73 protein-coding genes (1 of these 73 cut by a window edge) are annotated in these 89,088 nt (G+C 40.2%); 37 read left to right on the top strand and 36 right to left on the bottom strand.

Annotated features, from left to right (window positions below; all coding sequences use genetic code 11):
• Positions 1 to 238, bottom strand: partial view of an iron-sulfur cluster assembly protein gene (locus BWD42_RS23360; protein ID WP_410528298.1) — the 5' portion only. 77 nt of this gene lie to the left of the window's left edge; 238 of the gene's 315 nt are visible here — the first part of the coding sequence; it begins with the start codon at positions 236 to 238; the stop codon falls past the left edge of the window.
• A gap of 11 nt (positions 239 to 249) precedes the next feature.
• A complete protein-coding gene (locus BWD42_RS23365) occupies positions 250 to 1,419 on the bottom strand; it encodes a glycosyltransferase family 4 protein (RefSeq protein ID WP_077438829.1) in 1,170 nt (389 codons plus the stop codon).
• 111 nt (positions 1,420 to 1,530) lie between these two features.
• On the opposite strand from BWD42_RS23365, the gene BWD42_RS23370 reads away from it, so the two are divergent.
• The 3 genes from BWD42_RS23370 (at position 1,531) to BWD42_RS23380 (ending at position 4,085) form a co-directional block, all read left to right on the top strand.
• Positions 1,531 to 2,499, top strand: coding sequence for a polyprenyl synthetase family protein (locus BWD42_RS23370; RefSeq protein ID WP_077438830.1), 969 nt, complete (start codon positions 1,531 to 1,533; stop codon positions 2,497 to 2,499).
• A gap of 82 nt (positions 2,500 to 2,581) precedes the next feature.
• Positions 2,582 to 3,358, top strand: coding sequence for an amidohydrolase (locus tag BWD42_RS23375; protein WP_077438831.1), 777 nt, complete (start codon positions 2,582 to 2,584; stop codon positions 3,356 to 3,358).
• Positions 3,359 to 3,641: 283 nt separating this feature from the next.
• On the top strand, positions 3,642 to 4,085 hold the full coding sequence (locus BWD42_RS23380) for a MarR family winged helix-turn-helix transcriptional regulator (RefSeq protein ID WP_077438832.1): 444 nt from the start codon (positions 3,642 to 3,644) through the stop codon (positions 4,083 to 4,085).
• 136 nt (positions 4,086 to 4,221) lie between these two features.
• On the opposite strand, the gene BWD42_RS23385 is transcribed toward BWD42_RS23380, so the two are convergent.
• The 4 genes from BWD42_RS23385 to BWD42_RS23400 form a co-directional block, all read right to left on the bottom strand.
• Positions 4,222 to 5,778, bottom strand: coding sequence for an FMN-binding glutamate synthase family protein (locus tag BWD42_RS23385; RefSeq protein ID WP_077438833.1), 1,557 nt, complete (start codon positions 5,776 to 5,778; stop codon positions 4,222 to 4,224).
• Between the two features lie 186 nt (positions 5,779 to 5,964).
• Positions 5,965 to 6,726, bottom strand: a complete 762-nt coding sequence (locus BWD42_RS23390) for a Rossmann-like and DUF2520 domain-containing protein (protein WP_077438834.1) — start codon at positions 6,724 to 6,726, stop codon at positions 5,965 to 5,967.
• The gene (locus BWD42_RS23395; protein ID WP_077438835.1) at positions 6,726 to 9,185 is read right to left on the bottom strand and encodes a heme lyase CcmF/NrfE family subunit; all 2,460 of its coding nucleotides are present in this window, start codon (positions 9,183 to 9,185) and stop codon (positions 6,726 to 6,728) included. The genes BWD42_RS23390 and BWD42_RS23395 overlap by 1 nt, the downstream gene beginning before the upstream one ends.
• A gap of 20 nt (positions 9,186 to 9,205) precedes the next feature.
• Positions 9,206 to 9,613: a cytochrome c maturation protein CcmE gene (locus BWD42_RS23400; protein ID WP_077438836.1), complete on the bottom strand. Its 408-nt coding sequence runs from the start codon at positions 9,611 to 9,613 to the stop codon at positions 9,206 to 9,208.
• Between the two features lie 408 nt (positions 9,614 to 10,021).
• On the opposite strand from BWD42_RS23400, the gene BWD42_RS23405 reads away from it, so the two are divergent.
• The gene (locus tag BWD42_RS23405) at positions 10,022 to 10,981 is read left to right on the top strand and encodes a lipid A deacylase LpxR family protein (RefSeq protein ID WP_077438837.1); all 960 of its coding nucleotides are present in this window, start codon (positions 10,022 to 10,024) and stop codon (positions 10,979 to 10,981) included.
• Here the strand turns inward: BWD42_RS23405 and BWD42_RS23410 are convergent.
• Entirely contained in the window at positions 10,978 to 12,237 is a 1,260-nt protein-coding gene (locus BWD42_RS23410) for a dicarboxylate/amino acid:cation symporter (RefSeq protein ID WP_077438838.1), read from the bottom strand. The genes BWD42_RS23405 and BWD42_RS23410 overlap by 4 nt on opposite strands.
• Positions 12,238 to 12,520: 283 nt before the next feature.
• Between BWD42_RS23410 and mnmD the strand changes: the two genes are divergently transcribed.
• Positions 12,521 to 13,186: a tRNA (5-methylaminomethyl-2-thiouridine)(34)-methyltransferase MnmD gene (mnmD, locus tag BWD42_RS23415; RefSeq protein ID WP_077438901.1), complete on the top strand. Its 666-nt coding sequence runs from the start codon at positions 12,521 to 12,523 to the stop codon at positions 13,184 to 13,186.
• 122 nt (positions 13,187 to 13,308) lie between these two features.
• Here the strand turns inward: mnmD and BWD42_RS23420 are convergent, their stop codons facing one another.
• The 4 genes from BWD42_RS23420 to BWD42_RS23435 form a co-directional block, all read right to left on the bottom strand.
• Entirely contained in the window at positions 13,309 to 13,998 is a 690-nt protein-coding gene (locus BWD42_RS23420) for an SMUG2 DNA glycosylase family protein (RefSeq protein ID WP_077438839.1), read from the bottom strand.
• Between the two features lie 92 nt (positions 13,999 to 14,090).
• Positions 14,091 to 14,588 (bottom strand): peptidylprolyl isomerase, encoded by a 498-nt coding sequence (locus BWD42_RS23425; protein WP_077438840.1) that lies wholly within the window; start codon positions 14,586 to 14,588, stop codon positions 14,091 to 14,093.
• 37 nt (positions 14,589 to 14,625) lie between these two features.
• On the bottom strand, positions 14,626 to 16,626 hold the full coding sequence (locus tag BWD42_RS23430; RefSeq protein ID WP_077438841.1) for a thioredoxin domain-containing protein: 2,001 nt from the start codon (positions 16,624 to 16,626) through the stop codon (positions 14,626 to 14,628).
• Positions 16,627 to 16,863: 237 nt separating this feature from the next.
• Positions 16,864 to 17,355, bottom strand: a complete 492-nt coding sequence (locus BWD42_RS23435; protein ID WP_175992137.1) for a SixA phosphatase family protein — start codon at positions 17,353 to 17,355, stop codon at positions 16,864 to 16,866.
• A gap of 368 nt (positions 17,356 to 17,723) precedes the next feature.
• On the opposite strand from BWD42_RS23435, the gene BWD42_RS23440 reads away from it, so the two are divergent.
• Genes BWD42_RS23440 through BWD42_RS23450 form a run of 3 tightly spaced genes read left to right on the top strand, consistent with a single transcriptional unit; the run spans position 17,724 to position 21,316 of the window.
• Complete coding sequence (locus BWD42_RS23440; RefSeq protein WP_077438843.1) at positions 17,724 to 18,965, top strand: hypothetical protein; 1,242 nt, start codon at positions 17,724 to 17,726, stop codon at positions 18,963 to 18,965.
• A 35-nt stretch (positions 18,966 to 19,000) separates the two neighbouring features.
• Positions 19,001 to 20,050 (top strand): glycosyltransferase family 2 protein, encoded by a 1,050-nt coding sequence (locus tag BWD42_RS23445; protein WP_254846309.1) that lies wholly within the window; start codon positions 19,001 to 19,003, stop codon positions 20,048 to 20,050.
• Positions 20,051 to 20,053: 3 nt separating this feature from the next.
• Positions 20,054 to 21,316, top strand: a complete 1,263-nt coding sequence (locus BWD42_RS23450; RefSeq protein WP_077438844.1) for a glycosyltransferase — start codon at positions 20,054 to 20,056, stop codon at positions 21,314 to 21,316.
• On the opposite strand, the gene BWD42_RS23455 is transcribed toward BWD42_RS23450, so the two are convergent.
• Positions 21,285 to 23,333, bottom strand: coding sequence for a glycosyltransferase (locus BWD42_RS23455; protein WP_077438845.1), 2,049 nt, complete (start codon positions 23,331 to 23,333; stop codon positions 21,285 to 21,287). The two genes, BWD42_RS23450 and BWD42_RS23455, sit on opposite strands and share 32 nt — an antisense overlap.
• 273 nt (positions 23,334 to 23,606) lie before the next feature.
• On the opposite strand from BWD42_RS23455, the gene BWD42_RS23460 reads away from it, so the two are divergent.
• The 3 genes from BWD42_RS23460 (at position 23,607) to BWD42_RS23470 (ending at position 26,387) form a co-directional block, all read left to right on the top strand.
• Positions 23,607 to 24,515 (top strand): glycosyltransferase family 4 protein, encoded by a 909-nt coding sequence (locus BWD42_RS23460; RefSeq protein WP_139351267.1) that lies wholly within the window; start codon positions 23,607 to 23,609, stop codon positions 24,513 to 24,515.
• A 134-nt stretch (positions 24,516 to 24,649) separates the two neighbouring features.
• On the top strand, positions 24,650 to 25,717 hold the full coding sequence (locus BWD42_RS23465) for a glycosyltransferase family 4 protein (protein ID WP_077438847.1): 1,068 nt from the start codon (positions 24,650 to 24,652) through the stop codon (positions 25,715 to 25,717).
• Between the two features lie 4 nt (positions 25,718 to 25,721).
• Positions 25,722 to 26,387, top strand: a complete 666-nt coding sequence (locus BWD42_RS23470; protein WP_077438848.1) for a glycosyltransferase family 32 protein — start codon at positions 25,722 to 25,724, stop codon at positions 26,385 to 26,387.
• On the opposite strand, the gene BWD42_RS23475 is transcribed toward BWD42_RS23470, so the two are convergent.
• From BWD42_RS23475 to BWD42_RS23540, 14 genes are all read right to left on the bottom strand, one after another.
• On the bottom strand, positions 26,384 to 27,493 hold the full coding sequence (locus BWD42_RS23475; protein ID WP_077438849.1) for a glycosyltransferase family 4 protein: 1,110 nt from the start codon (positions 27,491 to 27,493) through the stop codon (positions 26,384 to 26,386). The genes BWD42_RS23470 and BWD42_RS23475 overlap by 4 nt on opposite strands.
• Entirely contained in the window at positions 27,490 to 28,515 is a 1,026-nt protein-coding gene (locus BWD42_RS23480) for a glycosyltransferase family 9 protein (protein WP_077438850.1), read from the bottom strand. Before BWD42_RS23480 ends, BWD42_RS23475 begins: the two co-directional genes overlap by 4 nt.
• Positions 28,516 to 28,519: 4 nt before the next feature.
• Positions 28,520 to 29,125 (bottom strand): DUF4254 domain-containing protein, encoded by a 606-nt coding sequence (locus BWD42_RS23485; RefSeq protein ID WP_077438851.1) that lies wholly within the window; start codon positions 29,123 to 29,125, stop codon positions 28,520 to 28,522.
• A gap of 109 nt (positions 29,126 to 29,234) precedes the next feature.
• Positions 29,235 to 30,716 (bottom strand): NADH-quinone oxidoreductase subunit N, encoded by a 1,482-nt coding sequence (locus tag BWD42_RS23490; RefSeq protein ID WP_077438852.1) that lies wholly within the window; start codon positions 30,714 to 30,716, stop codon positions 29,235 to 29,237.
• 5 nt (positions 30,717 to 30,721) lie between these two features.
• Positions 30,722 to 32,323 carry a NuoM family protein gene (locus tag BWD42_RS23495; RefSeq protein ID WP_077438853.1) on the bottom strand — a complete coding sequence of 534 codons (1,602 nt, stop codon included), beginning with the start codon at positions 32,321 to 32,323 and terminating at the stop codon, positions 30,722 to 30,724.
• Positions 32,324 to 32,326: 3 nt separating this feature from the next.
• On the bottom strand, positions 32,327 to 34,381 hold the full coding sequence (locus BWD42_RS23500; RefSeq protein ID WP_077438854.1) for an NADH-quinone oxidoreductase subunit L: 2,055 nt from the start codon (positions 34,379 to 34,381) through the stop codon (positions 32,327 to 32,329).
• Between the two features lie 3 nt (positions 34,382 to 34,384).
• Positions 34,385 to 34,693, bottom strand: coding sequence for an NADH-quinone oxidoreductase subunit NuoK (gene nuoK, locus BWD42_RS23505; RefSeq protein ID WP_077438855.1), 309 nt, complete (start codon positions 34,691 to 34,693; stop codon positions 34,385 to 34,387).
• Positions 34,690 to 35,232, bottom strand: coding sequence for an NADH-quinone oxidoreductase subunit J (locus BWD42_RS23510; protein WP_077438856.1), 543 nt, complete (start codon positions 35,230 to 35,232; stop codon positions 34,690 to 34,692). Before BWD42_RS23510 ends, nuoK begins: the two co-directional genes overlap by 4 nt.
• Before the next feature lie 4 nt (positions 35,233 to 35,236).
• Positions 35,237 to 35,800 carry a NuoI/complex I 23 kDa subunit family protein gene (locus BWD42_RS23515; RefSeq protein ID WP_077438857.1) on the bottom strand — a complete coding sequence of 188 codons (564 nt, stop codon included), beginning with the start codon at positions 35,798 to 35,800 and terminating at the stop codon, positions 35,237 to 35,239.
• Between the two features lie 3 nt (positions 35,801 to 35,803).
• Positions 35,804 to 36,877, bottom strand: coding sequence for an NADH-quinone oxidoreductase subunit NuoH (gene nuoH, locus BWD42_RS23520; protein ID WP_077438858.1), 1,074 nt, complete (start codon positions 36,875 to 36,877; stop codon positions 35,804 to 35,806).
• A gap of 314 nt (positions 36,878 to 37,191) precedes the next feature.
• A complete protein-coding gene (locus tag BWD42_RS23525) occupies positions 37,192 to 38,478 on the bottom strand; it encodes a citrate synthase (RefSeq protein ID WP_077438859.1) in 1,287 nt (428 codons plus the stop codon).
• Positions 38,479 to 38,669: 191 nt separating this feature from the next.
• Positions 38,670 to 38,915: a hypothetical protein gene (locus tag BWD42_RS23530; protein ID WP_077438860.1), complete on the bottom strand. Its 246-nt coding sequence runs from the start codon at positions 38,913 to 38,915 to the stop codon at positions 38,670 to 38,672.
• Positions 38,916 to 38,921: 6 nt separating this feature from the next.
• The gene (locus BWD42_RS23535; RefSeq protein ID WP_077438861.1) at positions 38,922 to 39,929 is read right to left on the bottom strand and encodes an SPFH domain-containing protein; all 1,008 of its coding nucleotides are present in this window, start codon (positions 39,927 to 39,929) and stop codon (positions 38,922 to 38,924) included.
• Between the two features lie 5 nt (positions 39,930 to 39,934).
• Positions 39,935 to 41,305: a hypothetical protein gene (locus BWD42_RS23540; RefSeq protein ID WP_077438862.1), complete on the bottom strand. Its 1,371-nt coding sequence runs from the start codon at positions 41,303 to 41,305 to the stop codon at positions 39,935 to 39,937.
• 316 nt (positions 41,306 to 41,621) lie between these two features.
• Here BWD42_RS23540 and BWD42_RS23545 point away from each other — a divergent pair, with 316 nt between their 5' ends.
• Positions 41,622 to 41,984: a BlaI/MecI/CopY family transcriptional regulator gene (locus BWD42_RS23545; RefSeq protein WP_077438863.1), complete on the top strand. Its 363-nt coding sequence runs from the start codon at positions 41,622 to 41,624 to the stop codon at positions 41,982 to 41,984.
• A 2-nt stretch (positions 41,985 to 41,986) separates the two neighbouring features.
• Positions 41,987 to 44,248 carry a TonB-dependent receptor plug domain-containing protein gene (locus tag BWD42_RS23550; RefSeq protein ID WP_077438864.1) on the top strand — a complete coding sequence of 754 codons (2,262 nt, stop codon included), beginning with the start codon at positions 41,987 to 41,989 and terminating at the stop codon, positions 44,246 to 44,248.
• Positions 44,249 to 44,554: 306 nt separating this feature from the next.
• On the opposite strand, the gene pth is transcribed toward BWD42_RS23550, so the two are convergent.
• From pth to BWD42_RS23570, 4 genes are all read right to left on the bottom strand, one after another.
• On the bottom strand, positions 44,555 to 45,118 hold the full coding sequence (gene pth / locus BWD42_RS23555; RefSeq protein WP_077438865.1) for an aminoacyl-tRNA hydrolase: 564 nt from the start codon (positions 45,116 to 45,118) through the stop codon (positions 44,555 to 44,557).
• Positions 45,119 to 45,199: 81 nt separating this feature from the next.
• The gene (locus tag BWD42_RS23560) at positions 45,200 to 45,796 is read right to left on the bottom strand and encodes a 50S ribosomal protein L25/general stress protein Ctc (RefSeq protein WP_077438866.1); all 597 of its coding nucleotides are present in this window, start codon (positions 45,794 to 45,796) and stop codon (positions 45,200 to 45,202) included.
• A 101-nt stretch (positions 45,797 to 45,897) separates the two neighbouring features.
• Complete coding sequence (locus BWD42_RS23565; RefSeq protein WP_077438867.1) at positions 45,898 to 46,479, bottom strand: outer membrane beta-barrel protein; 582 nt, start codon at positions 46,477 to 46,479, stop codon at positions 45,898 to 45,900.
• Positions 46,480 to 46,733: 254 nt separating this feature from the next.
• A complete protein-coding gene (locus BWD42_RS23570) occupies positions 46,734 to 47,690 on the bottom strand; it encodes a ribose-phosphate pyrophosphokinase (RefSeq protein WP_077438868.1) in 957 nt (318 codons plus the stop codon).
• A gap of 800 nt (positions 47,691 to 48,490) precedes the next feature.
• Between BWD42_RS23570 and BWD42_RS23585 the strand changes: the two genes are divergently transcribed.
• From BWD42_RS23585 to BWD42_RS23635, 11 genes are all read left to right on the top strand, one after another.
• Complete coding sequence (locus BWD42_RS23585; RefSeq protein WP_077438869.1) at positions 48,491 to 51,505, top strand: DUF2723 domain-containing protein; 3,015 nt, start codon at positions 48,491 to 48,493, stop codon at positions 51,503 to 51,505.
• 146 nt (positions 51,506 to 51,651) lie between these two features.
• Positions 51,652 to 53,043: an APC family permease gene (locus tag BWD42_RS23590; RefSeq protein ID WP_254846310.1), complete on the top strand. Its 1,392-nt coding sequence runs from the start codon at positions 51,652 to 51,654 to the stop codon at positions 53,041 to 53,043.
• Positions 53,044 to 53,396: 353 nt separating this feature from the next.
• Entirely contained in the window at positions 53,397 to 53,960 is a 564-nt protein-coding gene (pyrR, locus tag BWD42_RS23595) for a bifunctional pyr operon transcriptional regulator/uracil phosphoribosyltransferase PyrR (protein WP_077438870.1), read from the top strand.
• Positions 53,961 to 54,102: 142 nt separating this feature from the next.
• The gene (locus BWD42_RS23600; RefSeq protein WP_077438871.1) at positions 54,103 to 55,041 is read left to right on the top strand and encodes an aspartate carbamoyltransferase catalytic subunit; all 939 of its coding nucleotides are present in this window, start codon (positions 54,103 to 54,105) and stop codon (positions 55,039 to 55,041) included.
• Between the two features lie 392 nt (positions 55,042 to 55,433).
• On the top strand, positions 55,434 to 58,472 hold the full coding sequence (locus tag BWD42_RS23605; RefSeq protein ID WP_077438872.1) for a tetratricopeptide repeat protein: 3,039 nt from the start codon (positions 55,434 to 55,436) through the stop codon (positions 58,470 to 58,472).
• 6 nt (positions 58,473 to 58,478) lie between these two features.
• On the top strand, positions 58,479 to 60,230 hold the full coding sequence (locus tag BWD42_RS23610; RefSeq protein ID WP_077438873.1) for a TonB-dependent receptor: 1,752 nt from the start codon (positions 58,479 to 58,481) through the stop codon (positions 60,228 to 60,230).
• 40 nt (positions 60,231 to 60,270) lie between these two features.
• Positions 60,271 to 61,671 carry an SPOR domain-containing protein gene (locus tag BWD42_RS23615; protein ID WP_077438874.1) on the top strand — a complete coding sequence of 467 codons (1,401 nt, stop codon included), beginning with the start codon at positions 60,271 to 60,273 and terminating at the stop codon, positions 61,669 to 61,671.
• Between the two features lie 25 nt (positions 61,672 to 61,696).
• On the top strand, positions 61,697 to 62,404 hold the full coding sequence (locus BWD42_RS23620; RefSeq protein WP_077438875.1) for a MotA/TolQ/ExbB proton channel family protein: 708 nt from the start codon (positions 61,697 to 61,699) through the stop codon (positions 62,402 to 62,404).
• Entirely contained in the window at positions 62,404 to 62,814 is a 411-nt protein-coding gene (locus tag BWD42_RS23625) for an ExbD/TolR family protein (RefSeq protein WP_077438876.1), read from the top strand. The genes BWD42_RS23620 and BWD42_RS23625 overlap by 1 nt, the downstream gene beginning before the upstream one ends.
• Positions 62,815 to 62,872: 58 nt before the next feature.
• Entirely contained in the window at positions 62,873 to 63,700 is an 828-nt protein-coding gene (locus BWD42_RS23630) for an energy transducer TonB (protein WP_077438877.1), read from the top strand.
• Positions 63,701 to 63,711: 11 nt separating this feature from the next.
• Positions 63,712 to 65,031, top strand: coding sequence for a bifunctional folylpolyglutamate synthase/dihydrofolate synthase (locus BWD42_RS23635; RefSeq protein WP_077438878.1), 1,320 nt, complete (start codon positions 63,712 to 63,714; stop codon positions 65,029 to 65,031).
• A 96-nt stretch (positions 65,032 to 65,127) separates the two neighbouring features.
• Here BWD42_RS23635 and BWD42_RS23640 read toward each other — a convergent pair whose 3' ends face one another.
• Both BWD42_RS23640 and BWD42_RS23645 read right to left on the bottom strand, forming a co-directional pair.
• Positions 65,128 to 66,147, bottom strand: coding sequence for an asparaginase (locus tag BWD42_RS23640; RefSeq protein WP_077438879.1), 1,020 nt, complete (start codon positions 66,145 to 66,147; stop codon positions 65,128 to 65,130).
• A gap of 13 nt (positions 66,148 to 66,160) precedes the next feature.
• A complete protein-coding gene (locus tag BWD42_RS23645; protein ID WP_077438880.1) occupies positions 66,161 to 66,928 on the bottom strand; it encodes a TatD family hydrolase in 768 nt (255 codons plus the stop codon).
• A 320-nt stretch (positions 66,929 to 67,248) separates the two neighbouring features.
• On the opposite strand from BWD42_RS23645, the gene BWD42_RS23650 reads away from it, so the two are divergent.
• The 3 genes from BWD42_RS23650 to BWD42_RS23660 are packed head-to-tail and all read left to right on the top strand — an operon-like array spanning position 67,249 to position 70,791.
• A complete protein-coding gene (locus tag BWD42_RS23650; RefSeq protein WP_254846311.1) occupies positions 67,249 to 68,643 on the top strand; it encodes a TolC family protein in 1,395 nt (464 codons plus the stop codon).
• A gap of 1 nt (position 68,644) precedes the next feature.
• A complete protein-coding gene (locus BWD42_RS23655; protein ID WP_077438882.1) occupies positions 68,645 to 69,601 on the top strand; it encodes an HlyD family secretion protein in 957 nt (318 codons plus the stop codon).
• Positions 69,602 to 69,612: 11 nt separating this feature from the next.
• Entirely contained in the window at positions 69,613 to 70,791 is a 1,179-nt protein-coding gene (locus tag BWD42_RS23660; RefSeq protein WP_077438904.1) for an ABC transporter permease, read from the top strand.
• An 81-nt stretch (positions 70,792 to 70,872) separates the two neighbouring features.
• On the opposite strand, the gene BWD42_RS23665 is transcribed toward BWD42_RS23660, so the two are convergent.
• The 3 genes from BWD42_RS23665 to BWD42_RS23675 all read right to left on the bottom strand — a co-directional run bounded on the left by BWD42_RS23665 (position 70,873) and on the right by BWD42_RS23675 (position 75,668).
• Entirely contained in the window at positions 70,873 to 71,877 is a 1,005-nt protein-coding gene (locus BWD42_RS23665; protein ID WP_077438883.1) for an FKBP-type peptidyl-prolyl cis-trans isomerase, read from the bottom strand.
• A gap of 23 nt (positions 71,878 to 71,900) precedes the next feature.
• On the bottom strand, positions 71,901 to 72,911 hold the full coding sequence (locus BWD42_RS23670; RefSeq protein ID WP_077438884.1) for a DHH family phosphoesterase: 1,011 nt from the start codon (positions 72,909 to 72,911) through the stop codon (positions 71,901 to 71,903).
• Positions 72,912 to 73,028: 117 nt separating this feature from the next.
• Positions 73,029 to 75,668, bottom strand: a complete 2,640-nt coding sequence (locus BWD42_RS23675) for a hypothetical protein (protein ID WP_077438885.1) — start codon at positions 75,666 to 75,668, stop codon at positions 73,029 to 73,031.
• A gap of 268 nt (positions 75,669 to 75,936) precedes the next feature.
• On the opposite strand from BWD42_RS23675, the gene BWD42_RS23680 reads away from it, so the two are divergent.
• From BWD42_RS23680 to BWD42_RS23700, 5 genes are all read left to right on the top strand, one after another.
• Complete coding sequence (locus BWD42_RS23680; protein ID WP_077438886.1) at positions 75,937 to 76,326, top strand: DUF423 domain-containing protein; 390 nt, start codon at positions 75,937 to 75,939, stop codon at positions 76,324 to 76,326.
• Positions 76,327 to 76,476: 150 nt separating this feature from the next.
• The gene (gene priA, locus BWD42_RS23685) at positions 76,477 to 78,960 is read left to right on the top strand and encodes a primosomal protein N' (protein WP_077438887.1); all 2,484 of its coding nucleotides are present in this window, start codon (positions 76,477 to 76,479) and stop codon (positions 78,958 to 78,960) included.
• A 227-nt stretch (positions 78,961 to 79,187) separates the two neighbouring features.
• Positions 79,188 to 79,844, top strand: coding sequence for a protein-L-isoaspartate(D-aspartate) O-methyltransferase (locus BWD42_RS23690; protein WP_077438888.1), 657 nt, complete (start codon positions 79,188 to 79,190; stop codon positions 79,842 to 79,844).
• Positions 79,845 to 80,039: 195 nt separating this feature from the next.
• Positions 80,040 to 81,863 carry a MutS-related protein gene (locus BWD42_RS23695; RefSeq protein ID WP_077438889.1) on the top strand — a complete coding sequence of 608 codons (1,824 nt, stop codon included), beginning with the start codon at positions 80,040 to 80,042 and terminating at the stop codon, positions 81,861 to 81,863.
• A gap of 67 nt (positions 81,864 to 81,930) precedes the next feature.
• Entirely contained in the window at positions 81,931 to 82,332 is a 402-nt protein-coding gene (locus BWD42_RS23700) for an acyl-CoA thioesterase (protein ID WP_077438890.1), read from the top strand.
• 269 nt (positions 82,333 to 82,601) lie between these two features.
• Here BWD42_RS23700 and smpB read toward each other — a convergent pair whose 3' ends face one another.
• A complete protein-coding gene (smpB, locus tag BWD42_RS23705) occupies positions 82,602 to 83,057 on the bottom strand; it encodes an SsrA-binding protein SmpB (protein WP_077438891.1) in 456 nt (151 codons plus the stop codon).
• Between the two features lie 410 nt (positions 83,058 to 83,467).
• Between smpB and spt the strand changes: the two genes are divergently transcribed.
• The 5 genes from spt to BWD42_RS23730 are packed head-to-tail and all read left to right on the top strand — an operon-like array spanning position 83,468 to position 87,891.
• Positions 83,468 to 84,667 carry a serine palmitoyltransferase gene (gene spt, locus BWD42_RS23710; protein ID WP_077438892.1) on the top strand — a complete coding sequence of 400 codons (1,200 nt, stop codon included), beginning with the start codon at positions 83,468 to 83,470 and terminating at the stop codon, positions 84,665 to 84,667.
• Between the two features lie 13 nt (positions 84,668 to 84,680).
• The gene (locus BWD42_RS23715; protein ID WP_077438893.1) at positions 84,681 to 85,802 is read left to right on the top strand and encodes a hypothetical protein; all 1,122 of its coding nucleotides are present in this window, start codon (positions 84,681 to 84,683) and stop codon (positions 85,800 to 85,802) included.
• On the top strand, positions 85,799 to 86,791 hold the full coding sequence (locus BWD42_RS23720; RefSeq protein ID WP_077438894.1) for an NAD-dependent epimerase/dehydratase family protein: 993 nt from the start codon (positions 85,799 to 85,801) through the stop codon (positions 86,789 to 86,791). Before BWD42_RS23715 ends, BWD42_RS23720 begins: the two co-directional genes overlap by 4 nt.
• A gap of 9 nt (positions 86,792 to 86,800) precedes the next feature.
• Complete coding sequence (locus BWD42_RS23725) at positions 86,801 to 87,493, top strand: CDP-alcohol phosphatidyltransferase family protein (protein ID WP_077438895.1); 693 nt, start codon at positions 86,801 to 86,803, stop codon at positions 87,491 to 87,493.
• A 2-nt stretch (positions 87,494 to 87,495) separates the two neighbouring features.
• A complete protein-coding gene (locus tag BWD42_RS23730) occupies positions 87,496 to 87,891 on the top strand; it encodes a GtrA family protein (RefSeq protein ID WP_077438896.1) in 396 nt (131 codons plus the stop codon).
• The last annotated feature ends 1,197 nt before the right edge of the window (positions 87,892 to 89,088 follow it).

Genomic DNA, 89,088 nt, shown 5'->3' on the forward strand with positions numbered 1-89,088 from the left:
CCAAGGCTTCTTTGACTCCCTCGACCCCCGCAACTTTTTCCTGTACTTCGTTCATGATCTCTCCTGCAACGGGACAGCCTGGTGCTGTCAGTGTCATGACGATCTTTGCAGTGCCGTCTTCCTTGGTGATAATTTCATAGACCAGTCCCAGGTCCACAATGTTGGCAGGCTTTAATTCGGGATCATAGATCGTCTCCAAAACAGCTTGGATTTGTGCTGCCAAACCCAGCTTATCCATTATTATAATGCTCATTTGTTCAGTTTTTTATCTTCGATAGCGTTGTTATAGACCGCTAATAGTTTGCTCTCGTTTAGTTCAGGAGTAAAATTACTAAAATAATAGGCCATACAGGTCTTTCTTATCTCATCTTTTTCATCCATTGTTTTACTACTCCATCGGGCGAGACAGGCTGCAATCTGGTCTTTATTGTGCGGGTCGAATGTATCGCCGGTTTTATTCGGGATAATCATTTCGGGCAATGGCCCAAGGTTTGAGCTGAGTACCGGCGTTCCAACCGAATAGGCCTCAAGGATAGTAATCGGCATTCCCTCGAAACAGATGGAGGGAACGACTAGAGCCTGTGCGGCAGCAACCAATGGTAAAATCTCGCTCCGGGACTTAAAGCCTAGATAATGGATGTTGGCATGACCTGTTATCCGCTTTTTGACCTCTTCCTCGAGCGGACCGCCGCCGATAATGTGTAGCTCCAGTTCCTTGCCTTTCAGGGATTCAATCAGATTTAATATTCCTTTTTCGTCGGATAGCCTGCCTACATAGATAAAATAAGGTTTTGGCCTTTCCGTCGGTAAAGTTGAAGGAAAAACAAAATTGGCTTTTACTTCAAATTTATTTGCTGGTACCCTCAATGTGGAATCTACAAATATCGTCTTTGCAAAACTGCTTAAATTAATATAACGGTTGACTTTGTGCCAGGTGCCTATCTTTCGGTGAAACCAGTAGTTAAACGCAAGCTGAAATGTTTTTATGACGGAGTCATTAAATGCTTTCTCTTTGATGGCAGTCCAGGGAAACTCTTCTTGGAGCGAATCCAGAAATAGGTGATTATGGTGATATAGTGTTGCCGAGGGACAAAGTAATCTAAAATTGTGCAGGGTCATCACCTGCGGAATACCTTGTTTGGCGATTGTGCGTATCAAAATTGGTCCAGCAGCATAATGTGTATTATGGAGATGGACGACATCTGGTTTAAATTCGCGTATTGCTTTTTTCAGTCTATTTGCAGCAAAAATATTCCAGATCGAGCCCAAGGTCTGTAAAGCTCCGCGCCAGCCTTTTTTATTTTGAAAAGTCAGGGTGCTGACCTGATGGCCCTGTGCGAGAAGTGATGATTCCTGTTGAAAGACGGTATCTTCTCCACCCGGTGTTTGATAGTATGTATGGATAATCAGTATGCGCATAACAAAAGACTTATACAAAGGTACGATTTTGACCCGAATGCATTGAACGGTACAAAATTGCCATTTCTATATGATTATTGCTATATTCGCATGATTCGATCGTAAAGATATATGCAACATTTACAACAGCTCGTGATAGCGGCGATAGAGACAAGTCAATTTCCCGAAACTCCAACAAATTTATATGATCCCATACGGTATATATTGACTTTGGGCGGTAAGAGAGTTCGACCAGTGCTAACATTGATGGCAGCCGAGTTATTCGGCATGCAAGAAATGGACGAAATTATTCCAGCGGCAAAGGCCGTGGAATTTTTTCACAATTTTTCCTTGATACATGATGATCTGATGGATAAAGCACCTTTGCGACGGGGAAAGACCACGGTCCACGAAAAATGGGATGCAAATATTGCTATTCTGTCTGGGGATGGATTATTGGTCAAGGCTTATGAGGAAATATCCAAATGTAATCCGGTTTATCTGCCCGCAACCCTACGGATCCTGAGCAAAGTGGCGATGGAGGTCTGTGAAGGTCAACAGTTGGATATGGACTATGAAAGCCGTGCGTCACTGCTGATGGACGAATATTTGGAGATGATCCGTTTGAAAACATCTGTACTTCTGGGGGGCGCATTGCAGCTTGGCGCTATTCTTTCGGGAGCGAACGAGGAGCAGCAACAATTGATCTATGATTTTGGGGAGAATGTTGGCTTGGCTTTTCAGTTGCAGGATGATATATTGGATGCTTATGGTAATCCCGATACTTTTGGCAAAATCGTTGGCGGCGATATTATGATCAATAAAAAAACTTTTCTACTGGTCAAACTGATGGAGGTCATTGCAGCGGAGGATGTTCCGTTGATGCAGCGTTTGTTAAACGCAACTGTGGATGAGATTCCTACAAAAGTTGAAGCCATGCTTGGCTTATATGATAAGTATCAGGTCAGGAAATCGGCAGACGAATTAAAGGATATATATACACAGCGTGCATTCGAAAAAATGGATGCTTTAGATGTACCAAATGAACGTAAAGAAGCGTTACTACTGTTAGCAAACAATCTTTTGGTGAGACAGCAGTAGAGAGAAATTCTATTAAAATTCGTATTTTGCCAATAAATGGTTATTTTGTACTAAATAATTAAATAAATTTTAAATAACGTTCATGGATCCATTAAAAATCACGGTATTTCAGGCATATTTATTCTGGGAAAATATTGAGAAAAATCTGAATAATCTGGCGTTGCGACTTTCATCGTTACGTGAGAAAACCGATTTGATCATTTTACCGGAGATGTTTAATACAGGATTCACGAACAACGTCGAAAAATGTGCCGAACCGGCCAACGGGCCAACAACAAGATGGTTGTTTGAAATGGCAAGTTCATTAAACTGTGTGGTCGCGGGCTCCTTGATTATTGCCGAGGATGGAAAATATTACAACCGCTTTCTTTGGATGTTTCCTGATGGCAAATATGTGAAATACGATAAACGCCATCTTTTTGGCCTATCCAAGGAAAGTGAGTATTTTGAACCAGGCAACGAACGTATTTTGGTCGATATTAAAGGCTGGAAAATATGCCCAATGATCTGTTATGACCTCCGGTTCCCGGTATGGTCCAAAAATCAAAATGCAGCCTACGATATCCTTGTTTATACGGCAAGCTGGCCGGACAAGCGTTCAGCACATTGGCGAGCACTGATCCCGGCACGTGCCATTGAGAACCAAGCCTATGTTATTGGCGTAAACCGTGTCGGACACGACGGCAATGACATCTATTACTCCGGCGGATCAATGTGTATATCACCTCTTGGGGATGTGGTTTATTATAAGCCTGAAGATGAAGATTTATATACCTTCACTTTAAATCCCAATGACTTACTGGAAGCCCGGGAGAAATTTCCATTTTTAAAAGATTCGGATTCATTTACAATCGGATAACACTTTCTTTCTAGGGGATTCCCGCTAGAATTAGGTATAAAGACAAGCAATTTATTTTGTTTGTCTCCTTTTTTATGCTTAAATTCAGTTTACTATAAATCGCTTATGATGATTTATTAACATCTATTTATTGCATGTTGATAAAATTTGTTTGACACAACTGTAGAAAAACGTAATTTAGGCTAAGTATTAGCCAAAATAAGTTTAGTTTTTTTTTGTCTTGATTTGAGCATAATATTTATTAGCAACTTAAGTTGCGTAAACAACCATAACCATTATTTATATGTTAGACCAAGATTTAGTATCGCAAGAGTATTTTTATAATTTCCTGACCGGAAAATATTCAATTGCTGTTATGCGGAGATTGCAGCGCAATCTCAAGGAGGCGGGGCTCAGTATTACTTCAGAGCAATGGAGTATTATGTACAATCTGTGGGTAGAGGAGGGGCTGACCCAACAGGAGCTGGCGATTCGGACATTCCGGGATAAACCCAGTGTCACGCGCCTGATCAACAACCTGGAGCGGCTTAATCTGGTGATCCGTGTCAACGATAAAAACGATAGGCGGTCGAATTTGATCTACTTGACCAAAATCGGAAGAAAGATGAAAGAAGAAGGTATGAAGCAAGCTAACAATACGATCGAACAGGCTTTGGGTGGATTGACCGAAGATCAGATTGCACTTTCGCATACCACGCTACATCGCGTATTATTCAATTTGAAATAGTACAGTGCGGTTGTTGTGAATCACACGTATTAAGAAATTATCTGGACCGATAGTCCAATAGGGGAAAAGAAAAAAACAAGAAGCCCTCAGTCGTTGCTAAGACTGAGGGCTTCTTGTTTTTTCTGCTATTAAGGAATTAATCTTCGAATAGCTTGCTTTCAAAGTCCGTATGGCTATTGACCAATTTTCCTTCTGTACCAAAATAGATTTCCTGGAAACTTAATGTGCGTATCGCATCTACTTTGCGGTAAAATTTATCTGCCGAAACATCGGATAAAGTTTTGAATCCACAGGCTTCCATAATCTCTACTGTAGCCCGTAACGTATTGCGGTGAAATTGCGCGACACGGACATACTTATCGTTTACATCCAAGCCTTTGTACAGGTGCGGTTGCTGTGTTGCAACACCGACAGGACAAACGTCTTCATTACATTTCAGGGCCTGAATACAGCCTAGGGCGAACATCATTCCACGTGCACTATAGCATGCGTCAGCGCCCAAAGCGATAACTTTTAAGATATCAAAACCAGTTACGATACGGCTTGACACGATGACTTTAATGTGTTTTTTCAAACCAAATGCAATCAGGGTTTTGGTTACAAATGCCAATGCATCATAAAGCGGCATTCCCAGGTTATCCGTAAATTCCAGCGGTGCAGCACCCGTACCGCCTTCAGATCCGTCGACCGAAATAAAGTCTGGGAAGATCTGCGTATTCTGCATGGCGTGACAGATGTCCATAAACTCATGTTTGTCACCAATACATATTTTAAATCCGATCGGTTTTCCACCTGACAGATCACGCATTTGTTGGATGAAATGCATCATTTCTGTTGGCGAAGAGAAAGCACTATGTGCCGGTGGAGACATGACATCCGTCCCGGGGATGACGTGGCGTATCGCGGCAACTTCAGGCGTATTTTTGGCTGCCGGTAGGATACCACCGTGACCCGGTTTTGCGCCCTGTGAAAGTTTGAGCTCGATCATTTTCACGTTCTCACGGTTTGATTTTTCACGGAAAAGTTCAGGGTCAAATTTACCTTCTGAGTTACGGCATCCAAAATAACCGGTACCGACCTGCCAGATCAAATCACCGCCGTTGTTATGGTAATCACTGATACCACCTTCACCGGTATTGTGGGCAAAATTCTGCAGTGCGGCTCCCTTATTTAAGGCTGTAATCGCAGTTTTGCTCAATGCACCGTAACTCATTGCTGAGATATTGAACACACTTAAGCTATAGGGTTTTTTACAGGCTTCATTTCCAACTTTCGTCCTTAAGTCGTGATTCTCAATATGACAGGGAAAAACAGAATGCGCAGCCCACTCATTACCCACGGCCTGCGGATCTGTTTGCATACCAAATGCAACTGTCTCGCGTTGGTTTTTGGCCCGTTGATAAACAATGGAACGCTGTCTTCGATTGAATGGGCGGCCATCCATATCCGATTCCCAGAAGTATTGTCTTAATTCGGGACGAATGGATTCGAAAATATAACGAAAGTAGCCAACCAAAGGATAATTGCGTAGAATCGCATGTTTAGTTTGGAAACTATGGTATAAGGCGATCAATAATAACGGAAATGGAATGATCAATAACCAAAACCAGCTTGATGTAAATATAAAGCCAAATGATACAATGATTAAATTAATCACAATCATTATTGAAATAATGAGTTTTCTAACTTCCATAGAAAATACGATTGTTTAGTTTTAATTCGCTATTTTAATGTTTAGTCCAATTGAATAGATTACTGCTCAATTAGCATTCCAAAATGCGCTTTTGGACACAGCAAATGTACTAAAGTTCCCTAAGTAAATAGTTATATTTACTATGCCCGAATAAGTTTTGATAAGTTTATAACTGTTTCTAACAAACTATTTTCTTTTAGTAATCTGATGCGACAAAAGTTGATAGATTTGCTGTAAATCTGGTTTATTGCTAATAAATTTCAAATGTTTTTGCTGTGTGGTCTCGTCTCCCCGAATTGCCGGACCTGTCTGAACTGTTATTGGAATGTGGTTTTGAACCTTTTCTGCCGTTTCCAAAATAATAGGTTTGACCAGGTCAAAGGACAGATTATGCTCCGCTAATAGTTCATAGGCAAACTGGTATAGGATATTCGAGAAATTATTGACCAGCACGGAAGACAGATGGATGGCTAGCCGTTGCTGTGAATCGCAGTGGATACTTCGGGAGGAAAAGTTACGTGCTAGCCCAAGTAAGGCCTCCGTTGTGTTTGCATCATTGCCTTCTACACAAAATGGAATAAGCGAAAAGTCCACAATCTTGTTTTTGGAAAGCGATTGTGGTGGATAGACCACGCCATACTTCTTAAAACGGCTCAATATAGCCATATCGCTTGCGCCAGAACAATGTACAACAATTCCGTTGATGTCCTGTGGCATCCCGTCTACCACAGTAGGAATAGCCTGATCAGCTACCGCAATCAGATAGAGGTCAGCATGCGGTAGCAGTTGGGATAGATCGTCTGTACCCGGACATTGAAGTGCAAAGGCCAATGCATCCGCATTGGCCTTTGTTTTACTATAGATTTGAACGATCTGATGTCCTAGCTGTTGAAACGCTTTCCCGAAATGTGTTGCGGCATTTCCGCTTCCTAAGATAACAATGTTCATTATTTTGCTAGTTTTCGTTTTTCCTCTTTATTTCTTCTGACAATAGACATGATGAAACCAATGGTCATGACAATCGTTCCGCACCAAAAGAAGTTGATGTATGGGAATTTGATCGCCTTAAAGACCACCCATTTTTTCTCAGGCAAAGGTTTTTGATAAACCATGATTTCGAGCTTATCTTTATCCGGTTTGATGCCTGTAAACCTAAATTTAAGACCTTGATCTGTGACATCTTTATTGAAATCATAAATTCCACCGTCCTTGATTAAATAAATAGGTTGTACTTCATATTGTTTGTTGTCCGCTGAAAAAACCTTGATTTTTAAACCCACCATCACATCATTGGGGCCTTTCGGGATTTTTTCCAGATGTGCATCCCTATTAAGTCCTTCGATTACATAGTAACCATTGCGGTAACGTAGTGTATCGCCGATGTTAACTTCGTACGTTGCTGGTTCTTCATAATCTTCAAAACCTGTTTTCTCCTCGGCAGCAACCTTTGCATGTTGTGCCTGGCTTTCTGCTGCCGCTGCAGTGATCAGGGTATATACATCATGGGTAATGTAATGTTTGGTAGCCGGAGTACCGATCAAACCACCCATTTTGGCATTGTTTTGTGCGAAAGGCTGAAGGATAAATTCTTCTTTCACTTTACCCGTTTCCTCATCGACACGTTCGTACTTGATTTTGTAATAAGTATTTGGTGCAACGATACTATCACCGATATAGGTGATTTTATATTCCCCCATTTGTACGGGCTGGCCTTCAGTTAAGAATAAGTTTTCCCCCGGTTTTTCAACTTTGTCAAAACCCGATACAGCAATGTATCCGGTATTGTTGACCGAGATAACCTCATTTGTTGCAGCGGCAACCATTGCGCCGATCAACAATAGGCCGAAGCCTATATGGGCTACCGAAGAACCTGCCAGTTTCCATTTACCTTTGACTGCGTCACCAAGCACCCGGATATTGGCCAGAATACAGAAGATACTGGCAAAAGTGATCAGGATGTAGATCAGGTTGCTGTAGGTTTTGGTAAAATAAGAAATAATTGCTGTCAGGATAATGGCAATCACCAAGGACGCGACGGTAGACGCTAAAAACTTGCGGCTATCGGTGCGTTTGTATTTTAAGAACTGTGTAAATCCGGTCATGATCATGACAATAACCGCGAATCCGGATTGCCATTTATTATAATGTTGGATCGGTTCTAAAGGCGGAGCAACCTTGGTTCCAAAGATTTTGTTAAATACAGGAATAGAAGTAGAGGCAATAATCTGTGCACAGGCAACAGTCAGCACCAATGCACCGATAAATAACCAGAATTCTCTGGAATAGATATCTTCATCTTTTTCTGTAATCGGCATTTCCTTCTTTTTAACAACAAGAAAGACCACCATAATGGCCAAAAATGCGACATTGAAAAAGATCAATTGTCCACTCATTCCCAAATCGGTGAAGGAGTGTACGGAGGTCTCGCCAAGGATACCGCTACGCGTTAGGTAAGACGCATAGATGACCAGCACAAAGCTGATCATGGCTAGGAATGTAGCCGTAAAATACGAATGCCCAGAGTTTTTGTAGGCAATCATAACGTGTACTGCTGCGATTAAGGTAAACCAAGGAATAATAGATGCATTTTCCACTGGATCCCAGGCCCAGAAGCCACCAAAGTTGAGCGCCTCATAAGCCCAGAACGAACCCATAATGATCCCGGCGCCTAGAATCATGACCGCAAATAGGGCCCAAGGCAAAGCGGCATTGATCCATTCTTTATAACGTTTGGTCCATAATGCCCCGGTAGCGTAAGCGAAAGGTACAATCATGGAAGCAAAGCCAAGGAATAGGGTTGGTGGGTGAATTACCATCCAATAATTTTGCAGGAGTGGGTTTAAGCCGTTTCCGTCTGTAATCAACGAGAGGTAATTGGCTTGTTTTAAGATCGGAATATCCATCGCATCACGTAATAGGATAAATGGAGAACTACCGATACGTAACCCGAAAAGTTCTACCCCTACGATCATAGATGCCAAAAATGCCTGACATAACATCACGAAGGTCATCACGGAATTCTCCCAGCTCTTGGCTTTGAACAGCAATATCGCGCCTAATACCGTCTGCCAGAACATCCAGAGCCAGAAACTTCCTTCCTGTCCCTCCCAAAAACTGGAAATGATATAATATGTTGGTAAGGTCTTGGACGAGTGCGCCCAAGCATAGTTATACTCAAATAAATGATTGTAGATGATATAAAATAAGGTTGAACCAATGGCTACAACAGAAATCGCATTAATCCAAAATCCAATGCGGGCGATCTTTTTCCATGAAGTCTCTTCAGGGTTTTTAGTCGCGAAAAAATAAGCGATACAAGATAAAAGTGCGGCACCAAAGGAAAGAACAATAAAGAATTGTCCGATCTGCCCAGGAAGCAGGTGCTCACCAACGTAATTAACGTCCATTGAAAAATTGATTTTACAGATTAATTATTGAAAGCTGTGGCATTGATTTCCGTCACGACCGATTTATCGTTGTATTTCGATGGACACTTCATCAATATTTTACTTGCTCTAAACACATTCCCGTCCATTTTGCCAGTCAATACAATCTGTTCTGAACGCTCGATGTCCTGCGGTTTCGCGCCTCTGAATATAACTTCACATTCTGTACCGTCATTGTCGTACATGAAAAAGCTGAATTTGTTGGCATCTGTTTTCGGATCATAGTGAAGTGCCTTATCCTTATTGAGCTGGCCCACCACATACAGTTCTGTTTTCTTTTCTTTTGCCTCGGTAAATGTCGAGTAGGTACTTGAATCTGTATAGATCACAAGTATCATGGCAATAGCCACTGCAATAATAGCGATTAGAATGATGGAACTTTTTTTCATTAGTATTATTTGTTTTTATTCGGCGATGAAGCTATCCTAAGGAATTGCTCGATTATGATCTGAACAGGCTATACCTTATGACAATTTCATTCGTATGATTTAATTACACTTTTGTGGCTGCCTTCAATGCCACCTCTAAGTTTCCCCTAATGGATTATATATTCAACAACAATTAGTGCATGACTTACCACCGCTTTGGCAATCACTGACACTTAATCGAATGCAAAATTACAAATAGATTTGCGAAGAAAGGAATAATGCAAGTTTTCGACATTATTTATATTTGTTCTAAATAGCCGATTGTCCCTGAAAAAATAAGGGATATTTGGATGCTTTTGAATAATTTAAGTTGAGATTTAATATTTTGTTGCAGTTTATATCGCATGAATTTTACAATTGCCTGTTAGTATGAATGTTGCCTTGCGGTCTTTACTGCTCCTATATGGAGTTATATTTCCATTTTTTTGGGCCTTTGGCCAATTGCGTTTGCGCAACCAAGAAGTTTCCCTTCAAAATGACAATGATGTCTATCTATTGATCGGCCAGGATCGATATTATACCAATGGGATCAATGTCAATTACCGTATTGCATTACCCGCCGGTGGAGCATCAGCGATTTCGAATACGGTTTTGGACTTTGAGGTGGGCCAGCGCATCTACAATGGGATCAGTATTATAGATTATCGTAAACAGCATAAGAAATATGACCGACCATTTGCAGGGTACCTGTATCTGAGCGCATCGGGAACGCGCTTTTTGAAAGCCGATCAAGTGCTTGAACTTAAGGTCGAATTGGGACAGATCGGCTCCCGCTCTTATGGAGAGGAAGCACAAAAGTTTATCCACCATCTTTTTGGCATGTATGAGGCGACGGGCTGGGATACTGCATTGCGTGATGCCTTTGGTGTGGATCTACAGGCGAAATACCTGAAAGGAATTTATCGGAATCAGACTCGAACATTCGATCTCGGCATCATGGGCAGGGGAGCATTGGGAATGAACAATACCAATATTGAGGTTGGAATTCCAATCCGTGCGGGTAAACTTAAGGCTTACCAAGCCTCGACCTATACACACGGGCATCTAACACAGGCTAGAGCGGAAGACGATAAAGAATGGTATTTTGTTTATCAACCCAGCCTGGCCAGGATATTTTATAATTCAACGATACAGGGCGGACTGGGGAAAGATGATCCTGTTGGCGATTTATACCGTATAGAGCCCTGGATGATCAGTCATCGCGTAGGTTTCAGTTGGTCAAACCACAAGATCAATTACGGTATTAATTATATTTTCAATTCCAAAGAACTTAAGTCGGTATTTCATCGACATCAATATGGGCAATTATTTTTTGCGTATCGGTTTTAACCAAGGTCGGGAATATTTTCTGCTAAGGGATCCGAAAGTTTCTGTCCCATGAGTCTGGTGGTCAACATGGCAGCAACGGTATCGCCGGTCGCGTTGAGCATGGTGGCCAGCGGGTCCACCAATGTAGCGATGATCATAATGGAAGGAACGACTTCTGTAGGCATCTGATAAACGGATATGATCAGCATTTCGCCGATATAGCCACCATTTGGAATGCCACCGGCCACGATACTGACCAACAGGGTGATTCCAACAGCCATGACCAGGTTGGTCGGATCAAAGAAATCTTTTCCGCTTAGCAACAAAGCAATATAGATCTTAAAAATGCAAGAGATGGCGGAGCCATGTTTATGCAGGGTTGTGCCCAATGGGATGACTACGCTCGCGACGGTATCGGGTATGCCAATTTGCTTTGCTGCTAGTAAGTTGGCCGGCATAGTGGCGAGGCTGCTGCAGCTGCTAAGCGCAGTCAACGAAGGTAATATATTATTTTTCCAATAGCGTTTGACACCTTTTAGCCCAAAGGCAAGAAAAGCAAATAGGCTAAACAGTGTAAAGAAATAGAAAATGCCGAAGATATAATACAGGCCGATGGGTTTTGCGTAGAAGCCAAAGAGCTGTGGGCCAAGTGTGCCAACCTGGTAGGCAAAATAAGCCCCTAATCCAACAGGTGCCAGCTTCATGACCATCACCAATAAATTGCCCATCACGGCATTTCCCGAGTTGATAAATTTTCGGAACATATCCGCGGAGCTGCCAGATCGGCGCGTGGCGATGCCCACTAAAAACGAGAATATAACAAAAGCCAACATATTCTGGCGCGACAATAAGCTTGAGAATTCACTAACGGTCAGGAAGCGGACCATTTTTTCACCCCAGGAGTCCTGTGTAGCCGTGTCGATGATGTCCTTTGCTTGTTCGATTGGAAGATCAGAGCTGACGGGGAACAGATAGAGGAAGATAATGCTTGTAATCCCCGCAACCACGATACCGATGATAAATACAAAGGACATCATGCCAATGATACGTCCCAGTACACTGTCACCTTCGATATTGGCGACAGACGAAGCTATCGCAAAAAAGACCAACGGTATGACGCTTACAAAGAGTAGATTCAGGAAGATATCCCCAATCGGTTTCAGGTTGTTCACCACATGTGGAAAAAATACCCCAATTAAACTTCCGATACTGATGCCAAGAAGCAGTAGCAGGATGCTGCCATAGTTACGTATAAAAGTTTTTGCTGAGTATTCCATTAGGTTTTCTGATTGTTTCGTGTTTATGACGCTAAAATAATCTATTTATCTATTATTTCCATTTAACCTCCGCATAAAGATTAATTGGCATTTATTCGTGTCAGCTTTTTATCTTTGAGCGGATATGCGTACAAGTCCATCGCTATAGCTGAGGGCAGCTGAAATGTGCGCATCGTTTATATCGCGGGAATCCATTATATTGTTTTATGCATCAGGTGCAGCGATTGTTGGATCGGGTGAAGCGTAAAGGATATTTATTTTATCAGAATTTATTATGACGGAGATGGAATTTGTAACAACCGGAGATGGCTCGAAGACATTGTACAATGCGCAGATAGGAGAATGTTACCATTCTAAGCATGGTGCTGTTCAGGAAAGCAGGCATGTATTTATCAAAACGGGTCTAGATCATTACCTGCAGAAGTCAGGAGCTTCGGAGGCTGCTATATTGGAAATAGGTTTTGGTACTGGGCTTAACTTTCTGCAGACCGCTGATTTCATTCGGGGCAAGTCATTTCAGGTCGACTATGTTGGTATCGAGGGATTTCCATTGCCCTTGGCAACTATAGCAGCAACAGGCTACCAGGAGACTGTGGATACAAGTGTTTGGTCAGCATATCTACAGCATTACGAAACTGCATTGCAAGAGGAAGTTCAAATTCACGAGCGTTTACAGCTTAGCATTGCCCATACACTATTGATGGATTTTCAAACTGAAAAACAATTTGATGTTGTCTATTTTGATGCATTTGCCGCTATACATCAACCTGAGATGTGGAGCGATGCTGCTTTGGCACATGTCGCCCAGTTCGTTAAACCGGGCGGTGTTTTTGTTACTTATGCGATTACCGGCAATCTCAAACGCAGCATGAAATCTTTGGGCTTCTCTATTGAAAAGGCTCCCGGTGCGCCTGGAAAAAGGGAAATGTTGCGGGCGACAAAGCTTTGAATAATACATAAAACAAAAACTCTGGCTTGATGTAAGCGTTCAGTTTGGCTAGAAAATTCAGATTATTAGTTATTCACAATGTTTGTGTTGCAATTCAGCAATTTAACATGTTTATCCACATTTTAGAGGCCGCTTAGTAATCGAATATAATTATCAATATACGATAGCTTATCTTTTGATTTATATTGCTGGATATACCGGGGGTGATCCAAAGTAGTCATCTTTCCAAATAGTTTTTCCTCTTTATTGATTTTGGTCAAAAAGGAGGCATTCTTTTTTCCCAGGACAAATACTTCCTCAGTTTCGAGTCCCATTGAAATATGCTGTTTTAGCGATTCGACCATAAATGGCTTTACCATGTCGAAGAGCTGTTTATCGTCGTAATAGTTTGCATTGATCCAGCTTTTGGGTTTGGTCTCCCGAACGATAGCGAGTGGGAAAGGAGAATTAATGTAAAATTGTTTGTAGAAGAGTTCGGCGCCACCATAAGTCTGGATCATGTCATACATAAAGACGGAGGAGATTTCATGCGTATGGGCAGATTGCATTTTTATATCGCAGATACTGTATAACCGTTTGGTATCGGTAAAAGGGACGCCCGTCACACCGGCGCCATGTCTACTTGGATTGATACCGATGATAAATTTACGTTTACTATTGTCGTCATAGTATTTATTGTAAAATTGCTGCATAACGATTAATGTCTCAGGGTTGTCGAGGTAGGGGTTGATGACATTAAAATCGGAAGGAAGATTTCCCTGATATTGAAGTTGTTTGTTAAATGCGATTACTTTTTGAGCAAAGGTTGTCATGATGGAACTTTTGAGAGAAAGGTACAGATTGTAAATAGCTAGGAACAGAAAAAGGGCGTTAATTGACGCCCTTTCCTTGTTCTATATCCTGATTAGTGACCTTGTGTGCCATCTACACCATGAGAATGTCCGTGAGACAATTCTTCTTCAGTAGCAGGGCGTACTGTTAAGATCTCAATATCAAAATTCAATGTTTTACCAGCCATTGGGTGGTTTAAGTCTGCGATAACAATCTCTGGAGTTACTTCTGCAACTACAGCACGGAATTGATTTCCTTGGTTATCTTGCAAAGGCAATACTTCTCCAACTGGAGGAAGGCCTGTTTCTTTGAACATGTCCACAGGTAGTTGAGCGAATGCTCTTTCGTCTTTTTCACCGTAAGCATCTTCCGGTGCCAATTCGAAAGAAATTTTGTCACCTACGTTTAAGTCAGCGATGTTTTCTTCAAATTTAGGCAACATCATACCTACACCATATAAGAAGTCTAAAGGTTGTTCTGCAGTTGTTTCTTCAACGAAAACTTTTTCACCGTTTTCTACTGTGTGAAGTCTGTACGTCAATGCTACGACGTCGTTTGCTTTTATAGCCATCTGATTTTGATTTTTGGGAGCCTAAGGCTACCGTTTATTAAATATAATTTATTAACGCTGTTATGGAATCTTGTGGAAGACTGCAGGTCTTATTCTTGCAAAGATATGCTTTTGTTTCCTTTCCGATTCTGTTCTCTAAGAGTGGAAGACTTTCTTCTGTGCCGCCGAGAACAAGTTTGTTGGGGATATAATGTTGATCCAGTTCCTTACGGAAAGCAATTGCTCCCGAACCTGTCAACGCGATTTCATTGATCCCATATATTTCTTCTAGCAATAATATTGCCCAATTTGAATAGGCCGAGCCGTAAGCTTTGATTTGAGGAAATACATTCGCCAGTAATTGATCGGCAATTGCGGTATAATTTTCATCATCAAAAAGTAAACCCAGGCGCTTCAGCTGACGAACCATTGTTGAGGAAGAGGCAGGGATGACGTTGTCCATGATCTCACTTTTTCGGGCGATCAGCTCTTCTGCTTCAACCGAGGTATAGTAAAATGTTTTTTGCTCGCCATCATAAAATAAGGCAATGGCTTTGTCAGCCAACTGCCGGGCAATAGTCAGCCATTTTTGGTCAAATGTGGCTTCATAGAGGGCTATAAAGGCCTCTATGGTAAAAGCATAGTCATCTAAAAAGCCTAATATTGCACGGTTTTTATCCTGGGGCTGATGTAATATAGTACTGTTTTCCTGGACCAGTTCCGTACAAATAAATGCAGCATTGTTCAATGCGAGATCTAAAAAGTGTGCTGTCCCAAGGCTACGGTAAGCGTCTACTAGTCCTTTCAACAAGAGCGCGTTCCAGGTGGTCAATTGTTTGTGATCGAGGCCCGGTCGAACACGTTGCTCCCGATAATCAAATAGTTTTCTTTTGGAAGTTTTTAAAAACTCTGCCCATTCGTCAGCTGACATATTGACCTTTGTCGCCAATTGATCGGCATTAATGGCGCAAATGGGGACATTTGTATGTTCTTCTTCCCAATTGCCGCTCTCAGTAATGTTAAAATATTGATTGAATATGGCCGCATCTTCACCCAGAATTTCGTCAAATTCAGCTTTTGAAAACGAATAGTATTTTCCCTCTATGCCTTCACTATCGGCGTCCAAAGCACTGTAAAAACCATGATTGGGAGCAAGCATTTCACGTTCAGCCCAGGCAATAGTTTCCTCGATTATTCTTTTATAGAATGGGTCTTTATTGTGTTGATAGGCTTCGGCATAGAGCGAAAGCAGTTGCCCATTGTCGTATAACATTTTTTCGAAATGGGGAATATGCCAGTAATGATCTACTGAATAGCGCGCAAAACCGCCGCCAATCTGATCATAGATTCCTCCGGCGCCTATTTTTTTTAAGGTAAAATGTACATGATCCAATATGGCTTGATCACCAGAGAGTACAGCATATTTTAAAAAGAAAGACCAGTTGTTGGGAAGCGGAAATTTGGGTGCTCTTGTATAACCGCCTTCTTTCTTATCGAAGGTTTCGCTCCAGGGAATAATAATTTCTTCGAGATCTTTGTGTGTGTATTGTTCGGGGATGGGGTGGATAGGAAGTTTCTCGGCCCGCTGGATACCATTATTCAATTTATTGGCATAATCCAGCGCAACTTCAGGTTTTTCTTCCCACATCTGCGCAATCTGTAACAGGATATTTTGCCAGTCGTGCGGCTTGAAATAGGTACCTCCATAAATCGGGCGACCATCCGGCAGACAGATGCAGTTCAAAGGCCAGCCCCCCGCATTGGTCATCAACTGAACCGCAAGCATATAGACTTGATCGATATCTGGGCGTTCTTCGCGGTCAATTTTGATGGACACGAAAAATTTGTTCATGGTTTGGGCGATAGCTGTGTTTTCAAAACTCTCCCGTTCCATCACATGACACCAATGGCAGGCTGAATAGCCGATGCTGACAATAATAAGTTTATTTTCGTCTTTTGCCTTGTTTAAGGCTGCGGTCCCCCACGGCATCCAATCCACGGGATTGTGTGCGTGCTGTTTAAGGTAAGGGGAATTTTCAAACTGCAGTTGATTCGCCATAAGACGAAGGTAGTGAAAAAGGAGGAAAATTTAATTCCGCTATCTCCAGAGTGTATGATAATTAAAATAAATTTTTGAGAACGTAAATATAGCATAACTCACAAGATGTGCCCCAAGCTAGATGATATTTGGATTACGGTGCTATTCATTATTGGTAAAGCAATAAAATCAAATTACCGTGAAATAGATAAAACGATTGCCTATCGTTAGTTGGTCATTTCTTGGAATTAATTTGATTTAATCAACGATCTGTACAAGATCGGCACAATTACCACTGAGCATTTGAAAAGTGAAGCCGGCATCGAGCTTAATCTCTGCAAAAGATGAAGTACGCAAATAGGCCGGCCTCCTGGTCAGATACTCAACCAGATCAGTCAATGTAGGGTTATGCCCAAAAAGTAGCACATGGTCGATATGATCAGGAATGGTGTTGATGACCGAAAGTAAATGCTTGTATGTGCATTCGTAAATAGAATCTTCTATCTGAATATCAAATTGGGGAGAGCCCATAACATCCAAAAAAACTTTGGCGGTCTGCAAAGCTCTATTAGCCGGTGAACTGATGACAATACTGTTCTCATTAAGTGTTAGTTTGGCTGCAAGTTTACCTGCGACTTGTTTTGCATGTTGTATGCCTTCAGAGGTTAATGCGCGGTCAAAATCATTGATTCCGGGAATAGTTTCGGCTTTAGCGTGTCGGATGATATAGAATTTTTTACTGTTATCCATGATTAAATTTTTGATTCCTATTAATAATATTAACGTTCGTAGACTCCTATTCATTGTGTAGTCCGGTCCGGGACTATTAGCTATTGCATATGAATACAAATAATAACAAACGAAGTTTTAAAAAAAAAGCATATCTCATCAATGACTTGTGCACCTGATTCTTTATGGCTTTTAATAGATGAACGGCATTGCATTCTCAAAAATAATCTGTTGGTGTTAAAAGACTAAATGTCTTTTTTTTCAATAGTTGCTAAATTTAAATGGTAATATACTAATTTTGTGCCGCACATGCGCCATCAATTTATTTTATCTGTTATAAAGCCGATTGTTAAGTAGCATTTTTTTGTATCTACCGTTTGAGTTTAACTATGATTCGTAATTTTTTGATACTCCTATATGGAGTTGTTGTCCTTATGGCTTGTCACCGTTCAGAGGATTTTTTTGCACAAGAAGTAGAAGCTCCTATTTGGACTATCAATCCGATCGATTCTGTTTCTTTTGACAACGATGAAGGACTGGTTAATATTCATACTGTTGCGGATGCAAATTTTATGGGGTTAAAGAACCCTACGGAGTTTCTGGATATCTCGGGTGTAAATGCGAGCTACTGCCATCCGGACGTTTTGTATTTTCCCAACAAATTCAATGGTTATAGATATTGGATGGTTTTCACCCCTTATTTCGGAGCAGTAGGCACCAATCAAAATTCAAAGAAATTTGAAAATCCGAGTATTGTCGTATCAAATGATGGCCTTGATTGGACTAATCCTCCGGGTTTAACTAACCCAATTATTAATGCGCCATATCCAAAAGAAAGCTTTCGTGAAAATAAAGTGGATCCGATTCAAGGATTTTGGTCCGATGTAGATTGGGTATTCCTGAATGATCGATTTTATCTGTATTACAGAGGTAGTTTTATAACAGCGCAATCATTAAAAAGCAAATGTGTGCTCACGAATACGAATTTTGATCGTTTGAAACTAGATGCACATCGGACTATTGTGCAACAAACCTCAACGGATGGTATAAGATGGTCCAATTTAAACATCGCCTTTACTAGTAACCCACCATTTACTCCAAAGAATGACCATGTGTTGTCTCCTTCATTTATTCATAATGGAAGCCAATTTTTGAGTTATGAAATAGAATTGAATCTTAATCGGAGAAATTTTAAAGGGAAAGAACCTTCGTATGTAGTGCGTAGAACTTCTACTGATGGTATTAATTTTACTGGTTTTAAGGAGAGTAAACTGGTCAATTTTCTTAATAAACCTTGGTTAAGAGAGAGTTCTGCAAATTCACCTTGGCATATTCAGGCAACTTTTGTTGACGGCTATTATTTTTTATGTATTGCTGTCGGAGACGTAAAAAAATATACGGCTGAATTATTATATGTTGCTTATTCCAAAGACGGTATAAATTTCAAAGTTTTTCCGAAGCCATTATTAAAAAATAATGCCTATCGCAGTGCAATTTTTCCAATGGGAACTAGTGAATCATTAATTAAAATGGGGGCAATGATCGGTAATAAATCAGGCGAATTCCGTTATCGCGAATTCACACTAAGCAAAGAAAAAATCAAAAATTCTTTGGTTGATTGTCCCAATTAGCTTTATTGTCAAATTAATTTTGTATATTAATATTCATGAGAGCGAGTTTTGATCGTATGGAAATATCTCTGGATATCGCTATATCGGTAATAATACCTGTTTATAATGTTGAAAAATTTTTAAAAGAAACAATCGAAAGTGTACTGAATCAGGAGCTGCAAAATTTCGAAATAATATTAATCAACGATGGTAGTACTGATTCCTCCGCAGCAATTTGTAGAAAGTACGCCGCTTTAGATTCGAGAATTTATTTTTTTAATCAGCAAAATCGAGGCGTCTCTGTTGCCAGAAATGAAGGACTAAAATATGCAAAAGGGAAATATGTTTACTTTTTGGATTCAGATGATACTATTGCTACTGATTTTCTTTCAAGCTCGTTTAGAATCGCCGACGATTGTCAGGCGGATATTTTAGTTGTAGGAGAGTATTTTACCCGCCTGCTCCCTTTCCCTACAGCTTTGCCTACCTGTGGACAGATTATAAAAAGAAGTTTTCTTGAAGAATTTTCGGATATACGCTTTCCTGAAGGTATTCAACCTTGTGAGGATGGTTTGTTATCGCATCGATTATTGGCCTTGACTAATAAATTGGCTGCCAATGAAAAAGCAGTCTATTTTTATAGAAAACATGAAAATCAAAATCATATTAAAATCCATCATAATTGCTGGAAAGTTTTGCGCCAAATTCCGCAGTGGTTTGATCTTTTGGATAAATTTTACTCAAGCTATCATCTTTTTTCAGACAAAGCACTACACCTAGCCAGGTTTATAGAGCATGAACCTTTTTATTTGCGGTATACAGAAATGCCGTTGGACAATGAGCAAAAAAAATATTTATTTAATTTGATCCGTTCCTATTTTAATTTAAAGGTGTCCTGTTATTTAAGTGATAAAGAAAAAAAGTCGTTAAGTAAACCTTTTCTGTTTTTTTTGGCAGCGCCTGATTATAAGAAATTTGATGAGTTTTATTTAAAATACAAAGTACTTCGCACCCAAAAGAAACGTATTTATTTACTATTTTCTAAACTTATACCAATTCCTAAGGTAAAGAAAAGAGTTAAGCATTACCTACGTAACTATTATTAATCGATGAAAATTTTAATTATTCAGCATTTATTTTTTTTGAACGGAACGGGCGGAACGGAGAAAATAGCATGTTTTCTGGCAAATAATTTTTTTGATCAGGGATATCAGGTAGAAATAATGACATGCGAAAATACCAATGGAAAAGCAATGTTTCCTTTATATCCAGAAATAAAGGTTACCAATATCTTTGATCCAGGAATAGAGCAGCTCGATCTACAGCCTATATACAATTATAAAGGGAGAAACCCTTTTTTGTGGATAAAACATAAAATCAAAAAAAAAATAGCAAAAAGATATAATAGCAAAATATTGGAAAAGGTGGGTGGGGAGAGCATGCTATATCGGTTCAATCTAGAGAAACGTGCGCTGAATTGGAAACGGCATATTGATTCAGTTAAGCCTGATCTCATCATAACAATGTCAATCGCAAGCTTGTTAGAAATCACTTATCAGAATTCAATTGGAATACCGATCATTGATTCGGTCAACGGTAGGCCTGATTATGATTTTAAGGACATGTTTGGTAGTAGGAAGCCGTTTATGGTGGATTTGTTGACTACTGCGTTTATGCATCTTAAGGGCATTCAAGTTTTATTTGAGAGCTATAAAGATTATCTCCCAAGTAGTTTTACAGGCAAGTATGTTGTTATCCCAAATCCGGTGCCGCAAATAGAAGATACTATGTTAGTTAATCATGATAGAGAAAAACCACGGAAACGGATAATACATATTGCAAGACTGGATGTTGAGTGTAAGCAACAAAATATTCTTATTGATATATTCTCTAGATTGAGTGATAAATACCAAACATGGGATATGGAACTTTGGGGCATTGGCCCCGACTATAATCAATTAAAGGATCAGATTGAATCTTTGGACTTGGCTGACCGAATTTATCTGAAGGGTTTTACAAAAGATCCCATAAGGCAGTTATTTAAGTCGGATCTGTTTGTATTTCCGAGTAAGTATGAAGGGTTTCCTTTAGCATTGACTGAAGCTATGTCTATCGGGTTACCCTGTCTTGGCTTCAGTTCCTGTTCTGGCGTAAATGAACTTATACAACACGAGAAAACGGGGTATTTAGCTTCGTCCATAGCAGATTTCGAGATTTATTTAACTCTTTTAATGAATGACCCCAAAAAAAGAGCAGAATTTGGAATTGCGGCACATGAAGCTATGTCTAAATATGCCCCCGAAATAGTAAAAGCAAGCTGGAATAATTTTATCTCGGAAGTTATTGAAGGGGAAGGACATCGAGATCAATAATTTTTTCCAATGTGTTTTTTAATTTTTCTTTAGAAAACGGTTCAAGACTTTTTTCGGAATTAGACTGCAAATAGGTCCATAGAGATTCATCTGTATACAATGATAGTATGCTAGCGGCGAACTCCTCTGCGGTTTCGGCTAAGATCGCATTGAAATTATTTTTTAGGGCCATACCTTCTGCGCCAATTTTACTTGTAATTACCGGTAAAAAATATTCGAAAGCTTGACCAATTTTTCCTTTAACGCCAGCACCTGTTCTTAACGGAGCAATCATTAGTTTATTATTGTAGAAAAATTCTGTTATATCGGGGACATAACCATGAAATATAATATTGGGGTCATTGATATCGCTGATTAATACATCTAAATTTCCAACCACATTCAATTTAATTTCTGGATTATTCTGCCAAACAATAGGCATAATTTCATCTGCCAGAAATCTCACGGCATCAATATTTGGATGATGCTGTGAACCGATAAACAGAATACCTTGTCGCTCGTTAAAATTGGGAACATCATTTAATGATACTTTGTTGTAGTGAATATTTGAGATAACGGCTAGGCGTTTGGTGCCAAATGTTTTCTCCATATATTCCGATTCCTGTAGAGAAATAGGTATCGTAATATCGGCGCGTTTTGAAGCAAATTTCTCGGCTCGTAAAGTCTCGTTATATTTTTTTCTATAAAATTTATTATTTGGTTCGTGTTCTAACGCCCTAAGATATCTGAGATGATGGATATCTACCATGTCGAAAACAAACTTCCCTCTCGGCCAATGTGTTTTAGCCAATTTATAAAACCGCTCAAATGTGGGCCCCGTTGAGAACCAGCATATAGGTGTTTGAAGTGCTAGTTTTTTAAAAAACCTATTGTATTCATTAAGAAGCTTATGCTCATAAAATACACAAACTCCTAATTGTTGAAAATAGGTGTTATACGGATTTTCTATACGATTTTTAGGAACTATGAGTGTAATATTGTAATCTAAGTCAATGAATAATTTGATAATCTCAGTTAGACGTAAATCTCCGGAATTGTTATCAAATTCAGGAACCCTATCGTGAAAGATAATCAGTGATTTATTCCCGTATAATTCTATGATTCTTTCCTGAATAAATTTTGCATGGATATTGGATATTATACTATCCCATTTTTTATAAAATATCTTTTGATTTCTGGTTAGCAATTCCATTTTTGAGCTATTGGGAGTTTCCTTACGTAGTTCGTTACCATAAGTGACTCCATGAAAATGATATACCTTAGAGAATGGGCAGTAATAAACATCCTTATTCTGAATATATTTAAGTGTAAAACATAAATCGCTATCTTCGAAATAGGCCGGAGCAAATTGTTCGTGAAAAAGATTAAGATCGCTGTTATCACTTAATCTCTTAAATAATAGGCTGCAGCCCGAACAATAATCGGCTTTATGGGTATAATTTACTTGAGGGAAATAAGTCGGTATATCAGCAACTTGCCCAACTCCGTTGCGAATAAAGAAAGATCCGGCTTCTTGCAGTGTACCATCAGGATTAAGTAGCATAGAGCCAACCGCTCCAACATTTTTTTTCGACTGGAATACATGTAGTAATTCCGTTAAAAAGCCTTCTGTGACTATAGTATCGTTATTGAGTAAATAAATGTAATTCCCTTTAGCTTTTTTTATCCCCTCGTTTACACTTTCGAGGAATCCAAGGTTTTTTGTGTTCCTTAAAATTGAAATGTTACAGATTGCACTATAATCAAAGTATTCATTACTGCAATCGTCAATTAGAATAACCTCGAAAGAGACTTCAGGAAGGTTATTGGCAATTGACAACAGGCAGTTCAATGTATGTGTATGTTGATTGTGAAAGGGTATCACAATAGAGATCTCAGGAATCGCAAAAGATGGAAAATAGATTTGATCGGCTGTAAGGTTTACATCAATTGACGGTAATAAATCATTGTTTTTTTGAAGTTGTTTTAAATAATTCCTTTTACTATTAAAGTTCTTGATAGTTCTCCTTAAGCCCATAGTATATCCTATAATTTGACAGTAAAGGTAAGAAGAAAAATATACCTACAATAAGAAAGCCTCTTACTTTATAGAATATTTATCGATATCATTTTTGGTAGTTTTTTATATCGAAATTTTAATTGTAAATTGTCATACAAATATTACGTTTATTATTTAATTGAGTTGAAAGTATCGAAAACGCTAATTTTGATCATTCCAGTGCATTTCGAATTGTATCGATTAATGGTCAGATCCTGTAAAGAGTTGGGCTACGAAGTTAAACTTATTTTTTTGACTGATAGTGCTTTTAAATATAAAAATAGGGGACAAAGGATAAAGAGCTTCATTTGTAAAAATTTATTGGGAGATAAGAACTATAAAAAGCGACTAATTTATGATACGGTAAATAAAGAATTACAAAACAGTTTATTGGATATCGATCAAAGTATTGATTTCACTTTAGTTATTCGACCCGATCTTTTATCTATTGATTCGATAAAATTGTTAAAAAGTAAAGTGAAACATATAGTTGCTTATCAATGGGATGGTCTAATGAGGTTTCCTGAGGTATTTAAACGGATTCCATATTTTGATAAGTTTTTTGTATTTGATAAATCTGATAGTTTAAAATATAAAGAACAATTTAATAATCTTTTTTATATCAGTAATTTTTATTTTCCTTATCCAAAACAAATAGGTGTAAATAAGAGTGAGAAAGAGTTAATCTTTATAGGAAGTTATCTTAAAAATAGAATGCCTTCAATACTTAATCTAATTCGAGTGCTGCAAGAGCAAAATATTAAAAGTGACATCTATTTGCATTGTACAGATAAAAAGATATTAGATCGTTATAAAGATAGTGGTATTAAATTTTTGAAGAAGCCGCTTACTTATAAACAACTTCTTGAAACCGAAAATAACTATAAAGCTATCTTGGACTTTGATAATTCCACAATTCATCAAGGGGTTTCATTTCGTGTATTCGAGGCTTTATATTTGAAAAAGAAGTTAATAACAAACAATCCATTAATAAAAGACTACGAGTTTTATAATAAGGCCAATTTTTTTATTTGGGATGACAAGAATATTAATGAGATAGTTGATTTTATCAATCAATCTTATGAAGATATTACGCCCGAACTAGTAGAAAAATACTCATTTGAAGCTTGGCTACGGGTTGTTTTAGATCACGAAAATTAATTTGAATATATAATCCGATATATTTGCAATAATTTCATTCAGTAGCAGTTTTGCTTATCAATATTAAATGATGATTTGGGGATAAAAAATATGAAAAACAAGCTGAACAGCCTATCTTTGTTGAACGATAGCGAATGAAGAAAAAACAGATCATATTTGATGCCGAACGGATGAAATATCCTCATACAGGCTTATTTCATTTTTGTAAGCAATTAGGTCAAGCTTTATTAAAGAAGACAATGGATCCCTATGAGATGGTGTTTTATACAAATAACCCCGCTAATGAGGATTTTGGAACAGAAGCAAACTATTATCAGCAAAAATCATTGCAGAAATTCTGGATGCCGCGATTTTCCAACAGTGATCTTTGGCACTCTACCTTCCAGCTTAGTTCATATTTTCCACGTAATCATAAAATCAAGGTTCTTTCTACCATTCATGACCTGAACTTCTTGAAAGAAAAGAAGTCAGTCGAAAAAGAAAAGAAGTATCTGAAAAGCTTACAGGCAAATTTGGATAAGGCGGATATTATTGTTGCGATATCAAATTATGTAAAGAAAGACCTTGAAGATTATTGTAATTTAAGGGGAAAACCACTTCATGTGATTTATAATGGAAATAATATTGATCAGAAATATTTAGATCAGCTAGATAAATCGCAGGATAATATCCATAAACCCTTTATTTATTCTATCGGTACCATAAATCGCAAGAAAAATTTTCATACGTTGCTTTATTTATTGGTTGGGAATGATTTGGAACTGATCATTAGCGGTATTATCGCAGAACCGGATTATAATCAATATATTCTTGATTTAGCGGCTGAACTTGGAGTTGCGGGAAGAGTAAGGCTCACCGGGCCGATAACAGAAACAGAGAAATATAATTATTTAAAGAATTGTGCTTTATTTGCTTTCCCTTCAATAGCAGAAGGCTTTGGATTACCTGTTATTGAGGCGATGTCATTCGGCAAGAAGGTGCTGTTATCTACTTATACTTGTCTTCCTGAAATCGGAGGACCCGAAGCTTTCTTTTTAGAATCCACAGACCCGGAATATTTGATCGAATTTGGGAAATCCAACCTGATGGATATTATCCATGGGGAGGACCGTACTCCTGAAATTAAATCCTGGGCTGCCCAGTTTTCATGGGATAAAGCGGCAGGTGAATATTGGGAACTTTATAAGAAACTTTTGAAATAAGGGCATGGCTATACCAAAAGTAATCTATCAGACATTTAAAACGAACCAAATCCCTTGGTTAACAAAATTATATATCAAGCGCTTTAGACGTAAGAATAAGAATTACCGCTATGAGTTTTATGATGACCAGCGTGTAGATGCATTTATAAAGGAATCATTTGACAATGAAGTATATAAAGCGTATTCTAGGTTGCAGATCGGAGCGGCAAAAGCCGATTTTTTTCGATATGCCGTCTTATATGTATATGGCGGAGTATACCTGGATCTGGATAGCGACATTCTCGTTAATCTTGATAAATACCTGCAAGAAGATGACCATGCTGTCATTACGCGTGAAAAGAACCACCAAAATCTTTTTGCACAATGGGCGCTGGTATTCGAAAAAGGACACCCTTTTCTGGAGCGGACAATAAAGTATATTGTTGAAAATATTCAGCAAAATAAATACCCACATGACGTGCACGGCATGACCGGGCCAACAGTTTACACAAGGGCCGTCAATGATGTCATCAACGAAGACCCGACTGTCTCTTATCGCATTGTGCCCGATGACTACAAGGGGATAATGAAATTTAAATATAAGCTTGGCAAATTATTGATTTACGGTGATCGGTCACAACACTGGAAAAAACTGCAGAAATTAGTAACTGTTGTGAAATCAGAAGACTAAAGCGTCAGATATTGTTTTTCCCATTGTGCCGCTAGGTTGTCATCATTAAACTGCTGTGCGTGGGCCAATCCTTTTATAGACATGTGCTGCTGTAAATTGCTGTCATTTAAAATAGATTCAATGGCATGCTTAATCTGCTCAATATCGTGCGGTCGTACATACAACGAAGTTGGGCCTCCGGCTTCTGGGAAAACTCCTGAATCCGTAGTAATTACGGGTGTGCCCGAATATAAGGCTTCGATAATAGGAATGCCGAAACCTTCGTAAATAGATGGATAGATAAATGCGAGTGCTGCGGAATAGAGCACTGAAAGTTCCTGCATATTCAGGCCACTAAGAAAGTATACTCTATGTTCCATCCGATGCTTACGGATAAACTCTTGGAGCTGAAGCTTGTATTTTGTGCTTCTGCCGACAATAACCAAGGGGATATCGATATGCTCAATCGCTTTTACGATAGATAGCGCATTTTTTCGTTCTTCTATTGTCCCTACATTTAATAGAAATTCATCTGGGAGACCTAAACTATTCTTAAGCTTTTGCTTTTCCACATCGGTTTTTAGAATTTTAAAGGCCTCATGACACCCCTGATAGATGATATCTATTTTTTCTTGCGGAATATCAAAAAACTCAACAATATCATTTTTGGTCTGTTTACTAATCGCAACGATTTTATCTGCCCGTCGGCAGGCATGTGCGAATTTCTTTTTATAGATCCAGCGGTCTATCGGATGATAAAGCTCAGGGTAACGCATAAAGATTAAATCGTGCATACTAACAACGGATTTGATTTTCGCTGGAGCCAAGTCTACCGGAATTTCTCCAGAAAGACCATGAAAAATATTGACCTCATCTTTTTTCAAATCTGACACGATTCTCTTTGTTCGCCAGAGGTTGGGAAAATTTTGATTGATATATCCCTGTGGTTTCTTAATTTGTTCAGGGCTGACTAGATTAGCATAGCGCTCAAGAGATGTGCTGGGCGTATAAAGGATATAGTCATTTTGCGGAACAAAGGTTGATAAAATGCGTATTAGATCCCGGCTGTAGTTACCCAAGCCTGAGGCGTTGTTGAAAAAACGCTTTGCATCAAATCCTATCCTCATCTTACCGCTGTTATTTTTTCGATCACCATTTCTGGTGTAATTAAATCAATTGCTTCTGTGCCGTCACAGTCGCAGGGCTGGTTGCCATAGACAGAACTCGGTCGACTGGGATGCTCCACTTGGACACAGTTCCCGGATTCTTGGCCATAACCTGTAAATCCTGCATAGGGGTGTGTCGCGCCCCACAGCGATAGACATCTTACGCCCATCAATGAAGCCATATGTAAGCCAGAGGAATCCATGCTGATCATCAGGTCCAGATTTGATATAATGTCCAGTTCCTCTCTTAACGTAAATTTCCCAATGGTATTGTAGGTATTTGGAAAACTCTCTGTCCAGTTTTGTGCAATTTGAAACTCTTCCTGACCGCCTCCAAAAAGCAACACATCATAGCCATGATGTGTCAGATAGTCGATGATTTGGGCCATCTTTGCCAATGGGAGAATCTTATATCGGTGTTGGGCAAAGGCTGCAATGCCGATTTTTTTTCGTTCGAAGTTGCCAAATAGGCTAAAGGCAGCCTTAGGGACATCCTGCAAATTAGATAGCAATTTGTGACTTAGTTCAAAGTGAAAGCCTAAAGCCCGGAATACATCTGCATAGCGCTCTACCGTTAGTTTCAACGGATGTTTAACCTTATTTTCCTTACGGGTGAGGGCTTTTTTTTCTGCACGGCCTTTGTCCAGTTGTCTGACCTTCATTCCCGAAAGTGAGAATAAAAGACCTAATACACGCGAACGCAAATTGAAATGCAGATCTGCTACAGCATCGGCATTGTACTGTGCCAGTTCTTTTTTTAGCCTGACCAAGCCCCAAAAACCCTTATGGCTTGTCTTAGGTTCAATTGCATGAAACTTGACATTCTTTATGCCATCAAAGAATGGCGCAAAAAAAGAACGGCTCACCATAATAATCTCGACGGAAGGGTATTGCAGGCAAAATTCCTTCAATACCGAAGCTACCATGGCGACATCGCCCATAGCTGAAAATCGAGTTACTATGATTCGCTGCGGTAAAGACATGGCCTTATTTTCCGGAAGTATAAAGTACTGGGTTTAGTTCTGGATCATTGTACATTTTCATCTGTTTATAGACCTTCATGTATTTTTCACCCGATTCAATTGCTGTCAGCAATTCGTCGATGCTCTGTGAAAGATCTGTACGTTGTTCCAACAAGATGCTTAATTTGCCCTGACAGGCAGAAATATGTGCTGCCGACGCATCTGAACGTAGCGTCTCCTGCTCCATATGATAGATCTTTAAAGCCAGTATGGATAGTCTATCAATGGCCCAGGCTGGACTTTCAGTATTGATTGTTGCCGAAGGCTGTGCCTTGATCGTTTGATATTTCTGTAAAAAGTAGCTGTCTATATATTCCACCGTGTCCGTGCGGTACTGGTTAGACTCATCGATGCGTCGCTTCCAGTATAACCCATCCTTGGGATCAATGGAAGGATTACGTACAACATCTTCCATGTGCCATTGTACGGTGTCAATCCAGCACTTTAAGTACAGGAGATGTTCTAAGGATTGTTTATCGTATGGATTCTGGATTGGATGATCAATCTGATCGTATACGTGGTAATCCTGGATAGCACGTTGAAAAATGGGATTTGCTATTGCACTAATCATGTTACAAATATAAAATATATTATGGGGTTATCCTACACTTCAAATCCGGTATCAACACGATGAAATTAGCGGGAGACTGTAGTATGGAGGAAAGAATGGTATTGATTTTTTAAAAAATAGCAAGTAAAACATCCGGAAATAAACCCAGCAAGATGACGGCGATGGTACATAGCAAACCAATGCCCAGAAGTATGGGATTTGATTTGGACGTATACGGTTGCACACTGTCTTTTAAGAATGCGTTCAACGGAATTTTAAAGTAATAGAAAAGGGAAATCACGGATGTAAGTGCCCCTACAATCAATAGCGCAAGCAGACCGAAGGATTGGAAGTTTTGATATTGTTCGAATACCTTTGAAAATATCAGTAACTTTCCGACAAATCCAGCAGTAGGAGGTAGGCCTATCAACGCAATTAGGACAATTGAAAATGAGGTGAATAACAACGGTGACTGTTTACCTAATCCCTTATAGGAGTCAATTGAAGTACTGCCCAGGCTAGCTTCCAAACTATCAATGAAAATAAAGACCGCGATATTCATCAACGCATAAATCGATAAATAAAACAGTAAAACGTTGGATTCATTGTTTTGATAAACCAGTACTGCCATCAATAATATCCCGGTGTGACCAATAGAAGAATAGGCCATCATCCGTTTGGCATCCTGCTGACGTAATGCGGCCAGATTACCGATCAACATGGTCGCAATGGCAATGATGATAATCACGTAGGCTAGGAAATCACTAAAATAAAAGGATACTGCAAGCCAGGCCGCAAGTAGCTTAGACAGTAGTACGACAACAGCAATCTTCGGTACCGTTGCCAGGTAAGTCGTGATTACCGTGGGTGCCCCTTGGTAAACGTCAGGACTCCACACATGGAAAGGGAAGAAACTCAGTTTAAAACCTATACCAGTCAATAAAAATAGGAGGGCAATGCTGATCATCAGCTTAGGCGCCTCCATCAGCCCCGCAATATGGGCTGGCGCATCAAAATTCAAGTTTCCCGTGAAACCGTATAGCAAGGATAAACCATAGAGCATAACAGCAGCACAGATAGACCCAAAGAGCACATATTTCATCGCAGCCTCAGATTGTGCTTTATTCGCTGAAAAATAACCGACCATAATATAGGAACTAATGGAAACGGTTTCGACGGAAATAAAAATCATCAGCCAGTTGCTCGACATGGTCAAGAGATTCAGCCCCAAGGTAGCGGTCAGGAGTACAGCATATAAATCGCCCAGAGGACGCTCATGCTGGTGACGTTGTTGGATAAAAATCGTAATCAGTAAGGTCGACAGCAGGATAATCATTCGTGCCGATATCGCGAATGTATCAACGTGGATCATATCGAAGAATCCGGACATCTCCACATGACTCAATCCCTGTCCCAATAGATAACAACCACTTAATAAGAGCCCAGCCACCGTAAAGGTGAAAGATGCCTTGTCCCAATATCTATCCACGAAAAGACTCGCGATAATAGTGCCTATAAAAGTAATGATCAGTATTAATTCCGGTTTGAAGTAGGGAATACTAACAATAATTTGATCAATAAATGAACTGATATATGGACTGAATGCGAGCATGCCGATTAGATAAATTGTTGGATAAAGCTGACAAGATTCAATACACTTGCATTGAGACTATGGAATACCAGAGAAGGCATCACGCCTAGTAAAAGCGCAAGAGCCAAGGTCGGAAATAGGACCAGCTGTTCACGGCTGTTGACATCAGTCAATGCATTGGACCAAGATTCACCACCTTTTAGTCTGATCTGTCCAAAAAACATCCGTTGAAGTGTCCATAAAAGATAGGCTGCACTTAAAAGAATCCCGATTGAGCCTGCTACCGCCATCCAACGCGGAAGACCAGTACCTACACTGGCAGCATTGAATGAACCGATGATAACAAATGCTTCACCGATAAATGCAGAGAATCCAGGGAGACCCAAAGAAGCGAAGAACGCAACAGCAACATAGCCCGTATATTTCGGCATAAGCTGCGCCAGTCCTCTGAAACTATAAATATTTCGGTCGTGTACACGGTCATAGACCACACCCACAAGGAAGAAAAGCGCCGCCGATAGAAACCCATGGGAAATCATTTGGAACATAGCACCTGAAATTCCCTCGGCTGTCAATGAAGCTATACCGAGCAAGACAAAACCCATATGCGATACCGACGAATATGCGATCATCCGTTTTAGATCTTTTTGAGCCAAAGCATTTAATGCGCCATAGATAATGGAGATTACGCCGATCAGCCCAAGCCACCAATTGGATAGCGCTGCCATGTCAGGGAAAATACTATAGCAGATACGGATAATGCCATAGCCACCTATTTTCAATAGGATACCTGCTAAAATAGTGGATACCGGTGTCGGCGCCTCTACGTGTGCATCAGGTAGCCAGGTGTGCAGTGGTACAATGGGTACTTTGATCGCAAAAGCAAAAAATAGTACTGCAAAGCCAACCAATCTGGCCGAAATACCCAATATTTCCCGATAGCCATCCCAGGCGAAGATCGAGTCTCCTAAATAATTCTGTGGATTCATCATGTAGATCATATTGAAGGTATGGGCACCCGTGACCGGGTTAATAACCGAAAAATACAAACCGACAATGATCAATAGCATAAATACTGATCCAAACAGGGTATAAAGAAAGAATTTTATGGCAGCATATTCACGTCTTGCTCCACCCCAAATACCGATCAGGAAGTAGAGTGGTAGGAGCATGACCTCATAGAATAAATAAAATAAAAAGAAATCCAAAGCACAGAAAATACCCATTACAGCCATGTTTAACACCATAAGGAGAGCAAAATATCCCTTGGGACTCTTTTGTATATTCCAGGAGGCCCCGATTGCCATCAGCATCACAAAGGCACTGAGCAGTAATAAGGGCATTGAAATACCGTCTATCCCGATCAGGTAATCGATCTCTAATTTTCCAATGGAACCCAAGTCCAGACGGATCCAGGGAAGCTGTTCGACAAATTGGTATCCCGCCAAATCCTGTACACCGGTTTGGCTCGCATCAAATTTTGCATAACATAGTCCAGCAAGTACAAATTGCACCGCTGTAATTGCTAAGGCAATATATTTGTAACTCGATTTATATCGTGTTGGTAAGGCGAGGATAAACGCCGTCGCCAGAAGCGGTAAAAATATCAGTAAGGATAAAATAGGCATTTCCTAAAAAAATATAAGATAAATTAAACCAAGTAAAACAAATAGAAAAACGGAGAACAATGCAGTCTGTAATTTGCCGTTCTGTACCAGACGAACCTGATTACCGGTCCAGTAGGCCACAGCCGCAACAGTATTGACAAAGCCGTCTACAATATATTTGTCTATCCACACGCTCAGCCGCGAGAGAGATAAGACGATAAACTGAACAAAAGCAACGAACGAATCGACGATATAACGGTCAAACCAATAGCAGAACTGAGCTAGTTTTAGTGTTCCAATAACAAATACGCGTTGATACAGCTCATTGATATAACCTTGATTGAATGATGCTTTTAGGGCAAAACCAGCTGTGTTGAGCGGGTATTTGTTTTGTACGTACCATTTCCAACCGATAACCCAACTGATTACGGAACCGATCAATAAAAGCATTGGAATAAGCAGATGGGCGCTATGGCTTGGTGCAAAGCTGTATTCATCCAATAATAAACCATCCATCAACCAGGAATCATGATAAGATACTGGGTTGAGAGAGAATAACGGAAATAGACAGCAAAGCCCCAATAACATCATCGGAATCAACATGGTTTTGGAAGCCTCATGCAAAGGGACACCATGTAATTTTTCCTGAACCTGATCCAGAATTCGAAGTTCACCTAAAAAGGCCTTAAAGATTAAGCGGCCAATGTAGAAGGCGGTCAGTATACTGACGATAATGAGACTCACAGGTATAATGAGGTAAAAACCACCTTTCGATAAAGCCCATTCAAAGGAAGAGATGATGATACTATCTTTGGAAAGATAGCCTGATGTCAAAGGAAATCCGGCAAGTGCCAATGAAGCAATGCTCATCAGGATAAAGGTTTTGGGCATATACTTTTTCAGTCCCCCCATATTCCGCAGGTCCTGCGGATCAAAATCAAGCTGGCTATGCGCTTTGAGGTGGGCCATCTCATGGATAACTGCTCCTGCTGAGAGGAATAACAGACATTTAAAAAATGCGTGTGTGACCAAATGAAAAAGTGCTGCATCCCAGGTGCCAATTCCAATTCCGACCATCATAAAACCCAGTTGTGAGATGGTTGAGAAGGCCAGGATGCGCTTAATATCGTATTGACCCAATGCAAAATAAGCAGCGGATGCTGCGGTGATTGTGCCTATGACCGCAATAAATAACAATGCACTTTCGTTGAATAACGGAAATACGCTTGCCAGCAAAAATACCCCTGCAGCGACCATAGTGGCGGCGTGGATCAGTGAAGATACCGAGGTCGGTCCTTCCATGGCATCTGGCAGCCATACATGTAAAGGGAATTGAGCTGATTTGGCCATCGCAGCAAGGAAAAATGCCAGTCCGGCTACCGTAAGCCAGATCTGATCCATGCTGTTGACTGGAGAAACCCATAACCCGCCCGTGATGCGGGATTGGTCAATCAGCCCCCCTTCACCAAAAAGATCAACGAGGTTGAGGGTGTTGAACTGCGTAAATATAATGGCTAGACCGATCAGAAAACCTAAGTCTCCGATGCGGTTGACGATAAATGCTTTCTTGTTGGCCTGCACAGCCGTTTCCCGTGTGAACCAGAAACCAATAAGGAGGTAAGATGCGAAACCTACCAATTCCCAAAAGATATACATGAGCAGCAAGCTATCCATGACAACCAATCCCAGCATCGCAAAACAGAATAGGCTTAGGTACATCCAATAGCGATGGATACCTGGATCACCTTTCATATAAGCCCTGGAATAGATATGTACGGGAAGAGCAACTGTAGGAACCAGGAAAAGCATCAATACGCTCAGGTTATTCAACAGAATACCCACTTTAAAAGTCGAAGCACCAATGGTGAACCAGTTCAATTGGGCCGATACTACTGGATGATTCCAGATGGCCAGCCAGGTGAGCCCGCCAAATATAAAACTACACCCAATGCCAAGTAGGGCGGCGATACCGGACTGATCACGTTTACCCATCATCGCTTGATATAAAAAGGCAATAAATGGTGCTGCTACTGCAAGCAGCGCTGTGTATATCGGTGATATGGAGGCAAGTGGATTCAATTCTTACTTATCTTTTAATTCATTGATTTCATCCGGATTGATGGTTTTATAGTGTCTATAGACATTCAAAACCAAAGCTAATCCAACGGCTACTGCCGCAGCTGCCAGAACGATGGCGAATAGGGCAAAAATCTGCCCACCATAACTGATTTTATCGTATTTACCAAAGGCCACAAAGTTCAGTATAGCCGCGTTAATCATCAGTTCGATGCCGACCAGAATCATAATGGCATTTTTCTTCGAGAGAACGGTATACAGACCGATACAGAAGATACAGGCACTGACTACCAAAAAATGCGTCAATGTAATCATCGGTTACGCTCCTTTCTGGATAAATGCGAGGCGCCGATAAGCGCCATCATCAGAAAGATGGAAATGACTTCAAATGGCAATACATAGAATGTCATAAATCGTAAGCCGATCTGTTGGATGTTATTATCTGTTGGAATAATCTCCGTATTATTTTCCCGGGCCTGTTGGATCCAGGTAGGGAGGGACTGCTGCCATTCCCGTATGCCCAAAATCAGCAGTGTTAGAAAACCTAGGGCCAATACAATCGCCTGCCACCTGGGCATGTTCAAAAATGAGCCACTGCTGTCTTGAAGATCTTTCAATAGTTCTTTGTTGGAAAGCATAAAGGCAAATAGCATAAGGATCAGCACACCACCTACATAGACCATAATCTGTGTGATGGCAACAAAATCTGCCAGCGCAAATAGGTATAGGCCAGCCATAGCAAAGAGCACAATGAAAAATAGAAATAAGGCGCGGGCTATATTTTTAAGATTTACCAGCAACAACGCGGATCCGATGGCCAATGTAGCAAAGGCATAAAACAGAATACTTTCCATCTTTTTATTTTTGCTTTGCTGCCTCCTTTTCAGCTTGAAATTGTGTCCATTCTGCTTTTCGTTGTGCAACTTGTTCGTCGGTCATGTCTGAAAAACCATAGATCAGGTCGGTTAATTTCTGTGAGCTGCGGTCATATTCATTGGTCATGACTATACATTCCGTAGGACAGACGACCGTACATAATCCACAGTACATGCATTTGGCCATATCAATATTGAATTTGGCTGGATACAGTCGTTTGACGCTACCGTCTGACGTTTTTCCGATCGCCTCCGGAGATTTGATTGCTTCAATTTCAATGCAATCTACGGGACATGCTTTGGCGCAAAGGTCACAGACGATGCAATCATCAATATCTACTTGCAATTGATAACGTGCCACTTCGGGCATCGGCATTTTCTCGGCAGGGTATTGTACCGTGACGATGCCCTCCTGACGGTCAAAGTAGTTGTCGTTTTTGATATTTAATTCCTGACGCGAACGTCGGGCGCCAAACAAGTGCTTGACAGTCAAAGATAAGCCTTTGATTGCTGTACGAAATGCGTGGGAAGCCGTTTTAAATATCATATCTTATGCTATAATTAAAATTCTCCAAATGGCAGAAATCGCCATGCAAACAAAAGCTAAAGGAGTCAATACCTTCCAACAGAGACTCATTAATTGATCGGCCCGTAATCGGGGTAATGTCCAGCGTATCCACATTTGCACTCCGACGATAAATAACGATTTGGCCAAGGTCCAAAAGATACCCCAGGCAAGGCCCGTAGTCCAGTCCGCCAGTCGTATGGCACCGATATTAGGAAGTGGCGTGTTCCAGCCTCCTAAAAAAAGGACGACTCCAAGCATCGCTACCAAAAACATCATGGCATATTCCGCTAAGAAAATAAAGGCAAACTGTATGCCGCCGTATTCTGTATGGAAACCACCGACCAATTCGGATTCCGCTTCGGGAATGTCAAAGGGCGCCCGGTTACATTCGGCAAGTGTAGCAATAAAGAAAATGAGATAAGTTACAATTAAATGTGGGGCCTGGAAAATATTCCAGGCGAAGAATCCACCAATCTCATTGACTTCCCAAAAGCCTAAAAATTTGATGCTTCCGTTGGTCATAATGCCCTGTCCGATGGCAATTTCATTGAGGTTTAACGTCTGGGTTAACATCACTACGGTGATCAACGAGAGCCCCACCGGTATTTCATAAGATACCATTTGGGCTATCGCACGCATGGATCCAAGCAGGGAGTATTTGTTATTCGAGCCCCAGCCTGCCATCAGAATACCCAGGGCATCAATGGAGATAATGGCCATGATAAAGAATAATCCTGTGTGCGTATTTGCCGGAATAAAGTCTTTGGCCCAGGGAATAACGGCAAAACCGGTAAAAACAGCTACGAAGATAATAATCGGAGCTATTCTAAATAGAATTTTATCGGCCGATGTGGGGGTGATTAATTCCTTTTGAAGTAATTTGAGAATATCGGCTATCGTCTGGAGGCTACCGTATTTCCCGGTTTCCATTGGTCCGAGACGATCTTGAACAAATCCGGCAATCTTGCGCTCGGCATATACCGCAAATAAGGTAAATGCTGCTATAAAGGTAAAAATAGCAACGGGAACCAAGATATGTAGTATTGTATCTATCAAGCCTTATTTATAATGATTTTTAATAAGCGTCCAATGAATACGCAAACTTAACGAAAAACAGGGAATTTAGAGAGGGAAAAATTAAAATATACTTAACAAGTAGATTATCGTGACATATTAGAGATGTTAGTATTTAGATTTGAGTATTTAGATTTTGCTGATGTAAGCCGCTTACTGATGATATTGTCAGAAAGATAACACACTTTATGTTTACCTAACGTGCTATAGCATAGTGTTTTTGAAAAAGGTGCCGTCACGGTATTTCCATAAAAAAAGCATCCCTTGGGATGCTTTTTTTATGGAGATTAATCGAATTAACGATTTGAAAATTCAACGTAATCACGTTCTGTATGTCCAACATACACTTGTCTTGGGCGGCCGATAGGCTCTTTGTTTTCACGCATTTCTTTCCATTGTGCGATCCATCCCGGAAGACGGCCCAAAGCAAATAGTACAGTAAACATATCTGCTTTAAATCCTAAGGCACGGTAGATAATACCCGAGTAGAAATCGACGTTTGGATAAAGTTTTCTGTCGATAAAGTATTGATCGTTTAACGCTGCAGCTTCTAATTTCTTAGCGATATCCAATACAGGATCCTGAACGCCTAATTTTTCTAAGATATCGTCACAGGCTTTTTTAATGATTTTAGCACGTGGATCGAAGTTTTTGTATACGCGGTGTCCAAATCCCATTAAACGGAATGGATCATTTTTGTCTTTTGCTTTCGCAAGGTATTTTTCAGCATCACCACCATCATTTTTGATCGCTTCCAACATTTCAATTACCGCTTGATTGGCACCGCCATGTAATGGACCCCATAGTGCATTGATGCCTGAGGCTACAGAAGCGTACAGGTTGGCATTGGATGAGCCTACGATACGAACGGTAGATGTCGAACAATTCTGTTCGTGGTCAGCATGTAAAATAAGCAATTTGTGCATAGCGTCGATAACAACTGGATCGAATGTTTTTTCGTCGTTAACCTCGCCGAATAACATGTTTAAGAAGTTATCAATGTAACCCAAATTGTTTTTAGGGTAAACGACCGGATGACCTAAAGATTTCTTTTGAATCCAAGAAACGATAGTAGGCATTTTAGCCAAAAGATTGATGATCGTTTGATCTTCTTCTTCGTCTGTTAAGTTTGGATTTAAAGATTCTGGGTAAAATGCAGATAACGCGCCCACTAAACAAGAAAGTTGACCCATTGGGTGGGATTTGGAAGGAAATCCAGCAAAGAAATTTTTCATGTCTTCGTGGATCATCATTTGCTTTTTGATGTCAGCTCTGAATTTTTCCAATACCTCTTTTTTTGGAAGCTCTCCGTAGATCAGTAAATAAGCAACTTCCAAGAAAGTAGATTTCTCCGCCAATTGCTCAATGGGATATCCTCTATATCTCAATATACCTGTCTCACCGTCAAGGAAAGTAATCGCACTTTTTGTTGCACCCGTGTTTTTGTATCCTGGGTCCAACGTAATAAATCCGCTTAGATCTCTTAATTTGGAAATATCAACTGCTTTTTCATTTTCAGTACCGACAATGACCGGAAGGTCATAAGAAGTACCGTCTAAATTTATAGATGCTTTATCTGACATGTTTATATGTTATCTTATATCTGATTTTGTATGCTAATCTCACAAATTTAACTATTTGATATTTAAAACTGAAAGTTCTTTTGGAATTTATATGACATCATTGCGTCATTTTGGATAATATTGAATAACTATTTACTCAAATAAGCAAATAGTTTATTCAAATTTAACACTATCTTATTATGCCCGAAATGCTAATCTATTTTTCGCTGGGCGACTTTACCTTTATCTTCGTATTTCCCATTTTTGCCCGATCCAAAAAAAGGTAAGATAACCAAGCATACCAAAATAATGGATGTTAGGGTGAGAATACCGGTTGTCCAAAGGATTTTACTGAAATTTTTAGCATCCAGGAAATGGATACCCCATAGCCCCAATAGAAAATAGGTAGCCACAAATAGGATAACCAAGGTGAATAATATACCAAAGATGTATTTCATAATGGGTTATATTTTGTTGAGAATCTGTTTTTTGAGTGTATCGAATTCCTCCTGTGTAATAATGTTTTCGCGTACCAGCAATTGTAATTTTTGCAATTTTTCGACAAAATCACCTTCCGCTTGTATATTGTCTTTGATCTCTTCTTTCTGAAGATCAAATTGCTTGCCCAGTTCCATGCCGACACCCAATTGTGCACCGATACCGGCTAATCCGCCTTCATTTTTAGCGGCATCCCTGAGGGCGCGTAATTTTTCCAGTTCTACATAGCTCAAACCGGCCTGCTGTGCAGCTTGATTTTGTGTCGTCAGGTCTGCAATTTCACCAATTCTGCGTTGTGTGTTCGCGTCAAACTGGGTTCCTAGAATCTTGAAATCTGTAATTTCTAATCCAAGATCTATAAAATCTTGTTCAACAGCTGTTTTTATATCGGTAGACAGTAGCGGGAGCTGGCTGTCGATCTCATTATACCCCAATTTTTTCTGTGCGATCTGCGCAACAATCCGTTGGGGAATACGGTTGTTGATGACATCTTGGATAACCGCTGTGCTGACCGTATTTTGATTGGCAACAATGTTTTTATAAAAATGTACCGGTTCCTTGATTATATAGGAAAAAGTGCCGTTCAATCCTATTTCTATAGGAAGATTGTACTGTGGGTCAATGTATTTTATCGGATTTCCCGTTCCCCAAGCCTGATTGACAATAGCTGCAGTCCGAAAGAAGTAGATGTACAGCTTGTGTTCAGACTCAAAGTTTTGCCTCAACCTTGCCAAGGTTGTAAAGAAAGGGTGGTTATCCGTTTTTAAATTATAGGTTCCTGCCTCTGTGAGTAGGTTTTCACCCTTTCCTTCATAAACGAGGATACAACCTTGCCCTGGGGCAAGAATAAGCTTACTGGAATTTTTAATTTCATTTCTTTCGGAAGGAAATTTATACCATAATATGCGGGGATCTTGATTTTTCCACTCAATGACCTCGGATAGTTGGTTTTTAAAAAGATTGAATAGTCCCATAATGTTTAATTTAATGAGTCGAATTTGGGATTATACCCTTCGAATTTATTGATTTGTTTTCCGCTATTATCAAAATAGTAATAGTCGCTTGAACTTTTGACAATGAAGCCATCGTTTAACAGATAACCATTTTTATAGATGGATTTAAGGTCTGTTGTGACAGTTTTTTGTATGGCACCTGTAGCGACATCCAAGAGCTGAATCTGTAAAGGGTCATCTTCCGCCGGTGTCGGTTTGTAAGCGATCAATAGCGTTTTGTTATTTTGAGCGATCACTACCGGCTGAAAATAGAGCCTTCCTGGGGTAAAGTCTTTAAAACTAATCAGACGGGTGCCTTTAAATTGCCATGAATTGATCAATACCTTTTTGTAAGGATCGCGGTCTGTAAAAATGCCTGACCTGCCATAATCTTTATCCCAGGAAAAGCGTGGACTATCTTTGGGAAATCCATATTGATACTGGTAACTGTATTGGATTAACTGAATTTTTTCCTCAGGGTAATAGCTGGATTTACTTGAAAAAGTGAACTCAGTTTTTGTTGTCGGATTGGGAAGTTTTTTCCTTCTTTCATCGTAAAGCTGCTTATCCGGAATAGATTTATTGATTAAAGGGTAATAAGCAAGGTTTTGCCCTTCATTATTTATGATTTGATAAGAAGAGCCATAATCTTCGTATTTAAATTCAACTTTGGCAATGCCCGTGCTGAGTGACGGTGCATCTTTGACATAATCTTCAAGGACACTTTTAAAGGTTAGGCTATTTCTGTCCAATTGATAAATGTATTTGGATTTTACGATAATGTACAGGTTTTGGTCTTCAAATACCTGTAATTTAACGTCGCTACTTGATAATTCAACGGGAGTATCCATCAATTGTTTGATCCATTCCTTTTTGCCCGTTTTGGGATCAAATAATCCGATATAAACTTTATTGTCTTTGCCTTCGTCAAATCTTGCTTTAGAATCCCGGACATTGCCCACCACGACAACGTGGGGGACATTGTTTTTGTCCAAAAATAATTCGTTTGAGGCGTAATTCCATTCCAGCGTAATGGCTTCTTCTTTTTTATCGGCCGTGTTGGACGAAGTATAGGTCGAATAATTCGGTTCAGGTTTTTTGGAAAATAAAGCACTCAGTGCACCAATAACAAACATTAAGGTGATAAAACCCACGACAGCAAATAGTACAATCCGTATTGCTTTATATTGATCTGGATTGCTGCGCGGATAGTTGTAATTGTGATTGATATTGATATCGTCGCTATCTAAAAAAAACTCGGTTCCACAACTGTCACATTTATAATAGTCAGGGCGTATGGTGCTGACTTTTATGCTGCCACAGTGGGGACATTTGATCGCTTTGATACTTTTGGCCATTTATCTTATTGTATTTGTTTTAATCTCTGCTGTCTAAATTTAATTTCTGCCAAGATGGAATTCCTATGTTGGCAGAATATGATCTACAGCCGAAAGTTATAAATAAAAAATAAGGATTAGCAAATTTTTGACAGGTCAACTTATATTCGATGGAATTGATTTTAAATGCGTCGGGAATGGGAAGCTATTGTAATGTTACAGAAAATACTGTCCCTATCACCTGTGGAGCAGGGATATAAGATAAATAATAATATATTTTTGGTATTTACGAATTATTCGTAGATTAGTGAAAGAATAGTAAAGAAAGATTTAAGACATGGAAAAGTTAACAGCACAAGAGGAGCAGGCAATGCAATCTATCTGGAGCCTAAACGGAGGTTTTATCAAAGAGATCTTGGATAACATCAAGGGGGAGAAGATGCCATATACGACCTTGGCATCAACAGTTAAGAATTTGGAGCGTAAGGATTTTGTGAAGGCTGTGCGGTATGCAAATGCCAAACGTTATGAACCTATGGTCAGTGAGCAGGATTACAAAGCCAAGTTTATGAACTCCTTCGTTGGCGATTATTTCAAGAATTCCTACAAAGAAATGGTTTCTTTTTTTGTGAAGGAGGAAAAACTGACCGCCGATGAGCTAAAAGAGATCATGGATATGATCAAAAACAACAAATCTTAAAGATGATGGAAAATCTACTGACCTATATCATACAAGTCAATCTGTTGTTGAGCATCATCTATTTGGGGTATGCGGGACTATTGAAAGGGTTGACATTCTATTCGTTAAATAGATGTTATTTTTTAATAGGCGGATTATTTGCTTTTATATATCCTTTTTTGGATTTGAAGTCCTTGTTCGTACAGCGTGGATTGGACATTGGAGTGGTCGGTGAGCAGATTTCATTTTATATGGAGGACGGTGTCGTGCAGGAAAAGCTTACTTTGGCCGGTTTGGTCGGGATGGTTTTTATTTTGGGGGCAGCCTTATTGTTTTTGAAGTTTCTATTTCAGTTAATGAGTTTACTGCGGATTCATTTTCATTCTACTGCGGATCAATGGAAAACATATTTTTTTCGCAATGTGTTTATTCCTATTGTTCCCTTTTCTTTTCTGAACAAAATTTATGTCAACAAAGGGCAGCATATGGATGCTGAACTGATCGATATTTTTAAGCATGAGGATATTCATGTGAAAGGCCTTCACAGTTTGGATATTTTATTGTTTGAAATGATATTGGTGTGTTGTTGGTACAATCCTTTCGTCTGGTTCATGCGCAGGGCCATTCGCCAAAATTTGGAGTTTCTGACTGATCAACAGGTACTCAATAAAGGAATTGACAGACAGACGTACCAATATAGCCTATTGAATGTGTCCAAAAAGGGCACTTCAATAGGATTGAGTAATCAATTTAATTTTAAACTATTAAAACGTCGTATCATGATGATGAATAAGAAAAGATCATCCAAAATAGAACTGAGTAAATATGCCTTCCTCTTGCCTGTTTTCCTGCTAGCGGGTGCAGCTTTTACGGTTAGTAAAGCAGAGAATAGTATCGAAGGGGTAGTGGAGAAAGCTAAAGAAACACCTATATTGACTTTGGATAAGGTGGAGGAAGCTGATGGTTCAGTCTCGGTCAAGGTGGCAGGCGAGGCGGCTGAGTTATTGCAGCAGGCTTTTGGAGCAAACGAGATTGCGATTGATACTTTGCCTAAGGTGAAAACTGGCAGGGCCAGCGAATTTAAAAAAATCAAGAGATCGGATATTGATTTTTCTAAGAATCTGAAATATTTTATTGATAATAAACTTGTGTCTAAATCAGACTTTTTGGCTTACCCTGAAGAAAAACTAGCGAACTATTGGGTTTCGAATGATAACGAGCTAATTAAATATCGAACCAAGTCATCAATTGATATTTCTCAAGGTGCAATTTTGGCAAACTCGGTTGTAATGCAGCAAAAACAAGATGCTGCAAGAGCAAAAATGCGGTATTATGTCGATGGCGTTCTGCAAAGTCCAAGCTTTAATCTAACTGATTTTGATCCAACCTCAATTGCATCAATGACCGTACTAGAAGGGCCAGCTGCACTTAAATATGGTGATGTTGGGAAAGATGGTTTGGTTTTGGTGAAGATGAAGCCTGAGCGCAGGGACGAAATTCGAAAAAAGGGAATTACAATTGGTATTCGAATGGATGGTACTAAAGATAGTGTACTGTATGTAATTGATGGTCAGAAGGTGAAAGGCTCTGTTTTTAGGAGTTTAGGTGCAGAAGCTACGGAAAGCATACACATTCTTAAGGATGGGCCTGCTAAACTAAAATATGGCGAAGAAGGGAAAAATGGTGTTATTGAAGTAACCACAAAAGAATGGGCAAGGGAAAATCCGGATAAAGTCAGCAAATCTTCTGGGGAACTAAAATCTGAAAATAAAGTAGGAGAGACTCTTCCACTTGCTGTCTTTTACAAAGCGAATGAAGACAAGCAGGATGCTAAGACGATAGCATTTGAGGGGAAATCCAAAACAGATACGAAAGAACCAGAGCTCAGGGGCAGAGCACAGGGAATTGTCTCCAATATGAAGGGACTAGGGAGTAGTGGGCCAAGGAAGTATGGTGTCTTTAGTAATGGGATCAAAGGAGATCCGCTAGTTGTTTTGGATGGAGAAGTTATGGGCAAGACTTTTGGGCTAGATAAAATAAATTCAAATGATATTGAATCTATTACAATCTTAAAGGATCAAAGTGCCTCTGCGCTATATGGTGATCAGGGAAAGGATGGTGTCATCATTGTGAATACCAAGGCCTATGTAAAGGCACATCCTGAACTGTCTTCTGATGTAGAAGACCGTCTGTCAGGAAAAGTGAAAAAAGTAATTAAGGCCGAAGTGGAAAAGGAAAAAGCTGAGGCTTCCAAAGAAAAAAAACAGGAAATAGTCCGACCGTAGATTAGATATTGACTTTTGCTTGCTGCAAAGTGGAAAAACCCATCCAGCACAAGCTCGGCACAAGAAACGAACAAGCCTGGCACAAGGAACGAACAAGCTCGGCACAAGAAACGCACAAGGATGGTACAAGAATCAAGCAAGGTTGGCACAACGATCAACCTGTCTAAGTACTTCCTTAAAACAAGGTTGATACAACAATAGCACAATAAAGGAATAAGCTGTATGCTAGAAAAAGCCGTTTAATTCGGCTTTTTCTAGTTTGAAAAACATTGATAATATAGTTATTTCTGATGCTTACGGGGGTGATTATTTTGTATTTAGATTGGTCATGGTCAGCTCAATGCCGATATTGATAAAACTTTGGATCATCTTAACGGAGTGATCGATCAAAGCCGGGAGCTCGGCTTGTTCGTCCTTGTCAAATGGACCAAGAACGTAATCAACCTGTCTACCTTTGGGGTAATTATCTCCTATGCCAAAGCGTAGGCGTGGATACACCTGTCCACCGCAAAGCTGCTCGATGGATTTAAGTCCATTATGTCCGGCGCTGCTGCCTTTGGGTTTCATACGTAAAGAACCAAATGGAATCGCTAGATCATCAACAATCACCAATACGTTCTGAATCGGCACTTTACATTGTTGCATATAGTAATTGACCGCTTTGCCGCTGAGATTCATATAGGTGGTCGGTTTGATGACCGTCACATTATGCCCGCGCTGTTTAAACTCACTGTAGTAAGCTAATTTCAGCAATGAGAAACTTGCACCAGCTTGCTTGACAAGTTCATCAGCAACCATAAATCCAATGTTATGTCGTGTGTCGGCATATTCACTGCCGATATTGCCCAATCCAACGATAAGATAATTCATGACGCAAAAATAGAAATTTTAACAAACAAAAAAGCACCGAATTTCGGTGCTTTCTGTAGTATCTTAAGAATCTTGTTCAGATTATTTTTTACCACCTTTAGCTGCTTTAGCTGCTTCTTGTTCAGCTTGACGCAATGCACGGGACATGATAACTGAAACGATTGTATCGTCAGAGTTATTCAATACTTTTGCATTTTCCAATTGAACCTGAGCTACACGGTATGATTTACCAACTTCTAAAGATTCCATTGGTACTTCAATTTCTTGTGGCAAGTTAGCAGGTAATGCTTTTACGCGTAGTTTGCGTAATTTTTGAACTAATTTACCCCCCATTTTAACACCTGGAGAAGTTCCTGTTAATTTGATAGGGATATTCAATGATACTTCTTTATCATCAAATAACTCTAAAAAGTCAATGTGAGTAACTACGTCAGTCAATGGGTGGAATTGTGCATCTTGAACGATAGCTCTTTTTGTTTGACCGTCAATGTTTAATTCTACGATTACAACATCTGCAGTGTAAAGAACTGGTTTCAAATCAGCTGCGGATACAGAAAGAGCAGTTTGTTCTTTTCCTCCGTAAAGTACCGCTGGTACTAAACCTTGGTAACGTAATTCTTTTGCATCTCTTTTCCCTACGTTCTGTCTTACAGAACCGCTAATAGCAATTGATTTCATCTTTTAATTTTTTATAAATTTTGAGGTGCAAAGATAATCTAATTTTTGGATTATTCAAATTTATTAATCGTCAATCCTGTTGATTTTGAATGGATAATCAGTTAAAATTTAAGTCCAACACTTAGATTGACCCCTAGGTTTTGTTGGGATTGATAGGAATTGGACGAAAAGGCAATCATCGACTGGCTATGGTAGTAAGGATTGAGCTTAAGGATATACCGTTCTTTCTCTAGCTTGGCGCCGAATGATGCCCAGAGGCCGACGCCGGATTTATTAATGTTATCTTCATTCTGTACCTGTACACTGACCGTCGGTCCAAGTTGGGCAAAAAGGACTTTTAGGAAATTATACTGTAGCAAGATCGGAAGATGTATATAGGAAGCCTTATAGTCGATGTCAAATTGCTGGCCCTCGCCATTGATGCCACTTTTATTCATGGCATCGAAACTGTAGCGTAGACCTGTTTCCAGTCCAAGATCATAAGAGATATCTTTGTAGTAAAGCAACCCGATGGAATGACTATGTCCTTCCAATGAAGCTGCTCCAGCAGATTCATTTGGGATGATCACAGTGCTTAATCCATATTGAATAGCTAAAGCATTGGGGCGCGGTGTGCCTTCTTGTGCATGTGCACCAGAACCGATTGCAAGTAAAAATAAGAGGAATGAGAATACAGATTTCATATGACGAGCATGTTTAAGCTACTAATATAAAAGGTTTTTAGAAATACTCCCAATAAAATTTATTTGGCGGTCATCCTGTCTGGTTAGACGATAGTAGCCTGCTTATGGAAGCGATAAGCCCTAGACAAATGCAATCGGGATCTTTTATTTCTACCGCAAAAGACGGTACATAAAAAAGACTCTGGTATGTCAGCCGTCGGCTTAGCATACCAGAGTCTCTATACTACTTTCTCAATACTCGATACTAAAAAAGACTATTCTACGTCAAATAGATCAGAGATTGATGTATGTTGGTTTACGCTTGTAATTGCTTTCGCAAATAGATCAGCTGTAGATAATACTTTGATTTTTGTTGATAGTTTTGCTTTTTCAGGATCCAATTGAATGGTGTCGGTTACGATCATCTCTGACAATACCGAGTTTTCAATTGTTTCATAGGCTTTGCCTGATAATACAGCATGTGTACAAACCGCTCTTACAGATCTTGCACCGTTTTCCATGATTAGTGCTGCAGCTTTTGAAAGCGTGCCAGCTGTATCACAGATATCGTCAATCAATACAACATCCTGATCTGTTACATCTCCAATGATAGACATAGACTCGATTTCATTCGCACGTTTACGACGTTTGTCACAGATGATCACTTCGGCATTGAAGAATTTAGCAAAAGTACGCGCTCTGTATGATCCACCCATATCTGGTGAAGCAATTGTCAAGTTAGGAAGTTTTAGGGATTTGATGTAAGGAACAAAAATAATAGAGCCATCAAGGTGATCAACAGGGATATCGAAAAAACCTTGGATCTGTGCAGCGTGTAGGTCCATCGTCATGATACGGTGAATTCCAGCTGCTGTTAACAGATTGGCAATCATTTTCGCGCCAATGGCAACTCTTGGTTTGTCTTTTCGATCTTGTCTTGCGAAACCGAAATAAGGGACAACCGCCGTAATGTAATGTGCTGAAGCTCTTTTTGCGGCGTCAGTCATCAACAATAACTCAAAAAGATTGTCGGTAGGCTGGTTGGTGGATTGGATGATAAACACATCGGCTCCACGAACAGATTCATTGTAAAATGGTTGAATCTCACCGTCGCTGAAACGCGATAATGTTTTGTCTCCTAGTGGTTTCCCATAAGATTGTGCGATTTTTTCGGCCAGTTCTGTAGTGCCAGAACCTGCAAATAGTTTAACCGTGTTGAATTGCAAAGGCATGGTTTTGTATATTTATGTTGGGTTATTGTATTGTCGATTATTCAATATTTTTATTCCCTAATATTTTTTAAAGTTAAACATTAAAAAAAATGGATTGTTTTCACAATCCATATACTCTTAACTTTAAAAGTTGTCCGACCTGGATTCGAACCAAGACAAACAGAACCAAAAACTGTCGTACTACCCTTATACTATCGGACAATGTCTCTAAAAAGTCAACGTTTCCGTTTTTTTCTTTTTGACGACGCAAAGATAGAGATTTGTTTTAAAAATCAAAATTCAAATTAAAAAAAATCTAAACCCTTTTATAAATAATAAGCCTTGCATATAACGCAGAAAAGGCTTGCGATTGCAAGCCTTTTCTATTGTTTGTTGTCCGACCTGGATTCGAACCAAGACAAACAGAACCAAAAACTGTCGTACTACCCTTATACTATCGGACAAACAATTCAATTGTGTTCGTTATCGTGATGATGTCGTTCACATTTGATGATGCAAATATACGGACTATTCTTATTTCTGCAAATAAAAATGTGCTGTAAAGTGCATTGAGCTTGATTTTCAAAGAAATAATTTTTGTTTTGTCCTAAAATTAACTTTAACCATGCTGCCTTTTTGTACTGCTATTGGTCTGATCAAGCTCATCGGAGCCTTTATCAGGCTTTCTTTACAGCCAATATTGCATCGCTTAATGAAATTTTTTCAATTAATATGTGTTAAAAAATCAGAATAAAGTTCATTTCTTATTAACTTATCCTTATTTTCGAGCCGTATTATAATACTTTTACAGTTATCATTTTATGAACTATACTAAAATCAACAATCTTTTAGGATGGATATGTGCGCTCATTGCAACAGTAGCATATGTCATGACTGCCGAACGATCGACGAGTTGGTGGGATTGTGGTGAGTTTATTGCCTCAGCCTTCAAACTTCAAATTGTGCACCAGCCGGGAGCACCATTATTCTTAATGATTCAGAACATTTTCTCCAATCTTGCCGGAGGTGATGTCACTCGGATCGCTTTTTGGATGAATGTGGGATCTGCTGTATGTAGTGGTCTGACAATCTTATTTTTGTTCTGGACGATCACAGCGCTAGCAAAGAAGGTCGTTGCAAAAGGAGTCGGCGAGTCCTATACTTCAGCAGACTTGATCAAAATATTTGGCTCGGGTGCTGTTGGTGCGTTGGCTTATGCCTTCACGGATACATTTTGGTTTTCCGCTGTTGAATCTGAAGTATATGCCATGTCTTCGCTCTGTACGGCTGTTGTATTTTGGGGGATATTAAAATGGGAAAATCACGCCGATGAGGCCGGCTCTGACCGCTGGTTGATCTTTATCGCTTATGTGATGGGGCTTTCAATTGGGGTTCACTTATTGAACTTACTTGTTATTCCGGCTATTGCCCTGGTGATTTATTTTAAACGTTCAAAAACGGTGACTTCTTCGGGCGCTACCAAAGCATTTTTGATTGGTGTGGTTGTGCTGGCCCTGATCTTATGGGGGATCATTCAGTATACCGTCAAGGCGGCAGCTTATTTTGATTTATTCTTTGTGAATAGTTTAGGTATGGGCTTCGGGACCGGATTTAATCTTTTCTTGATCTTAGTGGTTGCTCTTTTTGTATATGGTATCTGGTATTCGATCAAAAAAGCAAAACCGATGTTGAACCTGATCCTGATCAGTACCGCATTTATCATCTTCGGTTATAGCTCCTTCGCGATGATCATGGTACGCGCGAAAGCGAATCCTACCTTAAATAATAGTGATCCGGATAATGCCTTTTCTTTTGTCAGTTATTTGGGCCGTGAGCAATACGCGAGCGAACCGCTTTTAAATGGGCCTACATTTGATGCACAGGTTGTAGATGCTGCGCCTACCTATACTTATCGAAAAGACAAGGATAGATATACGAAAGTAGAAAACGGAATGGATTATAAATACGATAAGACGATGTTCTTCCCGCGTGTTTATAGCTCCCGTGACCAAGGACATATCGATTATTACCGCGATTACCTAAAGCTTCCGGAGGGGCAGTCCCCAACATTTGGGGATAACCTGAAATTTTTCTTCAGTTATCAGATCGGGCACATGTATGGCCGTTATTTCTTGTGGAACTTTGCCGGTCGTCAAAACGACCAACAGGGGCAGGGCTCCTTCACAGAGGGGAACTGGATTTCAGGGGCTAAACCTGTTGACCAGATGCATGTAGGTGGACAGAACGCCATCCCTGATTCATTAAAAACGGATCCTTCAAATAATAAATACTATTTCTTGCCTTTGATTATTGGTTTGATCGGTGCATTCTGGCATTTTGGTAAAAGACAGCGTGATGCCGGAATTGTCGGATTATTATTCTTCTTCACTGGTCTAGCAATTGTATTATACTTAAATCAAAGTCCATTACAGCCCCGTGAGCGTGATTATGCCTACGCAGGTTCGTTCTACGCCTTTGCGATATGGATCGGCTTGGGCGTATTCGCTATTGCGGATTACCTGAGCAAAAAGGTTGATGGAAAGATGGCGGCCGGTATTGCTACGGGAGCTTGTTTGTTAGGTGCCCCCGTATTGCTCGGATTTCAAAACTGGGATGATCACGACCGCTCGGAGAAAACAACAGCACGTGATTTAGCGAAAAACTACCTGGCTTCCTGTGCGCCAAATGCGATTTTATTTACCTATGGTGATAACGATACCTACCCATTGTGGTATGTACAAGAAGTTGAAAACTATCGTCCTGATGTACGGGTAGTCAACCTGAGTCTTTTAAGCTCTGACTGGTATATGCGCCAGATGAAGCAAAAGGTCAATCAGGCCGATGGCTTGCCAATCAATATTGATGACGAAAAATTCAAAAAAGGTGTTCGTGAAGTACTTTATTATCAAGATATGAAGGTGCCAGGACACGTGGATCTAGATCTGGTGATGCAGATCTTATTGTCTGATGACCAGAAAAATAAACTGGAATTGCGTGGTGGTAAATTTGAAAACTTCTTACCGACCAAAAACTTTAGCCTTCCGGTGAACAAGGAAGCTGTGCTAAAAAACAATGTTGTTCCAAAAGCATGGCAGGAATCCATCGTCGATACCATGACTTGGACCTATAACCGGAACTATGTATCCAGAGCGGAATTGTCGATCCTAAATGTGTTATTGAACAATAACTGGAAACGTCCGATTTATTTTGCGGCGACTGTTCCGAATGACAACTACCTTGGATTGGATAAATACCTGGTGCAAGAAGGTTTTGCGCTGCGCTTAATGCCTATTGCGGCACCTGCGGGAGCTGAGGGTACTTTAGTGGATACACAGTCAGCCTTTAAAGATATTACCACAAAGTATCAATGGGGTAATATGGCGAATGCTTCTTATTTGGACCCTGAATCCTACCGCATGATCACCATGATCACCAATACCGTGATGGGGGGAACGGCAACACAATTAATGATGGAAGGTCATAAGGATGAAGCCCGTAAAGTGGCTGTTGAAACGTACGAGAAGATGCCAAAACGTGTGTACCTGATGCGTGACGTATTAGGCTATATTCCGATCATCAATGTATTATATGAAACCGGTGAAAATAAACGTGCAAATGAGATTGTCAGTCGCAACCTGAAATTTATGACACAAAATATGCGTTGGTACCAGGATATTGCACAAACGAAAGCGGAACTTGAATATTCCAATATCGGAACTGCCCTACGTGCTTTGGGTGCATATAAGAGTATTTTAGCTTCGACTTCCGAGAAACAATTGCTGCAACAGGTAACTGAACTCGAAAAATCGTATAAACAACAATATGGTGTAGAATAATCAGTCAACCAGTATTTCAAGTATAAGGAGCTGCCCAGGGCTGCACCTATTCAAAAAAAATAATCTTTTGAATAGGATGTCGCTGAGGGCAGCTCTTTTTTTGATTATTTTTTCTTAGCTTAACGGCATAAAACCAACCTGATATTATGATGAAACGTCAACTGAAATTGTGGGATGCGATTATGCTGGTCATGGGCTCGATGATCGGAAGTGGGATCTTTATTGTGTCGAGCGATATGATGCGGCAATTGGGCTCAGGATACTGGCTGGCAATCGTATGGTTGTTGACAGCCATTGCCACGGTAGCAGCTGCAATTTGTTATGGTGAGCTATCTTCCATGTATCCTAAGGCTGGTGGACAATATACCTATCTCACTGAAGTGTTCGGCAAGCCTGTAGGCTTTTTATATGGTTGGAGTTTATTTACCGTTATTCAGACCGGTACGATCGCGGCTGTCGCGGTTGCCTTTGGTAAGTTTACAGCCTATCTAATTCCGCAATTGAATGATGCGGCACCGATATTTCAACGCGGAGACTTTAAGATTACCTGGATACAGATACTCGCTATGGGGGTGATCCTCCTGCTGACCTATATCAATACCCGCGGCATCAAGAGCGGCAAGTCGGTACAGTCTTTTTTTACCTCTGCAAAGATTATCGCTTTGGTTTTATTGATCATAGGTGGGTTGTTTCTGATTAAAGAAAACCATTTCTCCGAAAATATGGCCTACAGCTGGGATGCTTTTCAGAACTTGAAAGGCGAGGGCTGGATGGGGATTTCAGGTGGCGCTTTAATGGGAGCACTGGCAGCAGCCATGGTAGGCTCGGTCTTTAGTAGTGTGGCCTGGGAAAACGTGACCTTCGTGTCAGGCGAGATTGTGAATCCACAGCGTAATGTGGTGCGTGCGCTCGTGATCGGAACCAGCCTTGTTATGCTGCTATACATCTGTTGTAACTATATCTATCTTTCTGCTTTGAGCCGCGAAGAAATCGCTTTTGCGACAAATGACCGGGTGGCTATCGCAGCAGCCGAAAAGATGTTGGGGCATACTGGTACGATTGCAATGGCTATCTTGGTTATGATATCGACATTTGGCTGTGTCAATGGTCTCGCGCTGTCTGGAGCACGGGTTTTTCAAACGATGGCCAAAGACGGTCTGTTCTTAAAACAGGCTATCCCGAATAACAAATATGATGTGCCTGCCCGATCACTATGGTTACAGGGTATTTGGGCTTCCTTACTCTGTTTGAGCGGTCAGTATGGCAATTTACTGGATATGATCTCTTTCGTTATTGTCATCTTTTATATGATCACGGTATTGGGAGTTATTATTCAACGTGTCCGACGGCCGGAAATAGAACGCTCCTATAAAACGTTTTTATTCCCAATCACACCTATTATCTACCTGCTGATAGGTACTGTATTTTGTGTCCTGTTGATCATTTATAAGCCGCAGTATACCTGGCCCGGTTTTATACTGGTATTGATCGGAGTGCCGGTGTATTTTTTTGCACGTGGCAATCAGAAGAATGATTGAGGTAGGTGGATGGTTGCGTCGATTTGAGGCCGGGATCAATTGTAATATCTCGTTGTTTCATGATACAAAGCGATGGGTAAATAAAATGGATATGCTGTCGGTCTGGCTTTTACGGTTGCTGATTGCATAGCTTTTGTTTTTACGTAGGAGAACAAAAAAAAGTGAATAGGTCCTAAGCGAATGGGAGTACATTCTCGCTGAAAGGACGCTTCTGAAGCCGTTGAATTACTTTAATGACCAGTCGTTCTAGCCTGTATCGATCTGTCTATAGAGAACTGATTTATTGAAATTAATTGGCATACGAGCCGTAGTTTTTGTCAAAAAAAGTGTAGCTTTGCTCAAACATTCCCATAATGAAACAGTCGATTTTATTAGACGGACCAAAATTTCAAATCACCATTCAAAGACTATGTCGTCAATTGATTGAGAATCACGGTGATTTTTCAAATGCTGTCGTCATAGGTATTCAACCAAGAGGAACTTTCTTAGCTAAACGTATTGTCAAAGAACTTGAACGCATGATCGAAAAACCGATCCTGGTCGGTGATTTGGATATTACATTTTACCGCGATGATTTCCGTACAAAAGGTAATGCTGGTCCGTTGTTAGCAAATAGCACAAATATCAATTTTATTGTAGAAGGTAAAGATGTCATTTTTATTGATGATGTCTTGTGGACGGGACGAACTATTCGGGCAGCGATGGATGCTGTACAGGCATTTGGAAGGGCAAGAAGAATTGAGCTGCTTGTTTTGGTCGATCGTCGATTCTCCAGACAGATTCCGATTCAACCCGATTATATTGGCATACAGGTCGATTCTATAGATTCTCAAAAGGTGATTGTGAACTGGAAAGAATCTGACGATCAGGATAGCATTATCCTGGTAACGGAGAAGAAAACGCCAGTTAATGATTAAGACCAGGTTTGATGAAAAAGCGGAGGTGCTGATTGACCTTTGCATCGAACGAAGTGCCTGTATCGATATATACTGAAAAAGTTGTAAATCCATAACAGACACTAAAATAAAATGATTAGTAAATACTTGAATATACTATAAAATGTCATCCGCAGTAGAACAATTAAGTACTCGCCATTTGTTGGGAATCAAAGATCTAAATGAAAAAGATATCCAATTGATTCTGGATACAGCGAGTAATTTCAAAGAGGTATTAAATAGACCGATCAAAAAGGTCCCTTCTTTACGCGATATCACCATTGCCAATGTGTTTTTTGAAAATTCAACACGGACGCGGCTTTCTTTTGAACTTGCTGAAAAAAGACTATCTGCAGATATCGTTAATTTCGCGGCTTCATCTTCCTCCGTAAGTAAGGGCGAGACACTGATCGATACCGTCAATAATATCCTCGCGATGAAGGTCGATATGATCGTGATGCGTCATCCTTATGCTGGAGCTGGTGTGTTTTTGAGTAAACATGTCGATGCACAGATCGTCAATGCCGGTGATGGTGCACATGAGCATCCTACACAGGCCTTGTTGGATTCGTTTTCCATCCGTGAGCGCTTTGGTGATGTTGCAGGACGTAAAGTAGCCATTGTAGGTGATATAACACACTCCCGGGTTGCACTATCCAATATTCTGTGTCTTCAAAAACAGGGAGCAGAGGTCATGGTCTGTGGGCCAACGACCCTTATTCCAAAACATATTACTTCCTTAGGGGTAAAGGTGGAGCATGACCTGAGAAAAGCATTGAATTGGTGTGATGTGGCAAATATGTTACGTATCCAACTGGAACGCCAGGACATTGCTTATTTCCCTTCTTTAAGAGAATACTCCATGTTATATGGTTTAAATAAGGAAATCTTGGATTCTTTAGAAAAACCGATCACCATTATGCACCCTGGGCCGATCAACCGTGGTGTAGAAATCACTTCGGATGTGGCCGATAGTGAGCACTCCATTATCTTGGATCAGGTTGAAAACGGCGTTGCAGTCCGCATGGCTGTACTGTACCTCTTGGCCGGACAACGCGGTTAATTGGCATTTCCGTAACGGAACGAATAAGGCAGTGTGATCGATACAGGATAACCGAATTACAAGGTTCTTCAATCAACAATAGTATGCCTGACTTTATTTTTGGTCGGGCATATTTTTTGTGCAAAATTTCCGTTATAATACAGGGTTATACACAGATGTTAATAACTTTTGTGTAAAATAGCTCAATTAAAGTATAATTTAGTAAAATGAATAAAACTATCTTCCAACAGGGAGGGTATTTGAATTGATTTTCAATAAATTTTGACTTGTTTTAAAATAGTCAATCAGCGAAAAGAAGTCAATGGATTTGTGGTTCAAGGCAAATTTACCTCGGTTTGAAGGGAGATTCATTTACATTTGCAGATAAATAACATATTAAGGTTTCACATATTATGTATAAGAAGATTTACCAGGTGGGAGTTGCACTAACCGTTATGGCGACGCCGGCATTAGCGCAACAGACAGAATGGCAACAAATCAACAAGGCTTACAAAACTGGAATGGAATTGTATGAGCGCGGAAAATTCGGTTCCGCGTCAGCACAATTTGATCGCGTTGAAGCCTTGCGAACAAAATCCAACCTACAATTGGACGAGACGGAAGAGCTATCTTTATTAAAGGAAAATGTGCGGTATTACCAAGCTGTCTGTGCCTTGGAATTGGGCGAGTCGGATGCCGAGAATCGTTTTCTTAAATATATTAAAGATTTCCCCGTCAGCGCTAATTCTAAAGCTGCTTATTTTCAGATCGGTAAATCATATTACGCCAAAAAGGATTATGTAAAGGCGATCGAATGGTTCACAAAGATCGACAGTAAAAACCTTGCAGGTAAAGAGAATGTGGAATATCGCTTTAAATTGGGTTATGCTTCTTTTATGACGAAAGATTATAAGACGGCAAAACCATTGTTTGAAGGATTAAAAGATCAGAAAACTGAATTTCAGGAAGCGTCCATCTACTATTATGCTTACTTATGTTATTTAGATGCGGAATATAAAACTGCATTAAATGAATTTGAGCGTTTAAATGGCTCAAAACAATTTGAAAATAGCTATCCTTACTATATTACGGCCCTGTATTTCCTGGATAAACGTTACGATGATGTATTGGACTATGCATTGCCAATCTTATCGCGCACCAAGCAGGAAAACGAGACCGAGATGTTCCGTATTATCGCGGCAACCTACTTTATCAAAGGTGATCTAAAAACATCAAAAGATTACTACGATAAGTTCCAGGCACAGGACCAGGGCAAGACCCAAAATAACCAGGATAGCTATCAGATCGGTTATATTGCTTACAAGCTAAAGGATTACGATAAAGCGATCACGGAACTGGAAAAAATGACAGAGCCTGATGCTTACTACCAATCCGCTATGATTACCCTAGGGGATAGCTTTCTGAAAAAAGGAAATAAACAATCTGCCCGTAACGCGTTCTTCAGAGCATCAAAACTGGATTTTGATCCGGCGATGAAAGAAGAAGGTTTGTTTAACTATGCAAAGCTTTCCTATGAATTGGAGTTCCACCAAGTAGCTTTGGCTTCCACACAGGAGTATTTAAAAACCTATCCGAAATCAAAGCGTCAAGAAGAAGCAAAAACGTTGTTGGCAGAAGTCTTGTTGAGTACCAAAAATTACCGTGACGCGGTTGATATTCTGGAGTCTATTCCAACACGTGGTAAAGAAGCAAACGCCGCTTATCAAAAAGTAACCTACTACAGAGGGCTGGAGTTTTATAATGAGCGTGCTTTTGAAAATGCGATTTCTTTATTTATACGTTCGGAACAACACCGTTATGATGAAGAAATTTATGCCCTGTCTACATACTGGAAGGCAGAAGCGATGTACGAAGTACGCAAGTACGGTGAAGCGGTAACGAATTTCAATAAATTTTTACGCTTGCCAGGAGCAAGTAAAACAGACGTATACGGCTACGCGAATTATGCCCTGGCCTACGCCGCTTTCCGTAATGGAAACTACAATACGGCAGCGAATTACTTTGAACGTTTCTTGGCTTCAGGTGGCTCAAAAGGTTTGGAGATCAATACCCGGAATGATGCTATCGCCCGTTTGGGCGACTCTTATTTCTCGTCAAAAAACTATGGTAGAGCTTTGACGGAATATAATAAGCTGATTTCTTCAAAAGCTCCAAGTCAAGATTATGCCCTGTTTCAACGCGGTATTATTCAAGGTCTACAAGGAGACAATAATGGTAAGATCTCAACCTTAAACGCTGTCATTGCGCAGTTCCCGAATTCAAACTATGCAGATGATATTGCTTTTGAGATTCCATATACACGTTTCTTGATGGGCGAAAGCGATCAGGCAATTTCGGGACTTCAATCGATGGTGGAAAAATATCCACGAAGCAGTTATGTGCCTCGCGCGCTGGTAACAATTGGCTTGGTTCAATACAATCAGGACAATAATGATGCAGCTTTGGCGACATTCCAACGTGTAGTTGATCAATATGCTGCTACGGATGAAGCGAGACAAGCTATGCGTTCCATCGAGAATATTTACCTGGATAAAGGGGATGCAACCGGATATATCAAATATGCAACAGGAACCAACCTGGGGGATCTTTCCAAATCGGAACAAGATTCGCGGACATTCTCAACAGCGACAACCTTGTTCTCCCGTGGAAATTACCAAGGTGCTGTAGAAGCTGTAAATGCGTATTTCGATAAATTCCCGAAACCAAACCAAGAAAAATATGCGCGTTTTGTACGTGCAGAAAGTAATGCGGCATTAGGTAATACAGAAGATGCATTGCATGATTATAATATTATCTTGAATGACTGGACATCTCCATATACGGAGCGTACATTGATTTCAGTTTCTAATCTGTATTTGAAACAAAAGAAATATAATGAAGCGACGCAACTCTTGAAGAAACTGGAGCTGACTTCTGAATATAAAGCTAACTACGGCTTCGCAATCAATAACCTGATGGTTTCCTATTATGAAATCGGTGATTATAAAGAGGCGTTAAACTATACCAACGCTGTCAAAAACTATGAGAAATCCTCGGAAGAGGAGATCGCTAATGCCTTTTTATATGCTGGTAAGTGTTATGTAAAGCAAAACAAAAAAGCGGAGGCGATGAAAGAGTTTAGCTTAGCTGCCTTGAAGAGCCGTACCGTATTTGGAGCTGAAGCAAAATATAATGTTGCGGTTATCCAGTTGGAAAACAAGCAGTATGATGCCTGTATCAAAACGGCTATGGATCTATCCGACAATTTCTCCTCTTATGAATATTGGGTAGCAAAAAGCTTTATTACAATGGCTGATGCTTATGCAGGTAAAGGGGATACATTCCAGGCGAAAGCGACATTGGAATCAATTGTGGATAACTACGATGCGAAAGATGATATTTTGCCTGCCGCAAAAGAACGTCTAAATAAATTGAACAACAAAAAGAAATAGGATACAATGAAGAAGTTGCAAAATAGAAATGTGAAGAAATATACCTTAGCAGCGCTTTTGATGGGCGTGGGATTGAATTCTTTTGCACAGGAAACAGGCAAGAAGAACGATCCTGAAAAACCGGTCACTATTGATTCTTTTGATGTTGTTCGTGATTACAAACCGATTCTTGCAGATGCTGTGAAAATTCGCCGTAGTCCTGATATGACCAACAAAAGGGAATATCAGCCCAAATTAAACTATGGTAATATTATTGACAAAAAGTTGGATATCAACACTGGTCTGAAACAATTGAATGTGCAGGAGATACCATTTGCACAACCTTTTGAAAACAGCAGCAACTATGTCAAATTTGGAATAGGTAATTATAACTCGATCCTGGGTGAGGCATACTTGGCGTCGGAGCAATTTGAAAATACACGTTTTGGCTTATTTGCGAAACACTTGAGCCAAAAAGGAAATATCGAAGGGCAGAAATTCAGTACACAGGATGTTGGCATTTTTGGACGTCGTGTGCTAGATGCCGTAACGGTAAAAGGTACCTTAGGCTACAACAGATATGGTACGAATTTCTATGGTCAGACATTTGACCAGCCAGGAACAACCTTACTGAATATATCGCCGGACAAACAGACATTTACCGATATTTATTTAAACGGTGAGCTGGCAAGCAATGTTGACCCAAAGAATGAGCAAGCGCTAAGCTATTCTGCAAAAGTAGATGGTTACCTGTTCAAGGATGCCTATAAAGCAAAAGAAAATTCTTTCGCTTTGTCCGGATATTTAAACAAACGCATGAGCGCGTTTAATGTCGGGGCCAACATGAGTGTGACCATGAATAATGTCAAAAACGAAAATGACACGGCGAATGTGAAAAACAATCTGGTTTTGATCAATCCATATATCCGATTTAAGGGAGATAACTATAACGTAACCTTGGGTGCCAACCTGACTTCGGAATTTGGTGACGAGTCCCGTTTCAATGTTTTTCCATCGGTGGAAGCTGATTTTTCTTTGGCTCCGGAATACATCTCTTTATTTGCCGGTGTTAATGGTAATGTGAGACAGGGCTCGTTCCGTAACTTTGCAAAAGAAAATCCTTATTTGGCGCCAAATGTCAGAATCGCCAATTCCATTGAAAAATTGAATGTGTATGGTGGTTTGAAAGGCAACGCCGGTGCAACATTCGGTTATAAAGTAAAGGTGTTCTACAAACAGATCGAAGGATTACCTTTGTTTAAGAATAGCGCCTTTGGCGATGATCAAGGTGGGTATATTCCTTGGGCTTTTGATGTGGTTTATGATGGCCAGATCAACAAAGCGAAGCATATGGGATTGGAAGGGGAGATCAATGTACGCCTGTCTCAGTTGGTTAATCTAGGTGGTAAAGTATTTATTGATGACTATAACCTGAGCGACGAGGAAGAGGCTTGGGGCTTACCTAAATTTAGGTTACAGGCCAATGCGCGTTTCAATATCTCAGATAAATTCTTTGTGGATGCCGAGCTTTCCAGCCAAGGCAATACTTATGCATATGTTTACGATTATAACACCGACGGGAGCCGTATAGCGGATAGCGGTCACAAAGTGACCATCGCTTCCTTTGCGGATCTAAATGCTGGTGCTGAATACCGAATTAAAAAACAATTTGGTGTTTTCGTGAAAGCAAATAATATCTTTGGGAAGGAATATCAGCGTTACATGTATTACCCAAGATTGGGATTCAATGTAATTGGTGGTCTTAATTATTCGTTTTAACGAATTAAGATTATAAATTTGCACTTTAAATCATAGAACAATGAATCTAGGCAAAAACATCAACAGTTTATTAAGGCGCTATGCAGATGTATACGTGCCCGGAATAGGTGTGTTCAAAAGAATTCATTCTCCGGCCCAATTTGATAAACAGAACAATGTGTTTTTGCCGCCTATATCCTATGTCGAACTGGATTATTCTGCACAACATGGATTCAATATTGTGCATTATATCCAACAACAGGAAAATTTGAGTTTGGGGCAGGCGCAGCAAATTCTTGATGATACTGTCGGGGGATTAAGGAATGACTTAGGACAATTTGGTCAGGTGAAACTTGATGATCTCGGTCTATTGATTAGTTATGGTTCGAGTTTGGTATTTAAGCCTTTGGACTTATCGGGCTTTGATTTTCAGCCTGTGGTCAATCTTGTTGGCCCGGAAATCGAAACCGTTATTCCGGTGCGGGAGGACGAACATAGGCTTGCTGAACCAGACGAACCGATCACTCCGGAGCCTGCCGAAGAAGAGAACGATGAGGAGATAGTTGTCTTTAACAGCGACACTCAGATCGAAGAAGAAGCTGCGGACGAGCAGCATGCGTTGCACGCAGCAAGCGAGGGTACTTTTGCAACCGCTGAACCAGTTACTGAATCGGTTGAACCTATGGCTCCAACTGAAGAGGAGGATACTGTGGATGAGGATTCCAGTGTTGAAGCTGAGCCTGTAGCTACTGCAGCTATGTCAGCAGTAGCTGAGGATAACGATAACCAGCTCGCCGCAGAGGCGGAGAAAATTGAGCAAAAAGAAATTGGTGCGATTGCCGCAGCAAATTCTACTTATGCTCCTAATATTTACGAGGAGGAATCACGCAATTCAAATGCGATCTGGTACTGGCTAACAGCGGCTATAGTATTGGTCATGATTGCCGTGGGTGTCTTATATACCAACCCGGGCTTGAAAAATTCACTGTTTGGGGGAACACAACCAGCCCTGAAATCTGGCGTTGATACCATTGGGCAGAAAAATAATTTGTCGACCAATGATACAACAGGCAATGTGTTTGCGGCGGATAGTTTAAATAAACTGGATACTCTAGCAAAATCAAAAACAGATTCATTAAAAGGTACAGCAGTAGCTGTTGGTAACAAGACTCCAGAAAAGACGCCGGTTTTGCAGGCTGATCCGGTTATCAAAGAATCTATTCCTGTAGCACAACCAAAGTATCAGGTCGTTATTGGTTCGGCGCGTACAATGCTGCAGGCAGAGGAAGAGGCGAAACGTCTCCGTGCGCTGGGCTACAAGACTGCACGCGCTGTGGAAGGAAAGTATAAAAGGAATAGAAAGAAAATCATCTTGAATACCTACATGACAAAAACGGAGGCTGACCTCGCTAAGAAATCGGTAGAGAAAAAAATTGAAGGTGCTTGGGTAGAAACATTATAGAAACTATATAAAACTATTAATAATTATGTCATTAGTGCAAGATACAGCAAAGGCTGCTGTAGATACGTTTAATCAAGCTGCGCAACAACCATTACCTGCTGCTGCTAGTACAGAAAACATGAGTTTGATCGATATGATGATCAAAGGGGGATGGATAATGATTCCAATCCTATTATTGTTCTTTATTGGATTGGTGATCTTTTTTGAACGCTACCTGACTATTCGCAGAGCGGCCAAATACGATAATAGTTTGATGTCACAAGTGAAAGCAAATGTATTGTCGGGCAATTTGGACTCAGCCTTGGCTGTATGTCGTTCCAGTAACACGGCTTTAGGACGTATGTTGCAAAAAGGTCTATTGCGCGTCGGCAGACCGATCAAAGACATTGAAGGGGCGATTGAAAATGTTGGTAAACTTGAAGTTGCCAAATTGGAGAAAAATATCAATATTCTTGGTATTATCGCGGGTATCGCACCGATGCTTGGTTTCGTTGGTACTATCTTTGGGGTAATCAAGATTTTCCACGAGGTAGAATTGGCGGGTGGTATCGATATCGCATCCGTATCCGGTGGTCTATATGTGAAAATGGTGTCTTCAGCTTCGGGTCTTGCTGTCGGTATCCTGGCTTATTTAGGCTATCATATTTTAAATATGATGGTTGAACGATTGATTTTACGTATGGAAACCGATGCAGTAGAATTTATTGATTTATTGGATGAACCAGGAAGATAATGAACTTACGAAGTAGAAAAAATAAACCTTCTGCCGAAGTACATACTTCAGCGCTAAACGACATCATGTTTTTCCTGATGTTGTTTTTCCTGTTGGCATCGGCAGTTTCGAACCCGCAAGTAGTCAAGCTATTGTTGCCAAAGTCAAGCGCAGGTGAACAATCTGTCGCGAAAAAAACAATTACTATATCGATCACCAAGGAATTGGGCTATTTTATCGATAAATCCCCCGTTCCAATAGAAGGTTTGGAGGCGGCAATCCAATCTCAGATGGCCAGCGGCGAAGAGTTGACAATTATGTTATATGTCGATAATACCGTTCCCATTCAGAACGTGATTTCAGTCATGGATGTAGCCAATCGTCTAAAAGTGAAAGTGGTGCTGGCAACAGAACCCAAAAAAGATAAATAGGGGCAATTAAACTTTTTTGAAGTTTATTGCTCATATGTTAATATAGGAGATTTATACAATGAGATATCATCTTCAACACGAAGAAAATAACTTCCCCAAAGCCTTGGGGATATCTACATTGGTCATGGCATCACTGCTGTTGATTGGCTTCTTTGTGGTTTTTAAGGCGCAGGCCCCGGATGAGTATGGAATGGGCGGTATGATTGTCAACTATGGTACCTCTCCGGAAGGGATGGGCGATGATTATATGAGTGTGGAAGAACCTTCGGTGGATCCCAATGCCAATAACGAACGTCCGGATCGTATCGATCCTGTGGAGACCCCGACGCCTACGCCAACACAGCAAGTTGCTGAAAAAGCGGTTGTCACACAAGATCTGGAAGAAGCTCCAGCGGTAACCAAGACGGAGAAGAAAGTGGTGTCAAAAGCTCCCGAAACGACCAAAGAGACAAAGGCCGTGGCACCTCAGGCAAATGCAAAAGCGCTTTTCAAAGGAAATAAAAACAACGGTAAGGGCGCTGGTGATGGTACTGGTACAACGCCGGGAAATCAGGGCTCTAAACTGGGGGATCCTTTGGCCAGCAATTACGGCGAGGGTGGATCCGGTAATGGTAACATGATGTTATCCATTGAAAATCGTAGTTTTACCCAACGACCAAGTATCGATGACAATGGTCAACAGGCCGGTAAGGTCGCTGTTGAATTCAGGGTAAACAAGCAGGGGATTATTACCTATGCGCGTGCGGGCGTAAAAGGTACAACGATTACAGATCCTACATTGTTAGAGAAATGTGAACGTGCCGTCCGTGGTGCACGGTTAAACCAATTGCCGAATGCACCGGATTCCCAAACAGGACGGATTGTATTCAATTTTAGATTAAGATAAAAATCATTCAAATGAATGCTTATAAAGAGGCAATCGAGTATCTGTATACTCGATTGCCTATGTTTACAAGGGATGGTGCCTCAGCCTTCAAAAAAGACCTTGATAATACCATCAAACTTTGCAGTGCGCTGGATAACCCGCAGCAAAAAATCAAAACCTTACATATTGCCGGAACTAACGGAAAGGGATCTACCTCCCATATGCTGGCGGCGATATTAGCTCAGGCCGGTTATAAAACCGGACTCTATACTTCCCCTCATCTGTTGGATTTCAGAGAACGTATCCGTGTCAATGGTGCCATGTGTGAACAGGAATTCGTGACGGATTTTGTTCAACAACATAAGGCGCTGATCGAGGATGTGCAACCCTCTTTTTTCGAAATTACCGTAGCGATGGCTTTCGACTATTTTGAAAAAAATAAGGTCGATATTGCTGTTATTGAAGTAGGACTCGGAGGACGATTGGATAGTACGAATATTATCCAGCCGCTGCTGTCCGTCATTACCAACATCGGCTTTGACCATATGAATATGCTTGGAAATACATTGGCTGAAATTGCAGGGGAGAAAGCAGGCATTATTAAAAAGCATACACCGGTGGTGATTTCGGAATATGCTGCCGAAACCGCAGCCGTATTTTTGGACAAGGCCCAGGTAGAACAGGCTCCTATCCAATTTGCTTCCCAGGTCTATCAAACGAAAATGCTGCTTGTGGATCAGGATTACCTAAGTATTGAAGCGATCGATGCAAATGGTGCTGAAGATCTTTATCAATTGGATCTCAAAGGATCTTATCAGGTGAAAAATCTCGCCGGCGTTCTTTTGGCAGTCGATGAATTACGTAAGCAAGGTTTTGAAATCAAGCCGCTTGATGTACATGAAGCCTTGAAGAATGTTCAGGCGAGCACAGGTATCCAGGGGCGTTGGCAACAGCTGTCCAAAGATCCTTTTGTCATTTGTGATACGGGACATAATGAGGACGGCATTCATGAGGTTATAAAGAATTTAAATAACACAACTTATAACAGATTGCACTTTGTAATCGGAGCTATGCGTGATAAAGACTTATCGCACATGTTACCTTATCTACCCAAAGATGCTCTTTATTATTTCTCCGCGCCGGATATGCCTAGGGCGCTGCCTTCGGATTTACTTCGCAAGGAGGCTACAGCTTTTGATTTGAATGGCCAAGATTACGTTTCTGTACAGGAAGCTTTTGAAGCAGCTAAAGCGGCCTATGAAAATGGCGATCTGATTTTTGTGGGGGGGAGTAATTTTGTGGTGGCTGAGGTTCTGGCAGACATAGCGGCGAAGTCCGAACCTAAAGTGTAAAGAACAAGGATCAAAAACGTCCGCTTGATAGGCCTAAGCTTATCCTGCGCAGTCCATGATCCTTGTTCTTTATATCCTATCTTTTGGACAGTTTTTTTAATCGTTAACTGTCAGTTCCCCACGGATATCTTTTTCTACCCAGTAGGCAACTTCTTTTTGGTCTTCGAGCTCGCCCTGAAGATACATCAATTTGGTGACAGCCGCTTCAAAGGTAAGGTCATAGCCATTGAGCACACCAATGGCTTTCAGACCCTGTGAGGTCTCGTACCGTCCCAGTTCGACCGAGCCAACTTTACATTGTGAAATATTAAGGATATTCTTGCCCTGTTCTATTGCTCCTTTTAATAGATCCAAAAACCAGCCGTCTGTAGTGGTATTGCCGGACCCGAAAGTTTCCATCACAATAGACCTTACATCCGAATCAAGGACAGATTTGATCGTCTGAGCAGATATCCCCGGGAAGAGCTTTAATACAGCAACCCGGTTGTCCAACTTGGTATGTAAGATAAACTCTTTGTCAATATTATTTAATAACGCATCGTTATTGTATTTAAGATGGATACCGGCCTCCACGAGCACAGGGTAATTAGGCGACCTAAATGCCTCAAATTTAGCCGAGTTATATTTGAAAGAACGATTCCCACGGAACAACTTGTTATCGAAAAGGATACAGACTTCCTGGATAATGGAAACACCATCTTGTTTTGCTGATGCAATTTCCAATGCCGTCATCATATTCTCACGCGCATCCGTGCGGATCTCTCCGATTGGCAGCTGCGAGCCAGAGAGGATGACTGGTTTTTGAAGTCCCTCTAACATAAAACTCAATACTGAAGCCGTAAATGCCATGGTATCCGAGCCATGTAAAATAACAAAGCCATCGTAGCTGGTATAGTTATCTTTGATGATCTGGGCCATTTCGATCCAGATTTCCGGTTTCATGTTGGAGGAGTCAATGATCGGCTCGAAAGAATGTACGGTCAGTTTATAATCCAGACGGCTTAAATCGGGAAGATTACGTTTAATCAGCTCAAAGTCAAAGGGAACAAAAGTACCCGTTTCATCTTTGACCATTCCGATGGTGCCACCAGTGTAGATAATAAATATATTGTGCATGGGATTCTATAAATTATATACCAAAAATACGTTTCGAATTCGCTGTTGTAATTTCTGCGACCTGTTCAATAGACATCGCATGTAAGTCTGCAACCTTTTGGGCGACATAAACCAGGTAACTGCTTTCATTTTCCTTACCGCGGTAGGGGACTGGGGCAAGGTAAGGGGCATCTGTTTCCAATACGATATGTTTTAAATCGATTTCTTTGACAACATTGTCCAATCCTGCTTTCTTAAAAGTGACAACACCACCTATGCCAAGTGCAAAACCCAAGTCAATCGCATGCTGGGCCTGTTCTAATGTTCCTGTGAAACAATGAAGGATACCAAATAGCTTGTCGTCTTTAAGTTCTTCCAATAATTCGAACAATTCGGTGAAAGCCTCACGGCAATGGATATCTATCGGTAAGCCGAGTTCCTTAGCCCATTTCACCTGTGTTCGAAAAGCATCTTTTTGGATGTTTAGCGTACTTTTGTCCCAATAAAGATCCAGTCCAATTTCACCTATGGCATGGACTTTGTTGTTCTCCAAGCTCTTTTGGATGTTGTTTAATTCCTCCACATAGTTTTCCTTGACATCGCAGGGGTGTAGTCCCAGCATAGGAAAACAGTGTTCAGGGTACGCCGTCACGGTATCGAATACAAGTTTGATGGAAGCACTATTTACATTTGGTAAAAATAGTCTTCCTATATGGTTGTCTAAACAACGTTGCAAGTGTTCTTGAAGTTTATCGGTACCTGCGTGGTAGTAAATGTGTGTATGTGTATCAGTAAGCAACATAGTTTTCTGCGTGGAGGCAAAAGCGGATTAGGGTAAAAACTTCTTTTTATTATTCTCGAATAAAGAGGTAGGCTTCATTACCAAAATTTCAATTCGTTCTCCAAAGATAACTTATTAATTAACAAAATGAAAATTAATAACGGATTCTCTTATTACGGGATATTTGTACCAGGGAAATCTAAAAAGAGAATTTGAGTCATATATGGGCTATACATTTTTCTTATCTTGGAAAAAATCATGTGTGGTAAAACATACTTTATGATTTGCTGTTAAACAGTATAACGGTTGTTGCCCTATTTTTTAAAGAATAAATGAATCATATGAGGAATAAGAAACTATGCATGGGGTTGTTCACCTTTGCGTCGGTTATATGTTTAAATAAGCTGCAGGCGCAATCGTTGGTGGATCCTTCGGTCAAAGAGGTTATTCAAAAAGCCTTTCAGACAAATAAGGAATTAAAACTAAAGGCCTATGAGGTTGATAAAGCGCGGCTGGAGGCCGAAGGAGTAAAAGCCAACAGACTACCACATGTGTCGGCCTTGGGATTATATGGCTATGTGCATAGTAATGGTAGTGTGGATATCCCTACGGTGAATGTTCCGCTTCTGAATTTAGGGCTTTTTGAAGGAGCGACCGGATTTAGCATGCACGGACAAGCCGCATATGCTGGTGTTTCGGTGAAACAGATTATCTTTTCGGGATTACAGATACCCAATGGGATAAAGGCGCTAAAGGAGAAGGCTGTTGCACAGCAATATCTGGAATCTGCAAGCCGGGAGACGCTGTCAAAAGATATTATTGCTTCTTTCGATCAGTTGATGCTTTTGGATGAAGTGGACAAACTTATCGCAGATTCGGAAAAGAGGTTGAAAAAGGAACAAGAAAAGGTCAACAAAGCCATTCAAAATGGACTTGCTATTCCCTATGATCGGGATAAACTCAAACTGGCGCTGCTTGAACTGGAAGAGAAGAAAGTTGAGGTCGCTGGAAACCGGGATCTCCTTTGTCAGAAAATTGAACAGGAAACAGGTGTTTCTTTTCAGGAGGTGGGTGAGATTCATTATGGGCTGAAGCCGATATTTTTGTCAGAAATACCAAATGATGTCGCACAACGATCGGAACTTAAAGCACTTGAAGCTTCATCAAAAGCGTATGAATACCTCTACAAAAAGGAAAAAGGGGGATCTTTGCCCGCTGTTTTTGCCTTTGGGTCAGCAAATTACTTAAATGTCTTCAATTCAAAATTAAGTATTAAAGACCAACCGTTGTTGGGAACGGTAAACCTTCCACTAAATTCAATCAAGGGGAGTCCGAATCTCATGGTCGGACTGGGCGTCAAATGGGACCTTTATACCGGTGGAGAGCATCATAACAAAATTAAACAGGTCAAACTTGATCAAACCATTAATGCGACAAAAAAGGAGGATACGGAAGAAAAGCTGAACCTCTTATTGAGTAAAAATAAAGTTGGCTATGGTACCGGAAATCAAAAATTAAAGGTAGGGGAACAGCAGTTAAAGGTTGCTGAAAACAATTTATCCATGGCCGTAAAACAATATCAGGCGGGACTGATTGACGTGACAGAATTGTTGGCTGCTGAAAACGACTGGTATAAGGTCAATCTGGGCTACTTTAACAACGTTTTGCAACAGCGGAATGCAGCGGTTGAATTATTACACACATCTGGAAAATTATTACAAACTATACATGAGTAACATGAAAACTTTATATGGGATACTATCCTTGTCGATTTTTGTTTCCTGTACAAACCAAGTGAAAGAAAAACCCATCGAGGGGAAGGTGGAGCGCGAACAAGTGACTGTAGTCACAAAAGTACCGGGTAAAATCGCGAAGATCTTGGTTGCCGAGGGCGATTTTGTACATGAAGGGGATACCTTGGCTATTTTGAGTATTCCTGAGGTGGACGCAAAGGAGGAGCAGGCGAAAGGCGCCCTACAGTCTGCAGATGCACAATATAATATGGCTGTCAAGGGCGCTACCAAAGGACAGCTGGTTCAACTGCAGGCAAAGGTGGATGGTCTAAAAGAACAATATGAATTTGCGAAGAAATCAATCAGTCGGCTTGAGGCCTTACTGCATGATAGTCTGATCCCTCAACAAAAATATGATGAAACTTACGCAAAATATCAGGGCGCTAAAAACCAATACCTCGCTGCTCAGGCAGAAATGGCCGAAGCAAGAGGCGGAGCTAGACAAGAGCAACAGATTATGGCACTAGGGCAAAAGGAAAGGGCACTTGGAGCCGTATCTGAGGTTAATGTCGCTGCACAGGAGAAATATGTAATTGCACCACAGGACATGAGTGTTGAGACGATCAATCTCAAAGTGGGGGAACTGGCGATGGCAGGCTATCCGATTGTCAACGGTTCCCTTGACCGTTCTACTTATTTTAGATTTACACTGCCCGAAAATCAGATTGCGAAGTTCCAAAAGGGGGCGACAGTGACAGTGGAGGTGCCCTATCTGAGCAATAAAAAAGTGTCCGCCAAGATTGTTAGCGTAAAAGCCTTGAATTCTTATGCCAATATCGCTTCTGCTTACCCAGATTTTGATCCACAGCAAGCAGTTTTTGAATTGAAGGTCGTGCCTGAGGATATTGCAGGAACAAAAGATTTGTTAACAAAAACGCTGGTAGTTCTCCATGCGAATTAAAGGGAATGGGTGTGAAAAGATTTCTAGAATTAATCCAACGGGAGTTTAAGCTCTTTTTTAACAATAAGGTATTGTTGATGCTTTTTTTAGGAGCTCCGGTCTTATATGGTGTGCTGGTTGGTCATGTGTACCAACAGGGAAAAGTGACTAAAATGCCTGTCATTGTTGTGGACGAAGATAATAGCCCCTTAAGTGGTTCCTTTATCGATATGCTTTCAGACAACGAAAGCATACAGGTCGCAAAGGTATTGCCATCCTTGTTTGATTCAAAAGATATCGCCGTTCAGCATGACGCAACAACAATAGTTTATATCCCCAAGGGCTTTGCTTCAGGTGTACAACAGAGCCGTTTGCCAGAGGTGACCGTGTTTGTTGACGGCGCAAATACCTTGACCTCAAATACCGCTTTAATGGCCGTCAACGTTTGTGCGATGACCATGAAAGCGGGTATTCAGATTCAGGCACAAATGAAACGTGGCGTACCGGCAAAGGTCGCTGCTCAGCAGTATGAACCGTTTAAGACAACGATTGTAAAGCAAAATATCCGAAGTGGAAACTACCTGTACTTTATGTTGCCGGGGGTACTCATAACCGTGTTGCAACAGGTCCTGTTACTCGGCTTGGCCTTATCCTTTTCTTCGGAGTTTGAGGGGAACACATTCCCCGATCTTGTCAGAAAAATTTCGAACCCGGTTGGGCTGATTCTGGTCAAGATATTACCTTATGTTCTAATGTCGGTAGGGATATTGCTACTGTATTGGGGCTTTGGAAAATATTATCGAATGCCACTCCATGCTGACTTTGGCCGTTTTGTACTATGTACATTCGTGTTTTTGCTGGCGGTATGTTTTATAGGCGTGCTGGTGAGTATGCTGTTGCCCTCTCAACTGAAATCAACGGAAGTATTGATGGTGATTGCGACGCCAGCTTTTATCTTGAGTGGTTTTACATGGCCCTCAAGTCTGATGCCTGATTGGGTGCAGGGTATAGCCAATGTAATTCCTTCAACACATTATCTTCGGATTTTTAGACTGCTATTTATCCAGCATGCGGAAAACTATCATACCAATAAAGCGCTGATGGCCTTGACGATCATTATGATTGTCTGTTTTGTACTTGCGGTTATTGTGTTATGGTGGAAGATCCGAAAATTAAAACAGGCTGATAAGCAAAAGCAGGTTCAGCCTTAATCGATATCTCACAAACAAAAGAGCCATTCCAAATTTTTGGAATGGCTCTTTTGTTTGTGTTAGCTGATTTTATTGGCTAACTTATTTTTTAGCTGCCGGAGCTTTTGTAGCAGGGGCAGTTGCTGTTGGAGCTACTGTACCCGGAGTTGTTGGCGCTGGCGCTGGAACTTTTCCTGGTTTGATATCCAATACCTCTACTTCAAATACCAATGGTGCATATGGAGGAATCTTGCCCGATGGACGATCGCCATAAGCCAATGATGAAGGGATGACCAAAGTTGCTTTCGTACCTTTATTGAACAACTGGAATGCTTCTGTCCAACCTGGGATAACACCGTCAACACCCAATTGGAATTTCAATGCTTCATAAGGACGTTGTGGCATGAAGATTTTCTCTTTCTTGGCAACATCTGGAAGGTTGGTATCAAATACTTTTCCAGTAGTCAAAGAACCTACATAGTTTACATGGATAGAATCCCCTACTTTAGCATTTGCACCTGTTCCAGGTTTAGTGATTACATATTGAAGACCTGAAGCTGTTTTTGTTGTTTTCAAGTTTTTGTCCTTGATGTATTTTTCCAATTTTGCAGGCTCAGCAGCTTTGTGCTTGTTCAATTCTTCTTCAAAGTATTTTTGAACTTGCTCACCCAATTGTTGATCTGTTAATTTTCCTTTTTTGAAGTGCTTTTTAACTCTGATTGAGAAAACTAAAAACTTGTCAGCAAATTCTGGTTTTGGTTGATGTGTTTTTGCGGCCATAGAATCCAAATTAATTTTGAAAACCAAGCTATCACCTTCACCAACATATTTGAATAGACCTGTAGGGTCTCCTGGATTTTTTGCAATAATACTGTCTGGATATAATTGAACGATCTGAGGAATTCCCATTTCGTAGGTGCTGCTCATGACAGAATCTCTATCTGTTGATTGTACAATGTCAAGTGCTAATAAATCGCCTGATACTGCTTTCTCTTTTGCATTATCATCCACGATTTTATACTCAAGACCACCTTCAGCCTTTTTGAATTTTTGGCATGACGTCATCAAAAGACCGGCAGCCGCGAAAAATAGAATTGCTTTCTTCATTTTCTAATGTATGTTACGATATCTTATTTTGTTAATATTTCTTTATAATCTGGTAAAATCGATTTGAATTTTGCGATCACAACAGCAAGGCTATCTTTCGAATTTCCGCCTGAAGCATTGAGATGGCCACCCCCGTTGAAATACAATTTACAGATTTCATTACAAGGAACTTCTCCAATCGATCGCAAAGATAGTTTAATTTGTTCATTTCTGTCAATAATTAACGCCGCTAATCGAATTCCTTTAATGGAAAGTGCGTAATTGACCAAACCTTCGGTATCTCCGGTGATAACCTGAAACTGATTAAGGTCTTCTTTGGTGACATGAATGACTGCCGTATTGTACTCATGGATAACTTCGAGACGATTGAGCAGGCAAAATCCGAGAAACTTGAGCCGGCTTTCCGAAGAGCTATTATATATTTCTTCATGGATCGCCCAATTTCGTGCACCACAGTCAATCAAAGTTGCGATGATACGGTGAATTTCGGATGTCGTAGAACGAAAGCGGAAAGAACCAGTATCGGTCATAATCCCCGTATATAGACAAGTCGCCATATCCGCGCTGATATGATCCGCATCTTGCATCTCATTCACCAAAAAGCGATAGATCAATTGCGCGGTTGCCGCAGCAGACGGATCCCAAAATGCATAATCTTCAAACCCTTCCGGATCCAAATGATGGTCGATCATGCATTTGATTCCTTTTGCCTGACGGATAGGATCACCCATTTCATGAATACGAGCTAGCCCATTGAAGTCTAAACAGAATAATAAATCCGCAGCTTCAATCTGTTGATTGTGTAAGTTGATATCCTGTGTATAAATCTGTACATTTTCCAAACCGGGCAACCAGTCTAGAAAAGCAGGGAAATCTGAAGGTACGATCAGATTGACCTGGTGTCCTTTTGCGGTTAGCCAAAAATATAATCCCAACGATGAACCCAATGCATCTCCGTCCGGTTTGTAATGTGTGGTAATTACAATACGCTTTGGTTCAGCCAATAATTCTTTTAATTCTTCCGATTTTAGCATAGTCATATTAAGTCTGCAAACCTACTATAAAAAATTTAGATTAGACAAATTTTTTATAAACATGTTCTGCATCCTATTTCGTTTTGTTTTGGATTTAAAAATTTGATTTTCAATATTTTAAAATTTATATACATAAACCTTAAAATCCTTTTTCATGCAAATCAGATAATTCGCATTGTCGCCATAGTTAATCGGTCCATAATAGAACTTGGAGAACCCTTCGATTGGGAATCCTTCCTGTACCAAACCATCCGATCCAAAGACATAGATCATGCGATTGTCGGTACCAACTCCCAGTACATCGGATTTACCAATACGTTTAAAGAATAGTGGCCTATTGCTCGCTTCCTCAATGAATTTATATTCGAAATAGGAAGATGAGTCCCTTGCGCTATAGGCATTCAATTTATTGTTGGCTAAAATGATGAAATCGCGATCTGCACCGCCGCTAATATCTTCGAAATTAAAGAACGCATCCTTGCCCCAGGTACCCAATTTTATTTTTTTCACTTCACCTTCAAAAGGCACCTTGAAAACACTTCCCTTATTATCCGCTACATAGACAAATGAATTTTTTTCATCTGAAGCAGCGACTAAACCGATGGGGTTCTTAATACTTTCACCCTCGGTATCTAATGTTTGCTTACGGATAACCTTACCATATTCATTGAAAAAATAAACCGAAGCTGTACTGGTACCGGCTATAATGTAATTGGTTTGTCCCAGTGTAGTTGTTTTTAGGTCAAACAGAATACGGCTGTCTACGGTATTATTCTCCATTCCCTCCACTTTCTTACCATCTAATGTGTAAGCCAAAATGCGGTCCGTAGCTGGGATATAGATGCGTTGCTCTTTATTGAAGTTGGTAATAGTAGCGCCATAGCTTGCACTGGAAGGCAACTCGACCGAAAAGCCATTGATATTTTTCCCGTCAGGCAAAATCCGGTAGAGACGGCTTTTGGTGACCATGACGATACTGAGATCTTGTAATTGAATCGGTTCACCTAAAATCTCGCCTTGGAAAAGATTTTGCCAAAGCTCCTTTCCATCTGGTGAAAATGCATGTACGGTGTGATCCTGTTCCTGGATCATAATAAATTTGTTTTTACCGTCCTGATCCAGAATCCATGGCTTATTGATAATGCGGTTTTCAAGTTGGACCGTCCATTCCGGTTTTCCGCCCAGACGTGTATCGCTTTTATAAAGTCCATATAAACTGGAAGCGAATGTTCCTTGATTGCCACTCAACTGGTAAGACCAGGAATAGAAGTTCTGGAAACCAAATTGCTCTTCATCTTTGAAATTCTTCGCATAATCAGATTTTAGGTTATCCAAAATATTGCTTTTAGCAGCTTTGGGTTCCAAGTAAAAGGTGACATTGCTCCGGCTATTTTGTATTGCTGCGTGGTTCTTGAAAATAGCCGTGCCCGATAGAAATTGCTTTTCACGGAATGACTCCCGATAATCCCGTAAAATTTCGGTTCTACTTGCAACTACCATAATATTGTCAACGATAGTAAAATAGGGTCTTGTGAAGCTTTTGAACGGTTCGCCAAAGGAGGCATATAGGAGCTGGGAATATTTAAATTGATAGATTGAGTCACCAACATCGGAACTGAATTTCTTGAAATTATTTGCAAATAGGCTGGAATCCGACAGACTGATTAATCCAAGTACGTCTTGATTATCTAATTCCGCCAAAGCGAATTCGTCATTAAACAAAGGTGTGATCACACTGTCGAATGACACTTTGCTGTCCTCTTCAAAATTCTTAATGCTCTTGCTGATACGCTCATATTCCTTTTGCTGAATCAATAGGTCTTTTAATCCTGCATGAAAGCTAGCGGCATCTGAAATGCTAAAATCGATATAAGATGCCGCATTTTTAGGTAGATAGTTTCCTAAAGCCTGTACTTGAGCAGTTTGGTTGGCGAATAATTGCAGATAGCTGTTTTTGCTCCCTGTTAGATCTGTCTCACCCTTAAAGATCAGCGCATCCTGTTTGAAATTCATATTCCAGGAAGTTTGGCCTTTCAACGAATCAATTAAATTAAGGTAAGTGCCAAATTTGGATTTCATCAATATCCGGGCAATTTGTGCTGACTGTTCATTGAAAAAATATAAACTGAGTGGTGTATTCTTATTGTTGTGATTGACAAAGAACTCAATTTGCTTATTGTTTATTTTTTTTACATTCTTATCGAAAATCTGTGCAAGAACCTGTTTTGAATAACTTGCAAAAATAATTTCGTGTGCATAAGCACAATAGAGTGTGCTGTCTTTTACTCCTTTATTGAGCCCAAAGAACCGTTGGCCCAAGGTATCGAAGGGTTGAACTTTATAATTGTTTCCGACCTGTCCCATCAGTTTTTCCAGCGTATTATTGTCAAGGCTCTGTCCGACCTGCACACTATAAAGCGCTGTTATCTGATCCTTTTCTTGGTGAAAAGACAGCAATATCTGTTGGCCTGCGACGAAAGGTGTCAGTTGTTCGTTTTGCAATAATTCTGCTTTTAACTGCTCTAGGTTACTGAAATTTCCCTGTCCCAGAACTGCTTTAAATAATTCGTAATCTTTAAATATTGTATCTACAGCCTCATTATTGGCAAAAGATGTAATGGCCAAGGTATTTTCTGGTAGGTATTGTAAGGCCTTGGAATCTTGTTTGTTATTTTTATTGAAATCTCCGAAAAGATAAATCGTTGCCACAATGACAGCTATGAACAGTAGAATAGTGATGATTATTGTTTTTTTCATCAGCGTAAATATTTATGAGTGCTCATCGTTAATGGTATAAGTGAACACGTTTCAATCAATTTGTTTTTTATGATAATGAAGCTATCATCAGCTTGTACGCATGATGGTTTCATCTGTAAAACAAACCTAATAAAAATATGCGGGAAGCACTAGAAAATCATGCTAATAATGGGTATTTGTAATATAAATTTAACAAAATATTCCTTATTTTGTTCGGTTTTTAATACATTTATCGAAGAAACACGTTTTCAGCATTCACTTTATAATAATGAATAAGAAAATCATTTTAGCCGCTTCGTTGTTGGGAGCGTTAGCTGTAATATTAGGTGCCTTTGGGGCCCACGGTTTGGAAGGAAAGGTAAGTACATATCATCTTGAAACTTGGAAAACTGCAAATCAGTATCATTTCTATCATACTTTTGCACTGTTATTCCTATCGACTTTCTCACGTGCAAAGACCTATTCGATCAAGGTGTCATTTATCGCTTTTATTGTTGGTATTTTGTTTTTTTCGGGGTCTTTATATCTGCTTAGCGTAAGAGAAATAACCGGCTTTGGAAATCCGGCTATCCTAGGTCCTATAACACCCTTGGGTGGTTTATCATTGATCATCGGTTGGATTGCCCTTTTTGTCGCAGCCCTAAAAAATAAATCATAATTTTCTGCCTGGATACAATAAAGCTTGCAGCTTGTTTAGATAGAGAGCCTTTCCGTGATTGAAAATCCGGGAAGGCTTTCGTTTTGATGGACCTAACTCAACTATCCTTTGTGGCGCTTTTTTTGTATTTTTATCCCATAATAAAAAAATATGTCCAATCCGCAATCTTCGATTTTTAGTGAAAGAGATACTTTGTTTGTTGATGTGGTTCTGCCACTTGCCCTGGCGAGAACGTATACCTATCGAATTCCGGTTGACTGGAATGACCGGATACAGATTGGGGTACGGGTTATTGTACAATTTGGAAGAAACAAAATTTATTCGGCTGTCGTAAAATCGATCAGCAAAGAAGCTCCCCTGAAATACGAAGCAAAGTATATTTTAGATATCATTGATGACAAACCTATTGTTGATCTGGCTCAATTTAAACTGTGGGATTGGTTGGCAGATTACTATATGTGCAGTTTGGGCGAAGTCATGCAGGCTGCGCTTCCAGCGGCGTTGAAACTGGCTAGTGAAACCAAAGTGATCTCTTCGATAACAGAGGAATTTGATCGTTCGACACTTTCGGACAAAGAGTATCTGATCATAGAGGCCCTGGAGGTGGCAGGGGAACTTAAAGTCAATGATATCGTGAAGTTACTGGGGCAGAAAACTGTATTTCCGATATTAAAACAATTATTTGAAAAAGGGATCGTGCTGATCTCGGAGGAAATAACAGAACGGTATAAACCCAAAACAAAAGCATTCTTACGTTTTGCGCCAGACTTTAGAAATGAGGATGCCAAACGAGAACTATTGGATAGTCTCAACCGCGCGCCCAAGCAGCAGGATGCGGTTTTGGCATTTATGCAGCTTATTAAAAAGACCGAGGAGATAACCCGCCCCATGCTTGCTGAGGCTTCCGGCTGCGGTAATGCAGCGATTACCGCGTTGATTGACAAGGGCGTGTTTGAGATAAAGGAGAAGGTCGTGTCCAGATTTCAGGGAGAAGATATCGAACTGGATGCTAATTTTCAATTCAATGAAAATCAGCAACGCGCATACAGCGAGATCCAACAGTCTTTTGAGGAAAAGGAGGTGACCCTATTACACGGCGTAACTGCATCAGGGAAAACACAACTCTATATACGTCTTATCGAACAGGCAATCGCTGAAGGAAAGTCAGCGTTGTATCTTTTGCCTGAGATCGCATTGACAGCACAGATTACAGCACGATTAAAACTGCACTTTGGCGATAAATTGGGTGTTTATCACTCCAAATTCAATGATAATGAACGTGCTGAGGTGTGGCATAAAGTCATGAAAAATGAATTTCAGGTTGTTATAGGTGCACGTTCCTCAGTGTTTCTTCCATTCCAGGATCTGGGAATTATTATCGTTGATGAGGAACACGAAAGTTCCTATAAACAATTTGATCCAGCGCCCCGTTACCATGCTCGGGATACGGCCATATATCTAGGATTTTTACATCAGACTAAAGTACTGTTGGGGTCCGCAACTCCATCTTTGGAAAGTTATTATAACGCAAAGGCAAAGAAGTATGGGTTTGTGCAGCTGTTGGAACGTTATGGCAATGCACAGCTGCCAAGTATTGAGCTGGTCAATATTCCCGAGGAAGGACGAAAGGAAAATATGTTCTCCTATTTCTCCGGAACGCTGTTAAAAGCTATTGAAGAAGCTGTTAAAAATAAGGGACAGGTTATTTTGTTTCAGAATCGACGTGGACACACCACGATGATCCAATGTAATACCTGCGGTTTTGTTGCCAAATGCGTAAATTGTGATGTTAGTTTAACTTATCATAAAAGCTCCAATATGATGCATTGCCATTACTGTGGACATGTGGAGCCACCGCTCCGGGTCTGCCCAGCCTGTGGAATGCCGCATATCGAAAGTAAAGGCTTTGGGACCGAGCGGGTCGAGGAGGAGCTGGAACTGCTGATGCCTGAGATCCGTATTGGGCGATTGGACCTGGATTCCACCAAGGGAAAGTATGGCTTTGATAAGATTATTACCGCTTTTGATGAACATGAATTTGATGTACTGATCGGTACCCAGATGGTAGCCAAAGGACTGGATTTTGGACGGGTAAGTTTAATTGGTGTTGTGAATGCGGATACCATTATTAATTTTCCGGATTTTAGGGCTTACGAACGTTCTTTCTCCCTATTTTCCCAGGTCGCTGGCCGTGCTGGCCGTCGGGAAGCTGGAGGAAGAGTAATTATTCAAAGTTATACAACGAATCACCGGGTTTTGGAACAGGTCGTCAACAATGATTATGAAGGGATGTTTATGACGGAAATTACCGAACGGAAGAATTACCTGTATCCTCCTTTTTATCGGCTTATTCGTGTTGATATTAAACATATAGATTTTCAAAAATGCTATGATGCCGCGAATCGTTTTGCAGCGGCTTTACGTCCGCAGCTCGGTGCCCGGATATTAGGGCCTGAGCCCCCGCTGGTCTCCCGTGTCCGCAATAATTTTATCCAGACGATTACATTGAAGATCGAACGCACCAATATAAGTATTGCCAAAGTAAAGGAGTTGATTCGCTCGGTTTTATTGGATTTTGAACTGGATAAGGCCAATAGTGGAGTTCGTGTGCAGATCGATGTTGATCCTTATTAATAAATACTTACTGTTTGTTCAGTTTCCATACAGAAGGGGGGCAATAATAATTGTTCTGAATGCGATATGATCCAGCTAATGTTGAGGTATTTATGATCTTGGGGCTAGTTTTTTTATACGGGAGTGTTTTTAAATGATCAGTGTGTACAGCCTGTATTGACTTGATGTTAAATGATTTGTGAATAGTTCGGCTAAATATCCCTTTTTAAAAGTAAATTTGAAACATCATGGCGTATAAGTTTATTGATAATTATCGGGAAAGAGGTGCACGCAAGAAATTGGTCGAGCATCTTAAAGGAAGAGGTATTGAAGATCAAAAAGTATTGGAAGCTATTGGGAAGGTACCACGTCATTTCTTTTTTGATGAAACGTTTTGGAATCAGGCTTATCGCGATATTGCGTTCCCAATAGGTGACGGTCAAACAATCTCCCAGCCCTATACGGTTGCTTATCAATCTGAATTGCTCCACGTGAAAAAAGGAGATAAGGTACTGGAAATCGGAACAGGATCAGGCTACCAAACTTGTATTTTGCTCGAACTTGGCGCTGATGTGTATACGATAGAACGTCAGGAAAACCTTTATCAGCGGACGATCCAGGTATTACCTTATATGGGGTACAAAGCAAATTTCTTTCTCGGAGATGGTTCCAAAGGTATTGAAGAACATGCTCCCTATGATAAGATTATTGTGACTGCAGGAGCTCCCTTTGTGCCTGAAATTATGTTGAAGCAGTTGAAAATAGGCGGGATTTTTGTCATTCCGGTAGGGGATGAAAAGTCTCAGAAAATGGTGACAATAATTCGTGTAGGTGAAAATGATTTTGATCGCATTGAATTAGACACTTTCCGTTTTGTGCCATTGGTTGGTGATCAGGCTTGGTGATTCATATTGTTTTGAAAAATTTAAGGGCACTTCGGTCCCTTATTTGTCTTTATGACAACATGTAAATGGAAATATATCGTTTTTTTTATTTTTCCTTGTGAATTCGCTCTATTTAAAAATTATAGTTTCTTACAGTTGTGATTTTGGATGGGGCGCTTGTTGTTCAACTGATGGAATAAGAAAAAATATGTATCAATGAATCCTATAACGACATTATACGACCAAAAGCATCAAGAAATTGCCGCCACGGTCTTAAAATTAAATAAGCAGGTTAATACGTTAAGTTTAACACGACTCTTTGTCATCCTTGGTGGGGGAGCTCTATTGTTTTATACTTTTCAGCTGGAAAGTCTTCCATTGGTTTTCTTCTGTTTCTTTGCGCTGTTGTTTCTATTTGCCTATTTGGTACGCCGGCAGAGCCAATTGGAGCTTCAAAAGAACTATTTTGAAGCCTATTTGAAGGTGCTCTCCAATGAACAAAACATCGCTGGTGGAAAATCAAATATGTATGCTAATGGAGAGAATTTCGAGGATGGCAGCCATGCTTATAGTTCAGATATGGACGTATTTGGTGCACATTCCTTATTTGCCCAACTGAATCGCTCAACAACAAAACAGGGGATTGATTTACTGGCATCCTGGTTAAATGCTCCTCTGGATAGAGAGCAGATCCAACGTAATCAGGAAGCGTCGAAGGAACTGGAAGATGAATCGGAATGGATCTGGGATTTTCAGGCTAAACTGCTGGCAAATCTTAATCATAAATTAGATATTAAAGCTTTTTTGTCCAATTATTTCCAGGATCGGAATTTTAATTTTGGGAATGCTTTCATGCGTATATATGTTAACGTCGGACCCGTTTTATTTGTGTTGGCGCTTGTTGGTAGTTTTTTTATTTCCAAATTTGCAGCAATTGCCACGATATTAGGTTTGTTTCATATTCTCTGGGCTTTCGCGAAAGCGGGTAGTGTTGGTTTATTTTCTTCAAGGATAGATAAGATTGGCGGAATACTGGCTTCCTACGCCGATGCGATACAAGCTATAGAAAGTCACCCATGGAAATCCGCTTCCTTACAGGAAATGGCTAATGAATTAAAGCAGGGGGGGCATGCTGAGCCTATTTCAAAAGCATTTAAAAAACTCGCTGCGCTTATCAATAATCTTGATGCGCGAAACAATGTTTTTGTTGGCGTATTTCTGAACCTTTTCTTACTGTGGGATTTTAGACAGGTGCTGGCGATTATCGACTGGAAAAACAAGTACGAACAGGAGATTCTGAATTCGTTTGATACTTTGGCAAAAGTCGAAGCTGTAAATAGCCTCGCAATTTGGAAAAGGAACCATCCGGATTATAGTTACCCTGTCATCTTAAATAATCCTGGTGAGGACAAAATTGATGCGCAAGGTGTTTACCATCCACTCATCCCAAGGGAGTTAGTGGTTGCCAACGATTATACCAGTAATGATCATCGGGTCGCCTTGGTGACCGGATCCAACATGGCCGGAAAAAGTACGTTCTTGCGTACTATCGGTGTCAATGCAGTTTTGGCCTATGCCGGCGCAAGTGTTGCTGCCACGTCATTTCAATTGCCGATTTATAAGCTTGTATCTTATATGCGTATCCGGGATAATCTGAATGAAAGTACTTCCACCTTCAAGGCAGAGCTCAATCGCATGAAGTTTATATTGGATACAGTGGCTTCGCACAAAGATAGTTTCTTTCTGATTGATGAGATGCTACGGGGTACAAACTCCGTTGATAAGTACCTGGGTTCACGAGCTATCATTAAGCAGCTGGCTCGCTTGGATGGCAAAGGTATGGTGGCTACACACGATCTCCAGCTGTCCAGTTTAGAACAGGAATTTCCAAATGACATTAAAAATTATCATTTTGATATTCAGGTGAATGAAGGGCAGATGCTGTTTGACTATAAGCTGAAAACAGGAGAGTGTAAGATCTTCAACGCATCTTTGTTATTGAAGGGGATAGGCGTAGATATCGAGGAAAATATTGGATAAAAATGACTCAACTGTTTTTAGATAGCCTTACATTTGTGCTCTCTTGAATCCTTAAAAATAACAATAAATGACTTTACAAGAACGTATTGATTTATCGGAAACACATGTCTGCACAACTGTATTCCCGTTTTTGACAAATCATCACGATACCTTATTCGGCGGTAAGGCAATGTCCATTATGGACGAAGTGTCTTTTATGGCCGCAACGAGATTCTGCCGCAAGACATTAGTGACGGTATCAACCGACCGTATCGACTTTAATAAAGCAATTCCTTCCGGGAGTATTATTGAGGCAATTGCGCGGGTACAAAATGTGGGACGTACCAGCCTGAAGGTGAAAGTTGAAATATTTCTGGAGCATATGTATAAAGAAGGAAGGGAACTGGCGATCGAAGGTGTTTTTACTTTTGTTGCTTTGGATGAAAACAAGCAGCCAATTCCTGTTCTTGAAGGCTTGGATGTGGAGTAATCTATTCCTTGTAGAAGGATAGGTAGCATTGGCGCTGTCTAGAAACTCAATGAAGGGGCGGGTAATCCACCCCTTGCTTGTATCTATCCGTTTCGTCAGGTTATGTCCGTTTTAAACTCGTCCTTCACGACAGATCAGTGATCATTTAATTACGTTAGTAAATATCCAAAAAATCTTCGCGGAAGGTTCGATCAGTTCAATTGCTCTGTTGTGTTCAGGAATAAGGAACGTATTCCCTTGGATACTTTGACCCCGGTGCATTGGCCGTATTAGAACTTCATAACGCGATCGAGCTCGCGTTTGACATCTCTTTCCTTAATATTTTCCCGTTTATCAAAATCTTTTTTACCCTGTGCCAGGGCAATTTCAACTTTTGCAAAACCGCGAGAGCTGATAAAAATGCGTAACGGAACAATTGTAAAACCGCGTTCTTCTCCCTTTTCTTTTAATTTTTTCAGTTCTTTTTTTGTCAGGAGAAGTTGACGGTCACGTTTTGCTTCATGGTTGTAAAATGAACCCATGGAATATTCGGCAATATGCATGTTACGAATGTAAAGACCATCGTCGAAGAAACTACAGAAACTATCGTTAATATTTGCCTTTCCCTCGCGTATTGATTTGATTTCAGTGCCTAAAAGTCGAATTCCAGCAACGTATTTGTCCAGTAGATGATACTCAAAAGAAGCTTTTTTATTTTTTATATTGATATCTGAAGATAAAGCCATATATTGTTGTATATTAGTAAGTCTATACCATTGCTATTGCAATGAACCTAAATGTAACTAATTATAGGATAATTTATAGTTCGCAAATATAATTATTAAAATTGTCTTATTTTATAGTAGAATTGTGTGGGAGATGTTAGCGGAGTATTAAAATAAAATTAACTGTTTTGGGGCGATGTGTTAAAAATATGACTAAATTTAAGCGAAAGTCAGATTATGTTTTCGTATGTTTGCAACGTTTTTTGGAATTATTGTGAATATATACAACGTAGAATTTCAACTTACATTGTGGATAGAGCAGATTTTTATTCGAAGACAGAGTTTTTTATATAAAAGTCCAATTCGAGAATTTTGTTTGTTACAATAACATCTAAAAGTTAGAAATAGTTTTAGAAATACCTTTTTATCGCATGAGTAAAGGAAAGTTAGGCGAAAAAATATCGCAATTTAAGATTGTAGAGGAGTTAAAAGCTAAGGGCTTATATGCCTATTTTAGACCTATTCAATCAAAACAAGATACCGAGGTAAAAATCGATGGTAGACGTGTATTGATGTTCGGTTCTAACTCTTATTTAGGGTTGACGACTGATACACGTATTATAAAAGCAGCGCAAGATGCTTTGGAAAAGTATGGTACGGGATGTGCTGGATCACGTTTCTTAAACGGTACGTTGGATATTCACGTAGAACTGGAGGAAAAACTATCTGCTTACGTAGGTAAAGAAGCCGCAATTCTTTTTAGTACAGGATTCCAATCAAATCTTGGTCCTTTGTCTTGCCTGATGGGTCGTAATGATTATATTTTGTTGGATGAACGTGATCATGCATCTATTATCGATGGTAGCCGTTTGTCATTTGCGAAAGTCATCAAATACGGTCACAACAATATGGATGATCTGCGTGCTAAATTATCCAGGTTACCTGAAGAAAGCGCAAAATTAATCTGTACTGACGGTATCTTTAGTATGGAGGGTGATATTGTTAACTTGCCGGAACTTACCACAATTGCGAATGAGTTTGATGCTGCGGTCATGGTGGACGATGCGCATAGTTTGGGTGTTATTGGGCACAAGGGAGCTGGTACAGCATCACATTTTGGGCTTAATGATGACGTAGACTTAATCATGGGTACCTTCAGTAAATCGTTAGCTTCTTTAGGTGGATTCGTAGCCGGTGATGCTGATGTGATTGATTTCTTGAAACACAATGCACGCTCGGTTATGTTCAGTGCTTCGATGACGCCGGCATCTGTTGCTTCGACATTGAAGGCGTTGGAGATCATCCAAAATGAACCTGAGCATATTGAGAAACTGTGGAAAAATACCGATTATGCCAAAGCACAATTATTGGATCATGGCTTTGATCTAGGTGCTACGGAAAGTCCTATCTTACCAATATTTATTCGTAGCAATGAAAAAACCTTCTGGGTGACAAAAATGCTCCAAGATGATGGTGTATTTGTTAATCCAGTTGTTTCTCCAGCAGTTCCTGCTGAGGAGTCTTTGATTCGTTTTTCATTGATGGCGACACATACTTATGACCAAATTGATGAAGCAATCGAGAAGATGGTTAAAGTATTCAAACAAGCCGAAGTTGAAACATTAATATAAAATCTAATCGTATATGATTCAGATTGTACCCGTTGAAACAAAGAAACAAAGACGGTTGTTTATCGATTTCCCTCATAGTCTCTATGAGGGAAATCCTAATTATGTACCTGCCTTATTTCTTGAACAAAACGATTTGCTTTCCCCTGATAAGCATCCCTTTTATAAACATTCCCAAGCACAGCCTTTTTTAGCATACCGTGACGATAAAGTCGTTGGCCGAATCTGCGCGATTTGGAATAACAATCACAATGCTTTTAATCATGTGAATGAAGGTCAATGGGGATTTTTTGATTGTATAGATGACCAGGAGGTGGCTAACGCGTTGTTCGAAACTGCCGAAAAATGGGTGAAAGCCAAAGGCGGAGACACCATCGTTGGACCGATCAATTTATCGACCAATGATACCGTTGGACTTTTGGTGGAAGGTTTCGATAGACCACCCGTGGCGATGATGCCCTATAATTCGCCCTATTACATCGATTTAATTATCAATGCCGGTTACGGACATAAGGTCGATCTAAGAGCCTATCTGGTCATGGAGCAAACTGCTGATAAGCGATCTGTAAAGTTGTTGGATAAGCTGGAGGAACGTTTAAAAAGATCGGGCATTACTCTTCGCCAATTTAACGTAAAAGATTTCAAAAACGAAGCTGCGAAGGTTCGTGATATCTATAACAGAGCCTGGGATAAAAATTCAGGGTTTGTTCCGATGACGGAAGATGAATTTAACTATACGGCTAAAGACCTGAAAATGATCTTAGACCCACGTTTTGCTATTGTAGCCGAAAAGGATGGTGAGCTTGTTGGTTTTGGTCTTGGTATTCCGGATATCAACCAAATTCTGATCAAAGTAAAAAAAGGCCGTCTGCTTCCTACCGGTATTTTCAAATTGTTGTTCGGGAAGAAAAAGATCAATTTGCTTCGGGTGTTGATGTTGGGCGTATTGGAAGATTACCGCAAGATGGGTATTGAAGCATGTTTATATGGCCGAATTATTAAAGAATCAAAAGATTCTAATATAAAAGGGGCTGAATGTTCATGGATGTTGGAACATAATTATATGATGAACCATGCCATTGAGCAAATGAATGGAGAATTGTACAAACGTTATCGTTTGTATCAAAAATCATTATGATAGAAAAAATATTGATCACTGGAGCGAGTGGTTTTGTAGGTTATCATTTGACGAGGGCAGCGAAGGAAGCGGGGATGGAGGTTCATGCTGCTGTAAGAAAGTCGAGTGATGTTTCTGAAACTCGTTCTGTTGTGGATAAATTTGTTTATCCTGATTTCGCTGATGAAGCTTCGATAAAGGCTTTATTGGAATCGGAAAACTATACCTATGTTGTACATGCGGCAGCAATGACACGTGCCAAACGCGAAGAAGATTTGGAAAAGGTCAATGTTGGTTACACCAAAAACTTGGCATCGGCTTGTTTCTCTCTGAAAAATCCAATCAGCAGATTTGTTTTTGTCAGCAGCCTTGCTGCGATAGGGCCAGTGCCTTATGCATCCGATTTAATTGATGAACGTAATCCCTACTGTCCGGTAACAGCTTATGGGCGAAGCAAAAGCAAGGCGGAACTTGCATTGAACGAGTTTGTGGATCAACCATTGACAATTTTACGCCCTACAGCAGTATATGGTCCTAGAGAGAAGGATATTTTTATTCTTTTCAAAACCATGAACGGCGGAATGGATGCCTATGTTGGAAGATCTCCTCAGAAACTGAGTTTTATCTACGTTACGGATCTGGTTCAGGCGATTTTAAATGCCTGCCGCTTGGATCAAGGTGGGAAAAAGGTCTACAATTTGAGTGATGGTCAGGTGTATGACAGATATGAAATGGCAAAATTTTTCAGAGAGTTTACCCAGAAGAAGATGTTTCGTATGCATATTCCACTGGGAGTTGTTAAGGCGGTGGCCATCATCTTTGAGCGGCTATATAAAAATTCGAAAAAGATACCTGTACTATATCCAGAGCGATTGAATGAACTTACAGCTGAAAATTGGGGCTGTGATATTTCATTGGCTCAAACCCAGATACAATACCAACCTAAATATGATTTGAGAGCAGGCTTAATGGAGTCGCTAGCTTGGTATAAAGAAAATAAATGGTTATAATCACAGACAATGAGTGAGTTTAAAATAAATAAAAAGCTTTTCCAAGATCGGAAAAGAACAAATATCCTGAGCGAACCTGAACAAAAGCTGATTACGTACCTCGTGCCAAGGGTACCTAACTGGATTACTTCGGACGGGCTTACAGCAATCGGTTTTTTTGGCTCGTTAATGGTTTTGGGGAGCTTTATACTTGCAGAATACGTGGATATTCGCTATTTACTCTTGGGGATACCAGGTTTCTTTGTGCAATGGTTTGGTGATTCGTTAGACGGGCGTATTGCTTTTTATCGGAATAAATCGCGCCGTTGGTATGGATTTGCGTTGGATATTGTAATGGATTGGATCAGTACTGTCTTTATTGGATTGGGCTATGTACTTTATACGACAGGTGATTATAAGTATCTTGGATTTACGTTGGTTTCCTTATATGGTTGGGCAATGATTATATCCCAGCTTCGGTATAGGATTACAGATAAGTACACCATAGATGCAGGTATATTGGGGCCAACGGAAATACGGGTAATTATTTCCTTAGTAATGTTATTGGAAGTGCTCATGCCGGGCTCCATTAATTGGTGTGTATTTGTGATCTGTATTTTACTTTTTATTATCAATGCAAACGACACACGTCTCTTGTTGAAATTGGGAGATGCGAAGGATAAGGAAGACAAATTGAAAAAACAGCAAGAGGAGGTTAGCTAAATATGTCTTCAAAGATTATTCCTTTTTTGAAAGCACAACTCTCCGCCTTTTTGGGCGGATTGTTTGATTTTGGGGTATATTCTGCTTGTTATAAACTGTTTCATATTAGCGCTCCCTTCTCCAATGCAATCAGTGGTAGCCTGGGGGCGATCGTAAATTTTCTGATCAACCGGTATTGGTCTTTTGGTAGCACTCAAAATTCTGTTGCTAGCCAGTTATGGAAGTTTGTGATTGTTGTCTGTGGTAGCATTCTGCTTAAATCTACCGGTATCCATTTTCTAGTGGATGTGTACCATTTTAATTTTTTGTTGTCAAAGCTATTTGTCGAGTTGCTTGTTTCTTTAGGTTTTAATTACACGCTTCAGCGTTTTTGGGTTTTTAAAGTAATAGAGAAGTAATTTTCCTGCCTTCAATTGGACGATGTTAGTTCAGCTTAATCCTGCTTTTTCTTTTATACCTTTTCAGGAGACTTAATCTTTTTTTTCGATTTTTTGTTAGTGAAATTGTAATCTGGTGGCGACCACTTCAGGTTATTTGTGAAACGGCTCAATGTATATTTGATTTCGGTTTCAGCCTTTCCTTTTTAGACTTTCATTAAAAGCGCAGTATTAACAGTGATATTCTTTCTAAGTGAGATTAAGAACGTGTGGTTATAGTAATAATTGTTTATGGAATGATTATCCTTTAGTCTGGGAATAATCTAGATTTAAATTAGTATTTAGTTAGGTATTAATTAGCTTTTACCTAAACAATACCTAAACTAAACCTAAACAAACCCTAAGTAAACCCTAACCAAACAGATAAATTAAGTATACTTTGACCAGCCTATATTACCTGTTTTTATGCAGCTCCTCCCGGCTGTATTCTTGCCGTTTTTTTCTATATCTTCCATTTGATATCTCCATAGATGTTTTATGGACATTGACCCCAGCAGCCCGCCCCCAATCCCGCCGCAGATCCGGTACTAACCCACCATCTGTCTTTACCGGTACTCCCTTCGCCCCCCAATTCCGCATATTCGTACATAACCCAGCTTTTTTGTCCCCGCGTACCCCACTAGACCCCCTGCTGGGAAAAACAATCCCCCACCGTTCCAGCCAGTTAGCAGAAAAATAAAAGAAATAAGAACAAAAGTCTTGGAAGTTTGTTAATAAACTCCCTATCTTTGCACCACTCCGCAAGGGAGGGACGGTTGCCGCCAGAGCAGGCAGCCATGAAAAAAGAAAGGTTTAAGAGAGCCTGACAGGATCTAAAATCCCGTTCAGATTATTTTAAACGCGGAAATCAGAAAAGGGAAAAAGAAAAAAAACTTCAAAAGTTTTTTGGAAGTCCGAAAAAGATTTCTACCTTTGCAGTCCCAACGGAAACGAAGGGAAAAACAAAACGATAAAGACGGGCGCAATGCCCATCGGAATAAAGCAGATACGGAAGTTGAAGCGCAAAAAGTTCTTTAAGAAAACACAATCATGTAGCGTGACGAGTAGACAGACGAAAGTCATGAACAAAATTCAAGAATTAGTTCAATTCGATCCAAGATCAGAGATATAAAAAAAGAATTCTGATTATGTAAATAGTTAGAATCAAAAACTTCATTT

Origin of the sequence: Sphingobacterium sp. CZ-UAM (assembly GCF_002000245.1) — a bacterium.
In the GTDB taxonomy this organism is placed as follows: Bacteria; Bacteroidota; Bacteroidia; order Sphingobacteriales; family Sphingobacteriaceae; genus Sphingobacterium.

Coding starts and splice junctions, on each gene's coding strand:
- BWD42_RS23495 (WP_077438853.1), bottom strand. CDS start 32,323: ATGCCTATTTTATCCTTACTGATATTTTTACCGCTTCTGGCGACGGCG.
- priA (WP_077438887.1), top strand. CDS start 76,477: ATGTCCAATCCGCAATCTTCGATTTTTAGTGAAAGAGATACTTTGTTT.
- BWD42_RS23475 (WP_077438849.1), bottom strand. CDS start 27,493: ATGAGGATAGGATTTGATGCAAAGCGTTTTTTCAACAACGCCTCAGGC.
- BWD42_RS23400 (WP_077438836.1), bottom strand. CDS start 9,613: ATGAAAAAAAGTTCCATCATTCTAATCGCTATTATTGCAGTGGCTATT.
- BWD42_RS23715 (WP_077438893.1), top strand. CDS start 84,681: ATGATTCAGATTGTACCCGTTGAAACAAAGAAACAAAGACGGTTGTTT.
- nuoK (WP_077438855.1), bottom strand. CDS start 34,693: ATGATTACATTGACGCATTTTTTGGTAGTCAGTGCCTGTATCTTCTGT.
- BWD42_RS23395 (WP_077438835.1), bottom strand. CDS start 9,185: ATGGACGTTAATTACGTTGGTGAGCACCTGCTTCCTGGGCAGATCGGA.
- BWD42_RS23485 (WP_077438851.1), bottom strand. CDS start 29,125: ATGATTAGTGCAATAGCAAATCCCATTTTTCAACGTGCTATCCAGGAT.
- BWD42_RS23420 (WP_077438839.1), bottom strand. CDS start 13,998: ATGACAACCTTTGCTCAAAAAGTAATCGCATTTAACAAACAACTTCAA.
- BWD42_RS23605 (WP_077438872.1), top strand. CDS start 55,434: ATGTATAAGAAGATTTACCAGGTGGGAGTTGCACTAACCGTTATGGCG.
- BWD42_RS23655 (WP_077438882.1), top strand. CDS start 68,645: ATGAAAACTTTATATGGGATACTATCCTTGTCGATTTTTGTTTCCTGT.
- BWD42_RS23470 (WP_077438848.1), top strand. CDS start 25,722: ATGGCTATACCAAAAGTAATCTATCAGACATTTAAAACGAACCAAATC.
- BWD42_RS23435 (WP_175992137.1), bottom strand. CDS start 17,355: ATGGATAACAGTAAAAAATTCTATATCATCCGACACGCTAAAGCCGAA.
- BWD42_RS23585 (WP_077438869.1), top strand. CDS start 48,491: ATGAACTATACTAAAATCAACAATCTTTTAGGATGGATATGTGCGCTC.
- BWD42_RS23445 (WP_254846309.1), top strand. CDS start 19,001: ATGAGAGCGAGTTTTGATCGTATGGAAATATCTCTGGATATCGCTATA.
- mnmD (WP_077438901.1), top strand. CDS start 12,521: ATGGAATTTGTAACAACCGGAGATGGCTCGAAGACATTGTACAATGCG.
- BWD42_RS23535 (WP_077438861.1), bottom strand. CDS start 39,929: ATGGGACTATTCAATCTTTTTAAAAACCAACTATCCGAGGTCATTGAG.
- BWD42_RS23480 (WP_077438850.1), bottom strand. CDS start 28,515: ATGTCTTTACCGCAGCGAATCATAGTAACTCGATTTTCAGCTATGGGC.
- BWD42_RS23560 (WP_077438866.1), bottom strand. CDS start 45,796: ATGAAATCAATTGCTATTAGCGGTTCTGTAAGACAGAACGTAGGGAAA.
- BWD42_RS23365 (WP_077438829.1), bottom strand. CDS start 1,419: ATGCGCATACTGATTATCCATACATACTATCAAACACCGGGTGGAGAA.
- BWD42_RS23465 (WP_077438847.1), top strand. CDS start 24,650: ATGAAGAAAAAACAGATCATATTTGATGCCGAACGGATGAAATATCCT.
- BWD42_RS23515 (WP_077438857.1), bottom strand. CDS start 35,800: ATGATATTTAAAACGGCTTCCCACGCATTTCGTACAGCAATCAAAGGC.
- BWD42_RS23490 (WP_077438852.1), bottom strand. CDS start 30,716: ATGCTCGCATTCAGTCCATATATCAGTTCATTTATTGATCAAATTATT.
- BWD42_RS23380 (WP_077438832.1), top strand. CDS start 3,642: ATGTTAGACCAAGATTTAGTATCGCAAGAGTATTTTTATAATTTCCTG.
- BWD42_RS23665 (WP_077438883.1), bottom strand. CDS start 71,877: ATGAAGAAAGCAATTCTATTTTTCGCGGCTGCCGGTCTTTTGATGACG.
- pth (WP_077438865.1), bottom strand. CDS start 45,118: ATGAATTATCTTATCGTTGGATTGGGCAATATCGGCAGTGAATATGCC.
- BWD42_RS23530 (WP_077438860.1), bottom strand. CDS start 38,915: ATGAAATACATCTTTGGTATATTATTCACCTTGGTTATCCTATTTGTG.
- pyrR (WP_077438870.1), top strand. CDS start 53,397: ATGAAACAGTCGATTTTATTAGACGGACCAAAATTTCAAATCACCATT.
- BWD42_RS23405 (WP_077438837.1), top strand. CDS start 10,022: ATGAATGTTGCCTTGCGGTCTTTACTGCTCCTATATGGAGTTATATTT.
- BWD42_RS23550 (WP_077438864.1), top strand. CDS start 41,987: ATGATGGAAAATCTACTGACCTATATCATACAAGTCAATCTGTTGTTG.
- BWD42_RS23720 (WP_077438894.1), top strand. CDS start 85,799: ATGATAGAAAAAATATTGATCACTGGAGCGAGTGGTTTTGTAGGTTAT.
- BWD42_RS23615 (WP_077438874.1), top strand. CDS start 60,271: ATGAATCTAGGCAAAAACATCAACAGTTTATTAAGGCGCTATGCAGAT.
- BWD42_RS23450 (WP_077438844.1), top strand. CDS start 20,054: ATGAAAATTTTAATTATTCAGCATTTATTTTTTTTGAACGGAACGGGC.
- BWD42_RS23410 (WP_077438838.1), bottom strand. CDS start 12,237: ATGGAATACTCAGCAAAAACTTTTATACGTAACTATGGCAGCATCCTG.
- BWD42_RS23670 (WP_077438884.1), bottom strand. CDS start 72,911: ATGCTAAAATCGGAAGAATTAAAAGAATTATTGGCTGAACCAAAGCGT.
- BWD42_RS23690 (WP_077438888.1), top strand. CDS start 79,188: ATGGCGTATAAGTTTATTGATAATTATCGGGAAAGAGGTGCACGCAAG.
- BWD42_RS23700 (WP_077438890.1), top strand. CDS start 81,931: ATGACTTTACAAGAACGTATTGATTTATCGGAAACACATGTCTGCACA.
- BWD42_RS23570 (WP_077438868.1), bottom strand. CDS start 47,690: ATGCCTTTGCAATTCAACACGGTTAAACTATTTGCAGGTTCTGGCACT.
- BWD42_RS23510 (WP_077438856.1), bottom strand. CDS start 35,232: ATGGAAAGTATTCTGTTTTATGCCTTTGCTACATTGGCCATCGGATCC.
- BWD42_RS23650 (WP_254846311.1), top strand. CDS start 67,249: ATGAGGAATAAGAAACTATGCATGGGGTTGTTCACCTTTGCGTCGGTT.
- BWD42_RS23625 (WP_077438876.1), top strand. CDS start 62,404: ATGAACTTACGAAGTAGAAAAAATAAACCTTCTGCCGAAGTACATACT.
- BWD42_RS23545 (WP_077438863.1), top strand. CDS start 41,622: ATGGAAAAGTTAACAGCACAAGAGGAGCAGGCAATGCAATCTATCTGG.
- BWD42_RS23675 (WP_077438885.1), bottom strand. CDS start 75,668: ATGAAAAAAACAATAATCATCACTATTCTACTGTTCATAGCTGTCATT.
- BWD42_RS23370 (WP_077438830.1), top strand. CDS start 1,531: ATGCAACATTTACAACAGCTCGTGATAGCGGCGATAGAGACAAGTCAA.
- BWD42_RS23680 (WP_077438886.1), top strand. CDS start 75,937: ATGAATAAGAAAATCATTTTAGCCGCTTCGTTGTTGGGAGCGTTAGCT.
- BWD42_RS23440 (WP_077438843.1), top strand. CDS start 17,724: ATGATTCGTAATTTTTTGATACTCCTATATGGAGTTGTTGTCCTTATG.
- BWD42_RS23610 (WP_077438873.1), top strand. CDS start 58,479: ATGAAGAAGTTGCAAAATAGAAATGTGAAGAAATATACCTTAGCAGCG.
- BWD42_RS23645 (WP_077438880.1), bottom strand. CDS start 66,928: ATGTTGCTTACTGATACACATACACACATTTACTACCACGCAGGTACC.
- spt (WP_077438892.1), top strand. CDS start 83,468: ATGAGTAAAGGAAAGTTAGGCGAAAAAATATCGCAATTTAAGATTGTA.
- BWD42_RS23730 (WP_077438896.1), top strand. CDS start 87,496: ATGTCTTCAAAGATTATTCCTTTTTTGAAAGCACAACTCTCCGCCTTT.
- BWD42_RS23375 (WP_077438831.1), top strand. CDS start 2,582: ATGGATCCATTAAAAATCACGGTATTTCAGGCATATTTATTCTGGGAA.
- BWD42_RS23525 (WP_077438859.1), bottom strand. CDS start 38,478: ATGTCAGATAAAGCATCTATAAATTTAGACGGTACTTCTTATGACCTT.
- BWD42_RS23725 (WP_077438895.1), top strand. CDS start 86,801: ATGAGTGAGTTTAAAATAAATAAAAAGCTTTTCCAAGATCGGAAAAGA.
- BWD42_RS23425 (WP_077438840.1), bottom strand. CDS start 14,588: ATGGCTATAAAAGCAAACGACGTCGTAGCATTGACGTACAGACTTCAC.
- BWD42_RS23695 (WP_077438889.1), top strand. CDS start 80,040: ATGAATCCTATAACGACATTATACGACCAAAAGCATCAAGAAATTGCC.
- BWD42_RS23620 (WP_077438875.1), top strand. CDS start 61,697: ATGTCATTAGTGCAAGATACAGCAAAGGCTGCTGTAGATACGTTTAAT.
- smpB (WP_077438891.1), bottom strand. CDS start 83,057: ATGGCTTTATCTTCAGATATCAATATAAAAAATAAAAAAGCTTCTTTT.
- BWD42_RS23590 (WP_254846310.1), top strand. CDS start 51,652: ATGATGAAACGTCAACTGAAATTGTGGGATGCGATTATGCTGGTCATG.
- BWD42_RS23565 (WP_077438867.1), bottom strand. CDS start 46,479: ATGAAATCTGTATTCTCATTCCTCTTATTTTTACTTGCAATCGGTTCT.
- BWD42_RS23430 (WP_077438841.1), bottom strand. CDS start 16,626: ATGGCGAATCAACTGCAGTTTGAAAATTCCCCTTACCTTAAACAGCAC.
- BWD42_RS23635 (WP_077438878.1), top strand. CDS start 63,712: ATGAATGCTTATAAAGAGGCAATCGAGTATCTGTATACTCGATTGCCT.
- BWD42_RS23540 (WP_077438862.1), bottom strand. CDS start 41,305: ATGGCCAAAAGTATCAAAGCGATCAAATGTCCCCACTGTGGCAGCATA.
- BWD42_RS23385 (WP_077438833.1), bottom strand. CDS start 5,778: ATGGAAGTTAGAAAACTCATTATTTCAATAATGATTGTGATTAATTTA.
- BWD42_RS23390 (WP_077438834.1), bottom strand. CDS start 6,726: ATGAACATTGTTATCTTAGGAAGCGGAAATGCCGCAACACATTTCGGG.
- BWD42_RS23455 (WP_077438845.1), bottom strand. CDS start 23,333: ATGGGCTTAAGGAGAACTATCAAGAACTTTAATAGTAAAAGGAATTAT.
- BWD42_RS23600 (WP_077438871.1), top strand. CDS start 54,103: ATGTCATCCGCAGTAGAACAATTAAGTACTCGCCATTTGTTGGGAATC.
- BWD42_RS23630 (WP_077438877.1), top strand. CDS start 62,873: ATGAGATATCATCTTCAACACGAAGAAAATAACTTCCCCAAAGCCTTG.
- BWD42_RS23640 (WP_077438879.1), bottom strand. CDS start 66,147: ATGCACAATATATTTATTATCTACACTGGTGGCACCATCGGAATGGTC.